Annotated in this window: 98 protein-coding genes, 8 tRNA genes and 3 pseudogenes (2 of these 109 cut by a window edge); 45 read left to right on the top strand and 64 right to left on the bottom strand. The window is 44.0% G+C overall.

Annotated elements, in window-relative coordinates; genetic code table 11:
* The 9 genes from AXE82_RS09395 to AXE82_RS09355 form a co-directional block, all read left to right on the top strand.
* Positions 1-991 carry the 3' portion of an exonuclease SbcCD subunit D C-terminal domain-containing protein gene (locus AXE82_RS09395; RefSeq protein WP_062334023.1) on the top strand. It extends 533 nt beyond the left edge of the window, so 991 of the gene's 1524 nt are visible here — the last part of the coding sequence; the start codon falls outside the window, past its left edge; its stop codon occupies positions 989-991.
* Entirely contained in the window at positions 988-4773 is a 3786-nt protein-coding gene (locus AXE82_RS09390) for an AAA family ATPase (RefSeq protein ID WP_062334020.1), read from the top strand. Before AXE82_RS09395 ends, AXE82_RS09390 begins: the two co-directional genes overlap by 4 nt.
* A 206-nt stretch (positions 4774-4979) precedes the next feature.
* Positions 4980-5894 carry a bifunctional enoyl-CoA hydratase/phosphate acetyltransferase gene (locus AXE82_RS09385; protein WP_062334017.1) on the top strand — a complete coding sequence of 305 codons (915 nt, stop codon included), beginning with the start codon at positions 4980-4982 and terminating at the stop codon, positions 5892-5894.
* Between the two features lie 40 nt (positions 5895-5934).
* Positions 5935-7164 (top strand): acetate/propionate family kinase, encoded by a 1230-nt coding sequence (locus tag AXE82_RS09380; protein WP_167541440.1) that lies wholly within the window; start codon positions 5935-5937, stop codon positions 7162-7164.
* A 310-nt stretch (positions 7165-7474) separates the two neighbouring features.
* A complete protein-coding gene (locus AXE82_RS09375; protein ID WP_062334010.1) occupies positions 7475-8065 on the top strand; it encodes a phasin family protein in 591 nt (196 codons plus the stop codon).
* 199 nt (positions 8066-8264) lie between these two features.
* On the top strand, positions 8265-10337 hold the full coding sequence (gene phaC, locus AXE82_RS09370) for a class I poly(R)-hydroxyalkanoic acid synthase (protein ID WP_062334007.1): 2073 nt from the start codon (positions 8265-8267) through the stop codon (positions 10335-10337).
* Positions 10338-10510: 173 nt separating this feature from the next.
* Entirely contained in the window at positions 10511-11173 is a 663-nt protein-coding gene (coq7, locus tag AXE82_RS09365; RefSeq protein WP_062334004.1) for a 2-polyprenyl-3-methyl-6-methoxy-1,4-benzoquinone monooxygenase, read from the top strand.
* A gap of 231 nt (positions 11174-11404) precedes the next feature.
* A complete protein-coding gene (locus AXE82_RS09360) occupies positions 11405-12445 on the top strand; it encodes a tetratricopeptide repeat protein (RefSeq protein ID WP_062334001.1) in 1041 nt (346 codons plus the stop codon).
* Positions 12446-12641: 196 nt separating this feature from the next.
* Positions 12642-14957 carry an esterase/lipase family protein gene (locus tag AXE82_RS09355; RefSeq protein ID WP_062333998.1) on the top strand — a complete coding sequence of 772 codons (2316 nt, stop codon included), beginning with the start codon at positions 12642-12644 and terminating at the stop codon, positions 14955-14957.
* A 32-nt stretch (positions 14958-14989) separates the two neighbouring features.
* Here AXE82_RS09355 and AXE82_RS09350 read toward each other — a convergent pair whose 3' ends face one another.
* From AXE82_RS09350 to ndk, 6 genes are all read right to left on the bottom strand, one after another.
* Positions 14990-16096 (bottom strand): RNA-guided endonuclease InsQ/TnpB family protein, encoded by a 1107-nt coding sequence (locus AXE82_RS09350; RefSeq protein ID WP_062333995.1) that lies wholly within the window; start codon positions 16094-16096, stop codon positions 14990-14992.
* A 130-nt stretch (positions 16097-16226) separates the two neighbouring features.
* The gene (locus AXE82_RS09345) at positions 16227-17126 is read right to left on the bottom strand and encodes a LysR family transcriptional regulator (protein ID WP_062333992.1); all 900 of its coding nucleotides are present in this window, start codon (positions 17124-17126) and stop codon (positions 16227-16229) included.
* Between the two features lie 227 nt (positions 17127-17353).
* Positions 17354-19447 carry a DNA polymerase III subunit gamma/tau gene (gene dnaX, locus AXE82_RS09340; RefSeq protein ID WP_062333989.1) on the bottom strand — a complete coding sequence of 698 codons (2094 nt, stop codon included), beginning with the start codon at positions 19445-19447 and terminating at the stop codon, positions 17354-17356.
* A 63-nt stretch (positions 19448-19510) separates the two neighbouring features.
* A complete protein-coding gene (gene grxD / locus AXE82_RS09335) occupies positions 19511-19849 on the bottom strand; it encodes a Grx4 family monothiol glutaredoxin (protein WP_007116440.1) in 339 nt (112 codons plus the stop codon).
* A gap of 173 nt (positions 19850-20022) precedes the next feature.
* Positions 20023-20523 (bottom strand): 2-C-methyl-D-erythritol 2,4-cyclodiphosphate synthase, encoded by a 501-nt coding sequence (ispF, locus tag AXE82_RS09330; protein ID WP_062333986.1) that lies wholly within the window; start codon positions 20521-20523, stop codon positions 20023-20025.
* Positions 20524-21330: 807 nt separating this feature from the next.
* On the bottom strand, positions 21331-21762 hold the full coding sequence (gene ndk, locus AXE82_RS09325; protein WP_050323952.1) for a nucleoside-diphosphate kinase: 432 nt from the start codon (positions 21760-21762) through the stop codon (positions 21331-21333).
* A gap of 38 nt (positions 21763-21800) precedes the next feature.
* On the opposite strand from ndk, the gene AXE82_RS12365 reads away from it, so the two are divergent.
* From AXE82_RS12365 to AXE82_RS09310, 4 genes are all read left to right on the top strand, one after another.
* On the top strand, positions 21801-21929 hold the full coding sequence (locus AXE82_RS12365) for a hypothetical protein (protein WP_257721696.1): 129 nt from the start codon (positions 21801-21803) through the stop codon (positions 21927-21929).
* Positions 21930-22060: 131 nt separating this feature from the next.
* Positions 22061-22876 carry a phosphodiester glycosidase family protein gene (locus tag AXE82_RS09320; RefSeq protein ID WP_062333983.1) on the top strand — a complete coding sequence of 272 codons (816 nt, stop codon included), beginning with the start codon at positions 22061-22063 and terminating at the stop codon, positions 22874-22876.
* Positions 22877-23026: 150 nt separating this feature from the next.
* Positions 23027-23103 (top strand) — tRNA-Ile (locus AXE82_RS09315).
* A gap of 326 nt (positions 23104-23429) precedes the next feature.
* The gene (locus AXE82_RS09310; protein WP_062333980.1) at positions 23430-24038 is read left to right on the top strand and encodes a TetR/AcrR family transcriptional regulator; all 609 of its coding nucleotides are present in this window, start codon (positions 23430-23432) and stop codon (positions 24036-24038) included.
* A gap of 236 nt (positions 24039-24274) precedes the next feature.
* Here AXE82_RS09310 and AXE82_RS09305 read toward each other — a convergent pair whose 3' ends face one another.
* Positions 24275-24574, bottom strand: a complete 300-nt coding sequence (locus tag AXE82_RS09305) for a DUF1330 domain-containing protein (protein WP_007116445.1) — start codon at positions 24572-24574, stop codon at positions 24275-24277.
* 205 nt (positions 24575-24779) lie between these two features.
* Positions 24780-25082, bottom strand: coding sequence for a putative quinol monooxygenase (locus AXE82_RS09300; RefSeq protein ID WP_062333978.1), 303 nt, complete (start codon positions 25080-25082; stop codon positions 24780-24782).
* Positions 25083-25647: 565 nt separating this feature from the next.
* Between AXE82_RS09300 and AXE82_RS09295 the strand changes: the two genes are divergently transcribed.
* A complete protein-coding gene (locus AXE82_RS09295; protein ID WP_062333975.1) occupies positions 25648-26646 on the top strand; it encodes a zinc-binding alcohol dehydrogenase family protein in 999 nt (332 codons plus the stop codon).
* A 268-nt stretch (positions 26647-26914) separates the two neighbouring features.
* On the opposite strand, the gene bfr (AXE82_RS09290) is transcribed toward AXE82_RS09295, so the two are convergent.
* The 8 genes from bfr (AXE82_RS09290) to AXE82_RS09255 form a co-directional block, all read right to left on the bottom strand.
* Positions 26915-27385, bottom strand: coding sequence for a bacterioferritin (bfr, locus tag AXE82_RS09290; RefSeq protein WP_062333972.1), 471 nt, complete (start codon positions 27383-27385; stop codon positions 26915-26917).
* 35 nt (positions 27386-27420) lie between these two features.
* Entirely contained in the window at positions 27421-27900 is a 480-nt protein-coding gene (gene bfr, locus AXE82_RS09285; protein WP_062333970.1) for a bacterioferritin, read from the bottom strand.
* Between the two features lie 198 nt (positions 27901-28098).
* The gene (locus tag AXE82_RS09280; RefSeq protein WP_062333967.1) at positions 28099-28302 is read right to left on the bottom strand and encodes a (2Fe-2S)-binding protein; all 204 of its coding nucleotides are present in this window, start codon (positions 28300-28302) and stop codon (positions 28099-28101) included.
* Positions 28303-28378: 76 nt separating this feature from the next.
* Positions 28379-28780, bottom strand: coding sequence for an ExbD/TolR family protein (locus AXE82_RS09275; protein WP_036599719.1), 402 nt, complete (start codon positions 28778-28780; stop codon positions 28379-28381).
* A 47-nt stretch (positions 28781-28827) separates the two neighbouring features.
* Complete coding sequence (locus AXE82_RS09270; protein WP_062333964.1) at positions 28828-29493, bottom strand: MotA/TolQ/ExbB proton channel family protein; 666 nt, start codon at positions 29491-29493, stop codon at positions 28828-28830.
* A 268-nt stretch (positions 29494-29761) separates the two neighbouring features.
* On the bottom strand, positions 29762-29908 hold the full coding sequence (locus tag AXE82_RS12195) for a hypothetical protein (RefSeq protein WP_156627480.1): 147 nt from the start codon (positions 29906-29908) through the stop codon (positions 29762-29764).
* A gap of 84 nt (positions 29909-29992) precedes the next feature.
* Positions 29993-31036: a TonB-dependent receptor domain-containing protein gene (locus AXE82_RS09260; RefSeq protein ID WP_062333957.1), complete on the bottom strand. Its 1044-nt coding sequence runs from the start codon at positions 31034-31036 to the stop codon at positions 29993-29995.
* Between the two features lie 65 nt (positions 31037-31101).
* Positions 31102-32208 carry an RNA-guided endonuclease InsQ/TnpB family protein gene (locus AXE82_RS09255; RefSeq protein WP_062333954.1) on the bottom strand — a complete coding sequence of 369 codons (1107 nt, stop codon included), beginning with the start codon at positions 32206-32208 and terminating at the stop codon, positions 31102-31104.
* A 92-nt stretch (positions 32209-32300) separates the two neighbouring features.
* Between AXE82_RS09255 and AXE82_RS09250 the strand changes: the two are divergent.
* Positions 32301-33290, top strand: a pseudogene (locus AXE82_RS09250) (MFS transporter); the annotation flags it as partial.
* Here AXE82_RS09250 and AXE82_RS09245 read toward each other — a convergent pair.
* Complete coding sequence (locus AXE82_RS09245; protein WP_062333952.1) at positions 33281-34771, bottom strand: amidase; 1491 nt, start codon at positions 34769-34771, stop codon at positions 33281-33283. The pseudogene AXE82_RS09250 and the gene AXE82_RS09245 overlap by 10 nt on opposite strands.
* Positions 34772-34976: 205 nt before the next feature.
* Between AXE82_RS09245 and AXE82_RS09240 the strand changes: the two genes are divergently transcribed.
* Positions 34977-35453 (top strand): hypothetical protein, encoded by a 477-nt coding sequence (locus AXE82_RS09240; RefSeq protein WP_004682385.1) that lies wholly within the window; start codon positions 34977-34979, stop codon positions 35451-35453.
* A gap of 51 nt (positions 35454-35504) precedes the next feature.
* Here AXE82_RS09240 and AXE82_RS09235 read toward each other — a convergent pair.
* The 3 genes and pseudogenes from AXE82_RS09235 to AXE82_RS09225 all read right to left on the bottom strand — a co-directional run.
* Positions 35505-35765: pseudogene (locus AXE82_RS09235) on the bottom strand (acetyl-CoA carboxylase biotin carboxylase subunit); the annotation flags it as partial.
* Between the two features lie 159 nt (positions 35766-35924).
* A complete protein-coding gene (locus AXE82_RS09230) occupies positions 35925-38696 on the bottom strand; it encodes a nitrate reductase (protein WP_062333946.1) in 2772 nt (923 codons plus the stop codon).
* Positions 38697-38735: 39 nt separating this feature from the next.
* Positions 38736-40061 carry an NAD(P)/FAD-dependent oxidoreductase gene (locus AXE82_RS09225; protein ID WP_082741455.1) on the bottom strand — a complete coding sequence of 442 codons (1326 nt, stop codon included), beginning with the start codon at positions 40059-40061 and terminating at the stop codon, positions 38736-38738.
* A gap of 472 nt (positions 40062-40533) precedes the next feature.
* On the opposite strand from AXE82_RS09225, the gene AXE82_RS09220 reads away from it, so the two are divergent.
* From AXE82_RS09220 to nirD, 4 genes are all read left to right on the top strand, one after another.
* Positions 40534-42006 (top strand): MFS transporter, encoded by a 1473-nt coding sequence (locus AXE82_RS09220; protein WP_062333940.1) that lies wholly within the window; start codon positions 40534-40536, stop codon positions 42004-42006.
* A gap of 131 nt (positions 42007-42137) precedes the next feature.
* Positions 42138-44081, top strand: coding sequence for a bifunctional protein-serine/threonine kinase/phosphatase (locus AXE82_RS09215; protein WP_062333937.1), 1944 nt, complete (start codon positions 42138-42140; stop codon positions 44079-44081).
* A gap of 189 nt (positions 44082-44270) precedes the next feature.
* On the top strand, positions 44271-46838 hold the full coding sequence (gene nirB / locus AXE82_RS09210; RefSeq protein WP_062333934.1) for a nitrite reductase large subunit NirB: 2568 nt from the start codon (positions 44271-44273) through the stop codon (positions 46836-46838).
* 70 nt (positions 46839-46908) lie between these two features.
* On the top strand, positions 46909-47229 hold the full coding sequence (gene nirD, locus AXE82_RS09205; RefSeq protein WP_062333932.1) for a nitrite reductase small subunit NirD: 321 nt from the start codon (positions 46909-46911) through the stop codon (positions 47227-47229).
* A gap of 159 nt (positions 47230-47388) precedes the next feature.
* Here nirD and cobA read toward each other — a convergent pair whose 3' ends face one another.
* The 7 genes from cobA to AXE82_RS09170 form a co-directional block, all read right to left on the bottom strand.
* Positions 47389-48255 carry a uroporphyrinogen-III C-methyltransferase gene (gene cobA, locus AXE82_RS09200; RefSeq protein WP_062333929.1) on the bottom strand — a complete coding sequence of 289 codons (867 nt, stop codon included), beginning with the start codon at positions 48253-48255 and terminating at the stop codon, positions 47389-47391.
* 134 nt (positions 48256-48389) lie between these two features.
* Positions 48390-49001: a molybdenum cofactor guanylyltransferase gene (gene mobA / locus AXE82_RS09195; protein ID WP_062333925.1), complete on the bottom strand. Its 612-nt coding sequence runs from the start codon at positions 48999-49001 to the stop codon at positions 48390-48392.
* The gene (gene moaB, locus AXE82_RS09190) at positions 48991-49524 is read right to left on the bottom strand and encodes a molybdenum cofactor biosynthesis protein B (RefSeq protein WP_062333921.1); all 534 of its coding nucleotides are present in this window, start codon (positions 49522-49524) and stop codon (positions 48991-48993) included. The genes mobA and moaB overlap by 11 nt, the downstream gene beginning before the upstream one ends.
* Positions 49525-49730: 206 nt before the next feature.
* The gene (locus AXE82_RS09185; protein ID WP_062333918.1) at positions 49731-51359 is read right to left on the bottom strand and encodes a BCCT family transporter; all 1629 of its coding nucleotides are present in this window, start codon (positions 51357-51359) and stop codon (positions 49731-49733) included.
* A 799-nt stretch (positions 51360-52158) separates the two neighbouring features.
* A tRNA-Asp gene (locus tag AXE82_RS09180) sits at positions 52159-52235 on the bottom strand.
* A gap of 36 nt (positions 52236-52271) precedes the next feature.
* Positions 52272-52347, bottom strand: a tRNA-Val gene (locus AXE82_RS09175).
* 261 nt (positions 52348-52608) lie between these two features.
* Positions 52609-53100: a glutathione peroxidase gene (locus tag AXE82_RS09170; protein ID WP_062333916.1), complete on the bottom strand. Its 492-nt coding sequence runs from the start codon at positions 53098-53100 to the stop codon at positions 52609-52611.
* Positions 53101-53298: 198 nt separating this feature from the next.
* Between AXE82_RS09170 and AXE82_RS12465 the strand changes: the two are divergent.
* A pseudogene (locus AXE82_RS12465) lies at positions 53299-53454 on the top strand (helix-turn-helix domain-containing protein); the annotation flags it as partial.
* Between the two features lie 297 nt (positions 53455-53751).
* Positions 53752-54984, top strand: a complete 1233-nt coding sequence (locus AXE82_RS09165) for a pyridoxal phosphate-dependent aminotransferase (protein ID WP_227713395.1) — start codon at positions 53752-53754, stop codon at positions 54982-54984.
* 45 nt (positions 54985-55029) lie between these two features.
* Here AXE82_RS09165 and AXE82_RS11910 read toward each other — a convergent pair whose 3' ends face one another.
* Both AXE82_RS11910 and AXE82_RS09160 read right to left on the bottom strand, forming a co-directional pair.
* Complete coding sequence (locus AXE82_RS11910) at positions 55030-55164, bottom strand: methionine/alanine import family NSS transporter small subunit (RefSeq protein WP_065252111.1); 135 nt, start codon at positions 55162-55164, stop codon at positions 55030-55032.
* A gap of 34 nt (positions 55165-55198) precedes the next feature.
* Positions 55199-56671 carry a sodium-dependent transporter gene (locus AXE82_RS09160; protein WP_060996069.1) on the bottom strand — a complete coding sequence of 491 codons (1473 nt, stop codon included), beginning with the start codon at positions 56669-56671 and terminating at the stop codon, positions 55199-55201.
* A gap of 450 nt (positions 56672-57121) precedes the next feature.
* Here AXE82_RS09160 and AXE82_RS09155 point away from each other — a divergent pair, with 450 nt between their 5' ends.
* On the top strand, positions 57122-57607 hold the full coding sequence (locus tag AXE82_RS09155; protein WP_062333910.1) for an arsenate reductase ArsC: 486 nt from the start codon (positions 57122-57124) through the stop codon (positions 57605-57607).
* Between the two features lie 102 nt (positions 57608-57709).
* On the opposite strand, the gene AXE82_RS09150 is transcribed toward AXE82_RS09155, so the two are convergent.
* From AXE82_RS09150 to AXE82_RS09140, 3 genes are all read right to left on the bottom strand, one after another.
* On the bottom strand, positions 57710-59059 hold the full coding sequence (locus tag AXE82_RS09150; RefSeq protein WP_062333907.1) for an aminopeptidase P N-terminal domain-containing protein: 1350 nt from the start codon (positions 59057-59059) through the stop codon (positions 57710-57712).
* Between the two features lie 17 nt (positions 59060-59076).
* The gene (argE, locus tag AXE82_RS09145) at positions 59077-60270 is read right to left on the bottom strand and encodes an acetylornithine deacetylase (RefSeq protein ID WP_062333899.1); all 1194 of its coding nucleotides are present in this window, start codon (positions 60268-60270) and stop codon (positions 59077-59079) included.
* Positions 60271-60348: 78 nt separating this feature from the next.
* Entirely contained in the window at positions 60349-61089 is a 741-nt protein-coding gene (locus AXE82_RS09140; protein WP_062333896.1) for a UPF0149 family protein, read from the bottom strand.
* 248 nt (positions 61090-61337) lie between these two features.
* Between AXE82_RS09140 and AXE82_RS09135 the strand changes: the two genes are divergently transcribed.
* Positions 61338-61742 (top strand): hypothetical protein, encoded by a 405-nt coding sequence (locus tag AXE82_RS09135; RefSeq protein WP_062333893.1) that lies wholly within the window; start codon positions 61338-61340, stop codon positions 61740-61742.
* 60 nt (positions 61743-61802) lie between these two features.
* The gene (locus AXE82_RS09130) at positions 61803-62096 is read left to right on the top strand and encodes a cell division protein ZapA (RefSeq protein ID WP_062333890.1); all 294 of its coding nucleotides are present in this window, start codon (positions 61803-61805) and stop codon (positions 62094-62096) included.
* A 37-nt stretch (positions 62097-62133) separates the two neighbouring features.
* On the opposite strand, the gene AXE82_RS09125 is transcribed toward AXE82_RS09130, so the two are convergent.
* Positions 62134-62388 (bottom strand): hypothetical protein, encoded by a 255-nt coding sequence (locus tag AXE82_RS09125; RefSeq protein ID WP_062333888.1) that lies wholly within the window; start codon positions 62386-62388, stop codon positions 62134-62136.
* Between the two features lie 594 nt (positions 62389-62982).
* Between AXE82_RS09125 and AXE82_RS09120 the strand changes: the two genes are divergently transcribed.
* From AXE82_RS09120 to AXE82_RS09110, 3 genes are read left to right on the top strand one after another with little or no spacing between them, the layout of a single operon-like run.
* On the top strand, positions 62983-64629 hold the full coding sequence (locus AXE82_RS09120) for an NAD+ synthase (protein WP_197931515.1): 1647 nt from the start codon (positions 62983-62985) through the stop codon (positions 64627-64629).
* 56 nt (positions 64630-64685) lie between these two features.
* Positions 64686-64922 carry a hypothetical protein gene (locus AXE82_RS09115; protein WP_062333885.1) on the top strand — a complete coding sequence of 79 codons (237 nt, stop codon included), beginning with the start codon at positions 64686-64688 and terminating at the stop codon, positions 64920-64922.
* A 48-nt stretch (positions 64923-64970) separates the two neighbouring features.
* On the top strand, positions 64971-65156 hold the full coding sequence (locus AXE82_RS09110; RefSeq protein WP_062333882.1) for a hypothetical protein: 186 nt from the start codon (positions 64971-64973) through the stop codon (positions 65154-65156).
* Positions 65157-65171: 15 nt separating this feature from the next.
* On the opposite strand, the gene AXE82_RS09105 is transcribed toward AXE82_RS09110, so the two are convergent.
* A complete protein-coding gene (locus tag AXE82_RS09105) occupies positions 65172-68207 on the bottom strand; it encodes a DNA translocase FtsK (protein ID WP_065252110.1) in 3036 nt (1011 codons plus the stop codon).
* A 440-nt stretch (positions 68208-68647) separates the two neighbouring features.
* Between AXE82_RS09105 and trxB the strand changes: the two genes are divergently transcribed.
* From trxB to AXE82_RS09090, 3 genes are read left to right on the top strand one after another with little or no spacing between them, the layout of a single operon-like run.
* Positions 68648-69646, top strand: a complete 999-nt coding sequence (gene trxB, locus AXE82_RS09100) for a thioredoxin-disulfide reductase (RefSeq protein ID WP_062333878.1) — start codon at positions 68648-68650, stop codon at positions 69644-69646.
* A gap of 15 nt (positions 69647-69661) precedes the next feature.
* Positions 69662-70453 carry a leucyl/phenylalanyl-tRNA--protein transferase gene (aat, locus tag AXE82_RS09095; RefSeq protein WP_062333874.1) on the top strand — a complete coding sequence of 264 codons (792 nt, stop codon included), beginning with the start codon at positions 69662-69664 and terminating at the stop codon, positions 70451-70453.
* 27 nt (positions 70454-70480) lie between these two features.
* Positions 70481-71296 carry an arginyltransferase gene (locus tag AXE82_RS09090; RefSeq protein WP_062333871.1) on the top strand — a complete coding sequence of 272 codons (816 nt, stop codon included), beginning with the start codon at positions 70481-70483 and terminating at the stop codon, positions 71294-71296.
* On the opposite strand, the gene rimI is transcribed toward AXE82_RS09090, so the two are convergent.
* The 10 genes from rimI to gspN all read right to left on the bottom strand — a co-directional run bounded on the left by rimI (position 71289) and on the right by gspN (position 79180).
* Positions 71289-71786 carry a ribosomal protein S18-alanine N-acetyltransferase gene (gene rimI / locus AXE82_RS09085; RefSeq protein ID WP_082741452.1) on the bottom strand — a complete coding sequence of 166 codons (498 nt, stop codon included), beginning with the start codon at positions 71784-71786 and terminating at the stop codon, positions 71289-71291. The two genes, AXE82_RS09090 and rimI, sit on opposite strands and share 8 nt — an antisense overlap.
* A gap of 58 nt (positions 71787-71844) precedes the next feature.
* The gene (gene tuf / locus AXE82_RS09080) at positions 71845-73035 is read right to left on the bottom strand and encodes an elongation factor Tu (protein WP_062331575.1); all 1191 of its coding nucleotides are present in this window, start codon (positions 73033-73035) and stop codon (positions 71845-71847) included.
* A gap of 267 nt (positions 73036-73302) precedes the next feature.
* Positions 73303-73377 (bottom strand) — tRNA-Thr (locus AXE82_RS09075).
* A gap of 20 nt (positions 73378-73397) precedes the next feature.
* Positions 73398-73471, bottom strand: a tRNA-Gly gene (locus AXE82_RS09070).
* 75 nt (positions 73472-73546) lie between these two features.
* Positions 73547-73630, bottom strand: a tRNA-Tyr gene (locus AXE82_RS09065).
* 43 nt (positions 73631-73673) lie between these two features.
* Positions 73674-73749 (bottom strand) — tRNA-Thr (locus AXE82_RS09060).
* Between the two features lie 151 nt (positions 73750-73900).
* On the bottom strand, positions 73901-74746 hold the full coding sequence (locus AXE82_RS09055) for an FHA domain-containing protein (protein ID WP_062333868.1): 846 nt from the start codon (positions 74744-74746) through the stop codon (positions 73901-73903).
* A 63-nt stretch (positions 74747-74809) separates the two neighbouring features.
* Complete coding sequence (gspD, locus tag AXE82_RS09050) at positions 74810-77236, bottom strand: type II secretion system secretin GspD (RefSeq protein ID WP_062333864.1); 2427 nt, start codon at positions 77234-77236, stop codon at positions 74810-74812.
* An 83-nt stretch (positions 77237-77319) separates the two neighbouring features.
* The gene (locus AXE82_RS09045; RefSeq protein ID WP_228140532.1) at positions 77320-78333 is read right to left on the bottom strand and encodes a type II secretion system protein N; all 1014 of its coding nucleotides are present in this window, start codon (positions 78331-78333) and stop codon (positions 77320-77322) included.
* A gap of 22 nt (positions 78334-78355) precedes the next feature.
* Positions 78356-79180, bottom strand: a complete 825-nt coding sequence (gspN, locus tag AXE82_RS09040) for a type II secretion system protein N (protein WP_227713359.1) — start codon at positions 79178-79180, stop codon at positions 78356-78358.
* A gap of 384 nt (positions 79181-79564) precedes the next feature.
* Here gspN and AXE82_RS09035 point away from each other — a divergent pair, with 384 nt between their 5' ends.
* Positions 79565-80605 carry an NADP(H)-dependent aldo-keto reductase gene (locus tag AXE82_RS09035; RefSeq protein ID WP_062333861.1) on the top strand — a complete coding sequence of 347 codons (1041 nt, stop codon included), beginning with the start codon at positions 79565-79567 and terminating at the stop codon, positions 80603-80605.
* 104 nt (positions 80606-80709) lie between these two features.
* Here AXE82_RS09035 and ssb read toward each other — a convergent pair whose 3' ends face one another.
* The 3 genes from ssb to AXE82_RS09020 all read right to left on the bottom strand — a co-directional run bounded on the left by ssb (position 80710) and on the right by AXE82_RS09020 (position 84244).
* Entirely contained in the window at positions 80710-81369 is a 660-nt protein-coding gene (ssb, locus tag AXE82_RS09030; RefSeq protein WP_062333857.1) for a single-stranded DNA-binding protein, read from the bottom strand.
* A 310-nt stretch (positions 81370-81679) separates the two neighbouring features.
* On the bottom strand, positions 81680-83044 hold the full coding sequence (locus tag AXE82_RS09025) for an MFS transporter (RefSeq protein WP_062333853.1): 1365 nt from the start codon (positions 83042-83044) through the stop codon (positions 81680-81682).
* A gap of 195 nt (positions 83045-83239) precedes the next feature.
* Positions 83240-84244, bottom strand: a complete 1005-nt coding sequence (locus tag AXE82_RS09020; RefSeq protein WP_062333849.1) for a hypothetical protein — start codon at positions 84242-84244, stop codon at positions 83240-83242.
* A 203-nt stretch (positions 84245-84447) separates the two neighbouring features.
* On the opposite strand from AXE82_RS09020, the gene AXE82_RS09015 reads away from it, so the two are divergent.
* From AXE82_RS09015 to AXE82_RS09000, 4 genes are all read left to right on the top strand, one after another.
* Positions 84448-84864, top strand: coding sequence for a hypothetical protein (locus AXE82_RS09015; protein WP_062333847.1), 417 nt, complete (start codon positions 84448-84450; stop codon positions 84862-84864).
* A gap of 114 nt (positions 84865-84978) precedes the next feature.
* Entirely contained in the window at positions 84979-87933 is a 2955-nt protein-coding gene (gene uvrA / locus AXE82_RS09010; protein WP_062333844.1) for an excinuclease ABC subunit UvrA, read from the top strand.
* Positions 87934-88151: 218 nt separating this feature from the next.
* Positions 88152-88685, top strand: coding sequence for a chalcone isomerase family protein (locus tag AXE82_RS09005; RefSeq protein ID WP_062333841.1), 534 nt, complete (start codon positions 88152-88154; stop codon positions 88683-88685).
* 403 nt (positions 88686-89088) lie between these two features.
* Positions 89089-90189, top strand: coding sequence for a potassium channel family protein (locus AXE82_RS09000; RefSeq protein ID WP_062333839.1), 1101 nt, complete (start codon positions 89089-89091; stop codon positions 90187-90189).
* A 29-nt stretch (positions 90190-90218) separates the two neighbouring features.
* Here AXE82_RS09000 and AXE82_RS08995 read toward each other — a convergent pair whose 3' ends face one another.
* A complete protein-coding gene (locus AXE82_RS08995; RefSeq protein ID WP_062333836.1) occupies positions 90219-91325 on the bottom strand; it encodes an RNA-guided endonuclease InsQ/TnpB family protein in 1107 nt (368 codons plus the stop codon).
* A gap of 158 nt (positions 91326-91483) precedes the next feature.
* Positions 91484-93073 carry an isocitrate lyase gene (locus AXE82_RS08990; protein WP_062333833.1) on the bottom strand — a complete coding sequence of 530 codons (1590 nt, stop codon included), beginning with the start codon at positions 93071-93073 and terminating at the stop codon, positions 91484-91486.
* Between the two features lie 451 nt (positions 93074-93524).
* On the opposite strand from AXE82_RS08990, the gene AXE82_RS08985 reads away from it, so the two are divergent.
* Entirely contained in the window at positions 93525-94562 is a 1038-nt protein-coding gene (locus AXE82_RS08985) for a LysR family transcriptional regulator (protein ID WP_062333830.1), read from the top strand.
* Between the two features lie 35 nt (positions 94563-94597).
* On the opposite strand, the gene AXE82_RS08980 is transcribed toward AXE82_RS08985, so the two are convergent.
* Together AXE82_RS08980 and nhaA are read right to left on the bottom strand one after the other, a co-directional pair.
* Positions 94598-95002 (bottom strand): tellurite resistance TerB family protein, encoded by a 405-nt coding sequence (locus AXE82_RS08980; protein WP_100269513.1) that lies wholly within the window; start codon positions 95000-95002, stop codon positions 94598-94600.
* Positions 95003-95115: 113 nt separating this feature from the next.
* On the bottom strand, positions 95116-96333 hold the full coding sequence (gene nhaA / locus AXE82_RS08975) for a Na+/H+ antiporter NhaA (protein ID WP_406946766.1): 1218 nt from the start codon (positions 96331-96333) through the stop codon (positions 95116-95118).
* Positions 96334-96680: 347 nt separating this feature from the next.
* On the opposite strand from nhaA, the gene AXE82_RS08970 reads away from it, so the two are divergent.
* On the top strand, positions 96681-98138 hold the full coding sequence (locus tag AXE82_RS08970) for a C13 family peptidase (protein ID WP_197931429.1): 1458 nt from the start codon (positions 96681-96683) through the stop codon (positions 98136-98138).
* A gap of 213 nt (positions 98139-98351) precedes the next feature.
* Here the strand turns inward: AXE82_RS08970 and rpmG are convergent, their stop codons facing one another.
* From rpmG to AXE82_RS12360, 4 genes are all read right to left on the bottom strand, one after another.
* Positions 98352-98507, bottom strand: coding sequence for a 50S ribosomal protein L33 (rpmG, locus tag AXE82_RS08965; protein ID WP_007116087.1), 156 nt, complete (start codon positions 98505-98507; stop codon positions 98352-98354).
* Between the two features lie 35 nt (positions 98508-98542).
* Positions 98543-98779 (bottom strand): 50S ribosomal protein L28, encoded by a 237-nt coding sequence (gene rpmB / locus AXE82_RS08960; RefSeq protein WP_007116088.1) that lies wholly within the window; start codon positions 98777-98779, stop codon positions 98543-98545.
* 301 nt (positions 98780-99080) lie between these two features.
* Positions 99081-99782, bottom strand: coding sequence for a dethiobiotin synthase (bioD, locus tag AXE82_RS08955; RefSeq protein WP_062333822.1), 702 nt, complete (start codon positions 99780-99782; stop codon positions 99081-99083).
* Positions 99782-99904, bottom strand: coding sequence for a hypothetical protein (locus tag AXE82_RS12360; protein WP_257721695.1), 123 nt, complete (start codon positions 99902-99904; stop codon positions 99782-99784). Before AXE82_RS12360 ends, bioD begins: the two co-directional genes overlap by 1 nt.
* 134 nt (positions 99905-100038) lie before the next feature.
* Here AXE82_RS12360 and AXE82_RS08950 point away from each other — a divergent pair, with 134 nt between their 5' ends.
* On the top strand, positions 100039-101010 hold the full coding sequence (locus AXE82_RS08950) for a ketopantoate reductase family protein (RefSeq protein WP_062334917.1): 972 nt from the start codon (positions 100039-100041) through the stop codon (positions 101008-101010).
* A gap of 42 nt (positions 101011-101052) precedes the next feature.
* Here AXE82_RS08950 and AXE82_RS08945 read toward each other — a convergent pair whose 3' ends face one another.
* The 3 genes from AXE82_RS08945 to AXE82_RS08935 all read right to left on the bottom strand — a co-directional run bounded on the left by AXE82_RS08945 (position 101053) and on the right by AXE82_RS08935 (position 104786).
* On the bottom strand, positions 101053-101805 hold the full coding sequence (locus tag AXE82_RS08945) for an IS5 family transposase (RefSeq protein WP_062333819.1): 753 nt from the start codon (positions 101803-101805) through the stop codon (positions 101053-101055).
* A 210-nt stretch (positions 101806-102015) separates the two neighbouring features.
* On the bottom strand, positions 102016-102654 hold the full coding sequence (locus AXE82_RS08940) for a glutathione S-transferase family protein (protein WP_115304599.1): 639 nt from the start codon (positions 102652-102654) through the stop codon (positions 102016-102018).
* Between the two features lie 155 nt (positions 102655-102809).
* On the bottom strand, positions 102810-104786 hold the full coding sequence (locus AXE82_RS08935) for an oleate hydratase (protein WP_062333814.1): 1977 nt from the start codon (positions 104784-104786) through the stop codon (positions 102810-102812).
* Between the two features lie 459 nt (positions 104787-105245).
* Here AXE82_RS08935 and AXE82_RS08930 point away from each other — a divergent pair, with 459 nt between their 5' ends.
* The 3 genes from AXE82_RS08930 (at position 105246) to AXE82_RS08920 (ending at position 107972) form a co-directional block, all read left to right on the top strand.
* A complete protein-coding gene (locus AXE82_RS08930; protein WP_007116094.1) occupies positions 105246-105542 on the top strand; it encodes a Trp family transcriptional regulator in 297 nt (98 codons plus the stop codon).
* A gap of 252 nt (positions 105543-105794) precedes the next feature.
* Entirely contained in the window at positions 105795-107207 is a 1413-nt protein-coding gene (locus tag AXE82_RS08925; RefSeq protein WP_082741450.1) for an anthranilate synthase component I family protein, read from the top strand.
* Between the two features lie 126 nt (positions 107208-107333).
* Complete coding sequence (locus tag AXE82_RS08920; protein ID WP_062333807.1) at positions 107334-107972, top strand: anthranilate synthase component II; 639 nt, start codon at positions 107334-107336, stop codon at positions 107970-107972.
* Between the two features lies 1 nt (position 107973).
* Here AXE82_RS08920 and AXE82_RS08915 read toward each other — a convergent pair whose 3' ends face one another.
* Together AXE82_RS08915 and speC are read right to left on the bottom strand one after the other, a co-directional pair.
* Positions 107974-108486, bottom strand: coding sequence for a hypothetical protein (locus AXE82_RS08915; RefSeq protein ID WP_062333804.1), 513 nt, complete (start codon positions 108484-108486; stop codon positions 107974-107976).
* A 199-nt stretch (positions 108487-108685) separates the two neighbouring features.
* The gene (speC, locus tag AXE82_RS08910) at positions 108686-110839 is read right to left on the bottom strand and encodes an ornithine decarboxylase (RefSeq protein WP_062333801.1); all 2154 of its coding nucleotides are present in this window, start codon (positions 110837-110839) and stop codon (positions 108686-108688) included.
* A 223-nt stretch (positions 110840-111062) separates the two neighbouring features.
* On the opposite strand from speC, the gene AXE82_RS08905 reads away from it, so the two are divergent.
* The 3 genes from AXE82_RS08905 (at position 111063) to AXE82_RS08895 (ending at position 111788) form a co-directional block, all read left to right on the top strand.
* The gene (locus AXE82_RS08905; RefSeq protein WP_007116099.1) at positions 111063-111251 is read left to right on the top strand and encodes a hypothetical protein; all 189 of its coding nucleotides are present in this window, start codon (positions 111063-111065) and stop codon (positions 111249-111251) included.
* Positions 111252-111277: 26 nt separating this feature from the next.
* Positions 111278-111463 carry a hypothetical protein gene (locus AXE82_RS08900; RefSeq protein WP_062333798.1) on the top strand — a complete coding sequence of 62 codons (186 nt, stop codon included), beginning with the start codon at positions 111278-111280 and terminating at the stop codon, positions 111461-111463.
* Positions 111464-111712: 249 nt separating this feature from the next.
* Positions 111713-111788, top strand: a tRNA-Glu gene (locus AXE82_RS08895).
* 184 nt (positions 111789-111972) lie between these two features.
* Here AXE82_RS08895 and AXE82_RS08890 read toward each other — a convergent pair.
* The 4 genes from AXE82_RS08890 to AXE82_RS08875 form a co-directional block, all read right to left on the bottom strand.
* A complete protein-coding gene (locus AXE82_RS08890; RefSeq protein ID WP_062333796.1) occupies positions 111973-112827 on the bottom strand; it encodes an IspD/TarI family cytidylyltransferase in 855 nt (284 codons plus the stop codon).
* Positions 112828-112903: 76 nt separating this feature from the next.
* Complete coding sequence (locus AXE82_RS08885; protein WP_062333792.1) at positions 112904-113254, bottom strand: septum formation initiator family protein; 351 nt, start codon at positions 113252-113254, stop codon at positions 112904-112906.
* Positions 113255-113386: 132 nt separating this feature from the next.
* Positions 113387-114727, bottom strand: coding sequence for a phosphopyruvate hydratase (gene eno / locus AXE82_RS08880; protein WP_062333789.1), 1341 nt, complete (start codon positions 114725-114727; stop codon positions 113387-113389).
* A gap of 179 nt (positions 114728-114906) precedes the next feature.
* Positions 114907-115343, bottom strand: the 3' end of a protein-coding gene (locus tag AXE82_RS08875; protein ID WP_062333787.1) for a heavy metal translocating P-type ATPase. The gene runs 1858 nt beyond the window's last position; the window shows 437 of its 2295 coding nt (coding positions 1859-2295); its start codon lies beyond the right edge, outside the window — the gene reads right to left on this strand; the stop codon is at positions 114907-114909.

The following is a 115343-nucleotide window of genomic DNA, read 5'->3' as shown; positions in this document are numbered from 1 at the left end:
AGCGCAGCTGCAAGCCAAATATAAGCGTACCATTCCGATTGTGGCAACGGGGCATTTATTTACCGTCGGCGGGCAAACGATGGAAGGCGATGGGGTGCGTGATTTGTATGTCGGGTCACTCGGTAGTATCGGTGCTGAGATTTTTCACCCACAGATTGACTATGTGGCGCTTGGGCATTTGCATATCCCGCAAGCGGTTGGCGGACAACCACACATCCGTTACGCTGGTTCACCCATTGCCATGGGTTTTGGTGAAAGTCGCCAGCAAAAACAAGTGCATTTGCTGCGATTTGATGCCAACCCTGACTTACTGTCTCAGCCATTACAAACTTTAACCATTCAAAAAAAACCGCTTGTCTCTGCGCCAACCCCTGTCAACAAACGCAAAAGGATGAGCCATACGTCGATGGATTTATTTGCGGATGAAGCGTTGCCTGAATCATCCATGCTTGGAGTGATAAATGCAGAGGCTGAGATTAACGCAGAGGTTGATGCACAAGCGAGCCATGAAGCACAGTATGATACGCCCAGTGATCATCTAAACGGGCAGCTTAGTGGACAGCCTTACAATATAGCCAAGCTTAGCGATACTACCCTCCTGCAATCGCTGCCTGTTCCTGTGTTCCAACCCATCCAAACGCTCAAAGGTGATTGGCAAACCATCAAAACCCGCTTACACAGCCTAAAAAAATCCCAACAATCGGTTTGGCTTGAAGTGGTGTATGACGGGCAAGAAGTCGTGGGTGATTTATCAGAAAAAATTGCAGAACTGGTTAAAGACGCTAGGCTTGAAGTACTACGCATCAAAAATCAGCAAAAACGCGATCAGGTGATGCAAAGCCAGCGCATGGATGAGTCACTTGAAGAGTTAAACCCGACACAAGTGTTTGAACGCTGCCTAATTGCCCATCAAGTGCTAGAAGAACAAAAACCCATGTTATGGTCAAGATATACTGAAGTGCTTGAAAGCTTGCAAGGGGGGCAGCAATGAGAATCTTAAAGCTACGCTTTCAAAACCTTAATTCATTGCAAGGCGAATGGGAAATTGACTTTCGCCATGCCGCCTATGCCGATGAAGGTATTTTTGCCATCACAGGCTCGACAGGGGCGGGTAAAAGCACCATTTTAGATGCCATTTGTCTTGCCTTATACGGTGCGACGCCACGCTTGGGTGAGATTACCCAAAGCAAAAATGACCTCATGTCACGCCATACCGGCGAATGTCGAAGCGAAGTAATTTTTGCCACCAAAAGTGGCAGTTATCGCTGTACTTGGCTACAAAAGCGCGCTAGAAAAAACCCCGAAGGCAATTTGCAATCACCAATGCACGAAATCGCCCCTTTTACCGATGACGCTGCAAATTTACCACCGCTTGAAACCCAAACCAGAAAAACTAGAAAACTGGTCGCTGAATTCACCGGCATGGATTTTGACCGTTTTACCCGTGCCATGTTACTGGCGCAAGGCAGTTTTGCCGCTTTTTTGCAAGCCAATAGCGATGAGCGCTCCAATCTGCTCGAGGAAATCACCGGCACCGAAATCTATGGCGATATCTCAAAAAAAGTACACGAGTTTAAAACCCAATCAGACGCTGAACTTAAGACCCTCACGGATCGCTTATCAGGCATGACGGTGTTATCTGATGAAGAAGTACAAAGCCTAACCTCACAAAAAAACGCCTTGGTGGACATCGTCAATCAAACCAAAACCGCCATGACTAAAATCGAGTCTGATAAGCTATGGCGACAAAACCTTGACGCATACACGCACCAAATCCATAAGCTTGAGCATGAAGCACGCGACATTGCCGAGCAAGAAACCCAATTTGCCCCACAAAAAACCCGACTACAGCGCGCACTAAAAGCCCTTGAAGTGTCGGGTGATATTAAAAAACTTGATTATCAGCGTGATTTGTTGAGCGCACAACTCAGTGATCTTGCCAGTTATGAGCACCAGCTACCCACTGCCGAACACAATTACCAACTTGCTCAAAAAAACCAAGATGAGCGTCAAGCACAAGCCCAGCAAACCGAAACCGACTGGCAACAAGCCCAACCGTTATTAAACCAAGTGCGCAAGCTTGACACTACCCTTGGGCAAAAAAATCAGTACGCCCAAGAAATTGCGCAGCAGTTGTCACAGCTTAGTGAGCAATTGGCGCATAATGCCCAAAGCATTGATAGTCAGCAGCAGCAGCTTGTTAGCCAGCAAGTAGAGCGTGAACAGCTTATTCAAGCGCAGCAGCAAATCCCCCATGCAACAACCTTGCCTCAAACATTGGCCTCTCTCACCCAGCTACAAGAAACTAGCCAAACACTCAGTGAACAATTGCAGGCATTCGCCAGCCAGCAGCAGCAGTTACAAGGTGAGTTTAAGCGCAATGAGCAGCAAGCCTGCGGTCTAAAATCTCAGCTTACGCAGTTGCAATCACAAATTTCTCAGCATCGACAAAACTTAGACAGCCAAACCAGTCAATTATATCATCTGACACAAGGGCTGTCGGCGGCGGCATTGCACCAGCAGGTTGAAACTTATTGGCAAACCGACCAGCAGCTTGCCGCCATGCAAAGCGATGTACAGACTTGGCAAACCAACCTACAACACTATCAGCAATTTGTGCATCAGTTAGCCGATGGTCAAACTCAACTGGCTCAGATTGCTAGCCAACGACTAACTAGCGAGCAGCAGCAACAAGCCGCCGAGCAAACCGTCGATTTGTTAAATCGCAACTTAATTTTATTGGCAAAAATTCAAGATTTGACCGAGGAGCGCGATAAATTACGCCACGGCGAACCTTGCCCGCTGTGTGGATCAACCGCCCATCCTTTCGCCACCCATCAGCCCTACACACCTGATGATACAGAGCAACAATTAGCGATTGCCAAACAACGGCTTGATGACATCAATCGCCAATTACAGCAATTATTGCTTAAAGAACATGCACTCACAAATAACCAGCAACAGCGCAATGAGCATTTGCAGCACTTAAAGGCACACAATCAACGTTTATTAAATCAATTACAGCTTGCCAGCCAACACCTTATACATGCTCAGCCCGTACAACAGGCAATTGAAGCATTGCCGTCCGTTACAGCCTCTAACGCTGATGACGATATAGCCCACCAAGTCCTTCAAACATTGACGACGCTAATCCAGACTGAAAAAACCAACAATCAGCAATCTTTGGTAGCACTGCAAGAGTCACTGACGCAAATCGAAGCCGTACAATCAGAGCAGCAGCAAACCCAGCAGCGATTAGCCACATTAACCGAGCAATACCATGAGGTTTTGCAGCAACAAACCATGCTACAAAATCAGCAGCAACATCGTCAAGACAGAATCCGCGATATTGATGCCCAGCAATTGGTTATCGCCGAGAAACAACATCAATTAATGCAGCGCATTGACAAGTTGCTGATGCCGTTTGCAACGCGCGAGCACACTTTTAGTTTTAATACCACACAGGATGTCAATGCCCAATTAAATCAGCATATCGATACTCTTTCACAACTTTTACAGCGCTATCAAGGATTAGAAACTAAGCTTAGCTATATCAATGACACCATCACAGGGATTGAGCAAGCGCTCACCCGATTGCTGGCAGACCAGCAACATCTAACCCAAAATCAACACCAAGTCCGTCAGCGACAGCAAGCGCTGGCGCAAGAGATTAGCGAGCTACAGGCGCAGCGATACGCCTTGTTTGGCGAACAAGCGGTAGACATCGTCTCTCACGCATTAGTCCAAGCAAAAAATCAGGCTTTGCATGATTATCAAACCAGCCAAACCGCCTTTCATGAGCAACTAAGTCAGCTGCAGATTTTGCAACAACAAATCGCATCTTTGACCACTAGCACCACCCAACTAAAAACTGCCCAGCAAACGCTACAAGCCGATATTCAGCAGCGTTTTGCGACATTGGGTTTTGTGGATGACGCCGATTATCGCGCTGCGGTGTTGGTGGATACCGAGCGGGAACGCTTACAACAGCTTGCCAATCAACTCCATGATAGCCAGCAGCGCAATAATAACCTACTGTCTGAAGCCAAACGCATACAGCAGCAGTTACTCGACCATCCCCAAACTGCGCTATCAGTTGAACAATTGCTCGATGCGCTTGGGCAATTGCAACAGCAATTTAGTGAGCAGCAAAAACAATTGGGCGCCGTTGAACAGCAGCTAGCAGCCAATGAAGCCCTTAAACAAAATCAGCAGCAACTATTAGATGCCATCAACCAACAGCGCAACCATACCGAAGAATGGAAGGTATTGCATCAGTTGATTGGTTCAAGCGATGGCAAAAAATTCCGTAACTTTGCCCAAGGCTTGACCTTTAATATCATGGTTGCCCATGCCAATGAACAGCTCAAAAAAATGAGCGACCGTTATTTGCTGATAGCTGATAGCGAGCAGCCCTTGATGCTCAACGTGATGGACAATTACCAAGGCGGGCAAATCCGCACCAGTAAAAATCTATCAGGCGGCGAGAGTTTTATTATCAGCTTGTCGCTTGCATTGGGACTGTCAAATATGGCCAGTCACCGCATGCAAGTAGATTCACTGTTTTTGGATGAAGGCTTTGGTACGCTCGATGAAGAAGCACTCGATGTAGCGCTTGACACCCTAACCAACCTACAACAATCGGGCAAGCTAATTGGCGTGATTTCCCATATTCAGGCGCTAAAAGATAGAATCAGTAGTCAAATCCAAGTAGTGCCGCAAACAGGGGGCATCAGTAAAATTATCGGTGCCGGTATTACCAAGATTAGTTGACGCAGGCTAGGTTTGGTTAAGCCAAATTAAGTTAAGTTAAGTTAAGTTAAGCTAATAAGTTAAGCGGCGCGGCAAAACCATCATAACAACCGATTCATCTTGCTGTCATGTCATGGGTTCATACTGTTTTATGTCAATCTTTACCGCTCGCTTAATCAAAATCTAAGTACCCAGTGTTATTTATGTCAACTCATAAGGGCAACACGATGTTAACCAAACTTTCGCAGCTTTTAGAGAAAGGGCGCTTTGTTTCCCCTGTCCCTGCCGTGGTGGTGCACCCTACTACCGATATCATTTTGCAATCTTGTATTCAAGCACATAAGCACCACATCATCACCCCGATTTTGGTCGGTCCAAAACACAAAATCGAAAAAGCCGCTACTGACGCCAATTTAGATATTTCAGGCTTTATGTTGGTGGATGCTGAGCATAGCCATGACGCAGTTGAAATCGCCGCAAAAATGGTTCGTGAACAGCAAGCCGACTTTATCATCAAAGGTTCGGTGCATACCGATGAGTTAATGGGTGTCTTGGTCGATAAAACCCAAAATCTACGCACCGAGCGCCGTATGAGCCATGTGTGGTTAATGGAAAGTCCCACGTATCACAAGCTTTTGACCTTGACCGATTGCGCACTTAACGTGGTGCCAGATTTGCTGACCAAAAAAGACATTTTGCAAAATGCGATTGATTTTGCGCACGCGCTCGACATTGAGCAGCCTAAAGTAGCCATCTTGGCAGCGGTTGAAGAAGTCAAACCACAAATGCAATCGACCATTGATGCTGCGGCGTTATGCAAAATGGCAGACCGTGGTCAAATCACCGGCGCCTTGCTTGATGGACCACTAGCGTTTGACAATGCGATTAGCCAACAGTCTGCGGATATCAAACATATCCACTCCCCTGTCACCGGCGATGTCGATATTTTACTGGTACCTGACTTAGAAGCGGGCAATATGCTAGGTAAACAGTTAATTTATTTGGGTGAAGCCAAAGCCGCTGGTATTGTCATGGGTTCAAAAGTGCCGATTGTGTTGACCAGCCGTTCGGATGATGAACTCGACCGCCTGTATTCTATTGCCCTTGGCGCCTACGTTGCGCAAAAGCGTAAACAAGCTTGATGTTAATTCAGGTTACTTGAGATTAATTGAGATTACTAGCATGAACGATTCTGTAATGAGGCATACTGACTCGACTCACCCGATTGTGGTGACCTTTAACGTGGGTTCAGCGACTATCAAAATGGCGGCGTACGACACGGCTAAAGCAGTTGACTCATCCCCCCTTGCGTGGTCACCCTTGTTTGATGTCAATATCAACCTAAAAACCAAAAATAAAGTCTGGCACGCCATGCCACAATCTTTGGCTGACTGGGAACCCCAAGATAGCCTGACAGACACCGCGGTAAGCTTGTTTACTCGTGTCAAACAGACCTTTCCTGCGCGTGAGATTGTCTGTATCCACCGAGTGGTTCATGGGGGCAAACGCTATCATGTTCCTGTGGTGATTAACGAGACAGTGATGGCACATTTGGTGGAGTTATCACCGATATGTCCGCTACATCAGCCCCCTGCCCTATCTGTGGTCAACGCGCTGCAAGCCATTGATACAAAACTGGTGCACATCGCTGCCTTTGATACCGCGTTTCACTACCATCGCCCAGAGATTTGGTCTAGCTATGCGCTGCCAAAATCGCTGCGCGATCAGGGCGTGCGCTGTTATGGCTTTCATGGTTTATCGTATCAGGCGATTATGCGCAAACTTGAAACCTATCTCCCAAAGATTGCCAAAAAACGCTTAATCATCGCGCATTTGGGTAGTGGCTGTAGTATCACCGCGGTCGACAATGGCGAGTCAAAAGACAGTACCTTTGGCTTTAGTGGATTAGATGGCGTGCCAATGGGTACCCGTCCGGGTCATTTGGATTCTGGGGTGATTTTATATATGGTCGAGCAAGGTTGGACGCTCGAGCAAATGAACCAATGCCTATATAAAGAGTCGGGCTTGCTCGGTTTATCTGAAATTAGCAATGACGTGCGTGATTTGCTCGCTAGCGATGACCCACGCGCCAAATTTGCACTGGTGTATTTTGCCACGCATGCCGCCAAAGAAATCGCAAGCCTGATGGTTAGTATGAAAGGCTGTGATGCGCTTATCTTTACCGCAGGGATAGGTGAACAGTCAGCGATTATCCGTCAGATGATTGTCGAACAACTCGATTTTTTAGGTTTTAGTTTGGATGCGGATAAAAATATCGATGGCCGTATTGACGTTCCGATTTTACGAATCAACTCAGACGATGACAAACAAATTTATGTCATCTTGACCGATGAACAGCTCGAATTAGCTTTATCACTTGAGCATGCAATCACGATCGAAACTGATGCGTAAAAGCCACCAACTCTTTACTTATGTCCACAATAGCGCATCAGATATAACCGATTTTTATCTATTCCCTACTTTCATTGTAGGTTTGATTATGTTATTACAAATATTAACATAAATTATGATTGTTTTTTACTTTTAAGCGAGTAATAAGGTTTAATTTAGCATTTTTTCATGATATTGTAATATCAAGCAAACATACTATGCTTAAAGCTTATCACATTCATTTTAGTGATATTTTTGATTAAAAGATGGATTGTAATTTGGTGGTGTTTAAACCTTTCTTGTTTTTTCTGGTAGCCTAATGAGGTCAATTATGAACAACGATTTTATGGATAAAATGAAAGATAGTTCACGTCAACTGTATGCACCATGGTCACGCTTCAACCAAGCGATGTTACGAAATGCGGAAAAAATGACAGACTTTTCTTTAGAAACAATGCGTCATTACTCAGAAATGGGTTTGGAGCAACTTCGCAATGTTTCTTCTGTTGATTCTCCAGAAGCAGCTTCAAGCTTTAACCAAAAACAAACTGAACTGCTCAATCAATTGGGTCAAAAAATGTTGTCAGATGCACAACGTTTGACTGAGCTTGGCAATGAAATCCGTAATGAAGTCATGTCAGCGATGAACGAAATCTATAGCCAAAATGCATCAAGCATGCAAGATGCCATGCAAAGCGCCGCTAGCAACGCATCAAAAACGGCAGAAGACTTTAATCGCAAAGTAAACGAAAACATGCACAAAGCGGCAAACCAAATGTCAGAAGCGGTTAAGCAAACCACCCAAAACATAAATAAAGCTGCTTCTAGCGTGACAGCTGGGGCTACCCGAAATACTAATGATGTAGCACAAGATAGCGAAGCAACAAAACCCGCAGCAAAAACAACCCCTGCGACAAAATAATTAGTTTGGTGCATCGTAGTCGTTCTTAAGACTGTATCATTTATAAATAGCTATTTATGTTTTACCTAATAGATGAATAGCGGCTTATGAATCTATAAAAGTGGTGGATTAGACAGATGCCTAATCCACCATATTTTTAAGTAAGCGTGCATACTCACAGCGAATTCTTATCAAACACAGCATAATAACGGGACTTATCATGGCAGACAATAAAGACACCCAATATCAAGGAACAAACGCTAACTCAGCCAATGACAACAGCCAAAGTTCAGACAACACCAATAACAACCCTTTTGGCTATAACCCATTCGCCAATTTTCCCTTTGGCAATAATGCTTTTGGTAACAATGCTTTTGGCATACCTCAAAATCCGCTCGATTTTTTGAGTAAAAACAATCCATTTGCTCACATGGCCTCTAGTATTCCGCCTTACAATGCTGCGGTCGGTGAATTCTATAGCGAATTTTTTGGCAATATGACCAAACTGAGCCAACAAATTGCACAGCAATCGATGCGTGCCAACCAAGCGCCGCAGTACACCAATACCTCCGTCATGATGGATTTAATGGATGGCTGGCGTAAAATGGGTCAGATGGTGACCAATCACCCAGGCACGATGGTCGAAGATCAATTGCAGTTGTTTAGAGACCAAATGCACTTGTGGCAAAACACGCTACAACAATTTGCCGGTAAGAAAATCGAACCAGTGGCAAGCCCGGAAAAAGGCGACAAACGGTTTAGTGATGAAGAATGGGAAGACAATCCTATTTTTAACTTCTTAAAACAGTATTATTTATTAACTACCCAAGCGATGATGGATGCGATTGATGGCGTTGAAGGCATTGATGAAAAAACCCGTCAACGCTTGGCTTTTTTTACCCGCCAATGGATCAATGCGGTGGCCCCAACCAACTTCTTATTGACCAACCCTGAAGTACTACGTTTGACCATCGAAAGTCGGGGTCAAAATCTGGTTCAAGGTATGAAGCAGTTGGCTGAGGACATGGGTAATAGCGCTGATACACTCAATATCCGTATGACTGACCAGAGTGCGTTCCGGGTGGGTGAAAACATCGCCACCTCAAAAGGTAAAGTGGTATTTGAAAACCACATGATGCAGCTCATCCAGTATGACCCTTTAACCGAAAAAGTAAAACAACGTCCGTTGCTGATGGTGCCGCCTTGGATCAACAAATTCTACATCATGGACTTACGTGAGAACAACTCGTTTGTGCATTGGGCTGTCAAGGAAGGTCATACGGTTTATGTCATCTCTTGGGCGAACCCGACGCCTGAGTACAAAAATGTTGGCATGAGCACTTATATGAAAGACGGTGTGCTTGCGGCGATGGATCAAATTGAAGCCATCACGGGTGAAAAAACCATCAATATTACAGGTTACTGTATTGGGGGTATGTTGACCGCATTGACGTTAGGCTATCTTGCCGCGACCAAGCAAGAAAGCCGCATTGCCAGTGCGACACTTTGGGCGACTATTATTGACTTCTCAGATCCAGGTGATATCGGCGTCTTTATCGATGACAAAATCGTTGCGGCGATTGACAAGCAGAACGCCGAGAAAGGCGTGTTTGATGGACGAATGATGGGCGCGTCATTTAGCCTACTTCGTGAGAATAGCCTATACTGGAACTACTACGTACAAAACTACCTAAAAGGCGAACGCCCTGTACCTTTTGACTTGTTATACTGGAATTCAGACTGTACCAACGTGACCGCTGCGCTGCACCATTTTCTACTGCGTGAGTTCTATATCAACAACTTACTGCGTAAACCGGGCGGGGTTGAAATTGACGGCGTGAAAATTGACTTATCAAAAGTTAAAACTCCCGTGTTTATGGTCGCAACCTTGCAAGACCATATCGCAAAATGGAAAAGCTGTTACGCAGGCACGCAAGTATTTGGCGGTGAAAAAGTATTTGTGTTGGGGGAATCGGGTCATATTGCGGGTATCATGAACCCCCCAGGTAGTAAATATGGTTACTACACCAACGATAACTACCCTGCAGACCCCGACCAATGGTACAAAGACGCCACCTATGTTAAAGACACCTGGTGGACAAGATGGCATGACTGGATCAAACCATTTGAGGGCAACGAAATCAATGCCCGTGTCGTCGGTCAAAATAGCCAAGGTAAAGAAATCCCGACCTATGGCGATGCCCCAGGTAGCTATGTCACGGTCAAAGCGACTGAAGCCTTAACGGGTCATAACTTTGCAGAAGCTTACCGTTCACAATTACCACCGGTATAATATATCGTTATTACAACATCCCGTGATTGCCTAGCCTCTCACGGGCTTTTTATAAAATAGCCAAATCTCCCATCAGCTACATAGATTTGCTAGTCAAAAGTTGTGATATTGAGTAGAATGAACGCCATATTCTGCGCATAATAGCGATTAGAAACACTTTGAATAGAGCGCCTATGTCGATTGAACCAGCACAAAACAACCTATCACTTAGTAAAGTAGACCGCAATATTGTCTTCTTTGATCGGGCGATTCGCTCGTTTATTCCAAACAGCAATCTTAGCACCCGCCCATTGCCTGTCTCTAGCCCCGATGTGCCAAAACTGTCCGTGGAAGAAGCGCGTCATGTCGCAGGTCTCATGCGTATCAATCACACGGGCGAAGTGTGCGCGCAAGGACTGTATCATGGTCAAGCATTTACTGCCAAACAAGCAACGGTCAAAAAAGCCATGCATCAATCTGCGCTAGAGGAGATTGACCATTTGGTATGGTGTGAGACACGGTTAAATGAATTGGGTAGCCATCCCAGTATTTTTAGTCCGCTTTGGTATGGGCTATCGTTTGGCATGGGTGCGGTAGCGGGATTGATTTCTGATGAGTTTAGTTTGGGGTTTGTTGCAGAGACGGAAACCCAAGTCAGCGAGCATTTGCACAGCCATCTTGGCAAGCTGCCTGTACAGGATAAACGCAGTGCTGAGATTTTAAGCCAAATGGATAAAGAAGAATTACATCACCGTGATAAAGCAGTCGAATCAGGTGCCAGCCCATTGCCACTACCCATCAAAACCACGATGCGTTTTTTGGCTAACTGCATGAAAACGGTGGCGTATCATATTTAACCAAGCATGTTTAACCAAACGTGTTTAACTGGGCATGACTGACAGGCTCAATCGTTGGCTGGCGTGTTTATTGCTATAACCTTGCTTAATCGCGCTGTTTTGGCGTAAAAATATAACAATAACTTTATTTTTTTTTGATAGTATTTTTACATTATTGCTTTACATTGTTACTATGGGATAAGCTGATTGATTTATGCAATTAATCCCACCCAATTTTTTAAGGAAATTTCAATGACTCACATGGTAAAACCCCTAGCCTATACTTTAGCTATTTTGATGGCAACCAATGCCACTGTAGCGATGGCGGCAACTGCCACCGCAAAAACAACGACCAAGACCACCACCACCAAAACCACCACGGCAAAACCCGCTACTCAGACAACAGCCACTAAAAAAACCACGGTCACCAAAGCCAAGACTACCAACAAATCAACCGAAAAATCAGCTGATACGGTCAATAGCGTGAAGGATACTACCCCGCAAACGACACCGCCGTCAGCCACCTCAAATACAGGTTCAATGATAGTGCCTGTTTTGACCGCCCCCACGGTTGCCAACGTGATGTATCCATCTACCAACAGCGTACAATTGGTAGGCACGGATATTTCAGCGCAAAATCTTGCCAATATCCCACTGCCGACTTTAACGCTTAGTAATATCTCAACAGTAAAAACCGTTTTGATTCCACGAACCACGGATAACAGTACACAGTTAGATGTCAGCGTGTTAGACGATTTTATTACCTATGCTACCCCAATGGCACGCCACTATCCCCCTGTTTTTTCGAGCCGTACTGAGCGCTACAATACCACTGAGCGACTCAAATCCTTGACCGCATGGATTGAGACCTACGCACAAAATCCAAATGCCTCTTATGAGGTGCTACTGCGTGCAGCAAAACTCAATGCGATGGGTCGCAATCTGGATTTAGGTTCTGATTATGCCGTGCGTGCAGGCAATTATATCGCCCGTGCCGTGAGGCTCAATGACACGGCAGAAGCCAACTTCTTATATGGCGCAATGCTCGCTGAAGGTGGCGGTTTTAAAGAAGGTGCCAAATACTTAGAAAAAGCCGAAAAAATGGGCTATCTAGAAGCTACGCAAAGTTTGGCGCAAGCAGATTTATTGGATGACAAAAAAGACCGCGCCATTCAACGGTTAACGGAATTTAAGGCCAAAAACCCAGACAATCCGTATATCGATGAGCAGTTACGCATCGTCAATAGCGGTAAATACTATATTTGGGATATCCCTGCAAAAGTCGTTCAATAATTTTTTGCGTTCATACCCTAGCGGTGGTTTAATATCACTGCTAAGTCACCATGCTAATTCACCATCATCGTTGAATTTTAGCATGGTGATTTTTTTCACCCTATCATTCAGTGATAGGCAGATTTTTGCGCTAACCTTTTTTGCGCTAACCTTTTTTGCTGTCTCCCTTTTTGCTCTTTTAGCCGAGTAAATCACCATGCCGCTAACAAACCAATCTACTAGATTTTGTCAAACGTCTCTCATCACGGCGACGACATTGGTTACTATCATCACCCTTACTGGCTGCGCCACCACCAAAATCGGTAGCCGCGATACTGCAAGAGCCATCATGGATCAGCGCGTCAGCGTGTTATCAGGCAGCCGCTTGAGTTCTGACACCAAAAGCCGTTTAGTGCAGGCAGGTTTAGATGAAGAAAAATGCTTGGCAAATATGCCTGCCTGTGTAGTGACGCTCAAGCAAGCGGATCTTAATTCCGATAAAGGGATTTATGGCGCAATTAGTGAGCTGTTTTACGCCTCTGCCCAGCAGCGCCAGCAAGCCAAAACTTGTACCAATCCGCCAAAAGATTTGGCCACAGACTATGCCAAAAATTTGGTTGGCAAGACCGACATTGTAGCGCCCAAACCCGATGAAATTTCTTGTACTATCGCCTTTCAAGACGATATGCTGCAATCGATTCGGTTTTCTTACATTTATTTGATGTATGATATCCTCAATCCAACCGTCGTCAATCAACAACCGTCACAATTGTATTATCTGCCAAAACAACGCGATACCCAAATTCAGGACTTGTATTACGCTGCCATCGATGCGTTAGGTGATCGCTTGTATCATCAAAAAATGGCAGAAAATTATCAAATCACTCGCAACAACCTGCGTGTCAGTATCAATGGACAGCCGTTTACTGACAAATCGGCATCGATGAAACTGATTTCAAGCTACCAGATTAATTTATCAAAATTTAATACCATCAGTCGCCGCGATGGCTTTGGTATCAATTATGTGGCGCTACTCAATAGTCGCATCAATACGGCGGTGATTATTGACTTGTTGCAACACTATGCCAATGATACACCGTTAGAAGAACGTATCCACCAATCAGGGCATTTGCCTATGACCGCGGTGTTGGTGCCCAAAGGCAATAGCATTGATGAGTTGCAAAAAACCACCGATTTTTCGCTTAATATTTATAATCCCTATCAGTTTAAAAGTGTCTCTATTCTCAACAAAGATTTTGCGCTATCGGCGAATTTTTCGGCAGCCTACGGCTTGTGGTCACAGGACAATCGCCTAGGCAATATCAGTTATTTTAGTATGTTTTCCTCGCCGTATCAGCAAACCCAGCCGCATTTATTTATGCTTGAGCCTTACAATCCTAATAAACGCGTGATTATCATGATGCATGGGTTGGCATCGAGTCCTGAAACTTGGATTGGACTGACCAATGACATTTTTAATGACCCAAAACTTCGCGAAAACTTCCAAGTTTGGCAGATTTTTTATCCAACCAATATCCCGATGCTAGAAAACCGCCACCAAATTTATGACTTGATTGAACGCACTTTTAAAATTGTCGATCCTAAGCAGCAGGACGTTGCCAGTCAACATGCGGTGCTGATTGGTCATAGTATGGGTGGGGTGATTGGGCGTTTGTTGGTATCAAATGATGACTTAACGCCCAAAGTCGAATCGCTGGTTGCCAATTACTCACAGATGAATAATTTTTCAGCAGGCTACGCGGCATTTGTCCGTCATGCGCAAAATAAAACGCTCAGTGACCGCTTCAAACTTCAAGCCCTGCCGCAAGTCGATCGCGCGATTTTTATCTCTTCGCCATTTCGCGGTACCGATTATGCCGATCGCTGGTTTACTCGCAGTTTGCGCCGTATCATCTCATTACCGGCAGGATTTATCCACACCGTGTATGACAATTTAAATTCGCTATTTACTGAAGGCGTGGTTTCAAGCAATCCGCTGGCACAGCTATTTTTGGAAAATGGTGCCAGCCAGTTGAGCAGCCGCTCTTACTTTAACCAATTAACGGCAGATGTCACCATCGCGCCCAATGTTGCCGTCAATAACATCATCGCCACTGATGATAAGGATTTGTCCAATGCGCTCAATCAGCTTACCGCTAAGGCAGCCAATAGTACTACTGATGATGTATCGGCATCCATAACATCTTTGAAAAATGACAATACAACCGCGACCGTGAAACCCGCCACAGAGACCAAGCTGTATAACACCACGAGTCTGGCGCAAGCCAAACAAAGCCTAGATGAGAAAAAGCAACTCTTAGAATCGGTGAAATATGGCGCAACCGACCGTGTCTCTGATGGTATTGTGCCGTACAACAGCTCGCATTTAGAAGGCGTGGAATCTGAAAAAGTGCTTACCGGTCGTCACAATGTTCATACCAGCCCGCAGGCGATTTTGGAGTTACGTCGCATCCTGCATCAACATCTCGCTCGCTATGGCGTCACCCAAGCGCCGCCTGACAGACAGCCTTAGCGGCTATCAACATCATTGACTTCCTCCCCTTGCTAAAGCAAGGGGATTCCTTCTACAAGACGGTCAAGCCCGACCGCAAGAATGTTCTTACTGGCATTAATATCTCTATCATGCCATGTGCCACACGAAGCACATATCCATTCTCTTATTCCAAGCGATTTTCTACCTTTCGGACTATTGGCGGTGATGTCACCGCAACACGAACATCGCTGGGTCGTGTATCTCTCATTCACGATTTCAAAACGGCAACCTGCGTTCTCGCATTTGTAGGTCAGTTGTCGTTTCAGTTCAAACCAGCCTGCATCGTAAACCGATTTGGCGAGTTTGCCTTTTTTACTATTAAATTGATTACTCTGAATATCACCGACCACGATTAGCGCATTATCTTTAACTAATTGGGTGGTGAATTTGTGTATCAGGTCTTGCCTTGTGTTTTTGATTTTGGCATGGATAGCCTTGATACGTTTTTTGTTGTTTGAGCGTTGGGCTATAGCTAATTGTTTTGCATATTTTAGCGTTTGCTTGATGGTGAGTTTGTCACCGCTTGAGGTAGTGGCACTGTCTTTAAGCCCTAAGTCAATGCCTACGCTACCCGTTCCGCATTGTGTCTTGGGGTAGTCTTTGACGGTGATACAGGCATACCAATGACTGCGTGCGTCTTGTACCAATTCGCATGTGTTGATTTGGTATAGGCTAAGGTTGTAGCTGTCCCATAGATCAATGATTAGCTTTTGTCCTTTGGCTAAACTAAGCTGTAAGGTGGATTTTAAGCCTTTTTTACCTGTTTGGTGTGTGGCGATGTGTTTGATGGCAGATTGTTTAAACGGTAGCCAGCCTAATGATTTACGTTTTGAATTTGGGTTGTTGGTTCGCCAGTTTAGTTTGGCTTTTTTGAATTGGCGACGCGATTTGGCGTGGGTTTCATTGATGGCTTGGATAGTCTGACTGTGTAAGCCTAGCAGTTCACCACTACCTTTGGTGTAGTCGTTTAGGTCGTAAGCACTAAAGAATTTACCAGTCTTTTTTAGGTGTTTGTAACTCAAGTCATTGACATAATTCCATACGAAATTAACCAAACCGCTTAGGCGGTTGAGTTTATCATTATGTTTGTCTCGTATGCGTAGCTTGAGTGTTTTCATGCAAATTATTTTAGCAAAATTTATGCAAGCGTTATAGTGTACAAGTTGCCTTATATCCACCGCCTAAAGTCGGTGGTTTTACGGCAACGGATGATTAAACCGTTTATTGCTACTACTGACCGTCCAACCGCTAAACTTTAGCAAAATACTTGGTCAACACTTCAAGACAGCGCGTCACCTTCGCAGGTTGTTGTTCATGCCGGGGTGTTACCGCATACAGCATATAACTTGGTAATTGGTAACCTGGCAATACTTCCACCAAATCGCCATTTGCCAATTCTTTTTGGATATCAAGTGACATAATACGGGCAACGCCATGCCCTTCTTTGGCAAGGGTCGTGGCAAGCATAATGTTGTTGGTTTGAATACGCGTTGGCATACGCACGCGTGATTTTTTACCTGTTTCCACATTGATCATATCAAATTGATTGGGATCTTTGATAAGGCTAATGCCAATCATATTGAGTTTGGCTAAATCTTTTGGCTCGGTCAATTTTTCATTTTGACGTAAAAAATGCGGTGAAGCCACCAGCAGCTGACGTATCTCAGTCAAAGGAAATGCCGATAAATTACTGTCAGTAAGGTTTGGTGACATCCGAAGGGCGATATCGATACGCTCTTCAATCAAGTCAACATACTGATTGTCCGCTTCAAAATGGATGGTTAAATCATCATGCGCCGAAATCCAAGTCGACAGCGCCGGTAAAATATGATTCACACCCAATTCTGGCGTGGTCGCAATGCGTAAGTTCCCTGCTAACTCATCGCGTAATTGATTGACACGGATACGACCTTGTTCGGCTGCCGCAACCACATCTTTGGCACTCTCATAGAAACTAGTGCCTGCTTCTGTTAAGCTTAACTTACGAGTCGAGCGATGCAATAACACCACACCCATATCGTTTTCTAACGAGCGGATTTGTTGACTAACCGCACTTGTTGTTATGCCCAGTTCTTTTGCAGCACCACTAAATGAAGCATGACGTACAACACTTGCAAAAACCGCCATGCCTCTTAAATTATCAAGCATATTTCACCCAATTTTATCACTTAATCAAAGTCACTGTTAAAATCTGATGTATTATACGTTATTAGCAAGATAAATTAAACGACATCGGGATTTATTAACTAAAATTATTAATATTTTTTCAACTATTTAATAGTGTATTTTATTGATTTTTTTAACAAATATTGGTTTTGTTCAATTATTTGTCTGTTAAAAAAGTAAAAACTAGAATTTATATAAATTAAATTGACTTATTGAATTAACTTAACAGAACTAATCGAGGCGTGTTGCTGCAACAGTGCCTGGGTAACTGCTTGTTGTTCAAGCTGATGAGTAGCTTGTTGTAATGCTAGTTTTTCGCGGGCTTCTTGGAGTGCTTCTGGTGTTAATTTCTCTAGCGCTTGAAAATTACTTGCCCCCTCCGCCAAACGAATATCAATACCCTCAAAACGCTGTCGAAGTTTTTGGCAAAAATTATCAAAAGTTGCGGTATGGGTCAAAAAGCTTTGTTCAGTGACAAATTGGCTAACCCCATGAATCTCGCCTGTCATAACCCCGCGTTTGGCAAGCACTAATTCATCATCATCGAGCCAGCCTTGCTCACGGGCATTAAACACCCAATAATCCCATTTGGCAGGTGTCCATTCGCCCTCAAGTGGTACATGAGTGGGTTTGAGCAATGCCAGTGGCGATATATCAGCTATATCACTACCCTCTGCCGCCATAGTGTGGTGGGAATTGTCAACATTAACGTTGACATTGGTAGCTACGGCGACTGACGCTGGCTCATTTTTTTTTATCGATGCGCTATCTTCCGTAACCATAGTCGGTGCGGTCATCTCATAATGACTGGCACTGGGTTGCAAGTCAGATAAGCGATTGGCAATGGCATCGTCTTCTATGGGTGGCGTTTGCTGTGTGGTGGTATTGAACGCGGCTTTATCGATAGATATTAAATGGCTATCATCAAATACCTGTTGTTCAATGCTTTCTTCAATGCCTTGTTCAACGCTATCAACGCTATCAACGTTTGAAGCAGATTTGAGCAGATTGTCATCCGATAAGTTATTATCACTCTGCTCCGAAGTTACTTGTACGCTAACTTCAGCCAGCACTGAAGATTTTGCACCTTGTATGGCTTCGCTAGGCGTTGTATCAACAATTTGAAAATCAGGACTTTGAGAATCAGGACTTTGAGAATCGGGACTTTGAGAATCAGGGTTATTAGCGATTGGCGGACGAAGCGGGATTTGATTGCGATGCAGTGGCTTGAACGCCATCAAGCGGAGTAAACACATCTCGAGCGCTTGCATCGGCGTATTGGCTAATGCCAAGTTTTCACGGCTTTTTACCACAATGTCATAATACAGTTGTAATAGCTCTGCGGGTAACTGCTGAGCCAGTTGTTGCAATTGCTCGCTTTGCTGGCGATTGATTTGCAAATCAAAATTTGGCAACGCCTGCAAAATTGCCAATTGATGTAGCGTCTCAGCCAACCTGTCAAATACGGCTTTGGCATCCACCACCTGCTCACGCAGAAGCTGAATAGCCTGCGTCAGCTGCTGGGTATTTTGCTGGTAAATATTGGCAAGGATAGCGATGACATCGGCTTGGTCAATTAAGCCAAGCATCTGGCGAATCACTTCATCTGTGACATTGCCATTGCCAAACGCAATGGCTTGGTCAGTAAGTGACAACGCATCGCGCACGGAGCCTTTGGCACTGCTCGATAGCTGCCATAAGGCATCAGGCTCGTAGCTAATTTGCTCTTTGTTAAGAATCGTGCCAAGATATTCAGCGAGCGCCACTTGCGGCAAAGGTCTGAGTACAAATTGCAGACAACGCGAGATGATGGTAATGGGCAGTTTTTGTGGGTCTGTGGTCGCAAGCAGAAACTTCACATGCGCTGGCGGCTCTTCGAGGGTTTTTAGTAGCGCATTAAAACTATGCGTCGATAGCATATGCACTTCATCAATTAGATAGACTTTGTAGCGACCCTGGGTTGGTGCATACGGTACGTTGTCGAGTAATTCACGGGTATCTTCAACTTTGGTACGTGATGCCGCATCAATCTCAATCAAATCAATAAAGCGACCGCTATCGATGGATTGGCATACACCACATACACCACAAGGCTCGCTTGTCACCCCTGTCTCACAGTTAAGGCATTTCGCCAAAATACGGGCAATGGTAGTTTTACCGACACCGCGCGTACCCGTAAATAGATACGCATGATGCAAGCGCTGGTTATGGATGGCATTGATTAATGCTTTGGACACATGTTCTTGTCCCAGCAGCTCATGGAAGTTTTTTGGACGATATTTGCGTGCTAGGACTTGATACATGGTTATGGGTACATGACAACAAAAACGTTAAAAAGAAATAACCTTAACCCGCTAGTGGTAAAACTAAACCGCTGGGCTATTGGCTTCAATTAGGGGTTGTAATTCACCGTCTTGGAACATTTGATAGATGATATCGCTGCCGCCAATCAGCTCACCTGCCACCCATAATTGTGGGAAAGTTGGCCAGTTAGCAATCTGTGGCAAAGTTGCACGGATTTCTGGGTTTTCAAGAATGTTGACAAACGCAAATGGGCGACCAATTTGGGTTAGTACATCCACCGCACGCGCAGAAAAACCGCATTGTGGGAACTGTGGCGTGCCTTTCATATAAAGCAATACGCTGTGTTGAGCGATTTGGTCACGGATGGTTTGTTCGATGTCAGTTTGGTTCATATCAGTCATATGAAATTCCTTTATCAGACCCTTGTTAAAGTAGAGCGCTATCTTCACTGCTAAAATTTGACTCACTAATGATGAGTGCAGGGTTGCTATTATACGCTATAATGGTTATCGAAAGTAAGCATTCAAGATGCCCACCCCAAAAAAGTCAGCAGCAAAATCACCCAAAAATTCTATTAATTTGATGAAGTCACTTGTTCAAGCAACACCACGCAGCTTACCATAATGCCTTCTTGACGACCGGTAAACCCAAGCTTCTCAGTCGTGGTGGCTTTGACGCTGATTTGGTCAGCCGCGCAGCCCATGACACCGGCAATACGCGACTGAATCTCGGTACGATAAGGCAATAGTTTTGGACGCTCCGCCATGATGGTGATGTCGGCATTGATAAGCGTAAAGCCTTTTGATTGGATAAATTGGTACACTTGGTTCAGCAAAATGGTCGAATCTATATTGCGAAAACGCTCATCGGTATCTGGGAAAAACTGCCCAATATCGCCCAGTGCCAATGCACCAAGCAACGCATCACACAACGCATGTAACACCACATCGCCATCAGAATGCGCAAGCAAACTGTGGGTATGAGGAATTTGCACCCCGCCTAATGTTATAAATTGGTTTTCTGTGCCATCGTTGACAAAGGCATGGACATCGATACCCTGACCGATTCTTATCATGGTTAATCCTATTGTTTTATCTTACTGTCTTGATTTTGGAAGCTATTGTGTTTGGTTTAGTGGTGTCTATTCTAACAGTTCCAACAGTGACTGTTTTATCGGTCTCTATTTTAACGGTTAAAGCATGATTTACAAGTAGCTAGGCTATCTTAAATAAAAGCTTTGAATAACAACTTAGATTAAAAACTTTTGATAACGACTTTGGATAACGACTTTGGATAGCATTCGAATAACGACTTTGAATACAAACTTGGCATAACCAGCTACTATCACTGCTTGAATTAAAAATTGGGTGTCAAACGAGATTTGCCGTATAACCTCTAAAAAAATTGATAAATCCTAGTAAATTGCTATGGTATTTTATTATATAACGTTATATAATATAAAAATAAACCCATCAAGTGGGGAACTTGATGGGAGTGGGTAATGCACTACTTGTTGTTATTTTTATTGTTGCTTTCTTCTTCTTTGTTTTACTGATGTTAGCCATAATGCCAAATTATGGCTTTTTTATTTTTATCGTTTTTTATTTTATTTTTTGTCTTATTGATTCTATCTTATTACTATCGTAGTCAGCAAAGTTTGTATTTACGTCGTGATGAATTTATTTTAGCGGATTTACGCCTGTGCTCTATGTGCTCTTTGTTATGAATTGTTAAATTAAGTTTCTTTAGTTTCCTTAACAAAACTATTAATATTGATTTTGCATCCTTATTTTTGCATTGCTACTTTTTAATGATAGCTCAGCCGAATGATAGGCAGTAAAAAAACGGCTTAAAATTTAAGCCGTTTTTTGTTATGTTAAGATTAACGCGTACGTGGGCAAACTTCATTGTCATTGAAAAAGTAGCTGATTTCACGGGCTGCAGATGTGGTTGAGTCTGAACCGTGAACCGCGTTTTCATCAATGCTGTTTGCAAAGTCACGACGAATCGTGCCTTCAGCGGCGTCTTTTGGGTTGGTAGCGCCCATGATTTCACGGTGGTGCGCCACTGCGTTTTCCCCTTCAAGTACCGATACTACCACTGGACCTGAAGTCATAAAAGAGACTAAATCATTGTAAAATGGACGCTCTTTGTGCTCAGCGTAGAAACCGCCCGCCTTTTCGTTGTCTAAATGCAACATTTTTGCTGCCACAACTTTTAAGCCTGCTTTTTCAAAACGGCTGTAGATTTCGCCAATGTGGTTGCCTGCGACTGCGTCAGGTTTGATAATTGATAACGTGCGTTCAATGGCCATGTTAAATTCCTTAAAATTGAAGGGGATTATGATTTTAAGTGGGAGAAACTGTAAAAACAGCCCGTACACTGCCCGATGGCTCTGTCAAATCGCGATTTGAAGATTTGAATAAACGCGGGGTGCTGTTCTTAGTTGCCTATTATAATGATATTGATGGCAAAAACTAGTTTAATTCATCACTGTTAAGTCGAAATTGCGAGAATATCAAGTTGAACAAGTTTTCTGTAATAAATGGCGGATATATTCTGTGATACGCAAATGGTATAATAGCCAATAGCTTAAATTTTCTCTCAATGGTATGACGCTCTCAAATATCACAAAAACACAAGCGGTTGTGGTAAGCCTATGCTTGGCGCTATTATTGGTGGCAAGTATCGGTTTGGCACGTCAGTTTACTGCCAAAGCCGTCCCAGATTGTCAGCGCAAAAACCAGCCGTTCGACTATAGTATCTGTGAGCTTGATGCTAAAAATGCGGCGAATTTTTCACTACAGTGGCAAAATCCCTCGTCCACGAACCACCCATTATTACTCACCTTTACTACCCTGCGCGATTATTTGGCAAGCCAGCAACCTGCCAAAACCTTGTTGTTTGCGATGAACGCAGGGATGTACGATGGCAATTTTGCGCCGATTGGGTATACGGTCATCAATGGCAAGCAAATCCGAGCCCTAAATCTCAAGCAAGGCGGCGGCAACTTTCACTTAATGCCCAACGGGGTATTTTGGCAAGACCGTCAAGGTTTTTATATCACTGAAAGTCAAAGCATGGCAAAAAAACTGGCAAGCGGGGCAAAACCGATTTTTGCCACCCAATCTGGACCCATGCTGGTCATCGATGGTAATATCCATCCGGCATTTGATGCCAATAGTACCTCGAGAAAATACCGCAATGGTGTTGGCGTGTGTGATCGCAATCCTAGCCGCGTCAAATTTGTGATAAGCGATACCCCTGTCAGCTTTTATGAGTTTGCCGATTTATTCAAATCGCAATTGGGCTGTGACAATGCGTTGTTTTTGGATGGCGGTAGTGCCTCGGCATTGTATAGTCAGACGCTGTCACGCAATGACAATAAATATATGGGTGTGATGATTGCGGTGACACAAGACAAATAATGCGTATTCGGTGAGACAAGTTTATGCTGATTTAATCAACGTTTTGCATAAAATTATCCATTTCCACATTGCAAAAATAATTTTTTAAGGTATTATAATCAGCCTAGTTTTGACAAATTTGCTTGGCAATATTTGTGATACTACCCTTTCGGGCCTATAGCTCAGTTGGTTAGAGCAGAGGACTCATAATCCTTTGGTCCACAGTTCAAGTCTGTGTGGGCCCACCATATAAAACAACCACTTAGGTGCATTAGACCTCAGTGGTTTTTTATTTTTAGCTTGTAATGATTAAATAGTAAGTAGTTTACATCACAATATGAACCCCTATTTTAAATCCATACTTATGTCATTGGGTTTAGACTGTTACTTGGTCTTGACTGCCTGAATCAATCATCCGATCCCTGCCTAATTTGATATAAATCCTTGTTTTATATTGAATTATTTTTGTTAATAGTTAACGCTTTCAAGGAAAACGTCTTTACATTCATTGCAGATAAGTTATAATAAAAACAATACGACTGGTCTATTTTTTATAATAGCCGGCACAATAACTATGGAGCATGCCCCTATCAAGAAGTCTGAAACGAAACGCTTACACATTCTTAACACCAGTTCTGAGCTGATTTTGCGTAAAGGTTTTAGCGGTGTGGGATTACAAGAAATATTACAAAGCTGCGAGATTCCTAAAGGTTCATTTTATCATTACTTCAAATCTAAAGAGTCTTTCGGCTGTGAATTGGTACAGTATTATGTAGATAATTACCAACGCCGTTTGGATGAACTATGGCGTAGCGACCAATCCGCTTACCAAAAACTAATCGGCTATTTTAACCTATGGATTGAAGATCCTGATGCGCCGTGTAGTTGGGCAGATAGCTGTTTAATTGTAAAACTTGCTGCAGAAGTCGCTGACCTATCTGAAGATATGCGCGCTATTATGTCCGACGGCGTCGATAAGGTAATCAAGCGGATTGCTGAAGTCATCGTTTTGGGCAAGCAAGATGGGTCTATCCAAGCAGAGACTGATGCTTTGACGTTGTCCCAAGTGACTTACCAAATGTGGATGGGCGCAGCGTTATTAAGTAAGCTGCAAAAAGATAAAACACCCTTACATCAAGCGCTAAAAGCGACGGCGTTTTTATTAAAAAGTGGACAGTCTTAAAAGTTAGCTTTGCTAGCTTCACCTCACTAACTTAGCCTTAGTAACTTAACCTTAGTAACTTAGCTTCACTATCTTGGCTTCACGACAATGATAGCTGCAAAAATTGTAATAGCAGCCCAATCATTATGTATGAATGGGCTGCTATTACATCAATTTGATAACAATGCATAATCTACTATGTACTAACTTGTAGGTTAGTACATATGACAGCTATGCTTTTTCTTAAAGTGCTTTTTTTAAATAGCGTCTTCAACACCTTCAATGATAAAGGCACGATAATTTGCTCCTTTTAGGCGATGTTGTAATGCTTCTTGATAGACGGGACTGTTATACCAGTCTCGCGCGGCTGCCATATCAGGAAAGCGTAAAATAACAGCGCCTTCAATTTCATTGCCTTCAAGCACTTCTAATTGACCATAAAAAGCCAAGGGTGTTAGCTCACGACCTTCACGAGCAAGCGGCGCTTTTTGTGCATATTGCGCCAGTTCCTCAGCATCTGTAGTTTGCTCACGGGTAAATACCACATACGCAGACATGGGCTACTCCTTATTTAACAATTCAAGCAGTGCGCTTGCGGTTGCAGCAGAAGAAGCAGGATTTTGTCCAGTTAAGTGACTGGTTTAAGTGAAGTGATATAATAAAAAGCTGCCTTTTATGTGATATTTTAGGCAGCTCTTTAAGAGGCTTAAGCTCAAGAGAATTGGGCTTAAAAGCTTAAACTTAGTAAAATTAGGCTTCAATTTAAGCTGGTAGTTTGCTCGCCAACACCTCTACTTTTTCAATAGAAGGCGGCTCTGAAAATAGTTCATCTGCTTGAGCCATCAAAGCGGCGGCAACCTTGCCCGATAAATGCGCTTCGCGACCTGCCTCATCAGGGAATGCATCAAAGATACCAAAGGTTGAAGGTCCAAGGCGTAGCCCAAACCATGCAACTGTAGCTGGTTCTTCATTGACGATAGGCAGACCCGCTTTTAGGAAATCTTCTACTTGTTGTTCTTTACCTGGTTTAGCTTCAAGACGGACATATAAAGCGGTTTTAACCATCACTAATACTCCAATATTGACTAGCCGACATTGACTAGCATTAAAATTGAGTCTAAACCACTGTCATATTCATGTCAAACGGCTTTACCGCATAGCTGTGTTGTATAAAGGTTACATAAACATTTGCGCTTTAAGTCATAAGGAATGTCTGTATCAGCTTAAATTTGATACTGATATTACTCCCTTTATGCTTGCTTTAATCATAACCTTGCTTTAACCATAACAAGGAAACAAGCATAAGTGACAAGGTATAAATGATGTTGCACTCGCTACACTGGATTGGTTACACTGGTACAACAATAAATAACGGCATTTTACCAAGGGCTATTTTTGGCGCAAACACAGGCGCACAAACACAGCCGCAAAATGTGAGCTTAGCTTGTATCCTTAACGTTGCGCTCTTGACCTTACACCTTTAGCATAGACTCAGAATATCGACTATTTTTCATTAATTCTATCAGATCATGCTGACTGAGCTAAGCCAGCCTGTGTGCAATACACTAAAAACACTGCATTTAATTAAAATAACCCGCTATTAAATCTACTATTACAAAAGGACAAATCTATGAAAGCCGTATCGTATGTTATAAATAACCAGGATGATTTTAAAAATTCATTGGTAGATATTGAAAAAGCGAAGCCTACGCTTAAAGAGCGTGATGTACTGGTAAAAGTTCAGGCAATCTCTGTGAATCCAGTTGATACCAAAGTGAGAAAAAATTCGTCTGAAGCAAATAATCGTATTTTAGGTTGGGATGCCGTTGGGGAAATTATCGAAGTTGGCTCAAAAGTTACCTCGTTTAAAGTAGGAGATTGTGTTTGGTATGCTGGCGATTTAACCCGAGATGGTAGTAATGCTGAGTTTCAAGCAGTCGATGAACGGATTATCAGTCTTAAACCCATTACAGTATCTAATGCAGAGGCCGCAGCATTGCCATTAACTGCAATAACGGCATGGGAAATGCTGTTTGATCGCTTTCAAATTTCAGAAACAGAAGTTGGCAGTATTTTAATTATTGGTGGTGCAGGCGGTGTAGGATCAATCGCTATCCAACTCCTAAAAGCAAAAACCAATCTGACCGTGATAACCACAGCGTCACGAGAAGAAACCAAATCTTGGGTAAAATCATTGGGTGCCGACCATGTCATCGACCATAGCAAAGATTTAAACGAACAAATCGAGACACTAGGCATTGAAAAACCAAAATACGTATTCTCTACCAATCATACAGACACCTATATCAAGCAAATAGTTGCTCTGATTGCACCACAAGGCAAGCTTGGAGTGATCGATGATCCACAAACCTTTGATATTATGCCGTTTAAAACTAAATCTATTTCTATCCATTGGGAGTTCATGTTCACCCGCTCAATGTTTGAAACCGATGATATTGAAAAGCAAGGTGAACTGTTGCAACAGGTTGCCCAATTAGTTGACCAGCAAAAAATTAGAAGTACCCTCAACCAAAATTTAGGCAAAATTAACGCTGCAAACTTGGAGAAGGCACATAAGCTACTTGAATCAGGCAAGTCAAAAGGCAAAATTGTACTAGAAAACTTCTAAAACACACCTTGTAAAACCCATATTTTAAAACATATCTTGGGTAAAAATGCCCTTTAAAGTAACTCACCAAACGGCTGGCAGAACGAACACTGCCAGCTGAAATCACCCATCAGCTTGGCTATGCCAAACTCGACGATTAAAACGATAATTAATAAATTACTGCAACTAAGATGATGATAAGCGATGCCATCAGTATAGAGATGACAGAAATCAACGCAGCTTGAGCATATTGATGGTCCATACAGTTATTCCGACACACTGAGACGCGCTATGAATCTAATAAACTTTGCGTATAATTTTCGATGCTCATCGAGGTCATTAGTTCTATCTGCGTTTCTAGCCAATCAATGTGCGCTTCACTCCCGTCTTTGAGTTTGATCAATAATTTGCGAGAGACAAAATCACGCTGCTGCTCACATAAAGCAATCGCATTTTTGATGATGTCAGTTTTTTGATACTCTAATTGCAAATCACAACGCAAAATTTCACCAACATTTTCACCGATTAAAATTTTGCCAAGCTCTTGCAAGTTTGGCAGACCATCTAGCATTAAGATACGCTCAATGAGGTCATCTGCCCATTTCATCTCATGAATCGACTGATGATACAATTTTTCATTGAGTTCACTCAGTCCCCAGTTTTTGGCGATACGCGCGTGTAAGAAGTATTGGTTGATAGCAATTAATGCCTGACCCAAAACTTGGTTTAGCGCTCTTAGAATTTCTTTATCGACTTGCATAATGTTTACCTTAGTTGCCTTATTGCTTTGTCGCCTTATTCAGAGATGTCACCGAGCTGAGATTGCAGATAATTGGCTAGTCCCATCATATCAATCAGTCTTAACTGCTGCTCTAACCAATGCGCATGGTCTTCTTCGGTATCGACCAATTGGGCGACCAAAATCTCACGGGTGACATAATCTTGCTCTTGCTCACAAAGCGCAATGCCGTCTTTGAGATGTTGACGAACCGCATACTCAAGCTGAAGATCGGCTTTTAGCATACTTGGCACATCATGACCGATGTTGATATCGGCAACTTTCATGTTGGGCGTGCCTTCTAACATCAACACACGATTGATTAAGGCACGCGCATGATCGCTTTCTTCTTCCATTTCATGATGCATACGCGTATGAAGTTTTGGATAATGCCATTCATGATACATTTGCGCATGAATAAAGTACTGGTCACGAGCCCCCAGTTCACCACTAATTAAGAAATTTAGATAATCAATAACAGCTTGGCTGCCTTTCATGGGTATATCCTTGAAAAATGAACAGAAACAACGGTTAGGTATTATCTGAAATACTAAATTAAAGTGACGTTAAAAACAATTCATCGCAGCAAATAATTTACACTATTTATCAGTCGCTCATTCAATTAGCCCAATAAATGCGCTAATTGAATAAGATTAGGGGTTTAGGCTAACAGCGCATTAGGCAACGTTAATACATTAGGCAACTTCAATAAATAGGTGCGTATAATCATTGATGCTCTGGGCGTACTCTTCGAGATAACCTTCAATCATTGGCTGACAGCCGCCACAGCAAGTAGCCACATCAAGCTCAGCTTGTAACGCCTCTAAGCTGTCATGACCTTGTTCAATGGCTGTTTTGATTTGACTTTCTTTGACCGCATTACAGATACACACAAACATACGCACCTCGTTGATAAATTTTCTTATATAATAATGATAACTATTCTTATTATCAATAAAAATTTTCTCAATCAGGCTATTCACTGACAAACGCAATTTTGGTTAGCTTGTTTTCGCTCGCTATTGCTAGGATTTGCGCGACGGTATCATATCGACTGTCTTTATCGACGCGTAGCTGAATGCTTGGGGTCTCGCTTAATTTGCCTTGTTCGGCAAAGCGCGTGTTTAATTGCGCCAAACTGATACTGGCATCATCCCAAAAAATCTTGCCATCTTTATCAATGCTTACTTGTATCACTTTGGGCGGGGCTTCATTGACTTGTGCTGAGGTTTTGGGCAAATTTAGCGGTACACTGGGATTGATTACCGTTGCCGTCACCAAAAAAATAATCATCAATACCAGCATGATATCAATCAGTGGAATCAGATTGATTTCATTCATGCCCGTCGAAGCGTCATCACCGAGTTGAAATGCCATAAGTTATTCCCTGTTTATCTATTTATCTGTTTAGCGTTGGGTCAAGGTTAGGCTTTTTTCAGCATTAAGTCAGCGGCGTTAGTTTGTTGCTGGGGCTGCGAGCTGGTTTGCAAATGGGGCTGGGTGGCTAAACTAGTTTGCGTAACTTGGCTGGAAGAATTCATCAACACGTTGGCAAGCAAGGTATGCGCCGTGTCATTCGCTTGGTGCATGGCTTTGCGATTGATTCGTACTACGACATTGTACATAATCACTGCAGGAATCGCTACCGCAAGCCCAAGCCCAGTCATAATCAAAGCCTCCCCAACCGGTCCTGCGACTTGCCCAAGTCCTGCTTGACCTGATTTAGCGATGCTATCTAAGGCATGAAAAATCCCCCACACGGTACCAAATAGCCCAATAAAAGGGGCAATGGCAGCAGTCGTACCAAGGATATTTAAGCCCTGCTCACTGGCAAAACGGTAGCGATTGAGCTGTTGCAGTAACTGCTGCTCAGTGACCAATTTTTGATTGTCTAGGGATAAGGTAGTAAGTTGAGATTGCTGTTGGTGAATTTTCTGGGTCAAATCTTGCGACACTGTCTTGGCAATTTTTTGGCTATTTAAGATACGTAAAATGCCTGTAATCCAAGACAACATCGATAAAACAATTAACACAAAAAATAACGTCTTGGTCACTACATCTGTATATTGCCAGTAATTTGCAAAATCCATAATCATTCCTCTAACACGATAAATATAAAAACTAACGTTAAATGTTAGTATAAATGATAATCATTATCAACAAAAATATTAAAAATTAGGCTAAATTGAACAAGCGACTGTATTAAACCCCGTTAATTAAGCGAGTTTAAAATATTAAGCAACTTTGATATCAAATGGCTTTAAAATGAAGTAACTTAAAAATTAAGTAACTTTAAAACCTCATACTTTTTTATCTTCGCTTTGTGTTAGCTTTATCTTGGGCAAAATCACCACAAGGTTATTGATAGCCTACGGTATCGACTAGGATGAACACCTTGCGCAAAATGCAGTTTTCGGTTACACCGACCAATACCCTAGGCAATTGTCTTGATACCCCGCCAAACCTTGTGGTAGTAGAACGGGTAAAAAATTGGATTTTGGACATAAGCAAAATTTTTCTGCAATATTTTGTGAAAATATTAAACAGCAATGGGCAATCCATCATGCTGATGGTTATCACCCATTGAGTTTAAAACTGATAACTTAGCGTTACTTTAACATTGCGCCCCATGGCTTTATCACCGGTATTGGATACGTGCTCATAGTAGTAGGCATCTGTAAGGTTATACACGCCAGCATCCACCGTTAATTGCGGTAACGCGCTTGGACGATAGCTACCAAATACATCATAGGTGGTAAAACTTGGCAACTCAGCCACAGCAGTAGCGCTGGTGCGACGCGTTAAACCTTTGACATGGCGGATGGCACTTCCAAGGCTGAATTTGTCATTAATGTCATAATTAAAGCCTAGGTTTAACTGATCGCCTGAGTCTTTATTGAGTTGGTAACCTTGCTCGGTTTCGCTTTTGGCATGGGCATAGCCTGCATTTAAGCGCATATTGTTTAGCCGATATTTTGCGCTCAGCTCGTAGCCTTTGACGGTAGTCTCGCCTGCATTGATGTAGCTAGCACATTCTCCGCCTGTCACTGTGTTGCCTGTGGCACAGTCAATGCCTGTTATGCGGTCGATTTTATTGTCATACTGGGTATCAAAGACTTTGGCTGTCAGCGACATACTGTCTTGACTGTCAAACACCCCTTGAAAACGGCTACTGATACCCAGCTCTGCGTTTGCGCCAGTTTCTGCTTCGAGGTCTTTATTGACGAAGGTTTGCCCAGATTGGTAGACGGTTTCTGGCAAGGGTGGTCCATTAAACAATTGGGTATAACTGGCAAATAAGCTGTGATTTGGCGTTAGTTTAAATTCCCCTGCCAATGCACCCGACACTTGATTATAGTCGTCACTGCTTAAGCGCTCTGATGGCTTATAGTGGTCAAAGCGCACGCCAGGCGTCAGCGCAAATCGTCCCAATTCGATTCGGTCTTGTAAGTACACCCCTACGCTGGTAGCGTCTTCTGTGATATCACTACTCTCTAACGTCGCTGATTTTTTATAGCCTTCTACCCCATAGTTGAGCGTATGTGTCAAAGCATGGTCGCCATGATGCTGCGTCAGTTGCTGTTTGATACTTGCCGTCATGCCATCGGTTTTGCCTGATGTGGCTATACGCATGGGGGTCGTTCCGCGCAGTCCTTGCGACAGCGCTTCATTGGTTAAATGTTGACTTCCTCCCCTTGCTAAAGCAAGGGGATTCCTTCTACAAGACGGTCAAGCCCGACCGCAAGAATGTTCCGACTGGCATTGATATCTCTATCATGCCATGTGCCACACGAAGCACAAGTCCATTCTCTTATTCGCAAGCCTGCTCTACCTTTCGGACTATTGGCGGTGATTTCACCGCAACACGAACATCGCTGGGTCGTGTATCGCTCTGATACGATTTCAAAACGGCAACCTGCGTTCTCGCATTTGTAGGTCAGTTGTCGTTTCAGTTCAAACCAACCTGCATCATATACCGATTTGGCGAGTTTGCTTTTTTTACTATTAAATTGATTACTCTGAATATCACCGACCACGATTAGCGCATTGTCCTTGACTAATTGGGTGGTGAATTTATGGATGAGGTCTTGGCGTGTATTTTTGATTTTGGCATGGATTGCCTTGACACGCTGTTTGTTTTTGGCACGTTGGGCTATAGCTAATTGTTTTGCATATTTTAGCGTTTGCTTAATGGTTAGCTTGTCGCCATTTGAGGCGGTGGCACTGTCTTTAAGTCCTAAGTCAATACCTACACTACCTGTTCCGCATTGTGTTTTAGGGTAGTCTTTGACTGTGATACAGGCATACCAACGGTTACGGCTGTCTTGGACGATTTCTAGTGTGTTGATTTGGTATAGGCTAAGGTTATAGCTGTCCCATAGGTCGATGATTAGTTTTTGCCCTTTGGCTAAACTAAGCTGTAGGGTTGATTTTAAGCCTTTTTTACCAGTTTGGTGGGTAGCAATGTGTTTGATGGCAGATTGTTTAAACGGTAGCCAGCCTAATGATTTACGTTTTGAATTTGGGTTGTTGGTTCGCCAGTTTAGTTTGGCTTTTTTGAATTGGCGACGCGATTTGGCGTGGGTTTCATTGATGGCTTGGATAGTCTGACTGTGTAAGCCTAGCAGTTCACCACTACCTTTGGTATATTCGTTTAAATCATACGCACTAAAGAATTTGCCAGTACGCTTAAGATGCTCGTAGCTTAACGCATTGACATAGTTCCATACGAAATTCACCGAACCGCTTAGGCGATTTAATTGGTTTATGTGTTTGTCTCGTATGCGTAGCTTGAGTGTTTTCATGCAAATTATTTTAGCAAAATTTATGCAAGCGTTATAGTGTACAAGTTGCCTTATATCCACCGCCTGAAGTCGGTGGTTTTACGGTAACAGAGGATAAATCAGGCAAGCGGATGCTACTGGTACGAATCGCAACATGGATGGAAGCCTGTATCTGGTTTGCAATTTTTATCATTCCGAATAGCTTTCAATCGATTGCCTTATTGATGCTGGTTTTCAGCTTTTTTCAGAATGCGATTCTGGCACAGTTTGAGGGAGTGACTTTATTCTGGCTGGGTGAAAAGCGGGCTGAGCTCTATGGTAAGGTTCGGAAATGGGGTTCAGTCGGCTTTATTGTTGGGGTATTTGCCATAGGCGCGTTATTGGAAATCATTCCAATTTCAATGTTACCTATTCTATTGTTATCAGTCTCATTTTTGGCCTTTTTATGGTCATTTAGTATTAAAGAGCCTGAACATGCACCAAGCTCACAAAAGAAGCTGGAACCTTTATTGCCAATTTTAAAAAAGCCAATGGTGGCCGCCTTTTTTGGTATTGAGTTTATTTTACTGTTTTCACAGGCGCCTTTTTATAGCTTCTATAGCAATTTCCTGAAAGAAATCGGTTTTAGTACCATGCAGATTGGAACTTTATGGGCGACAGGTGTGATTGCTGAGATTGTGATGTTTGCAGTGGCGCAGAAAGTCTTTTTTATCCACTTTTCCTGGAGAACATTGGTTGCTGCCTGTTTGATCCTGACCAGTTTACGCTGGTTGTTGGTGGGTATGTTAAATACGCATTTTATTGGGCAGCTTTTAGCACAATGCCTGCATGCATTTAGTTTTGGGCTTTTTCACCTCATTGCAATGAAAGTCATCTTCCAGAATTTCTCTGCTGAACAGCAAGGACGTGGGCAGGCACTTTACAGTACCATGTGGGGGCTTGGTGTGGCATCGGGAAGTTTATTGGCAGGGCATTACTGGCAAATTCTATCAGGTGCCACCATTTTCTTATGTGCCAGTGTGGTCGTTCTTCTAGGCTTGATTTTGGTGGTCTGGCTGCCGAATCAAATTGAAACGACAGCGTCTAAGTTAAATCAAAGCTGAATATTTTTATATTGCGGCATCCACGGTTGTGCCTGCTCAAGCTGTGCAGCAAGTTGAAGTAAACGATCTTCACGCCCAAATGGTGCAATAAACTGACTGCCTAAAGGCAAGCCATTTTTATTCCAGTATAAAGGCACAGACATGGCTGGTAAGCCTGTGACATTCGCCAATTGGGTAAAAGGCACCCAGCTTAAGTTCTCTTGCACCATTTTTTCGACCAGTTTACCTTGTGCAAGATAATGGGCTTTTCCAACTTTTAAGAAGCCTTTTAGGATAGGCTTTTGCCAGCTAGGCATTGCAACTTCACCATTTTGGGGTGCAACTGATGCGGTGGTTGGGGTTAGGTAAAGATCATATTGTTCAAAGAAGATATTCATTTGGGTACTATACATTCCCCAATTCTCCAGGGTGTGAATATAATCTGTTGCTGTGGTTTTCGCGCCAAAGGCTGCCAGGGCATTGGAGTCAAGCTCAAAATCCTCATCGGTCGCACCTGACATGTGTTTAATTTGTGCCTGCATGTAGGAAAACTGGCTAAACCATGTGGTGATAAAGTCTTTAGCCAGTTCGAGCCCATTTATTTGCGGACGGTCTTCAACCACGATATGTCCAAGTGACTCTAGAAGTTTGGCTGTTTGCTGAACCGCTTGAATCGCATCTTTGGAAACTTTGGTGCCAATCGGTGACTGGGTATTAAATGCGATTGTTAATTTTTTCGGCATTTGCTGGATAACGTCCAGATATTTCTGGGTTGGGGATTGAATGATAAAAAGTGAGGCTTGTTCTGGACCTTGAACCGCATCCAGCATGGCGGCACTGTCCCGAACGGTTTTACAGAGTACATGTTGCATGGCCGCACCATGCATGGCTTCACTAAACTGTGGTCCCCACGGTGTACGTCCTCGACTCGGTTTAAGTCCAAACAGCCCACAATAGGAGGCAGGGATACGGATTGAGCCGCCGCCATCACCCGCGCCAGCAACAGGAACCAGACCGCCAGCCACTGCTGAGGCAGACCCGCCCGAAGAGCCACCACTATTATGCTTTAAGTTCCACGGGTTATGACATGCACCCCAGGCATCAGGCTCAGTAATGCCCTTGATGCCAAACTCAGGTGTATTGGTACGGCCAAAAGTCACAATTCCTGCTTTTTCCCAGCGATTGATAATTTCTGCATTAAAGTCAGGTGTGTAATTGATTCTTTTCAGTGCATTGCTGCCATAGGATGTGGGTACACCTTGATATTCCTGAAACAGGTCCTTGACCAAAAAGGGAACACCTGCAAATGTGCCCGTAAGGGGTTGCTGGGCACGCTGTTTAGCCCGTTCATACATCGGGATAATGATAGCATTCAGTTTTGGATTGGCTTTGTGAGTATGTTCCAATGCCACCTGTAACAGTTCAGATGGGTGAACTTCCTTGTCCTTGACCAATTTGGCCAAACCGAGTCCGTCATATTGAATGTATTCAGAAAATTTCATGGCTTTTATTCCTAAAGCTAAACCGTTAATAAAATGGAAAATTTTAACTGTGATTCTGGATAAGAATACCTGAAAAATGCACAACAATCAAATAAATTGCATACTAAAAATATTGTGTTTATATGCTGTTATGATTGCGGGATTTTCTTTAAAAATATGCTAAGTTAAGTCACTGCAACGTTTAGATTACGACTTAATTAAATCTATGAAAAATATTTATATTATTGGATTGTTATGGGCTTGCTCAACATGGACTATGGCAGATACGGTTGTGAATGCGAAAACAGTGACACCCCAGCAAATTGCAAAAGCAAATGCAATTCGTGTCACCAGCCGCCCAGAAATTATGGGTTTATGGGGAATGGAAATTACCAATAACAAGAAATGTATCGAATATTATAACTTCCGTGGCATGAGTGATGTGGTGATAAAAAGTGGTCAGGAATGGTCTTATGGCCTGTATGATTACCAGCCCTCTGAAGATCACAAGGAACGTTTGCCTGCACTGATCTTACAGATTAAGTATGACAATAATCAGATGGACTGTTCTGGTCAGCAACAGGATCAAACAGGTGAGGTTTCACAATATTTTGTGAAATGGACGAATGACAATACCATTGATTTTTGTGCCAATGAAAAAGGCGAAAAGTGCTTTGCAACCTTACGCCGTGTTTTACCATAAAGAATCAAGATCAATAAAAAACCTCTTATAATTTTATAAGAGGTTTTTTATTTAAGCAGTTTCGGCCTGTTGTGCCAACTGTTTTAATAAATGCTTCTCAAGATAATGGATATCCATTGCCTGTTCACAGAAATTGGCATCCTGCAAAATCAGGTCTTTATGCAGTGGAATATTGGTTTTGATTCCTGTCAAAATCATTTCATCCAGCGCCTGACGCATACGGGCCAACGATGTTTCGCGATCTTTGCCATGTGCAATCAGTTTGGCAATCATGGAATCATAGTAAGGCGGAATGCTATAACCTTGATAAATAATAATCATTATCAATTAATTTTTTCAATTCTTTTGCTTTTTTTTAACTCTCTAAAGCTCATTATCAATAAGTCACCCAGTAGAATCAGGCAACTTTAAGCGAAATTATAAAGTGGCTCAAAGTTCGCCCAATAATCCTTTCAATAAGTTATAACAATGTCACCCCGCCAAAATCTTGCTAATCTCTCCTAGACAGGAGCCACAATTGGTGCCTGCTTTGCAATGTTTGCCAACCTCAACGACGGTTTTACAGTGATATTTTTTTATCGTCTCAACAATGGTATGTTCACCCACTGACATACAAGAGCAAACAATCCGCCCTGTATCAATAAAGCCCGTAGCAGGTTTGCCCATTAGTAGCCATTTACGCGTATGGCTATCGAGCGTTGTGCCAAATTGGCTATCTAGCCAGTTATGGGTAGGTAGTTTATGCTCGTGGGTGCTCAAAAATAATAGCGCATGGACTTGCCCGTTTTGCAAAAACGCAAGTCGTAAATCTTGGCTGGTGTTATCGGTATCAATATGTTGATAATGAATAATATCAAAGTTGTAGGCTTGCGCTGGTTGATTGAGCCATACACTTAACTGCTGTTGCCAATATTGCTTATCAAACCAAGTGGTCATGACCGCAGACTGATTATCAATGGCAAAAAAATACTGGCTACTGTTTGACTGGCGATTACGCACCCAATAAGTCATATCTGGCGATTCGAGCCAACTTAGCAGGTTTTCATCACAGTGTTTATCAATCAATAACCATCCAAATGCTTGCATGGTTAGCTTTTGCAGCCTGACAGGTTGGTGCTTGAGCTGCGGTTGCTGTGAAAAGGGGTCATAATGATTGCTGATAAGCTTACCGACACGCGCATTGGCGGCAAAGTGCTGATTCCAGTGCATGGGTATAAACACATCGCCTTGGCGTTGTTTTTCGGTCACATCCGCTCGCACTAAGATAGTACCGTTGGGACTGTTAATTTGCACAAAATCGTTATTTTGTAGACCCAAAGGTTTGGCGTCACTTGGATGAATCGCAACCAGTGGGTGCGGTAAATGCTGATTGAGCTGTGGGGCAATCCCTGTGCGGGTCATGGTATGCCATTGGTCACGCGAGCGACCTGTGTTAAGCACCAGTGGATATTGCTCATCAGGCAATGACTTGGGTACTGCAGGAGTAACGGTGACAAAATGCAGTTTTTGGGTATCGGTATAAGTGGTGCCGATAGTGGTATGTGGGTCTTGTTTTTGTAGTCCAAAATAATGCGGTTGACCCCACTGAAACGGTGCCAAATTATCATACTCGTTTTGGCTAATATTGGCTAAATGGCTGATGTTAAAACTTCGGCTATCTGTATTTTTTTCACCGCCATTCTTTTCGCCACTAAGCCGAGCGTGTTCGGCAAACACTTGGTAGTCGTGGGTGTAATCAAAACCCACAAAACCCATTTTCTGTGCCACTTGGCTGACTATCCACCAGTCAGGCTTGGCATCAGCAAATGGGGTGACTAAGCGGCGCTGGCGAGAGATACGGCGTTCGCTGTTGGTGACCGTGCCTGATTTTTCACTCCAGCCTTGCGCGGGTAAAGCCACATGAGCGAAGTCGAGCGTGTCGCTGTCTTTTGAGCAGTCAGACACGATGACCAGTGGGCATTGCTGTAACGCCATGGCAAATTTGTCTGCTTCTGGCAGACTGACCACAGGGTTGGTCGCCATAATCCAAATCGCTTTAATTTGCCCCTCCAAAATAGCATCGGCACATTGGGTTGCCTTGACACCATCTTTCCCACTAATACTAGTCGGTGCTTGCCAAAAATTAGCTACTGTTTGACGATGGTCGCTGTTTTTGAGCTCAAAATGACTGGCAAGCAGATTGGCTAACGCCCCGACCTCTCGCCCACCCATGGCATTGGGCTGTCCTGTAATTGAGAACGCCCCTGCCCCTTCATAACCCAGTTTGCCTGTATAAAGGTGACAATTGATAATGCTATTGACTTTATCAGTGCCATTACTGGCTTGATTGACACCCATGGAGTAAAAACTCACGGTTTTCGTGGTAGTGGCAAACAATTGATAAAACTCGGTTAAATCACTTTCGTTGACACCGCAGATTTTGGCAACTTTTTTAATCGTCCAACTGTCACTGGCTGCAAGCGCATCAGCAAGATTGTCACAATGCCTGAGATAATCGTGATTGGCATAGCCGTTTTGGTGCAAGTAATTGAGTAGTCCGACAAATAAATGGGTATCTGTGCCGGAGCGAATTGGCAAATGCAAGTCAGCAATCGCGGTGCTGTCAGTGGCTCGTGGGTCAATCACCACGATTTTTTTGTTGGGATTGGCTTGTTTGCTGGATTTTAACCGACCAAATAAAATCGGATGACACCACGCCATATTCGAACCGATAATGATAAATAGGTCGCTGTTTTCGATGTCTTCATAATTACAAGGCACAGTGTCCGAGCCAAATGCTCGCTTGTAGCCAGCCACCGCTGATGACATACACAGTCGAGAATTGGAGTCCAAATTATTGGTACCCAAAAAACCTTTAGTAAATTTGTTTGCCACGTAATAATCTTCGGTGAGCAGTTGTCCCGATACATATAGCATAATGCTGTCAGCGCCATATTCATCAATGGTCTGTTGCAATGATTTGGCAACAAAATCGGTGGCGGTATCCCAATCGACTGGCTCGCCATGAATCATCGGATGTGCCAAACGGCGGTCACGATCGAGCGTATCGCCCAATGCTTTGCCTTTGGAGCATAATTTGCCAAAATTGGCAGGATGGGTTGGATCACCGTCAATGCTGACGTGTTGGGTATTCTCATCAATCGTCGCCAACACGCCACAGCCAACACCACAATAGGCACAGGTGGTTTTGACTTGGGTCAGGGGAGATTTTTGTGGTGCTAAATGTTGTATAGTTGTTGTCACACGTTAACCTTTTACTATTTTTAATTTCTACCAGTCAGATCAGCCCGCTAGCAACTCTTCACAAAACGCTTTGCCAAACAGTAATTTATCTTTGATGGCTGAAATATCTTGTTGATTTTGAATCAGTTCAAAAAACCAACCGCCCTCTTGTACATCACCATATAGCACTACAGATAAAATACGGTTGTCTTTTACGGTGATTTTTTGATAGATGCTATGGCTAGGATCTTGATAAATCAACTGCTCGCAGTCGTGACTCACATCGATATCACCTGCCGAAAATAGCGCCACGCCCGAGACCTTTAGCTTGGTTGCCGTTGGTTGTATGCTAAACACGGGCGAGGTGTTGCCTGGCTGCTCGTTTAAGGTATGTAGCAGAATATTGGCTTGCTCATACACAGGTGCGACTAGCCCAAATAGCTGGTTGTCAAACTGTACACACTCGCCAATCGCATACACGTCTGGGGTATGGGTTCGCATTTGGTTATCAACCAGAATCCCTCGCTCGCAAGTGATACCGACCTGTTGCGCAAGGGCAATATTGGGTCGCACGCCGACGGTCATGATAATGCAATCGGTATCAATGGTTTTGGCAGGGACGGATGTGTCGACATTATCCGTGTAAGTCAGTCCAGTAACCTGGTTATCCTCATCCACACAAATCGCTTGGGAGTTGGCATTGAGCACAAACTCAATACCTTTGTTTTCAAAGTAAGTTTGCAGTAAATCGGCAGCGGTTTTATCCAGTTGGCGATTGAGTAAATAGCCTGCCCCATGTACCACCGTGACTTTCGCTCCCTGTTGTACTAAGGCATTGGCAGCCTCAAGACCGAGTAACCCACCGCCGATAACCAGGCATTTTGGAGATTTTTTGCCATTATGATTGGTTTTTGCGATATCTAGCATAGCGTCCACATCGGCTTTGGTACGAAAACCCATGACGCCTTTTGCGCTATGGTTGGGCAATGGCAAAATAAATGGCGTTGAACCTGTGGCAAATACCAATTTGTCATAGCCGATGGTTTCGCCGCTGTCGGTGATGACCTGATGAGCAGCAAGATTGATATCGCTAACAGTGCAGCCTGTCTTTACAGTGATGTTATGGTTGGCGTACTCCTCTTGAGAAAATAGATAAATCTCAGCGAAGCGTTTTTCCCCTGCCAATACAGGCGATAGCATAATACGGTTATAGCCTGCATACGGCTCGCTGTTGATAAGCGTGATGGCAAACTCATCTCGACTTTGCTCGCCTTGGCTGTCAACCCCCAGTCCGCTGTGGACACTCAGTCTGCTTTTGGCATACTGCATGGCAAAGCGTGTCCCTGCCATCCCCGCCCCTATGATAAGAATGTGTGTGTGTTGCATTGTTTGGCTGACCTTGCTTATCTGACCCGATATTTAATACTTTAGAATCTAGCCCTTTAGTAATTCAAAATTTATGCCAACCGTTTTAAGCCGTTGTTTTTTACTGTTTTCTATGGTGTTTTAAATTTTGGCTATTATTTGTCGGACAGTGTGATGGATGTTGACCAATCTTTGAATTTAATCTCTTTAACTGTGCATGACTGTTTGACGGTTTTTAAAATATTTTTAGACAGTTTTTTGGCTATTAATTTGCATTATTCTTTTACCTTACCGATTACTTACCAAAATAGTGCAGTAAGGCGTCAAATTTTCACCGCTCATGCTAATCTGTAAAAGTTTTATCACAGCAAAATAGCTAATTGATGGGGCATTCAAAAAAAATATTGCAAAAACAAAAGTTTATGATGATGGCATAAATATTGCTTTTACCTTATTACCGTGCACCATACAGGCTTACTTAAAGGAGAAGCAGATGCCCCAACGTTTACCGCTGTTTGCTATGAAATTACCCCGTATCAAGGTGTTACATTACACCTGGTTTGCTTTTTTCGTCACCTTTTTAATTTGGTTTGCTCATGTGGCATTGATGCCAACTATCAAACAATATTTTCATTTGAGCGATGGACAAGTCAAAGCAATCTTGATGCTCAACGTGGCTTTGACCATTCCTGCTCGTTTGCTAATCGGCGCGATGGTCGATAGATACGGCCCCAAGCGTTCATATAGTGCTGTGTTGTTGATTAGCGGTTTTTTGTGTTTTGTGTTTGCTTTTGCCCAAAGTTTCCAAATGCTGGCGATTGGGCGGTTTTTGCTAGGTTTTGTCGGTGCAGGATTCGTGGTTGGGATTCGTTTGATTTCAGAATGGTTTCCTGTCAATGAAGTCGGCTCGGCAGAAGGGGTGTACGGCGGTTGGGGCAATTTTGGGGCGGCAGTAGCGTCAATTTCGATGCCGATTCTTGCCTTAGTGTATGGCGGAGCAGACGGTTGGCGGTATGCGATTGCGACCACAGGCGTGATTGCGATTGTTTACTCGGTCATTTTTTATCGTGGTGTCAGTGATACACCCAAAGGCGCGACCTATTTTAAACCAAAAAAATCAGGCGGCTTGGAAGTATCCAGCAAAGCAGACTTTTACTTTTATGCGGTCATGATTTTACCGGTTTATGCGATTTTGTTTTTGTTGGCGTGGCGTTTGTCACCTAGCGGATTAAAATTATTAACCGCTAATCAAACCATGCTGGCATATGCGGTGGTGGCGGTGCTTGTAGTCTATCAATATATCAAAATCTGGTCAGTCAATAAGCATTTATTTGATACATCTCGCCCTGCGGTAAATCCAGAATATGGTTATCAGTTCAAACAAGTGGCGATTTTAGACATGGCGTATTTGGCATGTTTTGGCTCTGAGTTGGCAGTGGTGTCGATGTTGCCGCAATTTTTTATTACCAACTATGGTGTATCGCATACTTTAGCAGGGTTGACTGCAGGCTGTTTTGCGGTGATGAATTTATTTGCTCGTCCTGGCGGTGGTTTTATGTCCGATGCGGTCGGTCGTCGTAAAGTATTGATGATTGCATTGGCAGGGCAAACGGTGGGTTATCTGCTAATGACGCAAATGACCAAGTTACCATTGGTGGGTGCAGTGGCAATCGTGCTGCTTACTTCTGTATTTGTGCAAGCAGCATGCGGTGCAGTGTACTCAGTTGTTCCGCTCATTCAACGCCGTATGACAGGGCAAATTGCTGGTATGGCGGGTGCCTATGGTAACGTAGGTGGGGTGTTGTTTTTGACTATTTTCTCTATGGTATCGCCAACAGGATTCTTTATTACCCTCGCGATTTTTGCAGGGATTGCCTTTATTGGCGCGACCTTCCTGAGCGAGCCACAAGGACATATGGTCGAGGTGCACGAAGATGGCACGATTGAGCGAATTGCGATAGCCTAATCGCTCTTCAAATCCAACCAAAAAACAGTCGACAGCGGACAAGGAAGTCTAGTTAGTAAGGCAAAAAAGGGTGTATACCCTTTTTTCATTTTTGCACAATGCGTAGCAACCGTGCTAGTAAGGAAAAACCCATGTCAAAAGCCATTCAGCAAAATCCCGCCAGTTCTCAATCCTTACCACAATCCTTGCCGCAACTGCTGACCCGTGCTGCTAGTCATGCAGGGCGCAAAGCGGAAAACCAAGACACCTTGACGGTGCAAACGCTGGTGCCAACAAGGGATAGCAGCGCCGCTCAGCTTGCATGGCAAGTCACTGCTTTAGCTGACGGCGTCAGCAGCTGCGGACAGCCAAAGCTCGCCAGCCAATGGGTGATTGATACGCTGATCGACCAATTAACCATGCACCAAGCTGACATGGTAACAACCACTGTTACTAGCCCTGTGACTAGCGATTCATTAAATAACAACAGTGCCGAAACGCTTGCCCAAATGCTCACCAAAAGCGTGCATATTATCAATGATTTTTTGTATTTTAGTGATCACCCTGACAGCTTTGATTCAGCCTCGCAGCGGTATTTGCCCAAATTACTTTCAACCTTATCGGGGCTGCTGTTTACCGAGCCTTTATTATCCGAGCACTCGGCAGTGTTATTTCACACGGGCGACAGCCGTATCTATCGGCTACGACACAACAAAATGCGCATACTCACCCAAGACCACAGACACAAACGAGGGCGAGACAAAGGCGCCTTAGCCGCTGCACTTGGCGCAGATGCCCATGTGGAATTACAACTTGCCCAAATTGATGTGTTGCCCGAAGATGTGTTTTTGATAATGACCGATGGCGTGTATGAATTTATCAGTGATGATGAATTGTTATTACTCACCCAATCGGCATTGGGCAAATTGTTGGCGCTGGATAATTCCACCACCTTAGACTTAGAAAATTTGCCAGAAACCTTGTGTCAGGTGGCATTGGAAAATGGCAGTAATGACAATGTCAGTTGCGTGATGATAGCGGTGTTGCCAAAAGTTGCGAGAATTCTGGCGAATGCAGATTTTGACAAAGCTGACCTTGCCGAACATACAGACAATCGTGATGCGGTTACCCGTTTACGCATTCCGCCTGTGCTGACTGTCGGCGACAAGCTTGATCATTTTACCATTGACAAAGTGGTGCAAAACACGCCACGCAGTAGCGTGTATTTGGCAACCGATAACACCGCTGACACAGGCGATAATCAGCGTATTATCAAAGTGCCGTCTGCTTACTATGAAGACGATAGCGGATTTTTACGGCTGTTTTTAAAAGAAGAAAAAATAGGGTTAAGCCTCAATCACCCAAGCTTACTAAAATTTTACCCCAAGCCGATGAATAGCCAATATCTGTACCATGTCACCGAATTTTTGCAAGGCATGAGCTTGCGTGAATTTATCGACACCCAGCCGCCGTTATCGGTTGCCCAAACCTTTACTATTGTCAATCAAATCGGCATGGCGCTGCGAGCCATGCACCGGAATTATCTACTCCATCAAGATATCAAGCCAGAAAATATCATGCTGCTGCCATCGGGTCATATCAAGCTCATTGACTTTGGTTCGGTTGGCTCGTTGCTCTTAAGAACTGGGCATACACCACCTGTGGGCGATTTGCATTATAGTGCCCCTGAATATTTTAGCGATGCACCAAAAGGGGTGTATTCCGATATTTTCTCGCTGGGTGTGGTGACTTATGAGATGCTGACAGGGCTACAGCCGTTTGATGTCGATACCTTGACCACGGCGATGACCGCCCAAACCACCCAAAAACTGGCGTTCAAAAACGTGCGACAATTGCGCACGGATTTGCCATTTTGGGTCAATGACGTGCTGATTCGTGCGCTGCAAGCAGATAGCAACCGCCGTTATCAGAGTATTGGCGATTTCCTCACCGACCTTGACCCCAAAAGCCATGCCGACGATAAAGCCAAACAGCCGCTGATTGACAAACATCCTGTGCTATTTTGGCAACTGGTCAGTGGCATATTAACGGCGCTGTTGCTCATCACTTGGCTACTGGTTGCGTTAAATCACTAACAATGTGATTTATTTTTCTTAATAAACAATTAACCTATATTTTTTAACCCATTGAAATTTATAGTTAATTTAAATATTGGCATAAATTTTGCTTACTATAGCAGTATAGAAAAACTTGGGATAATACACGCCAAAAGCCAGTCATTATCCAAGTCAAAAAGCCAATGTTTCGTTAGAAGGGATAAATACATGAAAAATCTTATCGTCGTCGGTAATGGCATGGTCGGGCACCACTTTATCGAAAAAGCGATTGAAAAACGCCTACACCAAACTTACCAAATCCATGTGTTTAGTGCTGAAAGTCGCCCTGCGTATGATCGGGTGTATTTGTCCAGTTACTTTGAACACAAAGACGCCAGTCAATTAAACTTGGTCGATTTAGCGCACTATGAGCAAGCGGGCATCACTTTGCATTTGGGTGAAGGCTTGGCAAGTTTTGATCCGCAAACCAAAACTCTTATCACCAGCAAGGGCAACACCTTAGAATTTGAAAAATTGGTGTTAGCAACAGGCTCGTATCCATTTGTACCCCCAGTACAGGGCAATGACCATGCCCACTGCCATGTGTATCGCACCATTGATGACTTAGATGCTATTTTAGCAACTGCGGACAATCCACGTGTCCAACGTGGTGTGGTGGTTGGCGGTGGTTTATTGGGATTAGAAGCGGCCAAAGCCTTAGTGACACTGGGTTTAACCACCTATGTAGTCGAGTTCGCACCCCAACTTATGGGCGTTCAGCTTGACGCTGCAGGGGGTGAGCTGCTGAAAAAGAAAATCGAAGACTTAGGTGTGACGGTACTAACCGGTAAAAATACTCAGCGAATCATCGACAACCATGACGATGATGCCAGTTTTTTAACCATGCAATTTGCTGACGGCACTTTGCTTGATACCGATTTGATTCTATTTAGTGCTGGGATTCGCCCTGAAGATACTATGGCACGAGATTCTGGGCTAAAACTTGGCGAACGTGGCGGTATCGTCATTGATGACACATGTCAAACAAGCGAGCCAGATATTTATGCGATTGGAGAATGTGCATTATGGGATAACAAAATCTACGGGCTGGTCGCCCCAGGCTACACCATGGCAAGCGTATGTGCCTCACAAATAGCAGGCGAGCATGACAGCCTATTTGACGGGGCGGATATGAGTACCAAACTCAAACTGATGGGCGTGGATGTCGGCAGTATCGGCGATGCGCATGGTAAAATCAAAGATTGCTTGAGCTTTGTCTATCAAAACCCCAAAACAGGCGTGTACAAAAAATTGGTCACTACCCCAGACAGCAAACGCCTGCTCGGTGCGGTACTGGTGGGTGATACGGAAGATTACAGCAACTTGCTCCAGTTATTTTTAAATGGTATTGATTTACCATTACACCCAGAAAGCTTGATTTTACCAAACGTGGAAAAACCCGTTATGGGCGTTGAAAATCTGCCCGATACCGCTACCCTATGCTCATGTTATAACGTCAGCAAAGGTCAAATCTGCGCAGCAGTGGACAATGGCGCCATGACTTATGAAGACATCAAGAGCTGCACCAAGGCCAGTACAGGCTGTGGCGGTTGTGCCCAAATCGTCAAAGATACCTTAGTGTCAGAACTCAAAAAGCGCGGTATCGAAGTCAAAAATCACATCTGCGAGCATTTTGCTTACTCGCGCCAAGAGTTGTATCACTTGGTACGAGTCGGTAATATCCGTACCTTTGAGGAGATGATTGAAAGACACGGACACGGTGATGGCTGTGAAATCTGTAAGCCTACCATTGGCTCTATTTTGGCGTCTTGCTGGAATGACTATATCTTAGATAAACCACTGGTTGCGCTGCAAGACACCAATGACGCTTTCTTGGGCAATATCCAAAAAGATGGTACTTACTCAGTGGTACCGCGTATTGCGGGCGGTGAAATTACTGCCGAAAAACTCATCGTACTGGGCGAAGTGGCTCGGGATTTTGGACTGTATACCAAAATTACTGGTGGGCAACGTGTGGATTTATTTGGTGCACGTATTGACCAATTGCCCGATATTTGGGAACGCTTAATCAACGCAGGTTTTGAGACAGGGCATGCCTATGGCAAGTCTTTGCGTACCGTCAAATCTTGCGTCGGTAGCACATGGTGTCGCTATGGGGTTGATGATAGTGTGGGACTGGCAATTAAACTGGAAAACCGCTACAAAGGCTTACGCTCACCGCATAAAATCAAATTTGGCGTATCAGGCTGTACCCGTGAATGTGCTGAAGCCCAAGGCAAAGATATCGGTATTATCGCCACCGAAAACGGCTGGAACCTTTATGTCTGTGGCAACGGCGGTATGCGTCCTAGACATGCTGAGCTGTTTGCCAGTGATTTGGACACAGCCACGCTGGTTAAATATATCGATCGTTTCTTAATGTTCTACATAAAAACAGGCGACCGCTTACAACGCACGTCAGTCTGGCGTGAAAAAATGGAAGGCGGACTTGAGTACATTCAACAGGTAGTCATCAATGATAGCTTGGGTATTGCCGAAGAACTCGAAGCCCAAATGCAAGCGGACATTGACGCTTACCAGTGCGAATGGAAAACCACCCTCTCTGACCCCGAGCGCCTTAAACGCTTTAAGCACTTTATCAACAGTGACAAAGTCGATGACAACGTAGTGTTTGTCGAAGAGCGGAGCCAAATTCGCCCTGCAACTGCCGATGAGAAGTCAGTGATTGGCCAAGACGCAACCGAATTCTCAGACCAGACTGCATCACCTGCCTAACGTTAATAACATTCACCAAACTGGGATGTCCCATGGGCATCTCATCGGGTAAAAAATACGGAATCAAACCATGAACGAAATCTGTAAACTAGACGATATCATCCCTGAAACTGGCGTTTGTGCGCTAGTGGGCGGCGAACAAGTTGCCATCTTTCGCACCCATCATGACGAAGTATATGCCATGCATAACTTTGACCCATTTAGCAAGGCTAACGTCATTTCTAGGGGACTACTTGGTAGTTGCGACATCGATGGGCAAAAAGTGCGTTATGTCGCGTCACCCATGTACAAACAACGCTTTGACTTGGCAACAGGTAAGTGTCTTGATGATGAGCGAGTTTCGTTAAGATCGTATCCTGTGAGCGTGACCAATGGCGTGGTAATGATTTAGTCTTTGCCAAAGATAGAGACGTATTATATGCGCCCAATAAACCAAGCTATCATTTCTTAAAATAAAAAAAGGCATTAAATTTAATGCCTTTTTAATTTGTAAATTTCGATAAAAAAAGGGCGTAATCGCTACCACCCCCTACAATTCTGAACCTAGAATTCACGCCAACACGTCCTGATAGGTCTGTTTATTACCATTTAACTCGTGATATAAGGGCACTACATCACCCATTATCATTACTGCTGGCGACGGCAACTGAGCCTTTGCTTGCAAATCTTGAATGGTACCGAGTTCTCCAATTAAAACTTGCTCGTTGTCACGGCTGACATTGGAGATAATTGCAAATGGTGTATCGGCTGATTTACCCGCTTGTAACAGACCTTGGGTTAGCTTTGGCAAGGTATTTAATCCCATATAAAACACCACGGTTTGATTATCAGTAAGTAGTTCAGCGAATTGCTCGTTAGGCGTATCAGTCTTTAAAAACCCAGTAACAAACTTCACCGACTGGGCATGGTCACGATGAGTGAGCGGAATATTGACGCTATTGGCGACTGCTAGCGCGGTGGTAATGCCTGCAATCGACTCACAGGCTACACCAGCGCTAATCACGGTTTGCATTTCTTCACCGCCCCGTCCAAAGATAAATGGGTCGCCCGACTTTAAGCGTACAATAGTTTTGCCTTGTTGCGCTAGGGTGACCAATAAGCTATTGATGTCTTGCTGGGGCATGCTGTGCTTGTGGCATTTTTTACCCACATAGATTTTTTCTGCCGTTGTGTTAAGTGCCAAAATCTCATCACTCACCAGATTGTCATAACAAATCACATCCGCTTGCAAGATGGTTTTATAAGCTTTGATGGTCAAGAGTTCAGGGTCGCCTGTACCTGCACCAACAAGATACACTTTGCCCTGATTTTGTACAGCTTTTGCATGTTTGGTGGTTATAGGAAGGTCAAAACGATTTTCTTTCACGGTGTCATGGGGAAAAAATTCAACACTCACAGGGCTACTGATTGAAGGCATAGCAGTTTTCCAACATAATCAAACAAGGTAATTTAAAAATGCAATTACCATGCCTAAATTTTAACTCATACCCTTAACTGATGAAATTATTTTATATCCTGTTAATGTGAATAATTTCCCAAAATTTGACCTATTTATCCTATGTCATTGAGTGAGTTCAACGCCAAATCAAATTCATTTTTGGTATTAAAATTTGCTAAAGTTATCCATTCATTCGGCAATGCAGCGGTTTGTATTTTTTTATCCGCCAAAAATTTCATCACTGCGCGCTGACCCTTATCCAAATAATCGTATAATTTTATTAATAAATCCGTACGATACAAACCCAACAATGGATAATCCTTTTCAGCTTTTAAATAAATCACCGCTTCATTATCGGTTACTGCATAATGCAACTTATCAAAAACTTGATGGGCATGAACCAAACTATCACAACTTATCACCAGTAAATAATGGTAAGGAGACATGACTTGATTCATGGCACTTGCCATGGCTGATAACGCCCCTGCTCCTTTGCCATTTTGTTGATTTGGCAGATAATCATCAATGATTTTGACGGTTGTATCATGGCATAAGCGCTTACCATTATCCGCCACCATCACAGGAACATTTAAGCGTTTGGCATGACGAATATGAAAATCAAGCAAAGTCTCACCATTTGGCAAGCTTAATAACGCCTTGGGCGAACCCATCCGAGATGATTCACCCCCCGCCAAAATCACCACCCCTGCCAATTTAATGGTCATGTTTTGGATTTTCACGCATCAGATGCGGCACAAAGTTACAAGGACGCGTACGGTTGTCGAGCTGTTCTTTGATGATGCCTTCCCAGCCTGTGCGACAGGCACCCGAGGAGCCAGGTAAACAAAAAATCACCGTATTATTCGCCATGCCTGCTAGGGCGCGAGATTGCAAGGTTGACATGCCGATTTCATCACGAGATAACGTGCGGAACATCTCACCAAAACCTTGTACTTCTTTATCAAACAGCGGGCTTAAGGCTTCAGGGATTTGGTCACGAATATAAAAACCTGTCCCGCCGGTGGTAATGATAGCGTGAATCGCAGGGTCGGCAATCCATTGACTCACGATCGCACGGATTTGATAAATATCATCGGTACGTATGGCTCGCTCCGCCAGGGTATGTCCTGATTTGACAAGGCTATCGGCTAGGTATTTACCAGAGGTATCTTCTTCTAAACTGCGGGTGTCTGATACAGTTAAGATTGCGATATTAAGCGCAATAAAAGGTTTTTCAGGCTTGCTCATTGGGGTTTCCTCATTATTTGATGGGCATACAATTTTATGGGAATATCAAATATTGCCATACATTAGGCATTTATTATAGCGTTTTTCTTTGTAACGTATGTCTAAGCTGTCACTCTGTGAATTAAGCCCAGTGGTTGACTACCTAGACGGGCATCAGCTTTGCGATGCTTGCACCCGTCTATTTATGTTAATCAAGAAAAACAATATTACTCATCTTTAGCTACCACCGGCGGACCGAGCAATAAATGCTCATCAATAAATTCATTTGCTGAATTATGTTCAGCAGACTCTGCCGTGATATACCACTGTTGATTACGGTACAAAGTCAATCTATCGCGTGTTAGCCCTCGCCATAGACAATACATCATCACAAACACCACGATGGCAAACGGGAAGCCTGCAATAATCGCGACCGCTTGCAACGCAGATAACCCACCTGCCACCAATAACACCGCAGCAATCACCCCTTGGCTCAATGCCCAAAATAACCGCTGGATTTTCGGCGGATTGGTATCGCCGCCTGCGGTGAGCATATCAATCACAAGGCTTGCCGAATCTGACGAAGTGACAAACCACAACATAATCATCACCACAATCACCAGCGTCAAAGGTTTGGTTAAAGGATAATATTCAATCAGTTTAAAAATCGCACTACCATAATCGGTTTTGACTGCTTCAATAAGCCCATAATTGCCCATCAATTCCATGTGTACCGCGCTGCCGCCAAAGGTGGTAAACCAAAAGAACAATAACAGCATCGGGATAAATAACACCCCAAAAATAAACTCTCTGATAGTCCGACCCCGAGAAATACGCGCCACAAAAATTCCCACAAATGGTGACCAACTCACCCACCATGCCCAATAAAAAATCGTCCAATTTGCCTGCCAATCCGTATTGCTATACGCCTCACTCCAAAATCCTAGTGGAATAAGTTGACTGACATAATTGCCGATATTTTCAATAAAACTATCGATGATAAACTGGGTCGGACCAAAAAATAACATAAAGCCAAGCAGCAACACAGTCAGCACAATATTGATATCGCTTAAGCGTTTAATCCCTTTATCCAGCCCCATCATCACGGATAACGTCGCCATCGCGGTAATAATCGCAATCAAACAAAGCTGTACTGGGACATTGTTGGGAATACCAAACACATTGCTAAAGCCTGCATTGATTTGCATCGCACCCAGCCCTAAGGAAGTCACCACTCCAAACATCGTGCCAAACACCGCAAGGGTATCGACCACATGTCCCCATTTGCCATAGATTTTTTGACCAATCAATGGGTACAGTACCGAGCGAATCGACAACGGCAAGCCACGGCGATAATGAAAATACGCCAATGACAACGCCACGACACAATATAATGCCCACGCATGAATTCCCCAATGCAAAAACGAAATACTCATCGCTTGTTTAGCCGCTTCTACGGTTTCGGCTTGCCCCATCGGAGGCGACATAAAATGATATAACGGCTCTGCCGTCCCCCAATACAACAGACCAATCCCAATCCCCGCACTAAACAGCATCCCAAACCATGACAGTAAGCTATACTCAGGATGCTCTGTCTGATGCCCAAGCCGAATATCGCCATAACGACTCAAGGCAATATATAGGCTAAACACCACCGTAACATTCATCAAAATGATAAAAAGCCAACGAAAACGGTGGGTAATAAAAGACTGCAGTTGGTTAAAAACCTCACCTGCCAACTCACCAAATAACGAACCAAAAATAATAAATCCGACAATCAGCAATGCGGATGCAATAAAAACAGGGCGATTAACCCGAGGAAAAGGGCCGAATTTTTCGACTTTCACAGAACTCATAAAGATATCTTTTCATTAGATTAACTGGAAAGCAACCTTAACAAATTATTTACAATAATTCAAATTACAGCAAGATTTAACAGGGCTTATATATTACAAAAACAAAACTAAGTTTCTGATTATGAAGAATATATATCTTAACATACTGTAACATTTCAGTAGAGCCGAGAAAATAGGATTAATTAATTTTATTTAATAACCCAATATCATTACGCAGGGGTTGATTCAACATACATCATCGGTTTATCTACTTTAATTTGGTTAACTGACGCCTCGTCTGGATTGCTACTCCATTGGATAATCAGGATGATTTCAATGATGGGCTTAGAGGAAAACACATTGGCAAGTTAGTAGTGGGGCGATGGGGATATTGCGGTCTAGCTGATGCAATAAAATTCGAGACTTTGTTGTTCGATTGCATGACTTTTGGTTGCCTGACAGCTTGTAATGAAATCCGCCTTTTAATTTTTACTGTACTTTTTGTATTTTAATCATTGGCTTTAATAATTGGCGGGTGACCCTACAGACCGTCAGCCAAAATTTTTGCTCACACAATGGTCACGTTTTGGTCACAAGCGTTTGGTCACGTTAGTTTTACTTAAATATTAAAAATAAATATCTTTTCAACTTAACAATCAAAATCAATTTTCCTAATCACATCAAGATAAAAATGCATAAAATAATATATTTTTTAAAATCAATAACTTAGTATAAAATTTAAGCCAAAAAAAACCTCAAATCAGGGGAGATTTGAGGCATAAAACTTTAAAAATTTCGTTTTTAGTTCCACTAAAATAAGTGGCGCAGCGGACGGGACTCGAACCCGCGACCCCCGGCGTGACAGGCCGGTATTCTAACCAACTGAACTACCACTGCACGGTAGCTGATGACGATGACCCAAAGTTGTCAAATTGGTGGGTCGTGACGGATTCGAACCGCCGACATTCTGCGTGTAAGGCAGACGCTCTACCAACTGAGCTAACGACCCATCGTCTGTGGTGGGTATTATAGAGAATTTATTTTTGCTGTCAACGATTTTTTTGGCAAATGTTAAAATTTTTTAAAAATTTTACTGAGTATGTCATGTGGTTGTCACATAAAAAACCTATCATACGTACATGGCCAGCAAGGTCATAGCTAACAATAAGAATAATAAGATAACAATAATAACAATGTCTCTATCGCTTGTCACCCAAAGGATTTAATTCCCCCAATTAAATCCTTTTTATTTTTTCTCTCAAGCTTTTTCTCACGGTTGCGCCAGTAGTGCTTTGATATCCGTTTCAAGGTCTTGTGGGGCTTTGGTCGGTGCAAAACGATCTACGACTCTGCCGTGTGGGTCAACTAAAAACTTGGTAAAGTTCCATTTGATGGCGTCGCCCAACATACCCTTGCCTTGTGGCTGTGATTTTAAAAACTGATACACAGGATGGGTGTCTTTACCATTGACGTCAACTTTCGCCATCATCGGAAAGGTGACGCCATAATTGATTTGGCAAAACTCACTAATTTGCGCTTCATTGCCAGGATCTTGCTGACCAAATTGGTTGCAGGGAAAACCCAACACCACCAACCCTTGGTCTTTGTAAGCTTGGTATAGCTTTTCTAAGCCCTCAAACTGTGGGGTAAAGCCGCATTTGCTTGCGGTATTCACAATCAATACAACTTTACCTCTTAAGGTGTCAAAATCAAATAGCTGACCTCGAATATCGGTCGCGGACAATTGGTAAAAATCTTCCATAGTAAATCTCCTTATTGTTAGTTAAAAAGTTGTTAGTTAAAAAGTTGTTAGTTAAAAAATTGTAAGTTTTTCTTGCATTATCACTTTGACAAGCGTAGTTTATCTATTGGCAGTTATCTACAATATTTACACTTTAATTTTGTCAGTATTTCTGACAAAATTAATATGATTCATTGATATTCAACCGGAATCCCCGCTATGCTCACTGACGCTAAACTATCGGCTGGACAACGCTTGACGCAGCTGCGTAAAAGCAAAGGTCTGACCACTGCTGAACTTGCCGATTTAATGACCCAAGCTGGTGCTAAAGTTAGCCGTGCCGCGATTTCTAATTGGGAGCGCGGCTCCAATGGCATCGTGTCCAATAAACTGCCTGTGCTTGCCAGCCTGTTAGGGTGTAGCGAAAGCTATTTGCTATCGGGTACTGGGGTGGAAAGTCAAAGCGTCAGCACCCAAGCATTCGCAGCGCATACGCTCAATGACACTACTGTAGCACAAGCATCAAGCGATGCCAATCAAGCGAACCCGTGGCAGGGTCAAACGGCTCAAGCGAGGACGCCTGCTGCTACCAATTTTCAACCCAACCATTCTAAACCTAATCCCAAACCCAATCCCAAACCCAATCCCAAACCTAGTAGTGATGTATCTACCATGAAAACTTTGAACAAATCCAACAAACTGCAAAACGTGTGCTATGACATTCGCGGTCCTTTGCTACAAACTGCCAACCGCATGGAGACACAAGGTCATAAAATCATCAAACTTAATGTCGGCAACCCTGCGCCATTTGGGTTTGAAGCACCGCAAGAGATTTTATCAGATGTGGCGATGAATTTGCCCAATGCCATTGGCTATTCAGACTCTCAAGGGATTTTTGCCGCGCGTAAAGCGATTTTGCAGTATTACCAAGCCAAAGGATTGTTAGAAGCGGTAGACGTTGCCGATGTGTATTTGGGCAATGGCGTCTCTGAACTGATTGTGATGACCATGCAAGCGTTACTGGATGATGGCGATGAAGTGCTGATTCCTATGCCTGACTACCCGCTCTGGACAGCGGCGACGAATTTGGCAGGGGGTAAAGCGGTTCATTATCTGTGTAATGAAGCAGACAACTGGCAGCCAGATATTGCAGATATCGAAAGCAAAATCAATGAGCGCACCAAAGGCATTGTGGTCATCAACCCAAACAACCCAACAGGCGCGCTTTATTCTACCGAAAATTTAAAAAAAATCGTGGCACTGGCAGAAAAACACGGGCTTGTACTGATGGCAGATGAGATTTATGACCGCGTGCTGTATGATGATGCCGTGCATGTACCGATGTGCACCCTTGCCAAAAACTGCTTGGTTATCTCCTATAATGGCTTGTCAAAGTCGCACCGTATCGCAGGTTTTCGCTCAGGCTGGATGATGTTATCGGGTAAAAAACACCATGCGGCTGATTTTATCGAAGGGTTAACCATGCTATCATCGATGCGGCTGTGTGCCAACGTGCCTTCACAATACGCGATTCAAACGGCGATGGGTGGCTATCAAAGTATGCAAGCCTTGACCGCACCAACCGGTCGCCTGTATCAGCAGCGCAACATCGCTATCGAGCGCCTAAACGCCATTAAAGGTATCTCATGCACCATGCCACAAGGGGCGTTTTATTGTTTCCCAAAAATTGACCGTGAGATTTATCCAATCGAAGATGATATGCAGTTTATGATGGAATTATTACTGCAAGAAAAAGTCTTGATGGTACAAGGTACGGGCTTTAACTGGCACGCGCCTGACCACTTTCGTGTGGTATTTTTGCCCAATGCATCAGATTTGCATGAAGCGATGGATCGGCTAGAGCGCTTTTTTGCCACAAAACGCCAAGAATATGGCACCAATTAATGTTTCAGTGAAAGAAAAAAACCCCGACGATTCGGGGTTTTTTTATTAGTCATGATGCTCTTCAGGGATAGTTTCGAGTGGAAGGTCTGGGTTTTTCAGTAAGTGTAATGAAGACCAAATTAACCCCCCCCAAATAAATGCCATCGCAAACACCATCAAAATCATTGCTGAACCATTCATGATTTGTTCCTTATATCGTCAATCGATTTGTTAGTTACTTATGTTTCATGCTGCTCAATAGCATTGCACCCACAGCAAATATTGCAACTACGCCCCAACCAAAAATGGCTTGGGTCATCATCGGATATTCACCATAACCTTCAGTAAGCAAAGACTTTAAGGTCAAAATCAACGCCGCAATCAACGCAACTGGCGTGATTACAGTCAATGTAAATACCCACCCTTTACCCACTTTAAAACTTGAGATGCGGTTGATATGGTTGGTTAAAACAGGAATTAATGAGCGATTAAGCCAGAAAACCCAAATAATTGACAAGATTGCACCCAATACAATACCGATGTTATTGGCGAAATTATCAATGATATCGACAAAAGTAATTGCATTTTGAGTTGAGAACATCAAAATAGAAATCACAGCAGACACACCTCCGACAATACTCACTGCCTTGTTTCGAGACCAACCAAACTTGTCACGAAACGCCGAAATCGGTACTTCTAGAATACTAACCATTGAGGTTAAGCCTGCCACGGTCAACGATGCATAGAATAAGAAACCAATAATATTTCCCAAATCACCCATACTTGAGATAATTTTAGGATAGGCAATAAACGCCAAGCCGATACCACCACTTACGACTTCAGCAACTGGTTTACCTGATGCTTGTGCCATAAAACCTAACGCCGAGAAAATACCAATACCTGCAAGCAATTCAAATGATGAATTAGCGAAGCCAACTACCAAGCCAGAACCCGTCAAATTGGCATTACGTTTAAGGTAAGAGGCATACGTCACCATGATACCAAAGCCAATCGACATTGAGAAAAAGACATGTCCAAATGCCGCCAACCAAACTTTCGGGTCTGCCATTGCCGACCAATTTGGGGTAAAGAACGCATTAAGACCCTCTGTTGCGCCTGGTAAGCGTAACGACTGCACTACAAGAATAGTGAACATGACAACCAAAAGGGGGATAAAAATACGATTAGATAATTCAATACCTTTTTTTACCCCAGCGAACATAATAAACAATGCAACTAACCATACTAACACCAATGACCATAAGAGATTTGGCACGAAAGTAAAGTTCAATGTGTCTGCATTTTGCAAGAAAGTTTTGAAGAAAAACGCTTCTGTATCAGCACCCCATTGTTGTCCAAATGAGAAGAATACATAGCTGCCCGCCCATCCCAAAACACTAGCGTAATAAATGCCAATGATGGCACACACTAGCACCTGCCACCAACCAATTGGTTCAGCAGACTTGACCATACGTTTATATGCCGTTGGTGGCGCGCCGCGATATTTTTGACCGACCACATAATCCAAAAATAGCAAAGGAAATCCAGCTGCTATTAATGCTATTAGATAAGGCACCATAAAAGCACCACCGCCATTCTCATAAGCCACATAAGGGAAGCGCCATATGTTGCCTAACCCTACAGCCGACCCAATAGCAGCCAGAATAAATCCTGAGCGAGCCGACCAATTTTCACGCTGTTGAGTCATTTTTACCTCGAACGTATAAAGAAAAAAATATTTGTAAAAAATTGAAAAAATTGCAACGAGAATCTTGCAGTATGTAGATTTTTCATGAATCAATAGTTAATGTCAAACTTTCTTTTCACAAAACCCAACCAAAAGTTATACAAGCAAGTCATTATTTTTTTGCAGTTATATAAAATACAATAAAATCAAATATTTATAATGGTTATTTTTAAAATTCATTAAACGCAAATTATTTTTATACTAAATATTACTTTTTGGAATCAATAATTTTTTCACCTACTTGATGGCGAATTGTTGGCAAAACCAAGCGGTTAATGTCAACGGTTTAAACTTGCACAATTGTGGGGATTTTGATAGCAATTTTTTGCTATTGAAGGTAAAATTTCATTTTCAAAAATTGCACGCCCAAACGTGCTGACCGTTCGCAGAATGATGACAAGGGACTTATTGATGATGCAGCCTTATAACGTGTTGTTCTTGTGCAAGCACAATGCTAGCCGTAGCCTAATGGCAGAAGCAATTTTGAATAAAATTGGTGGTGACCGTTTTGTAGCCTATAGCGCAGGCGTTGAGCCATCCGCTAGCGCGCATCCATTCACGCTTGAGGTATTAAAACAAGAAGGTTATGATGTCACAAGCTTAGCGCCCAAATCCGTCAAGCAGTTTTTACAACACAACGCGCCAAAGATTGATTTGGTGATTGGGCTGTGCAATTCTTTACAGCAACATGCCGACATTGATGGCAAATTCCCGCTGACCGCACATTGGCATATCAATGATACGGACAGTGTATCAGCGGATAGTGAAGTGGAAAAAGCTGCCTTTAGCCAAGTATTGCGCCAACTCTCTCAGCGCATCCATTTATTGACAAACTTGCCCGAAGATAAAATCGAACATTTGGCACATCCACCAACTGATGCCTCAAACACCTATTAGCAATTGACCACAAAAAGCCCAACTGTCTTGGGCTTTTTTTGTTTATATCATCTAGGTTTGTATCATACAAAGGTCAGCTATCCATATAGCTATGGAAGATATCTATGAATCAACTTTTTGCTGCATGAGCGCTTCAATCGCCTCCGTTGTTTTTGGTACGTCATGGGTGAGCACCAGCGGCTCACCGTCGGTAATGACCACATCATCCTCAATCCGAATGCCAATACCCCGATATTTCTTGGGTACCAATGCATTGTCATGGGCGAAATACAAGCCTGGCTCAACGGTAATCACCATGCCTTTCTCAAGCTTTCTGGGTTTACCGTCGTCGCCATTGTAGCGCCCTGCATCGTGCACATCTAAGCCAAGCCAATGCCCTGTGCCATGCATATAAAACGGCAAGTAGGCTTTATCGGCAATTAACTTATCGACATCGCCTGTCAAAATCCCCAACTCAATCAAGCCTTGGGTCAGGACTTTGAGCGCAGTTTCATGATGGATTTTGCTATGCTCGCCTGCTTTTAGGCTGTTGATGGCGGCGATATTGGCATTGAGCACAATATCATACACTTGTTTTTGCACGTCGCTGAACTTGCCACTCACAGGAAAAGTACGGCTGATATCACCGGCATAATGTTGGTATTCGGCGCCCGCATCTATCATCACCAAGTCGCCGTCGTGCAGCGGTTGGTCGTTTTCGACATAGTGCAAAATATTGGCATTGTCGCCGCCAGCCACGATGCTATTATAAGAGGGTACGCAGCCGTATTGGGCAAAAGCATAATTGACTTCAGCTTCCAGTCGGCTTTCATTGCCCTGATTTTTCTGCATCAAGGGTGCCACACTTTGCATGGCACGAATATGCCCGTAAGCACTGATTTGGGCAGCGACTTTCATGCGTGCAATTTCAGACTCATCTTTTATCAGCCGCATTTCATTGATAAGGCTGTCAATATTGGTGACGGTATCGACCATACCTTCGCCGCGCTGCAGCTGTTTGGCTTGATTAAGCCAGCCAATCAGCTCATTATTAAAGCGGGCAAACACGTGTTTTTTACCAAAAATCAGGGTCGGCATCACCTCATCAATTTTGCCAATGGCAATCGCTTTATCCGCGCCAAATTCTGCGGTTGCCCCCTCAAGCCCTACCCGTTTACCATCCCAAATCTCACGTAGTTTGTCTTTCTCACGTAAAAATAACGTGTAGTTGACGGCATGGTCAGTTTTTTCCAAAACCATGACTGATTCTGGCTCGGCAAAGCCTGTCAGGTAGAAAAAACTGCTGTCGGCGCGGTATTTGTACTCAGCATCGTTGTTGCGGATATGCGCAGGTGCGGTTTGCAAAATCGCAATGCTATTGTTTGGCAAGGCTTCAGCAAGTTTAGCACGGCGTTTGGCAAATTGGCTTTGGGGGAGCTTGGGTAACAACTGTATGGTTAATTGATTTGACATGATGTTTCCAAAAATTTTTAATGGCTGTCACAGCATTGTTGAAGAATTTGCTGTAAGAAGCTTTCGCATTTTGCTAATTGGTTTAGACTGACAAACTCATTGGCTTTATGGGCGTTGCCAATATCGCCAGGTCCGCAAATCACCGTCGGAATGCCTGCATTGGTAAACTGCCCGCCTTCGGTGGCATACGCCACTTTATGGCGCTGTTGTTCATCCACCAAATTTTCTATGAGCTGTTGCAAGGCTTGGCTATCTTTATCGGTCATCGCAGGGACATTTTCGTTGCGAGTTAGCTCAATGCCCGTGTCGCTGTCAATGGCGTGCATCTTAGGCTCAAGGGTTTTGATAAAGGCGCGAATCGGCTCAATCACTTGGCTTTCATTCATGTGCGGCAAATTACGGTAATCAAAGGTAAATTCGCACAGGTTAGGCACGATATTGGTTGCTGTACCGCCGCTAATAGTGCCCACTGACAAGGTCGAAAACGGTACGTCAAACGCCATGTCTTGGTCGTTACGTTGTTGCAATTGTTCGGCAAGTGTATCAATAAAATTGATAATTTTGCTGGCATAGCTGATGGCATTGACGCCTTGCGGGGTCAGCGATGAATGTACTGATTTGCCATGCACGCGGCAGCGATACACTTGGATGCCTTTATGCGCGGTGACCATTTTCATCATGGTCGGCTCACCGACGATACAGTAGTCGGGCTTAATCCCTTGGGCTTTTAAATCTGCAAGCAGTAATGGCGCACCCAAACAGCCCACTTCTTCATCATACGACAGTGCCAAATGAATCGGTTTGTTGAGCGTGCTATCGCGGCTTGCTTGCACCACAGTGGGCAACAGGGTTAAGGCACAAGCAATAAAGCCTTTCATATCACAAGCCCCACGCCCGTATAGCTTATCTTCCATAATGGTCGCCACAAACGGATCGGTATCCCATGCCTGCCCATCAACGGGCACCACATCGGTATGCCCAGAAAACACAAATCCCCCTGTCAGGACGCTATCACCCTTACCCATCGCAGGTACAGTCACAAAGAGGTTGGCTTTGGTATTATCTGTATTAAAGGTCAAACGTGGCGACAATCCCAACTGCTCACAATAGCCCGCCACATACTCAATCAATTGCAAATTGGAGTAGCGACTGACAGTATTAAAACCAATCAGCTTTGTTAACCAGTCTACGGCGTTGGATGGATAGCCCATAGTCGTTCCATTTTTCTCAAATTTTAAACCATTAAAACAGCCTATCAGGGTAAATCTAGTCGAAATAGGGTATTAGCATCAATTCGGCTTTTTACCGGTCATGGCATCTATGACCATATGGGTAACAAAATCATCATTGGTATCTTTTTCTGCTTCCCAATCGAGTTCATCATCACGTAGCTGCTCAATAAAATCCAAATGCGCCTCATCAACCTCTTGGGCTTTGCCTACAGGGCGATTCATGGCAAATCCTGCGATGAGCGGCAACTTGGCGACTGATTTACGCACTCGCCCTTGTGACACACTCACAGGAATCATGCGCACAAACTCAAGTAGCTCCATATATTCAATTTCGCCTTCAGCATTGTCTGTCCCTTGCAGCGCCTCATCATACACATCAATCCGCAGCGCGCCGATTTTTGCCAAGTCATTAAATAGGGTATTTTCTTCCGGACGTAGCGCACTATCAGTGATGCCAAAGCCTGTCAAAAAGCCATTTGCCCAGTTCTTAAGTGCCATCAAACGCTCATACAGTGGATGGTCATCATCGGGCAAAAGCGGCATAAACTGATAGCTATCAGCATCATCGGTTAACACCGCCACCATATCCTCGCCCTCTTCGGTCACTATCTCTAACGCTTTTGGCTCAAGCTCGGTAAAGCTCAGCTCAGTCAGTAGCAGTTGCCACTCTTGCTCGGTTGGCGCATCACACACACTGAGCACCCCTGAAATTAGCCCATGTAACTCACTAATTGTGACGTCATGCCAATCCTCAAATGCTTTTGTCCAATCCTGCCAACCCGAAATATAATCATCCATCGCTTTACCCTTTTTTCACAAAAAATTATATCAACATTGAGATAATACTAGCCTTAATGCGGTCAACTATGGCATTATTAAAGTGGTAAAATAATATAAGTATCACTCAAATTTTAAGCCTTCACGCTATAGTTATACTAAAAAAACCTTTTGCTATTCATGTCAACGAGCGCCCATCATATCGCTCTTGATGATTCACTTGATTATTCACTTGATTATTCACTCGATTACTGACTAGACATCATATCATGAGCACCCTAATTGACCAACTGACCCAGCTACAAACCGCATTGACTAAGCTTCGCGATAAATATCAATTCGCCAGTAGCGAGCTAACCCGTATTAAAGCACAGCCAACCATTACCGCAGACCAACTGCAAGCGGTACAAGCTGAGCTCAATGCCAGCAAAGAACTGCAGCAAAATTTGCAACAACAACTTGCCAGACAAGCCGAAGAGTATCAAGCACTTGAGCAGCGTTATCAGTCACTTGCCGAATCTCACAACATGCTAAGTACCGAATACGAACAAACCCAAAACCAATTACAGATTTTTACCGCACAAAATCAAAAATTGATTGAAAAAAATCGCGTTGCGGCAGAGCATACCAAGCTTGTGTTAGAGCGCTTGGCAAAAATTGACAGCGAAAACTAACCCGCCCCCATAGCCAGCCTTAGTGATGTTTAAAAAATTTGAATACGTTAGGAAAATCTTATGGCATCTGCCCAAAGCATTAAAAAAGTTGATATCCTGATCAATGGTCGTAGCTATACCATCAACTGCCCAGAATCTGAAGAGCCTGCGTTGCAGCGTGCGGCAAGCTATATTAACCAGTTTATGCAAGAGGTACGCCGCCAAGCGCCTCAGCTACCACAAGAACAATTATTGGTACTGTGCGCGCTGACCTTGTTTGAAAAATCAGAAAACTTACAACGCTATCAAGAAAACGAAAGCCAAGCGCAAGACCTGGTGGGGAAAATGTTAGCAGACGTTGCCCGTTTTGCCTAACGTCTTTAGTGTAAAATAAGTGTAAAATAAAATTCGACTAATTTTGCGCGCGCTGGTAGTGTTTGCCAGCATGAAAATCCGCTTGGTGTTGTTGATTACAAAAGAACTTATCCCCTTCTACAATCCCTCGCCACTCTGCCAAGGTATGATGGCAAAAATCACACGCTCGCAGCTCGGTACTCTCGCCTGGCTGCGGCTGTAAATAGCCTTGCGGTGGTCGCGGATACATCCATTTCATCCCAACCCAGCTAAGCCCCATAATCACCAAAACCACAAAAATTGCGCTAAACATCGCTTCACCTCATTGTCTAATGAAAGTCTAATGAACGAATCATCGTTGCCAATTAAAAATTATGACTGCCTGTTAATTAGCATTCTAAGGTTTGATTATACTGCAAAAAATCGCGCATTGATGGGTTATTCATGCTATGTTTAGGCTAATTTTACCAGTTGCAGCATTTTTCGGTTGTAGCGTCTAAAGATTGCAATTGTAAACACATCATAAAGCGATATAATGTAGAGTAATTTTATCTTGTAATGTCATCGCTGTTGCCACCCATAATTATAATAGCGGCATGATGCTTGCATACCGTTTTAGACGGCTATGACTAAAGGGACGACCCCATAACAAATTTTTACTGAAGGATTTTTCATGTCACACCTTGATTTAACCCCAGATGATAGCGTACCAACGCAGCTGCCGAGTGAGTCAATGACCGCCGAAGCTACTACGCCAAGCCAACCAGCAAACCCACAGCCAGTTTCTCAAAAACCTGCTCAGCCAACTTCTCAATCAGTTTCTGAGTCAAATTCTCAATCAGTTTCTCAGTCAACCTCTCAGTCATCAAGCCAACCGACTAGCCAACCAATTAACCAAGCAGATTCTATGGTGGGGCTAAAAATTGCGGTGGCACAGCAGCAATTTATTGTCGGTGATGTCATCAATAATGCCAAAAAAATGGTAGAGCTGGCTAAAGATGCCCGTGACAAGGGGGCTAATATCATTGTCTTTCCTGAGTTGTCACTGCTGGGTTATCCGCCGGAAGATTTGTTATTACGTCCAAGTCTTGCCTCACGCGTGAAACTTGCTTTTGAAGTGCTCTACACAGTAAAAGATATCGTCATGCTAGTGGGTTATCCGCACATTGACCCAAATGGCACGTTTAATTCAGTGGCTATCATTCACAATGGTCAGCAAAAAGGCTTTTATCACAAACAATGCCTGCCAAACTATGGCGTGTTTGATGAACGCCGCTATTTTAATACCGGTCACAACCAAGTGTTATTTGACTATCAAGGGCTGACCATCGGACTACTTATCTGTGAAGATTTATGGCAAGACGCGCCCATTCGCGCACTGAAAGAAAAAGGTGCGGAAATCATCATCAGCCTCAATGCCTCGCCCTTTGAGCAAAACAAGCAAGAACAACGTAAGGCTTTATTAAAAAGTCGTGCGACTGAATACAATATCCCGATTGTGTATGCCAATAGCGTGGGCGGTCAAGATGACTTGGTGTTTGATGGCGGCTCGATGGTCGTCAACGCTCAAGGTAAAATCGTGCAAGAAGCGCCAAGATTTTTGCAGCATACGCTGTATGTGGTTGCTCGTCACGATGCCCAAAGCGGTCAAGTGATATTATCAGAACAGCGCAAATCACCGCTTGCGCTCAGCCAAATCGCTGAAACTTATCAAGCGCTGGTTGTCGGCTTGCGTGATTATGTCAATCATTCTGGCTTTAAAGGCGTATTGGTTGGGTTGTCAGGCGGGATAGACTCGGCGCTCACGCTATGTATTGCCGTTGATGCCTTAGGTGCAGATAAAGTTTATGCGGTCATGATGCCCTATGAGTACACCTCGCAAATCAGCCTACAAGACGCACAAGCACAGGCACACCGACTCAACGTGTCTTATACTGTGTGCCCGATTCATGCCGCCGTTGAAGGTATGCGTCATACGCTAGCGCCAATGTTTAGCAACACCACCGCCGACACCACGGAAGAAAATATCCAAGCCCGTGCGCGTGGCATGATTTTGATGGCATTGTCCAACAAATTTGGTCATCTAGTCATCACCACTGGCAACAAGTCAGAGATGGCCGTGGGCTATGCGACACTATATGGGGATATGGCAGGCGGATTTGATGTATTAAAAGATGTGTATAAAACCCAAGTATATGCTCTCGCCAACTATCGCAACCGCCTAGAAGAAACGCCCGTGATTCCCGAGCGTGTGATTACGCGTCCGCCTTCTGCCGAGCTTCGCCCTGACCAAAAAGACCAAGACAGTCTGCCTGATTATGATACCCTCGATAAAATGCTGGAGCTGTATATCGATCGCGACTTTGGGTATGATGCGATTGTAGAAGCCGGTTATGATAAAGACGTGGTGAAAAAAGTACTCAGTATGGTAGACCGCAATGAATACAAACGTCGTCAAGCGCCGATTGGCACCAAGATTACCCACCGCGCCTTTGGGCGTGAACGTCGCTACCCACTCGTCAATCATTGGTCGCTAGAGTTTCCAAAACTTTAATTTCTAAATTATTTTAAATAAGGTGCTTTTGTGCACCTTTTTTTAAAGAGAATTATATGCAATCAGTTGAAGAAATTCTAAATCTTATTAATTCAAAATTAGCTGATTTTAATGATGACGAAGCAATTCAAGCTTTCAATCAGCTTAAAGATTTTATCGCTGATAATAACTCTACGGCTGAAGAAATTTCTGATGCCTACCTGCTTCAAGGGCTTTTAGTTGCTTTTAATCCCTTTTTAACGGGTTGTGAAAACGATTACTCTGGCATGGTATATTTTCATAAGGCAATTTAATTTAATCCGGATAATATTAGTGGACTACTTAACATTATTAATTGTTATTTGCCAATTGCTCCTACTACACCTTTTATCAAGCAAAATCCAGAAATATTTATTCAAGCTAACGATAAGTTAAATGATGAATTATTTGAGCAGCTAGATGAATCTAATAAACGTTTATTGAAACAATATGCTGAATACTATAATTACTTAAAATCAAAAGGTGCTAAATTTGCACCTTTTGATTAAAGCTTATGATTAAAATTACATCAACAGCTCACGTTTACCGCTTTTGGTCATGCCGCTTACCAAGCCTGCCTCTTCCATGGCATCAACGATACGTGCTGCGCGGTTATAGCCGATACTAAATTTGCGCTGGATGCTTGATGCAGAGACCTTACGGGTTTCGAGCAAAAATGCCACTACATCATCATACAGTGGGTCTTCTTCGCCATTGCTAGATCCGCTAGCATCGCCACCGCTTGGTGCTGAGCTTAGCTCAAAGTTATCAAACATATTATCAATATAATTAGGTGCGCCACGCTCGCGCCATGCATCACACACACGGTTGACTTCCCCATCGCTGATAAAAGCACCATGTACACGGTTTGGCTCGATTTGACCAGGCCCTAAAAACAGCATATCACCATGCCCAAGCATATCCTCTGCGCCACCGGCATCCAAAATGGTACGCGAGTCGACTTTTGAGTTGACGCGAAGTGCGGCACGGACGGGAATATTGGCTTTAATCAAACCAGTAATCACATCCACTGAGGGGCGCTGGGTCGCCAAAATCAAATGAATCCCTGCGGCGCGCGATTTTTGCGCAAGTCTGGTAATCAACTCCTCGGCTTGTTTACCCACCTGCATAATCATGTCGGCAAACTCATCTGCTACAATCACAATTTGTGGTAACGGTTTTAATTTTGGCGCTCTATCTTGGCTGACGCTGTCATTGGGTCGCCACAGTGGATCCAGTAACGGTTCACCATTTTGTTCGGCTGCTATGACTTTTTTGTTGAATTCATCAAGCTTACGCACTTTGAATAATGACATCAGCTGATAACGACGTTCCATCTCAGCCACACTCCACGCCAAAGCACTGGCTGCTTCGGTCATATCGGTGACTACGGGGGTGAGCAGATGCGGAATATCGCCATAGTTGGCAAGCTCGAGCTGTTTGGGGTCAATCAAAATCAATCGCAGCTGCTCTGGTGTGTATTTGAGCAGCATTGACAATAACAGCGAATTCACCAACACGGATTTACCCGAGCCTGTGGTACCTGCTACTAGCATATGTGGCGCTTTGGCCAAATCCGCAATAACCGGTCTACCGGCAATATCTTTACCCATTGCCATGCTGATCAAGCCATCGGGGTCTTGATAAGCTTCTGTTTTCAGCAGTTCAATGAGTCGTACCATCTGGCGCTGCGGATTGGGCACTTCGATACCGATATAAGGTTTGCCTGGAATGACTTCTACCACACGCACCGATGCCATCGATAGCGACCGAGCCAAGTCTTTGGCAATACCTGTCACCTTGCTTGCTTTAAGCCCTGGTGCTAGAGAGACTTCAAATCGCGTCACCACTGGACCCATTTGCGCATTGACCACTTCTGCTTTGATATTAAATTCTTGTAGCTTGATTTCTAATAGCGCTGACAACTGCTGCAACTGTTCGCGGCTATAGCTTGGCTTGCGGTCGGGGTCGGGCAAATCAAGCAGCGATAGCTCAGGTAACGGGCTTAAATTGGCACGATAAGCTGCGGTTTGCATGGCACGCGATTTATGACTAAACAGGCTATCATCATTGATATCGAGCGGCTGGTTGACCTGAGTCGCTGCGGGCTGTTCGATTTCGTCGAGTAGCTCAGACTCCACCGAACGACTATGGGTCGGTATTGAAGGGGTTATCTGGTTGGTATCAATCTCGGGAGCATCAATATCGTTGCCAGTAATCTGGGTGACGGCTTGCGGTGGGACTTGTCGCATACCCAATAACGATGCGACTGAGGTGGGTGGTGTCTCAATACCTTCTACTTCAATCCCTTCTACTTCAATGCCCTCGAATGGTGGCTCTAGTACAGGATTTTGTGATAAGTCATATTCAGCATCTACGCTACCAAGTAAATCATCCAAATCTGACGACCCAATAGCCGTGTCCTGTGCAGCCATCTCTCGACCAGTGATAGGCTCAGAGATGTGTTTATCCGCTAGCTCCCCTGTGCCTATGGCAGACATAGCAGACATCATAGATGCTTCATCCATAGTTGGCATAGCTTGCGATACATCTACACTATCTACACTATCTACACTATCTACACTAGGCTGCTTTGTCTGGGTTGGCTCAGTGCGTTGCGAGTCTACCTGTATCGAATGGGGTCTGTTCAAGGTAGGCATTTTAAACGGTTTTTTAATGATTTCACTTTGTAGTTTTTCATCGAGTTTTTTGGTCAGCTTGGTATTTGCCACATAGGTTGAGCTGACGGGTTTAAATGGATTGGTGGCATCGTTTTCTTCGAGCCATTCATAATCTTTAATTTCACTAAAGCCCGTTTCATCCAAAAACGCATCGAGTGGACTACCAACAAACGCCCCATTATCCGCTAGATGATTACTGTAATCAGCCGCTTGTTCGTTGTCGTGGGAGGCTAAAGGCAAAGGCAGTTGCGCGGTGTCGCTTGGTTTTGCTTGGCTTGCTTCTTGCGCAGTCGCCTTGAGCTCAGTATTGGCTTCAGTATTGGTTTCAGTATTGGTTTCTTCTTCATCTGCGGCTTTAACTTGTAGGCGACTGCGAATGGCTTGACCTGATAAAATCTCATGCCAATGTAAATCAAAAATAAACGTCACGGTGATGGCAATAAACACCAATAAAAACAGCAAAGTCCCCCAGTAGGTTAATAAACCACTAAGCCCGTTGCCGACGATTTGCCCGATCATGCCTTGCGCCAACCAGCCAAACGATAACACGCCTGTCAGCCCTGCGGTGGCAATGATTAAAAAGATATACCCCAAAAAACGTAACAAGCCATTAGGCTCTACATCATGGCGCCATACATTCCAAGCTTCATAACAGGCAATGACGATGAGCCACCAGCTCGCCGCACCCAAAAACGTATACAAGATATCAGCCAGCCACGCACCACCCGTGCCTCCCAAGTTACTGACTTCATTTGTCGCACTACTGATATGCGACCAACTGGGATCATTGGCAGAATAACTGATGAGGGACATGACTAACAACAATGCCACGATTAGCCAGATAATCGTAAGCACACTTTGACGAATATAATAAGACAACGCAATTTACCTTTGAATTTGAACCTGCTTTGGATAAGCCGTAAGCCAACGCTTTGCTGCGCCATGACTGACTGATAATGATTGTGAAAAAACAATGATTTTGGGAAAAACGTTGATTAAAATCACCCTTTTAATCGACTATCATATCAAATCTCAGTGGTGAGTTGCTGAGCTTTTTTTGCGAAAAATTGCTTTGTTAAATCAGCCAATTCAAGCCCTATGACAAATGCAGTTTGAGCCAACAAAGCCGGATAGTAGGGTATTTTTTGATAACGAGCTAACGCCATTTTTGAGCGTTGCTTGAGCGTTGATTTCGCGATGAATCTGTTATAAAAATAACATTTACTTGCTATTTTCGATGTTAGCCCCTATCTTACTTATGAATCAAAAATTAACATGTTTTATTTAGTTTATTATTCAGCGATTGTTAGGAAAGACGTATGTCAGAAATTATCCATCACCAGCTTATTATTTTGGGTTCAGGTCCAGCGGGTTATTCTGCCGCCGTGTATGCAGCGCGCGCCAATTTAAAACCGGTCATTATCACAGGTATGCAGACTGGCGGGCAGTTGACTACCACCACGGAAGTTGATAACTGGCCTGGCGACCCACAAGGCTTGACGGGACCTGACTTGATGGTACGCATGCAAGCCCATGCCGAGCGTTTTGGCACCCAATTGGTGTATGACCATATCAACCAAGTGAACCTAACTCAGCGACCCTTCACCTTAGTGGGCAATAGCGCCACTTACACGTGTGACGCACTCATTGTAGCGACAGGGGCATCAGCGCAATACTTGGGTCTCGCCTCTGAACAAAAATTTATGGGGCTTGGCGTTTCTGCCTGTGCGACCTGTGATGGGTTCTTCTATCGCGGCAAACCTGTGGTGGTGATTGGCGGTGGCAACACGGCGGTTGAAGAAGCCTTGTATCTATCAAACATCGCAAGCCACGTCACCCTAGTGCATCGACGTGATAAATTAAAATCAGAAAAAATTCTGCAAGACCAATTATTTGAAAAACAAAAAAATGGCAATGTGACCATCGAATGGAACAGCCAAGTCAAAGAAGTGGTGGGTGATGACGCAGGCGTGACGGGTGTGGTGATTGAAAACCTCCAAGACCAATCTACCAAAACCATCAACGCCCCTGGTATGTTCGTGGCGATTGGGCACAAACCCAACACCGATATTTTCCAAGATCAGCTTGAGATGAATAATGGCTATATCGTGGTCAAAAGCGGTCTAGATGGCAATGCGACAGCGACAAGTGTCGAGGGCGTGTTTGCTTGTGGGGATGTGGCAGATCATATCTATCGCCAAGCGATTACCTCGGCAGGCACGGGTTGTATGGCGGCGTTGGATGCAGAAAAATATTTAGATATCGTCAATCTAGCGAATGCCGATACCACGGTATCAGCTAACACCACTGCTGTTTAGCTAATGCCTTGAACAATGCCATTGCCAAATCACCACCCATTACAACGCCCTTTAGGTTGCCGTTATCAATTTCCCGACCCGATGGTGGCAGACCCTGACGGTGAAGGCTTGATTGCGCTGGGGGGTGACTTGGCAGCTGATACCTTAGTGTGTGCTTATCGCCAAGGCATATTCCCTTGGTTTAATGAAGGAGAGCCCATCGCTTGGTGGTCGCCTGACCCGCGCTGTATTATTTATCCTAGCGATTTTTGCGCCAGTAAAACCTTAAAACGGCGTATCAAAAATGCAGGTTGGACGTTTTCCCTTAATCTTGCCTTTGCTGAGGTCATCGCCGCCTGTGCCGATACCCGCACCTATGCACAAGCTTCTGCATCAGCCACTTGGATCAGCCCCGCTATGATTGAAGCGTATACGGCGCTCCATGCCGAGCAAGTCGCTTACAGTGTCGAGATTTGGGATAATGATGAGCTGATTGGCGGTCTCTATGGGCTAAAGCTAGGACAAGCATTTTTTGGTGAAAGTATGTTTCACCGAGTGACAGATGCGTCTAAAGCGGCTTTTTTTGTGTTAATGCAGCTGTGTGCACATTCCCAATTTGCTTGGGTGGACTGTCAGTTGCCCAACCCACATTTGTTGCGTTTAGGTGCCTCCATTCTGCCCAGAGTGGAATTTTTAGATAAGCTCGCGCAACAATTATCGCTACCGAGTATTGATTGGTCATCGATTTGCGGTCAAAAATTGCCACTTAATCAACTGTTAAATGAGGATTTTATGACTTATTATCTACCGCCATCTGCGCAAATCTAGGTAAGTTAAGGGTATTTAAAGGCACCGATGACGTTAAAACCACCCCACCCCTCGACTCTAGCATTGACCAGCCAGTTGACCCCGCTGCATCAGTGTAGTTATTTGCCCGACCGTGCAGCACGTTTAGAACTGATTGAATTAGCAAAGGATGAACGTTTAAGTACGCCTATTTTTTCTCAGTTTTCACGGCTCGGGTATCGGCGTAGTGGACAACATCTATATCGCCCTGTATGCTTTCATTGTCAACGCTGTATCTCTACGCGTGTAGTTGTTAACGAGTTTCAACCCAATCGTACCCAGCGCAAACTGTGGCAAAAATCGCACGAGATGGATGTGGTAATTACGGCTTGTGATGATGCCGATGAATCGCATTTTATGCTATATGCTCGCTATATCTGCGCTCGCCATAGTGATGGCGATATGTATCCACCCAATTTACAAGGGTTTAAACAGTTTTTACAATATAGCTTTACCCAGTCATTTTTTATGGAGTTTTGGCTTCATGATGAATTAGTCATGGTGGCAGTTTGCGACCAATTAGATGACGGCATATCCGCGGTCTATACTTTCTATGATCCTGATGCAACAATCAACAGCTTAGGCACCCTTGCGATACTTACCCAAATTGACTATGTTAAACGTCTTGGATTACCTTATTTGTATTTAGGTTTTTGGGTACCAGGTTCGGATAAGATGGCGTATAAATCGCGTTTTTATCCCACTGAATTATTAATCAATCAACAGTGGTATCGCTTCGATGAGGCTGTCACAGCCGCGCAAGTTGAGCCACTGCTTCAACAGGCGATAAAAGCGCATTACCTAAACATGTGGAATACTACTTAGCGTTGAATTTGCGCTGCATAATTAACGCATGGGTTTTGGTCGTGTCATGATTATCGTAGTAATTTTTGCGAACGGCAATCTGTTCAAACCCATGTTTTTGATAAAATGCAAGGGCAGCATGATTATCTTCTCTTACCTCTAATAGCATCCGCTCGGCGCCCGCTACTTGGCACATTTGCGCCATAGCCGTTAGCAATTGGCTTGCAATACCTTGCTGTTGATAATCAAGGCAAGTTCCAATTTTTAAAATCTCTGCATCTTCAAATATGTGGCTGTAAATGCAATAGCCAATCAATCGCTGATTTAGCTCGTCTGTCGCATAAATTATATGGTTAAATGGCTGCGCGAGCAGTGAATTGATTTGTGCAGCCGACCAAGCATCGTGGACAAACAGCTTCGATTCAATTTGTGCCAGCTGCGCCAGTACTTGCTGCGAAGTATTATCTTGTGTACTCGTTTTATCTAACTTATATATCGATATTACCGTCATAATTTATTTCCATAAAAAAAGAGCCACCGAAGTGACTCTTTTGTATGCTTATTAACGATTAGTCGTTAACTTTAGCAACAACACCCGCACCTACAGTACGGCCACCTTCGCGGATTGCAAAGCGTAAACCTTGGTCCATTGCGATTGGGTGGATTAGCTCTACGTTCATTTCAACGTTATCGCCAGGCATTACCATCTCTGTACCTTCTGGTAATTGGATTGCGCCAGTTACGTCAGTAGTACGGAAGTAGAATTGTGGACGGTAACCATTTAAGAATGGGGTGTGACGACCACCTTCTTCTTTTGATAGTACGTATACTTCTGCGTCAAATTTGGTGTGTGGTTTGATTGAACCTGGTTTAGCCAATACTTGACCACGTTGTACGTCTTCACGTTTGGTACCACGTAGTAGTATACCACAGTTCTCGCCTGCACGACCTTCGTCTAGCAGTTTACGGAACATTTCAACGCCAGTACAGGTGGTTTTGGTGGTTGGTTTGATACCAACGATTTCAATTTCTTCACCAACTTTGATGATGCCTGATTCTATACGGCCGGTTACGACTGTACCACGTCCAGAGATTGAGAATACGTCTTCGATTGGCATCAAGAATGGTTTGTCAATCGCACGTTCTGGTTCTGGGATGTAGCTGTCTAGGGTGTCAAGCAGTTCTAGCACCGCTGGTTCACCGTATTTGCCTTCGCCGCCGTTTAGGGCTTCTAGGGCAGAACCTTTGATGATTGGGGTGTCATCGCCAGGGAAGTCGTAGCTTGATAGTAGTTCACGTACTTCCATTTCGACGAGCTCTAGTAGTTCTTCGTCATCAACCATGTCACATTTGTTCATGAATACGATGATGTATGGTACACCTACTTGGCGTGATAGTAGGATGTGTTCACGGGTTTGTGGCATTGGACCGTCAGTGGCTGATACGACTAGGATAGCGCCGTCCATCTGTGCGGCACCGGTGATCATGTTTTTAACATAGTCAGCATGGCCAGGACAGTCTACGTGTGCGTAGTGACGTGCTTGGGTGTCATATTCAATGTGTGAGGTGTTGATGGTGATACCACGGGCTTTTTCTTCAGGGGCTGAGTCAATTGACGCGTAGTCTTTGGCTTCACCACCGTTGTGTTTTGCTGCTACGGTCGCAATCGCAGCTGTTAGGGTTGTTTTACCATGGTCAACGTGTCCAATGGTGCCTACGTTAACGTGTGGTTTAGTACGTTCAAACTTGGCCTTTGCCATAATTTAATCCTCTGATCATTGTTAAACTGTTAGCAATACCCTAGCTCAAAGCTATAAACCAACTGGTGTAATCTGTATTGCCAGTGCTGGTGTTGCCAATTTGAGTGTTGCTAGGTCACTAAAATAGCAAATTTAACATAAATTTCAAGTTTTTTCCATAGCCTTCATCTTTATGGTCAAACTTTTTTGTTATTGCTAAAACAAAAGGCAACACAACTGTGCTGCCTCAACTATTTTTTGGTTTCTATCAATTATTTTCTATAAAACTGGAGCTCATACCGAGAGTTGAACTCGGGACCTCTCCCTTACCAAGGGAGTGCTCTACCTCTGAGCTATATGAGCAAAACTTTGGTTTAGAATAATGGAGCGGGTGGCGGGAATCGAACCCGCACCATCAGCTTGGAAGGCTGAGGTTCTACCACTAAACTACACCCGCAATGCGACCCGCCCAAGCATACTGGACTTACTGTTAACGTGATTAGGGAATATTCAGATAACAATAGCAGGCAAATGGTGGTGGGGGAAGGATTCGAACCTTCGAAGCTCTCGCAACGGATTTACAGTCCGTCCCCTTTGACCGCTCGGGAACCCCACCATAGTTGTCTTTCAAGGTACGCTTAACACGAGGTGTTAAAGGATGGTGCCGGCTGCCGGAGTCGAACTGGCGACCTACTGATTACAAGTCAGTTGCTCTACCAACTGAGCTAAGCCGGCGTATCGCTTGAAAGTGGTGAGCATTTTAGCAAATATTTTTAATCTTGCAAGCGTTTTTTTAGTTTTTTTTCATTTTTTTTGCTAAAACGTAAATTTAATGATTTAAATCCGCATGTTAGGCGCCTTGCGCCGCTTATTTGCTACCTAAACCCTAATACATCAACAACACGGATGCAATAATCAGCGCAATAAGCACCACGATTATTATCGCGACTGTGGCGTTTTTCTTTGCCGCAGGTTTGATTGCATCAGCTTCTACTGTGCTCACAGGCAATGGTTGCGCTGGCTGAACGGCTGAGACAACGGGCTGTGATGGTACTGGCACTGCCTCGGTGACGACAGGCGGCTGAGACGGTGTATTAATTAGCGGCGATGTTGGGTTATCAACGCTTGCTACATCGACTGTTGTTGTCGTTGCAGAGGGTACGGATTGTTCGACGTGAGTGTTACTCAGCTGCTCGCTAGGTAAAAAATCTTGCGTGGTAATGACATCTATCACAAGCGCGGCGTTGGATGCAGCGTTCGGTGATATGAGCTCAACCGATGCAGTTGATTCAGTGTGGGTATGAATGTCAGTGGTGGGTGTAAAGCTTTCAATGTCTTGTAAACCATCGAGAAAACTAGCACCATCCCGTGCATCGACTGGGGCATTTACCACCAAAAACACCAAGTCAGCAAAGGCAAGTTCATCAGTGGCTTGCAAAGCATGCGCGTCTGTACTGATACGCTCACCATTGATAAAGGTACCATTGCTTGAGCCTAAGTCTTGCACATACAATTGCCCACCAATACGGTTAATCTTGGCGTGTTGGCGAGAGATTTGTGAGGTTGCTAATACCAAATCATTGCTATCACTGCGTCCGATGCTTAAGCTTTTATCAATATCTATGGTTAAATCCGCCAACGCTGGTGACAGCCCAATGAGTTGCCATGAAGTGCCTTGCCAGTTGTCGGTGAGGTTCATCGTATTTACTGCATTAGTTTGATGATTATCCATGCAAGTCTCCTACTCCTAAGGGGTATTTAATAGTATCATTATGCTTGGCATTATGGGACATTTTTAGGGATTTGTCACGGTGATGGTCTGCACCGCAGGCGGGGTCGCAATCACCACAGGCGTTTGAGCCATCTTTGCGCCCTGCCCTGTCTGCGCTTTAGATTGGGTAACGGTAGATTGGGTGACGGTGTTGCTCGCTGGGCGACTCACGGTTGTGGTCGATGAACTACCTGTGCGAGACACGTTTGCTGACACGGGCGTGACGATATCGATACCATTGGCATACACTCTTGGCGTGTTTGATAAACTTTGCGCGGCTGGGGTAACCAAGTCGTCTGTTGGCAATTTGACGCCATTTTGCACCCTGTTGGTATTGGGGAACATGGCATTGATATTAAGTGGGATTTGTTTGAGCGTGCCGTTTTTATCAATTACCAGTTGCATGGTACGAATACCGTCTAAGCTTTTTTCGGTCACACTTGCCACCGCGCTACCATTTCGCAAAATGGTCGGCTGTAAAAATACAATCAGATTGGTTTTGTCCGAGTTTTTGCTTTTTGAGCGAAATAAATTACCAATAATCGGCGCATCACCCAATCCTGGGACTTTTTGCTGACCATAGGTGCTGTTATCACGCATCAAACCACCCAATGCCACGGTTTGTTGGTTATCCGCTAAAATGGTGGTTTTGATTAAATTCTTGTTGGTGACGACACCGCTCACGTTATTGAGGGTACCGTCGACAATGGAGGACACTTCCTGCGAAATCTCAAGTCGCACTGAGCCATTATCGCCAATATGCGGAATGACATTAAGATTGATACCGACATCTTGACGGCTCACGGTTTGAAACGGCGTGGTTGATGAGTTACTTGCCGTGGTATAAGAGCCGGTCACAAATGGGACGTTCTGCCCTACCAAAATATTGGCTTTTTCGTTATCCAACGTCAAAATAGAGGGCATGGATAACAGATTGGCATTGTTGGTTTTATTGATGGCTTGCAAAATCGCGCCATAAAACTCACGATTCCCGTTACTATCGGTTTTACTCGTACCAATCCCCAATAGCGCGCCTGCCACGGAGGCTGCCGCCGTACCTGGGGTTTTTCTTAATATCTCAGATGCCAGACCTACTGCAGAGGCACCGATGTTATTAAAGTTAATCACCCCTACGCCGCTATTGGCATTGCCCATTGCCCATTGCACGCCAAGTTGCTGGGTATCATTGCCTGAGATTTCCATAATCGCTGCTTGAATCAACACTTGGTCACGGCGGGTATCTAGCTCATTAATAGCGTTTTCGATTTCTACCATTAACTCTGGGTTGGCATTGACGATGACGGAGTTTTGGGTTTGGTCAGCGATAATGCTAAAAGGTCGACCTTGATAGCCGCTGTTTTGCGCAGTCGTTGTGTTACTAGTGGAAGACGTATTAAGTGGTGAGCCTGTCGGTGACGCTGCAGTATTGGTGGTCGTCGCTGCGCTGTTATTACTGGTATCGCTACTAGATTGAAACATTGAGCTTGCTTGCAAGGTGGTTTGGTCACCTGAACTATTGATGGATTGATAGGCAAGCAGTCCGCGTAGCATTTCTGCAATATGGGTGGCACTGGCATATTTTAGACGAAACACGCGAAGCCCACTGAGACGTTGCGTCGGCACGGTGTCTAACTGCTCTACCATTCGCTGTACTTTGGCTGTCATCTCGGCACTACCTTTGACGAGCAGCCTATCAGAAATCGGGTCGGCAATGATATTGATCAGGCTGCCACCGGTTGATGCCACAGCAGGTTGCCCTGATTGACCCGCAGCAGCTGGCGCTGTACCACTGCCCGTACCTGTCAGTGAGCTTAACAAATCCATCATGCGCTTGGCATCCACATGACGCAGCGGAATAATGGTCAGCTTGTCATTCATATTGCTATCAAGATCGCTAATCAATTTTGCGTATTGATTAAGGCTGTCGGCGCGGTCAGAGAGGATAATGGCATTGACATTTGGCACCACAGCGGCGTTGGCATACGGCGGCATCATCGGACGGATGACGTTTAAGATATCATTGGCATTGGTGTTGGTGAGATAATAGATGCGGGTCGCCATTTGACTACCTGCAGTATTACCCCGTAAGTCCACATCCACCCCTGCTTGCTTGGCAACGGTATCAGGGACCAGCTCTGTGGTCAGCCCGCGATCAATCGCTACAATGCCATTGACTTTCATCACGGCTAAAAACAAGTCATACACTTCTTGCCGGGATAAGGGTTTGTTTGAAATCACCGTCACATTGCCATTAATGCGTGGGTCTAGCACAAAGTTCTTTTGCGTGATGGTGGCAATTTGGTCGATAAACGCCTTGATATCAGCGTCTTGCAAATGCACTTTATAGCCAGTGGCTGCATGGGCAGCTGACAGACCACTGCTAAGCAAACTGAGACTCATAGCCAGTGTCGTGCTCAAAAATAGTGGCTTTAGCATGGTTGGGTATTTCATAATTTACCTTATCAATTTTTAACGCATGTCACCGACTGGTGTATCAGGTAGCGATGACGTCTGTAACTTTTTACTATGTTTTATCAAAATGACTGGCGTACTGTCACGACTTGGTCGCCGCGCTGAACTTGAATTTGGGCTTGTCCTGCTTGTTGCACTTGACGTAGTAGCTGGGCATCTTGCGTTGGGTTTTGACCCACGTTTTGTCCATTGACGGAGAGGACTTTATCCCCTGTTTGTAGCCCCAATCGGTTTTTTAGTCCTGCGGACATCGCATCGGTCACCAAATAGCCTTGCCCTGTCGCTGCCACACCCATTTGGCTTAGATACCCTGAGGCATTTTGCTGCAGCCCTTGAATCGCCCCACCAATAGCTGACGATGCACCGCTTGGCGAGGTATTGGCAGCATTTGACGTCGCCATAGTGGGCGCAGAATCCTCTCGATCATGCGGATCGCCTGTAGCCACTGGCGCGCCGCCCATCGCTTGTGGCGCAGCCCCGCCTAAGCTCGGTGTGGGGGTCTGTCCCATATTTGAGCCATTACCCACGCCGGCTGCACCGTTGGCTTGCGCTTTGGCTCTGATAGCCTCGCTTTGGTCAAGAAAAAACGGTTGCCCAAATGGCACTTTACTGGTTTGACCACTGGCATCTGCCACCATTACAAAATCGGCTGCGACTTTGACCAATTTATAACCACTGCCATCAATCATGTCGTTGATACGATAGCTTAAGGTTTTACCATTGGCGGTCAAAATTGCATACGATTGACTCTCTGGGGTGGCAATGGTCACGCCCACCACTTTAATATCTGGGGGTGTCGCTGCCGGCGCTTGCGGGGCAGTTGGCTGCGCAAAAAAATCTAACGCATTGCTATTGGCAGATTGTGCGACCAAGTTTGGCTGCAAGGGGACTGGGGTGAGTACAGGGGCTTTGGGCGGTGCAACCACCAGCCAAATTGCTTGGCTTAATTGCCACACCAACCAAAAAATAGCTGCCAATAGCAACCAAGGATACAGTTTTTCTACCACCGCCATCGGCACAAATTTACCAGTCGTTGTTTTACGGCTCAACGAGGGGCGCTGGGTGGCTTTTATCATATCTACTATCATCGCTGCGTCTCTAATTACCCATACTGGTCAAAGGTTGGCGAATGGACACCACCACACTGTCATCAGCCCCTTTGCCTTGGTACGCCGGCATATTTTTGAGCAATCGCTGTGTCAATGACACATCTATCATATTATCTTGGTCAAGATAAAAATCCCCTAATCGCTCACCTTGCGGTGTAGTAAGGGCTAAATGCAAGCTTTTACCTTGCGCCGCCTTGTTGCTATTATTAGTACCATTGGCGTTGGCTACTGGCTGTACACTGGCTTTATCCGCGCTTAAGTTGCCTTGCATGGTGGGGAGTTTGATGAGGTAGGTTTTGCCGCCTGTGGGATACCCCAAATCACCGCCTGCCCAATTCATGCTACCTTCGGCGGTTTGATAGCCTTGCTTATTTTTTTCAATCGACACTTCTTTGATGGTAATCGGTGTGTCGGGTAATTGCCAACTGACCAACTGCGCTAATGTGTCATGGCTGATTTTGCCGTTGAAATCATTGACTTGCCAGCTGGTTTTATTGAATTTGACCACCCCTTGCAAGTCGGTTTTGCCAGAGCGGATATCGACTGCCATACCCAGTTTGCCCATCAATAAATGCCACGGCTGCCAGCGCCAATTGACACTACCTGCTAGCGGCGTATTGGGGCGCGCATTGATTTGCCAATTGGCTTGACCTTGCCAAAGGTTGCCCGATACTTGCTGCAAGTAAGGGTTGTTTGGGGAAAATTTTTGCAGCAACCACGCTGCAGGTAGCTGAATCAACAAGCTTAAGCAAAGCAAAACCAGACCTACCAGCCACCATAGTTTTGTCGGACGTAATGAATTGACACTTGCCAAACTTGAATACCTTTTACAATGATTTTTGACACCGATATTTTTGACATCAATAAAGTGACGCAATCCACAAGCAAATTAATCAACAATCAAATAATTCATGCAGGATAAAAATTGCCATTAGCGCAAAATTTTGTACCCACTCTGCGCCAACACTCGAATATTTTTCTAACTAAAGTGAAACGCTTTATCATAACTGATTTTTATGGCGTTGTAATGTCAATCCATAAAAAATCAAAATTTTGTCAGACTTGTTTTGGGCGGACTGTTTATTGCGGCTGCCTGCCGCACTCACTACAATTTGCAACCGACTTTATCACCATGAGTTTGCTACAATCACCTCACCAAGCCGGTTAAAACTATAATAAAAAACACAAGGAAAATAGCATGCAATTTGATACATTGCCACAACTGGGCGATAGCGTCTCCAAAATTTGCTTAGGCACCATGACCTGGGGACAGCAAAACAGCGAGCAGGATGCCCATGAACAAATGGATTATGCCCTTGCCCAAGGTGTGAACTTTTGGGATACAGCAGAGATGTACCCGTCACCTCCTGATAAAGACAAACAGGGTGATACGGAGCGTTTTATGGGTAGCTGGTTTGCCAAGACAGGCAAACGAAATGAGGTGGTATTAGCGAGTAAAATCTCTCGCAATGATTTTTTGCGCGGTGGCAATACCAAGTTTGATAAAAAAACCATTCGTGCGGCATTAGACAGCAATCTACAGCGTTTGCAAACCGACCATATCGATATTTATCAGCTACACTGGCCAGAGCGTCAGACCAACTTTTTTGGTCAACGAGGCTATACAGAAAGTATGGCGCAGCAAGACACCAAACAATTGACGCCATTTTTGGAAACCATCGAAGCACTCAATGATGAAATCACCAAAGGTCGAATCCGCGCTTATGGGTTATCCAATGATACCCCCTGGGGCGTCATGCGCTACTTAGCAGAAGCCGATAAACATGGGCTTGCTAGACCTATCACCATACAAAATCCGTATAGTTTACTCAATCGCTTGTATGAAGTGGGACTGGCAGAAATCAGTCACCGCGAGCAAATTGGGTTACTTGCCTACTCACCGCTAGCATTTGGCGTGTTATCAGGCAAATATTTGGGAGATAACAAGCCTGCCAATAGTCGCTTGAGCCTTTATAGCCATTTTACCCGTTATTTAAATGAGCAAGCGCAACAAGCCACCCAAGCCTATGCCGAAGTCGCCAAAAAACATCATCTAGATATGGCACAAATGGCACTGGCGTTTGTCAATAGCCGCTCGTTTGTGACCGCCAACATCATTGGGGCAACCACCATTGAGCAGCTAGCCAGCAATATCGCATCCGTAGACTTGGTATTATCCCAAGAAGTGTTGGCTGATATCGAAGCGGTGCAGACCTTATACCCGAACCCTGCACCTTAAACCCTGCATTTTACTAGCAGACTCCTAACAGAAAAAACGGCATAAAAAATCCTTGCAACAGTATGACTGTGCAAGGATTTTTTTAAACCTAATTATTATTTAAATCAGAACGGGATGTCATCATCAACTGCGCCTGGTTTTGGCATTGCCATGGCTGGGTTTTGTTGGGAATTTTGGGCAGGCTGATTATTTGCTGTATTTGCCCCTTGTGGCGCTTGGTTGCCATTCATAAATGGGTTATTGCCAAATCCTGCATTTTGACCCGCTTGTGGCGCAGCTTGGTTATTAGTTTGGGCATTATTTTGGTTTGGATAGCCGCCAAAATGATTGGGTGCTTGGTTGTAGCCAACTTGATTATAACCACCTTGAGGCTGGTTTTGGTAGGTTGTGCCGGCAGTGTTGTTATTAGCAATACCGCCTTGAGCGCCACCTGCTGTGCCAAGCATTTGCATTTGGTCGGCACGAATCTCTGTGGCATAACGCTCTACGCCATTTTGGTCGGTGTATTTACTGGTGCGAAGGCTACCTTCGATATAGACTTGGCTGCCTTTACGCAGGTATTGCGCTGCAATTTCACCGAGTTTATTAAACAATGAAATACGGTGCCATTCGGTTTGCTCACGGCGCTCACCTGTTTGTTTGTCGTTCCACTGCTCACTTGTCGCCACGGCGATACGCGTCACGCTACCGCCATTGGCAAATTGTTTGACTTCAGGATCTGAACCAAGGTTGCCTACAATGATTACTTTATTTACGCCGCGCATAGAATTTCCTTGATGATTTTTTTGATGAATTTTTTGCTAACTTTCTTGATGAATTTGTTAATAGTTTTCTAGGGCGTGTCCCTATTTGGATAATGAGGCTAAAAATAGACTAAATCGCCAGCAAAACAAGGCAAATTGTGCAGATAATATTGGAATATTGTCAAACAATTTAACGCAGTTTTGCCAGATTTAGGCATTTTTAGGCCATTAAAAATACTTTGTTCCGAATTAGGGACACGCCCTAGTATTTTTAGCCAAATCTTTGCAGATTTAGCGCAAGTACAATGCCATTACTTTACTAGACTTTGCATCAAATTGCTAGCGTCTGACCGGTAAGATGTGACAAATGCTGTCGCGTGTCATCGGTCAATTTTTCTTTATCCAGTTTGAGATAAGCAATGTTTTCTTTTGGCATCATCACTATCTCATCCACCCCGTCAATCGCCAAAATTTGCTGTGACCATGCAGTCGTGTCGATACCTGTTGGCAGGGTAATCGTTAGGCTGGTCAAATACGGTGGGGATGCAATCGGCAAGATAAACAATAACGCAATGACGGTCACGATGGCGAGCACCGTCCACGACAGCCACATCGGTTTGGTCAGCAAAATACCGCCCATGGCACCGCCCACAAAAGCACCCAAAAACTGTGCAGATGAGTTAATCCCCATCGCCGTCGCTTTGTTGGCAACGGGCGCGCGTTTGGAAATCCAAGACGGAATGGTCGCCTCAAGGCTGTTAAAGCCAATGTAATAAACTGCAAGCCCAATAATTAAACCCACGATGGTCTGACTCGCCACCGCCAAAAATACCAATCCCACCACCAAGGTCGCTAAAGACGCCAAAAACACGGCGCGCATTTGACGTTTTTTTTCTGCGATGATAATCAATGGAACCGCAATGATAAAGCCCAATAACAGTAGCGGCAAATACACAAAACCTTGCTGCGCCACCGTCAAGCCGAGCACATCATGAAACTGGTGCGGCAATAAGGTAAACATCGCTGTCATTGACAGATGCAGCGCAAAAATCGCCAAGTGCAAACGGTTGATATCGCCAATTTTTAATACGTCAGCAAACTGTGCTTTAACTGAGTGATTATTGAGATTGTGCTTTAGTACCCGATTTGGGGTAGGCACAATCCACAGTAAGCCAATGGCGAAAATAGCGGACGCCACCGTCACCCAAAACAAGCCTGAAATATCGAGTACATGCGTCAAAATCGGACCCAGCCCAAATGCGACCATTACCGACATGGCAATGGTCAGCCCCATAGTTGCCATCGCTTTGGTACGATGCTCTTCACGGGTCACATCGGCGAGTAGTGCCATCACCACCGCTGAAACCGCGCCACTGCCTGCAATCAAACGCCCCAATATCACCATATAGATGTCGGTTGATAAGGCGCAAATCGCTCCCCCGAGCGCAAACACCAACAACCCTGCAATGATAATCGGTTTACGCGGATATTTGTCCGCCAAAAAACTCATGGGAATCTGAAAAATCGCCTGCCCTAAGCCATAGATACCAATCGCCAATCCAATCAAAAACGGTGTGGCGTGTGCATATTGTGTGCCATACACTGCAAACACGGGCACAATCATGAATAGTCCGAGCATGCGCAAGGCAAAGATACCGCCCAACCCCACAATCGCTTTCTTTTCCGATGCATTCATGGCGGCGTTATGACTTATATTTCTCGACGTTGATTTTACTGACGTGGATTTTACTGACGTTGATTTCACTGACATTGTGGCTCACAAAATTTTGCCAAAAACGGCTTATTATATGCCTAATTTTTATCAGGGAGAATTTATTGGCAATAAAAATTATTTAAGCCTTATTATTTTGGCTTTATTGTTTCAGCCCCATTATTTTAGCATTGCGTAAGCGGTTACCATGATGGCTAAAATCACCGCGATAGCAATCATCAGCCACATCACATTTTTTTGGTTGTCAAAAAATCCTTGCGGTGACTGCTTGATAGATGATGATTTGATAGCTGATGATTTTGGGGTAGCCACCAGTACGCCATCTAACGGGCTATGCTTCACTTGGGTAGCGATTTTTTGCTGTTTTTGCGCTTTTTTGGCGTCAAGTTGCTGTTGGCGTTGTTGCTTTTGTGCCAATTTTTGCTGTTTGGCTTGTTGTTGTAGTTGGCGCTGCTGTTCAAGCTTAGCCTGTTTTTGTCGCGCTTGTTCGGCAAGTTCTGCTTGTTTACGCGCTGCTTCTTCGATGGCTAACTGCTCAGCTTGCTGCTGCTCGCGAAGCTGTTTATCGCTATAGCGTGCGTGAAAATCGTCCATCACGGCGTTATCAATTTCGCTTAGGGTAAAAGGCATTTCATTAATTACTTCAAGCGCGTCATGCACATCGACGTCGTACACGCCAGAGGCTTTGGTGGTTTTGCCATCGGCAGTGAGTCTTCTGGGTACTTGGTAGTCGGCAAGGCGCTGCTGCAAGTGATTTTCCATTTGTCCGATGGAGTCGGTGCGACCTGTCATCGCTAATACCCAATCGTTGATTTCGGCATGATTTTCACTATTTAGTTGCTGGATGATATCGCTCGCGTTTTCAACGAGGCTGATTTTGACAAGCAGCTGACTGGGTGAGACGGCGATATAGAGCTCTCCTGGGGTGGCTTGGCGTTTGAGCGATGCGATGGCTTGGGGGTTGCATTGTAGGCAGTTGGCTTGTTTGTTTTTGAGGGTATGACCTTTTGGGCAGGGCGGTACACCGTAGGCAACGAGCGCGCCATTTTCTTTCATTCTGGCTTTGTATTCTTTGCTTGATAATCCGCTTGCGTCAAAGGTTTTGTCGAGTGGAATGTGGTGGCTTTTTAGGAAGTCGGTTTGTTCGTCGGTTAACGTTGCCATGTTATTGTCTCAAATTTTGCAGTCACAAATTTTCTAGTTCCTTGATTTAATCAAGTATAGCAAGGTTTAAGGGTTTTATAAAAAAGAAAAAATCGCGTGATTAATAGTTGCCACAAACCATTAAATTCACAATTTTCCTAATACACTGCAAATAAGATATATTTATTGAACAGTCCATTTATAAAACAATAAGCTTGAATTTTATGTTTGAAGAATTTTCAGAATACCTTACCGTTAATATCAAAAACGAAGATTTTTGGTATGATTATGCCTGTTGCGAAGCCAATAACATGTTGCTAAGTTTTAATAAGCAAGATTGGGATAAATTAACTGAGTTTCTTCCCAGTCAAAATGTAGATTGGCAAAAAATTTGCTTTGAATTAGTCGCCAATGAGGCAGCTTGGTTTGCCAAAAAATTTGTTATCCATTTTTTGTGTTGCGATAACTTTCTTCTGCAATGCTTTGCACTTGACACATTAAATGAACATTTATTTAGCAACTTTTTGAGCAATAATGAAAAATATTTATTTAGAAATATTTTAAGCGACATTAACTTTCCGCAAAATGAATTAGGCGTTCAGTATCTTTTAGCGTCCGTTTTAAACAAACTAAACAAGTAAAAGCTTATAGACAAACTTACCTATTAGTCTTGAAACCCCCACCCAATTCCCCCATTAAAACCCCATCTTTTTACCCAAATTTCCCACTCAAAAACACACAATAAGAAGCTCAATATGGCACAGCACGACGCAATCAAAATTCGTGGCGCACGCACCCACAATCTCAAAAACATCGACATCGACATCCCTCGCGACAAACTCGTCGTCATCACAGGCTTATCAGGCTCGGGCAAGTCTAGCCTAGCCTTTGACACCCTATACGCCGAAGGACAACGCCGCTACGTCGAGAGCCTATCGGCTTACGCTCGCCAGTTTTTATCACAAATGGAAAAGCCCGAAGTCGATAGCATCGAAGGGCTATCACCTGCCATCGCCATCGAGCAAAAATCCACCAACCATAATCCTCGCTCTACAGTGGGTACGATTACTGAGATTTATGACTATTTGCGTCTGCTGTACGCCCGTGTCGGTACGCCCATGTGCCCAGAACACCACCTGCCGATGGTCGCGCAAACTGTCACCGAAATGGTCGATACCGTCATGGCATTGCCCGAAGACACCAAGTTGATGATTCTCGCGCGCGTCGTTGATGACCGCAAAGGCGAGCATATTCAGCTCATGGAACAGCTAAAAGGGCAAGGCTTTGTGCGGCTGCGGGTCGATGGCGAAATTTATGATATTGACGATGTGCCACCACTTGCCAAAACCTTTAAACACACCATTGATGTGGTGGTTGACCGCTTCAAAGTGCGGGATGACTTGGGTAATCGGGTTGCCGAAAGTTTGGAGACCGCCTTACGACTCGGTAGCGATATTGCCATCTTGCATGACATGGATGCCAAGTTTGAGGATAAAATTTTGTCCGCCAAACATAGCTGCCCTGTCTGCGATCGCTCGGTTGCTGAGCTTGAGCCAAAATTGTTTAGTTTTAATAACCCCTATGGCGCGTGTCCCGTGTGTGATGGCTTGGGCAAACGCCAATATTTTGCTGCCGAAAAAATCATCGGTCATCCTGAAAAATCGCTTAACCAAGGGGCGATTCAAGGCTGGGATAAACGCCACGCCTACTATTTTGGCTTGCTGACCACCGTTGCCGAGCATTACGGCATTGATATGGAAGCGCCTTGGCAACAACTGGATAAAAAGCACAAAGATGTCATTTTACATGGCTCTGGTAAAGACAAAATGACTTTTAACTTTGTCGATGAACGCGGGCGCAAATCTACCAAAACCGTGCCATTTGAAGGGGTGTTGCCGTATATGGAGCGCCGTTACCGCACCACGCAAAGCAGCATCGTGCGAGATGAGCTTGCCAAATACCTTGCCGATGCCACCTGCGATGCCTGTCACGGCTCACGCCTAAACGAAATCGCTCGCCATGTCGAAGTCAGCGACCGTACCGTTGCCGAAATGGTCAAGCTATCGATTGGCGAAGCAATGGCGTATTACGAGCAATTAAAACTCGAGGGCGCAAAAGGCGAAATCGCCGCCAAAATCATCAAAGAAATCCGTGAGCGGTTGGAATTTTTGGTGAGTGTGGGCTTGGATTATCTCACCCTTGCCCGCTCTGCCGAAACCCTATCGGGCGGTGAAGCGCAGCGCATACGCCTTGCTAGCCAAATCGGGGCGGGCTTGATGGGCGTGATGTATGTACTCGATGAGCCATCAATCGGCTTGCACCAACGTGACAATGATCGCCTGCTGCAAACGTTGACTCGGCTCAGAGATTTGGGCAATACCGTGATTGTCGTCGAGCATGACGAAGATGCCATTCGCCTAGCCGACCATATCATCGATGTGGGCGTGGGTGCTGGTGTGCATGGTGGCAGTATTATTGCAGAAGGGACGGCAGAAGACATTGCCAAAAATCCTGAGTCATTGACGGGGCAATATTTATCAGGCAAAAAGAAAATCGCCGTGCCAACCGTGCGTCACCGAGCCAAAATCGCCAATGACGATAAATATGAAAAAATGCAAGACTCCGCCATTCCCTTAACCAAAAACCAAGCGAAAAAAGCGGAAAGCGAGAAAAAAGAAAAAGCCAAAAAAGGTAAAGTCGAAGCCAAACCTTTGATGCTGACCTTGACAGGGGCAAAAGGTAATAACCTTAAAAACGTGACCTTAAACTTGCCGATTGGTGTGTTTACCGCCATCACAGGCGTGTCGGGTTCGGGTAAATCGACCTTAATCAATCGCACCTTATTGCCACTAGCGACCACGCAGCTCAATAACGCCACCACGCATGTTGCCGAAGCGTTTGACAGTATCACTGGGCTAGAACATTTAGATAAAGTCGTCGATATCGACCAAAGCCCGATTGGGCGTACCCCACGCTCCAATCCTGCGACTTACACGGGCGTATTTAGTCCGATTCGTGACCTATTCGCCCAAGTGCCTGAGTCCAAGGCTCGTGGCTATCAAGCAGGGCGATTTAGCTTTAACGTGAAAGGCGGTCGCTGTGAAACCTGCCAAGGCGATGGCTTGATTAAGGTTGAGATGCACTTTTTGCCTGATATGTATGTGCCTTGCGATGCGTGTCAAGGCAAACGCTACAACCGTGAAACCCTTGAAATCACCTATAAGGGCAAAAATATCAATGACGTGCTCAATATGACGGTGGAGGATGCGGCAGAATTTTTTGAGGCGATTCCGGCAATTTACCGCCGTTTGCAAGCCCTACAAGAAGTCGGCTTGGGTTATATTCGTTTGGGTCAGTCTGCACCAACCTTATCGGGTGGTGAGGCGCAACGGGTGAAACTTGCCAAAGAGCTGTCCAAACGTGATACCGGTCAGACCTTGTATGTGCTCGATGAGCCGACGACAGGTTTGCATTTCCATGATATCGCCAAGCTCCTAGACATCTTGCATACGCTACGCGACCGCGGCAATACCGTGGTGGTGATTGAGCATAATCTCGATGTGATTAAGACAGCCGACTGGATTGTCGATTTGGGTCCTGAAGGCGGTTCGGGTGGTGGTGAGATTATTGCCGAGGGCACGCCAGAGGAGGTAGCGCAAAACGCGCGCTCGCATACAGGGCGATTCTTAAAACCGATGTTGCAAGCCTAAGTTTGTTACAAGTATAAGTCTGTTACAGGCATAAGGTTAGCGGTGAGGGTTAGTACATTGTCGTCTAACCCTTTTTTTAACCGCTCATCACTCTGTGACTTGCTGTTCATTGATAATACTTTACATGTTGGCCTAATATTTACACAATGAACCGAGATAAGGATATTGCGACATTATCCAGGGACAAAAAAACGTCAAGGAACGATAAGGATGCTAGGATGATTTTATTTAAAGGAAAAACCAACGATCTTGAAACCCTATTTCCCCCTACCCTAAAACTAGATGGTCAAATCTGCGTGCGAAATGGTATGAGCATTCGCAGTAAATTTATGATTGGTATCTATGATATTGCTCTATACTTGGGTGAAATGACTGAAGATGCCGAAACAGCCATTACTTCACGTTATGCCAAACAATTGCGCATGGTATCTCGCCGCAATATCAAAGGCTCGTTACTGGAAAACGCCTTTAAAGAGGGTATCAGAGCGAATAGTAGCGCAGAAGAATATCAAAAAATTGCCTCAGTGATTGATGACGTGTTTGGTGAGTTGTTCAAAACCAACACCATCAAAGAAGGGGCAATGTTTACGATTGAGTTTTCGCCAGAGCATGGCGTTCGCTTAAATTATGATGAGGTTGGCGATCTTCCTTATATCAAAGAAGAAGGCTTTGACCAAGCTATTCTTCGTGCTTGGCTAGGCGATAATCCCATATCACTTGAGATGAAAAAGGATTTGCTGGGTCAGCACTAAGGTTACACTGATTATTTTTAGACTTCCCATATTTTTAGACTTCCCATCAAGCATCGGAAGTTAATCTAGCTGATTGATAGTGCCAGTCACTTTTTTGCTAGGTTTACTAGGGTTGTATTGATTGCAACCCTAATTCAACACTATTGCAACGATGAATAGCAGCGTTATTGATATGTTTGGCATCATTCAACCCCATAAATGGGCATTCATCCCTTATCTGCCTAGCTTTCTTTTATCCGATAACAAGTAAGTTGGCTTTTTTCATTTTTATCCCAACTTTGTATCCCAATAGTGGCATTTTTGCTTTGAGCCTTTTATCCTGTCGTCCATCAGGGGTTACTACAATACTATGTTTCTTTTTGAGTGGGTATGCTAGCCTAAAGCAAAAAAAATCAGGCAGCTTATGAAACCACTTGCGCAAAAGCCCACTAAACCAATCATATCAACCCGTAACACCCCTCAAACCTTTACCCTCAATAAGCTTGCCAAACCTATCGTGCGCGATGATATTTTTTCGTTGCCGCCTGCTGTGTATGGTACTATCTATTTGACGCTGATTCCGCTATTTGGCTTTTTGTATAGCACCTTACCAAATATGCAGTTTAACCATGAAGACGTGGGATTTTTGGAAGCCATGTATTTTAGTACCATCACGGTGACTACCACAGGGTTTGGCGATATTACCCCAACCAATACCTTTACGCGGGCGTTTGTGATGATTGAAGCGACCATTGGGGTGGTGTCCGCAGGTTTGTTTTTAAATGCGATTACTTATCAGCGTGAAGAAAACATGAGCAATCTGATGGACGCCTATGAATCAAGAAAAGAAATCTCTTATGCCTTCGCGCGCCTGCACAGTCATGATAGTTTGATTACGCTTAACATGAATACTTATCTAAACCGCGTTAATCAACTACTGGGCATAGAATCAGAGCAAACCCCAGTGGCGCAATCTGACGGTGAGGGTCGTGCCCATTTAAACGGCTCGCCTGATTTGCCCGATACCCCTGACGCCAAAGTCCCTCAGCAGCTTATTGGTATTCATGAGCCTATTCCCGAAACGCTAGCATTTACTAATTTACAGCACTTATTTAATGCCTCGGCACGCTTGACCGATGACCCGCGCAAGCCGTTGATTTGGTACTATTATCAAGCCTTGGATGAATTGGTCAATAGTATTGAGAATTTGGTGCGTGAAACCGAAACTTATCGCTGGGCAGATTTGGAGTCGATTTGTATTCAATATTTAAGTGATATCAAATCCTATGACTCTAGCAGCTATATTTTGGCAGAGCCGAATTTTGAAAAGCAGCTTGCGGATATCCAAGCCCAGCGCCAGCAAGACATGTTACTTATCAGCGAATATCCAAGTGATAAAGCGGTTGAGCTGTCGAACGAAAATAGTTTAAACCCGTATATTATTTTGTTTATGGGTATTCAGACCACCATTGATTTTATCAAAAAATTCCAACTTCGCTATCAAGAAATTATGCAGACCATTTAATTTTATCGGCTCTTGACTTCCTCCCCTTGCTAAAGCAAGGGGATTCCTTCTACAAGACGGTCAAGCCCGACCGCAAGAATGTTCTTACTGGCATTGATATCTCTATCATGCCATGTGCCACACGAAGCACATATCCATTCTCTTATTCCAAGCGATTTTCTACCTTTCGGACTATTGGCGGTGATTTCACCGCAACACGAACATCGCTGGGTCGTGTATCTCTCATTCACGATTTCAAAACGGCAACCTGCGTTCTCGCATTTGTAGTTCAGTTGTCGCTTGAGTTCAAACCAACCTGCATCGTAAACCGATTTGGCTAGTTTGCCTTTTTTACTGTTAAATTGGGTGGTTTTCACATCACCGACCACGATTAGGGCATTGTCTTTGACTAATTGGGTGGTGAATTTGTGGATTAGGTCTTGCCTTGTGTTTTTGATTTTGGCATGGATAGCCTTGATACGTTTTTTGTTGTTTGAGCGTTGGGCTATAGCTAATTGTTTTGCATATTTTAGCGTTTGCTTAATGGTTAGCTTGTCACCGTTTGAGGCGGTAGCACTGTCTTTAAGTCCTAAGTCAATGCCTACACTACCTGTTCCGCATTGTGTCTTGGGATAGTCTTTGACTGTGATACAGGCATACCAACGGTTACGGCTGTCTTGGACGATTTCTAGTGTGTTAATTTGATATAGGCTAAGGTTGTAGCTGTCCCATAGGTCAATGACTAGTTTTTGTCCTTTGGCTAAACTAAGCTGTAAGGTGGATTTTAAGCCCTTTTTGCCTGTTTGGTGCGTGGCAATATGCTTAATGGCAGATTGTTTAAACGGTAGCCAACCGAGCGATTTACGCTTAGAGCTTGGGTTGTTGGTTCGCCAGTTTAGTTTGGCTTTTTTGAATTGGCGACGCGATTTGGCGTGGGTTTCATTGATGGCTTGGATAGTCTGACTGTGTAAGCCTAGCAGTTCACCACTACCTTTGGTATATTCGTTTAATTCATACGCACTAAAGAATTTGCCAGTACGCTTAAGATGCTCGTAGCTTAACGCATTGACATAGTTCCATACGAAATTCACTAAACCGCTTAGGCGGTTAAGCTTTGCTGTGTGTTTATCTCGTATGCGTAGCTTGAGTGTTTTCATGCAAATTATTTTAGCAAAATTTATGCAAGCGTTATAGTGTACAAGTTGCCTTATATCCACCGCCTAAAGTCGGTGGTTTTACGGCAACGGATGATAAACATAAAAAAACACCCCACATGCCGTGAGGTGTTTTTTTTACTCAATCAATCTATGATAGATTAGTGACCAAATTGGTTGGCAGTGTTTTTGGCGCCGCCCGCTTTAAGTGCCATCTCACCTGAGAAGATTTCTTTGTGATCATCACCAATGTCAGAACCTGCCATGGCTTGGTGCTTAACCGCAGCAATGCCTTCGCGGATTTCTTTACGTTGTACTTCTTCAACGTAAGCTAACATACCTTTATCACCGAAGTAACCTTTTGCCAACTGGTGCGTACTTAATGCCGCCGTGTGGAAAGTAGGTAGGGTAATCAAATGGTGGAATACACAGGCTTCACGTGACGCGTCAGCTTGGAAGGTACGCGCTAGTTCATCAGCCGCGGTATTCAACTCAGTGTTGTCGTAGTCAGCAGACATTAAGTTTGCTTTGTCATAAGCTGAAATGTCTTTGCCTTCTTTTTCCCATTTTGCGATGACTTGTTTACGGAAGTTAAGCGTCCAGTTGAATGATGGGCTGTTGTTGTAAACAAGCTTAGCATCTGGCACTTGCGCAGTGATACGGTCAGTCATTGATTTGATGTGCGCGACGTCTGGCGTTGGTGTTTCAATCCATAGTAGATCGGCACCGTTTTCAAGGGCAGTCACACAGTCAAGTACCACGCGGTCGATATTGGTGCCTTCGCGGAATGAGTACAAGCCGTTTGGCATACGAGTTGGGCGAACCAATTTGCCATCACGTTTTAATAGCACATCGTACTCGTTTGCATTTTCTAAAGTTACTTCTTCAACTTCTAAGAAATCTAAGTATTGTGAAGCAAGGTCGCCTGGCTCACGTGACACAGGAAGTTTTTGCGTTAATGACGCACCTTCAGAGTCAGTACGGGCAACGATGATACCGTTGTCAATGCCAAGCTCTAAGAACGCATAACGAATCGCGTTGAGTTTTGAGATGAAGTCTTCGTGTGGTACGGTAACTTTACCATCTTGGTGACCACATTGTTTAGCATCTGATACTTGGTTTTCAACTTGGATAGCACAAGCACCTGCTTGGATCATTTTTTTGGTGAGTAAGTAAGTCGCTTCTTCGTTACCAAAACCTGCGTCGATGTCAGCGATGATTGGCACGACGTGTGATTCAAAATTGTTGATTTTGTCTAAGATGGCTTTAGTGTCTTGACCTGCTTCTTGCGCCGCTTTTAATTCACGGAAGTAATCGTTTAACACTTTTTCATCCGCTTGACGTAAGAAAGTGTAGATTTCTTCGATTAATTTTGGCACAGCGGTTTTTTCGTGCATAGATTGGTCAGGTAGTGGACCAAATTCTGAGCGAAGCGCAGCAACCATCCAACCTGAAAGGTAGATATATTTACGTTCAGTAGTACCGAAGTATTTTTTTACTGCATACATGGTTTGTTGACCGATAAAGCCATGCCATGCACCAAGAGACTGGGTGTATTTTGATTTGTCAGCATCATAAGCTGCCATATCACGACGCATGATGTCGGCAGTGTATTGAGCGATTTCTAAACCTGTTTTAAAACGGTTTTGGGTAACCAAACGCGCAGCATCATTTTCGCTGATGTTTTTCCAGTTACCATATTTGGCTTTTAGTTCGCGGATATGGTCAATCGCTGAAACGTAAGTTGACATAGCAGTCTCCTGTTGAGGACGGTGGGATAAAAAAACTTAGGATGATTGTTGTGTTGTGATAATAGCAAAAGTCTTAAATAAGCCAATATTTAGTGAGCGTTAAACACCGAAAATAGAAATAATGTTTAAGAAACAAGCGAAATAGCCAAATAGCCTAACAATTTTTTTAACAAAATACGTGATATTTCTTACAGTGATATTAAATAGTCTGTTAAAATTAAGAATTCTATTTTGGCACTAATAAAGCTTTAAGTTGGCTTAAATAATGGAATGAATGCACTATACCCTTTAATTCATAATTTAGCTATTTAATGATTCGTATCTTTAGTATTTATCTAAAATATAGTATAATATAATCAATAACTTAAGTTTTATTGCTAGGTTTTAGCCCTGTTAAAACTTTCTCTTTTAGCCTTTTTTTCTTAACTTTTAACTAGACAAACAATAATTTATGGATTTACAACGTGTGGATTTGAACCTTTTGGTGCATCTTGATGTGTTACTTCGAGAAAAAAACGTCACCAGAGCCTCTGAGCAACTCGGCATTACCCAGCCCGCCATGAGTAATATTTTACGTCGTTTGCGTAAGTTGTTTAATGATCCCTTGTTGATTCGCTCATCTGAAGGCATGACGCCGACGGAGCGGGCGCTTGAATTACAGCCGCGCGTACGCGAATTGTTAGCGGATTTGACCCAGCTATTAGAGCCGCGTACTGAGTTTCGTCCTTATACCTCAAGTCGTGTGTTTCGGATTATGACGTCAGATTATGCCGAAGCGACACTGGTGCCTAGGCTAGTTAAAGCGCTGCGCAGTGAAGCCCCAAACGTGATTTTGGACTTCTTAACGCCTTCAGATGTCTCCTATCGAGATATGGAACAAGGTCGGGTTGATTTGGCGATTAATCGTTTTAACGAGGTACCGCAAAGCTTTCACCAAGTGCTGATTTGGCGTGATACTTTTAGTTGTTTGTTGTCGGCTGATAGTCCGTATGTCAATCGCTTTAACCTAAAAAATTATCTTAAAGCTCAGCACGTTTGGGTCTCTAAAACAGGGATGGGTGTAGGTTTTGGGGTGAATCCCGAAAAATCTGGCGGACTTGGCTCGATTGATGCGGCGCTGCAACGCCTCGGTCAGAAACGTCAAATCAGTGTCTTTACCCGTCATTATCAGATGCCTGCGATGCTCACCGCTAATAAAGATTTAATTGCTACGCTGCCGACTCGGGTGGCGCGCATGCAGGCGAATAATGATGATATCGTGATTAAAGAGCCGCCATTTTTTATTCCAGAGTTTGAATTGACGATGGCATGGTCGCCACTATTACAGCATCACCCTGCGCATCGTTGGTTACGTCAGTTGATTCAACATGTGTCGCGACAAATCATCGCCGAAGATCGCATCAAGTATCCGCTCCAAACCGCGATTCAAGACGGTTCGCTGCATACCCAGCCCATTGATTTGGTTGAAATTGATCCCGATCGTCAATGAAGGATGGTTAGGCAAGCTGCTTATCTAGGACTGGTCTAGGATTGGCAAATTTTATCCACCCACAGCTCATACGGATATTTTCCTAAATGTCCGTAACGTCCTTTTTCAGTCACTCGCCCTTCAATACAGACAGGTAAACTAATCGACACGCCCGTTTGACCTTGCGCTTTGGCATACTCGGCTAACAGGTTGTTTGGGTCAAATACATGGTATTTGGTGGTACCGTCATTAAATTCAGATTGCTCTAAGCTTTGGGTAAATGTGCCTTTTAGGGTCACCGTTTTTTTGGGCACACTCTCAATGCTTTCTTTGATATCGCTTAATTTACCATTTTGCAGCGATTGGTACGCCACGCCGGCGCAACTTGCCAATACACCAATTATTGCCACACCCCCGCCCAACCATGCGGCTTTTTTACCCTTTATCTTGTTAGTTAGCATGGTGTTTTCCTTATCATTGACCACAAAATTATTGGGATAAAAAAATGATAGCAATATTCGTTGCTATCATTTGTACATTTTATTTATCGTTACAATGCCCTTGGGTAAATAGTTTAGCGAATATAGGTATGGTCATCAGGGTTACTCACTTGCTGTGTCAGTGCTTGGGTTGGTAAGACTTTCTTCAGGTAAAAATACCCCAATATACCTGCGAGTAATGAGCCTAAAATAATGCCGAGCCGCTCGTCAAATGGCTTGACTTCAAGCCCTGCAAAGGCAAGCCCACCAATAAACAAACTCATGGTAAAGCCAATGCCACATAAAATCGCCACACCAAATACTTGCCGCCAATCAACATTGCTAGGCAAGCTGGCTAACCCAAACTTGACGCCAAGCCAACTAAATAACATCACCCCAATCGGCTTGCCCAGTAGCAGCCCCAGGGCAATGCCAAGCGGTACTGTGTGAAACAGCGAGGATATCCCCGTACCACCGAGATAAATGCCCGCATTGGCAAACGCAAAAATCGGTAAAATAATAAAACTGACTGTGTCTTGCAAATCATGTTCAATCGATTCAAGCGGTGAATGCTCAGGGTGCTTGTTGTCTGTCATTGGGATAAATAGCGCAAGCAGCACACCGGCAAGCGTCGCATGTATGCCCGACTTGAGCATCGCTGCCCAAAGCAAAACGCCAATCATTATATAAGCGGTGGTGCGCGTGACGTTAAAGCGATTCATGAGCCACAATATCACCAAACATACCCCCACCCAAGCCAGTGCCGCCATGGACAGCCCCGATGAGTAAAATAACGCAATAATGATAATCGCACCAATATCATCAAAAATAGCAATCGATGCCAAAAATACTTTGAGCGCGGCGGGCACGCGATTGCCCAGTAAAGTCAGCACACCTAAGGCAAACGCGATATCTGTCGCCGCCGGAATCGCCCAACCTTTCATCAAATCTGCATGCTGATAATTAAATGCGGCATAAAAAATCGCAGGTACCATCATACCACCGACCGCAGCAATCGCAGGCAAGACGACTTTTTTGACGTCTGATAGTTCGCCCACTAGCATTTCGCGCTTGAGCTCAAGCCCTACTAAAAAGAAAAACACCACCATCAAGCCATCGTTGATCCAATGTAATAAATGATAGTCAATACTAAATGAGCCGATTTTTATCGAAATAGCCAGATGCAAAAAGTGCTCGTATATGTCACTCATCGGAGAGTTTGCTACCACCATCGCCAATACAGCGGCAAACGCCAACACGATACCCGCCGCCATATCGTGTGCCAAAAATTTTTTAAATTGGTTAAATACTATCATCCGTCTAAAACTCTTTTTGATACCATTTTTTATTTATGAAACATACCACATTTAAACCCAGTAAAATAGCCTATAATACCATCATACCATATATTTTATTATATCATATAACCTATTTTTATGATAAATAATTTCATAATTCTACATTAATAGAAAATTTTATTCATTTATTCACTATTTTAGATAAATTAATTTTTTAGGCGTATGTTTTGCTGACGTTGATAGTTAAGATTCTAAACACGAATGATTGATAAAGTTGTTAACACCCCATCGCTATTTTGTATTATCATTTTATGGCTACTCTCCTACCGATTTAGAATCAGCCTTTCAACAGTGTGGATATTTTGCCAACTTCTCTTACCGATCTTGATTTAACCCCGCTCAAACGTTTCTCTCATAACGTCATCGCCAATATCCGTGCCACGGGTCACATGCTAATAGGTTCAAAACGCGCGTTTTATTGGGTCAAGCCCACCGTATGGCAGTTTTTGTTGTTTGGATTGACGGCACTGGCGAGTAATTTGCTGTTTTCGTGGCTCGTTGCTGAAGATGCCACCCATTTTAATCCACAAGGGCTGATTAGTTATTTGGTGTGGCCGATGGTGATGTTGGTGGCGGGATTGATTCTTGCCAAACGGCATTTTAATGCCATGCTGATTTTTGTGCCGGCGATTTTGTGGCTGTGTGCTGACACCTTTATGATGCTAGTGCAAAGCTTGATTCAGTTTATATCAGACTTGGGCTGGCTACCTGAATGGACGTTTGATACGATTGGTATTGTGTTTGTATTGGCGTTTGTCTGGCAGTCATTATCGCTGCTGTGGATTTTTGGCAATCAATTACGCTGGTCATGGATTGAGCGTGTCCTGATTATGCTGGGTGCGTTTGCCGTACTCAGTGTGTGGCAAAAAAACGTGCAATCTGAGCCGATTTTTCAATCTGACCCCGTCGAACCCGTGGTCACTGAAGCGGCATTTTATGCGCAGCCTGAGCTTCTGGCTGATATGCTAAATAACGTGCAGCCGCAACGCCCGGCTATACATGATTGGTACTTTATGGGTGTCGCAGGTCATGGCGAGCAAGATGTTTTCCGGTCAGAAATTGAGCTGACCAAAGATTACTTTGACCATCAATTTGGCACAGCAGGACGCTCGGTAGAACTCATTAACAACGCCAATACCCTGTCTGCGCTACCGATTGCTAGTAAAACCAGTATTGAACGCGCTTTGCAAAGTATCGCCAAAAAAATGGATGTCAATGAAGACGTGCTATTTTTGACCTTGACCTCGCATGGGGGTGATAAGGTGATTGAGATGTCCAACCCACCGCTAGCGCTCGATAATGTCGATGCCAAATGGCTACGCCAATCATTGGATAAATCTGGCATTAAATGGCGCGTCATTGTGATATCAGCCTGTTATTCTGGCTCATTTATCAATGAGTTAAAATCGCCAGAGACACTTGTGATTACTGCCTCAGCGGCGAACAAATCATCGTTTGGCTGTTCTAATGAAGCCGAATATACTTACTTTGGACAAGCATTTTTTGCTGAAAGCTTACCCAAGCTTCGCCGTTTTCAACCTGCGTTTGAAGCCGCCAGTAAACGCATTGCTGAACGGGAAAAAATGATGGGGTTTGAACCGTCTGAGCCACAATTGGTGATGGGTGATGCTATTAAAGCGATATTGCCAGAATTTGAAAACAGTCTTAAACCCTTACCTGCGGTTGTGATAGCGCCATCGACTGCCGCCAGTGCTACTAGCGATGCCCATACCTTAAGTAGCCACCAACTGCACAAATAACGTAGACCGTTTCGGCTGTTTTAGCTGCCAAGATGCCTTGCCACTCGTCTTACCATCCATCGCGGTAGCGATTAGGAACAATTGATATTTTCTGCCAATTTTTTAGCGATTTTATAATTTTTGCACATAAAACTTTTGGACATAAAAAAGTGGGTTAACCTGAGTTACCCACTTTTTTATCAAATAGCGCGTCAAATAGACTGTGTCAGTCAATTATTTGATTTTAGCTTCTTTGAATACAACATGTTGACGTACCACTGGATCAAATTTTTTGATTTCCATTTTGTTTGGCATGGTACGTTTATTTTTGGTCGTGGTGTAAAAATAACCCGTACCTGCAGTTGAAACTAATTTGATTTTATCACGCATCGCAATTGCTCCCTAAGAATATGAAAAGGCAAAAATTAGATTTTTTCGCCACGAGCACGCATATCAGTTAAAACTTGGTCAATACCAACTTTATCAATGATACGCATACCTTTGGTAGTCAAGCGAAGCTTAACAAAGCGGTTTTCGCTCTCTACCCAAAAACGATGGGTGTGTAGATTTGGTAGAAAACGACGGCGGGTTTTGTTGTTTGCGTGAGAAACATTGTTACCTACCGCTGGGCGTTTTCCAGTCACTTGGCATACTCGAGACATGGCTTACTCCTAATCGGTGTGCATGAGGGCTGCTCATGCCTGTCACAACTGATACTCGCACATCTCGCATATCATTGAAGCTAAAAAAAGCTAGGGTTTCAACGATTCTAGTGTTGAGTATCTCAGTTTGAATCAATAATTAATCTTTTGGCGGCGCACTTAAAATTAGCTACTCACGGCTAGTCACTTGACTTGCGTCAATCAAAACCATTTTAAGCAAGCGTCAAAAAATCGCTAGTAAATTTAAAGCCGCTATTTATACCATAACTTATGCCAAAATGCAATGTGATTGGATAAAAATTTAATGGGTTAAAACGCCTTGTTTGACCATCAAGGGTGGCTTGTTTTGATGCCCAGGATACTTGCGTAAAATTTGCTGACTTAACCAGTCAATTTGCGCATCGACAAAAGGCGTGTCGGTCTGTAATTGGTTAAAAACAACCAAAGCGACTTTTAGCCCTGCTTGCCAAATTGCTTGTAGGGTTAGCATGGCGTGATTAAGGCTGCCAAGCTTGATACCGACGACCAGGATGACAGGGCATTTGAGCGCGGCTGCCACATCAGCAAGCGTTTCTTGCTCATTAATAGGGGTAAACCAGCCGCCTGCCCCTTCAACCAAAATCACATCGGCAGGATAGGCTGCGATGGACTTATGGATGGTATCGACTAATTGGGTTTTGGTGAGTGTCACGTTATCAAGCTGCGCGGCGATATGCGGTGAGCAAGGCGTCGCTAGCTGGATAGGCGCAATGACAGACAGCGGTGGTTTGACATTGGCAAATTGATTGATGCGCCTTGCATCATCGCTATATGTTTGACCGTTGTCATCGGTTTCCATGCCTGCCGTAACGGGCTTGATAGCATATACACTTTTGCCTTGCTGAGCTATATTCTTGACCAGTTGCGCGGTGGTGGTGGTTTTACCGATTTCTGTGTCGGTACCTGTGACAAAATATGCGCCTTTTAATGAAAATGACGCGTTATCGATGTTTGGTAATGTCATTATTTTTTACCAATTTTGCTATTAGCTTTTTTGGTGGTTTTTTGATTAGGCTGAACTATTTTTTCTAACTTTTGCTCAAACGCTGGCATTAGCTCTTGCAAAGTTTGTTGCTTATTTTTCATAGGCAGCCCATAAACAACCCATGAACACAGCCATTTTTAATAATTTCATTGTGATTCCTTTTTTAAAATACGTGCAAAAATCTGCTAAACTTTATCACAACTCTAATCAATGTCGCAAAATAACAGGAAAAAAGATGAACGATTCACCGATTATTGCCATTGTTGGATTTGGCTCATTAGGGGCGTTATTTGCCAGTATATTAGCCCCAAACATGCCTTTTGAGAACTTGCGTATCGTCGCCGATACTGACCGTGTCAACCGCTACCAACAGCAAGGTTTATTGGTGAATGGCGAGCCATTAACACTCAACTATGTCACACCAAATGAAAGCCCTCATTCAAACCTAAGTCCTGCCGATTTGGTGATGGTGTGTACCAAATTTTATCAGTTACATGAGGTATTACCGCTCATCAAAAGTCAACTTGGCGCCAATACGCTGATTGTTTCTGCCCTAAACGGTATCGCCAGCGAAAAAGTATTGGCAAACGCCTTTGGTGACGAGCGCATTGTGTATTGTGTGGCGCAGCAAATGGATGCCATGAAAAATGAGCCGCATGAAAAAAATGGGGAAAATGCTAGCCAACTGATTTATCGCGATCATGGACAATTGGTCATTGGCGCGATGACAACTGATAACGCTGAACGCGCACGCGTGCAACAAGTCGATGCCCTCTTTAATCAAGTCAATTTCCCGCATTCAGTGAGCGATGACATGCCGCGCCAGCTGTGGGGCAAATTGATGTTAAATACCGGCGTCAATCAAACCGTGGCATTGTATCAAGGCACCTTTGATACCGTGCAACAAGCGGGTGAAGCGCGTGAAATGTTCAAAGCCGCCATGCGTGAAGTGATGGCAGTGGCACACGCTGAAGGCGTAACCTTAACTGAGGAAGATTTCAAAAAATGGCTGGCGATTATGGATGCGCTGGATCCCAAAGGCATGCCATCGATGCGGCAGGATTTAAAAGCAGGGCGACGCTGTGAGCTTGATCTGTTTGCAGGGACGATTCGTGAATTGGGTGATAAGCATGGCATTGACACCCCGGTCAATGACACCCTATATGAGGGCATCAGTGCATTAATGGCTAACAATCAGTCAGGATGACAACCCTAGCGCTATTGAAAAAAACTAGGTTCTGTTGAACATTCAAAGCTTCAGCCAATGATAAGCAAAGGCTAGAGCGACCAAATTCTCATAATTGCGTTTAAGCTTCTCATACCTTGTCGCAATACCCCGATAATGCTTAATACGGCAAAAAGCATTTTCAACCAAATGACGAGACTTGTATAAATGCCAATCCATATGTTCATTTGATAGTTTAGTGTTACGCTTTCTTGGAATATTAGCTATGGTTTGACTCTCTTCAACTTTCTCACGAAAGCACTGAGAGTCATAGCCTTTATCAGCAGCAAGTACCACAACATCACTTAAATCTAACGTATCAATCAAGTCAGGTGCTGCTTTAACATCGTGGGTTACGCCATCGGTAATGATGAAACGAATGGGATTGCCATGTGCATCAACCGCCAAATGAATTTTACTGGTATTACCTGCGACACTTTTATCAATGCCTTGCTCTTTCATGTCACCACTACTACTGTGCTGATGAGCTTTAATATAAGTTGCATCGATAAACAGCCACTCCATGTCTGGAAAGTTAATCATCTTTTCAAACAATTTGATGAGCTTATTACTTTGTGACCATCGGTTAAAGGCTTTAAATATTGTGTTGGTCTTTCCAAAATATCTGGGTAAGTCCCGCCACGGTATGCCTGTTCGCATTTTATATAAGATCCCTTCTACGGTCTTTCTTAAATTAGCATAGTCATAGATGCCAATTTCTTGTAGAATGGGTTTTAGCTTCTTCCAGTGTTGATTATTTAGCATAAGACGAGGCATAGCGAACAGTCTTCTTTTTGGGTCAGAGCTTAAAGTTTACTGTTTCGCTATTTTTTTATCAAAATTTCCTCATTATGTCCTTTTGTATATTAAATGTTCAACACAACCTAGGCATAAAAGCAGTAAATAGACACGGTGGATAAAAGCAATGAATAACCACTACAGATAAAAAAAGGGCATTTACCTTGCCCTTTTTTATATCAACAACCGTTATTTTTTACCAAAACGCTCACTCATTTGCGCATAAAAACGTGCCACATGGTCACCCACCACACTGGCATCTTTGGGATTAAACTTCATCACTCGCCCAAAATCCAAGCCAACATACAACACGATATCAGCGAAGGTGAGTCGATCACCGAGCAAGTATTTGTGACTCGATAATAGCTCGTCAAAGTACGGCAATGCTTTTTTGACGCGGTTGATGCTCTCTTCTGCCATACCAGGCACTTGGTTGCCCACCGACGCGCGAGATGGATGCCCATGCTGGAAAGCCAGCATCATGTTATACAGCACGTGAAACTCCGCATTGCGTGACATCGCGGTAATTTTGGCGCGCTGTATAGGGTCTGAGCCCATCACTTGCTTACCATTGCCTGCAAGTCGACTATCCAGATACTCACAAATGGCATGTGAATCGTTAAGCACAGTGCCATCATCAAGCACTAATACAGGCAACAGTCCCAGTGGATTGACCGCCAAAAACTCCGGTGAGTTTTGCTCATTTTTGCCAATATCCACGTTGATGACTTGTAAATTATGAATATCATTGATATCAAGTTCTTTGACTTTTAACAATAAGTCGACCTTGCGAGGATTTGGGGGGAAATTCATGGTATATAGTTTCATCACTTATTCCTTATGATGTGTGACTTTACCTTTAATATACTTGAAACCACCGTTTTACGAAATAGGGTTTTTAGGCGCAAAGGAAATTTTGCTGATAAAAAATCCCCCTGACGGCAGGAGGATTTTGCATTTTAATGACAAATGTTTATCAAAGCTTATTTTTTATCCTGCGCTTTTTGCTCATCTTTTTGCCCTTCTTTATGCCAAAAGGCTTTGACTACTTCAAATTGCTCGGCAAGGGTCTGCATCAACGAGCTGTCTTTGGGCGCTTTTTTGGCGACGGGTGGCAAGATGTGCTCATAATAGGTATTGGCGAGCACTCGGCGTAGTATACCTTCGCCGATGAAGCCTTGGTCATCGTTGAGTGTACTGGCAGAGCGGAGCATGTTGCGAATATCGTATTGGGTTGGCACGATATCAGGCACTTGCTTATTACAATCTGTTAGCGTGTACACCGCGACCCGCGCCGAGCGTACCGAAGTTTCAACCGTGAACACCACATCGTTGTTAGTCTCAACAAATTGACCGATGAGACCTAAATTGGTGCAGCCTTCGGGTACGATTTGTGGACGGTCACCTTTGGCACGTGGCATAAACATCGAAGTGATATACGGCATATAGGCGGTGTTGGCGATGGTGTTGGCTAAAATATCATCTTTTTGCTCGAGCAAATCTAGGTGGTATAGTAGCTCCGTCACAATTTCATGCCCGGTACATTCTGGCATGGTTTTTGGCACATAGTTGCCTTTTTTGTCCATCAACAGCCCATACACCCATATCACCACCACGTCTTTGGGTTGGTCAGGAAATTGCGGTTGGCGGTTGATAGTAAAGCTCATAAGCCAGTTGGAATCAGTGATGGTAACAATACCGCCTGTGACTGTTTTGCCTGATAGCGGCGGATTGACAGAATATTTTTCGCTGATTTTGCGTAAAAACGCCGAGTCTTTGCAAGTTAAGGTTGCTGACATCCAGGCAGATTTGGGTACATGACGGTTAAATTTCTCTGGACGACCAAACACAGCGGATTGTTTGGCAAGGTCATTCCATAGTACCCAGCCTTTCGTTTTTCCCATTTCATCATCAGTTAGATGGATATCAGGCGCAGTGTCACTGGTGCCATAGCGCGTATCTTCCGTCATTGACCCTGTGGTAATAATCACAAAATCATTGTCCCGTACAGGGATATGGACTTGTTGACCTTGTTGGGTGGTTGTCAGCCCTTTAACGATTTTTTTGTCGCCTTGCTGCTCAAAATCAACCGCTGTCACTAACGTGTCACTTTGTAGTTTGACGCCTTTATTGATTAAAAATTTTTGCGCAGGTACCACAAAGCTGTCGTATTGGTTGTATTTGGCAAATAACAGGGTCGACATATCTTTGATGCCATCTAAGGCTTCCAAAAACCGGTGCATGTAAAGCTTGCACTCAAGTAAGCTGTGCCAATTTTCAAAAGCAAACATACTACGCCATAGCGTCCAAAAATTACTGTCCAAAAAACTCTGGCTAAAGTAATCTTCAATGGTGAGATTATCGAGTTCATCTTGATTTTTTAGTAATAAACGGACGATGGCAAGTTGGTCGGCTTTGTTGAGATTAAACTTGTGAAAATCTTTGATGTCGCCTTTGTTATGAATCAACCGTGCTTTAGAATAGTTGGGGTCATTGTCATTGATCAGGCGGTATTCATCAAGCACTGAATAAGGATCTGGTAGCTCTAGCGCAGGTATATCTTGGAACATATCCCAAAAATTCTCGTAGGTGGTAATCATCTCACGACCGCCGCGCATGATATAACCGTCTTTGGCATTACCAGCGCCATCAAGTGAGCCGCCTTGCACCGCTAATTCTTCTAAAAAGGTAATGTTCTCGCCTGGGATATGGGCATCTCGGATAAAATAATACGCCGCTGCCAACCCGCCAATACCGCCGCCGACGATATAGACTTTACTGTCTTTAAAACGCCCGGTATCAAAACCGATATTACGCTGATAGTTACCACGGGCATCGCTAAAAGGCATCGAACTGCCAGGTTGATTAGATTGATAATCCGCCCGCTGTGGTTGGTGATCGACCTTTTTAAAAGCCATATTTTTCAAAAATTCACTGTTGTTCTTAGCGTTGTTTGTCATAATGAAGTGCCCTATTTTGCATAAGATTAGTATTGAATAACATTAGCGTTAGCTAACTCTTTAAACCGCGCTGCTACCTTTTGACATTGACCTTAACTGCCCATTCTTAATTGCCCATTAAGGCTGCTACACAATAAACAAAGACAACGGCGCGGTTATAAAAATTATGATTGATAGTCATTGTTCATAATTAATAAACTCAGTTAGATTTTTAACTAAGCAATTTTATTATAACCACATTCTATAACCTCGCTAAAGCGACTTTGTGTCGACTAAGCTTTGATTAAATATACAGTTATTTGCGCTTTTGTAATCAAACGTAACCAGTTATCGCACTTCTTCAGTTTTCTAAAGGGATAAAAATCGATTGAGTTCACTTGCTAAACTTCGTAAAATGTATCACTATACTAGAACACTGAAATGCTTTACTTGTTATCTCTTACTCAAAAAAAACCTACTATGCCGCACACTTCGCCATCATTCCTACCCGCCTATGATTATTTGGTTGAGCTACTGAGCCAAACCGATGATAGTGACTTTATCCGCGAAATTTTGGCAGCGCTACTGACTGAAAAAGAACAAAAAGAAATCGCCAATCGTATTCAAATTTTTGCCTTGTTTCAGCAAGCGCTACCACAACGCGAAATTGCGGAGCGCTTGGGGGTGGGCATCGCAACCGTATCACGGGGCGCCAAAGCATATGGTCAACACGATATCAACCAATTATTGCCAAATCTGAGTCATTTGAACCTATAAATTTGTGATAATGGCTTCAAGCGCAAATAAGCCCATCACAGTAGCATACTTTGGGGTGATTAGAAGGGCGATGAAAATCCGTGAGAAAATAACTGGCATGCCATAAAAGAGTTGCAAGCAGGGGTTAATCTGATTACAATGTATCATCATACTAGAACACTGAAACATTGATTAAAATTTAAGATAGGGTAAATTTAAGCCGCTATAAATTTAAGATAATGTAAATTTAGGACACTATAAATTTAAGACACCATGATGACTACACACGCCAAACCGCCCAAAATCGCCCTTGCCAGCAAACCAAGCCTGATTAAACTTGCACAAGACATTGATTTTTTTGAACTCTTTAAACGCATCGAAGCCAAATACGCTACTTGTTTTTTACTGGAATCGTTGGGCGAAGAAAGCTATATTTCACGTCATCATGCCATCGGCTTTGACCCTGCGATGACAGTGTTGGCAAAAGACCGCCATACTTTGACTATCACCAACAATCGCACGGGGGAAAGCACGGATTATACCTGTGACAATCCTTACCAACTACTGCGCGAAATCACCCCACAGCATGTGATTTCACGTAGCCATACCGGCGGATTGGTCGGTTTTTTGGGATTTGATAGTGTCAATTTTTTTGAGCCGACCCTGAATATTCAAACCAGTGATGATTTCGAGCCGTTCAAATTCGGGGTGTACTTAGATGGGTTAAGCCTTGATAAGATGACCGGTGAAATTTTTTATTATTATTACGATACCGACCACCAAAGCAATCGTATTGACGAAATCAAGTCATTATTGAATGCTATTTCGCCTGACTATACGCAGCCGACTGCTGAGCACTTGGGCGATGGGATGAACCGCGAGCAACATGCGGCAGCGGTGATGAAAGTCAAAGAAGACATTAAAGCTGGGCTGATTTTCCAGTGTGAAGTGGGTTTCAAGTCGCATTATCGCATCCAAGGCGATACTATGCCAATTTATAGTAAACTGCGCGAAGTCAACCCGTCACCGCATATGTACTATGTCAAATTTGGCGCCCAAAAAATCATCGGCGCATCGCCTGAGTTGTTGTTCCGATTGCGCAATGGTGAGATGGAGACCTTCCCACTGGCGGGCACCACCAAGCGCGGCAAGGATGAGACCGAAGATCGCCAATTAGCGCGCGCCTTGCTCAATGACCGCAAAGAAATCGCCGAACATAATATGTTGGTGGACTTACATCGTAATGATATCGGGCGGGTGGCACGCTTTGGGACGGTAAAAGTGCGTAACTTAATGGATATCAAGCGCTTTTCACATGTCCAGCACATCTCCAGTGAAATCGTCGGTATTCTTGACCCTAATCATGATATGTTCACCGCGCTTGCCAGTAATTTTCCCGCAGGTACGCTATCAGGCGCACCCAAAATTGAAGCAATGAAAATTATAAATACACTAGAGCCCGATGGCCGCGGCGCTTACGGTGGCGCACTCGGTCAGTTTTGTTTTAATGGGGATTGTATTTTTGCTATTCCGATTCGCTCGCTGTTTATCAATGGCGAAAAAGCGTATGCGCAAACTTGCGGTGGCAATGTGTATGACTCCAATCCTGAAGATGAGTATGAAGAAATTGTGCGAAAACTGTCTGCGATGAAAGTTGTACTGTCCAATTTTGCGCCAGTGTCGTAAGCTAGTTTTTAATCATAACGATAGCTTAAGACAGACAAGAGTGATGATAGATTGGCATGATAGCAAGATATATAGCAGTATTTTAAACATTTAGAACTACCGCCAAACCTATTTTTAGAGTTGACTATGCAAGTGTTAATTATTGATAACTACGATTCTTTTACCTTTAACTTATACCAATATATTGGTGAGATTTTAGCCGCAGACAATCAACCTTTTAACGTGGTTGTCAAACGCAATAATGAGATTAGCTTAGCGGATATCCAAGCCATGAATCCTGACCGCATTATCATCTCGCCTGGTCCAGGTTCGCCCGATGACCCTGCTTATTTTGGTGTGTGTGGTGACGTCATTACTGAGCTTGGCAAAACCACACCGCTGCTAGGCGTGTGTCTTGGCATGCAAGGCATTGCGCATTTTTTTGGTGGTCAAGTGGTGCGCGCCAATGTGCCCATGCATGGCAAAACGTCACCGATTCGTCATGATGGTCAAGGCGTGTATCAAGGTTTGCCACAGCAGCTTGACATCATGCGTTATCATTCACTGATGGTCGATGCCGCCTCACTCCCCGAGTGTTTGGTAGTGACCAGCCTGGTATCTAGTGAGCAACATAGTGATAAAAACCTCAAAGATGCCAGCCTAGCAGGCGATGAAATCATGGGTATTCGCCACCGTGACTATCCGATTCAAGGGGTGCAATATCACCCAGAATCCTTCGCCACCGAAGGCGCCAAAACGCTGCTGAAAAACTTTTTGTTAGGATAATTTACAACATCAACAAAATCACCGACAACACCACCCCAACGGCAACAAACGCCAAACCACGTTTAAAGATTTTGGAACTTGGGGTGAATAAAAACAAACTCGATAGCACAAAAAATAGTAACGACAACCCAAATAATGTATTCAATCCGCCCATACTGCCCTTTGACGGGGCTTTATGAAAATTCACCATTTTATCTAATACCACAGGCAGCTTTTTGCTGGTATAAGTCACCTCACCGGTTTTAACATTGTACTGTCCGTCTTTAAAAAGCTGTATATCACCCTGCTGCTCCCTAAAATCGATGTTTTTCATTTTTAGGGTTTTGGCTAAATTTTTCTCATCAAGATTGGTTGCCACGACTTGCTTGACAGTTTTTGAAGATTTTAAAAAATCAGTGTCGCGAAATACCAGCAACATGCCACTTAGCGAATAGACCAGCATAATGCCAACCATAAAGAATCCAACATAGCGGTGCCCAAGCCTCATGTAGATACGCAAATCTTTCATTGTCATTGTTTGACTGCCTCTTAAAAAATTGAGCCGTCATTATCCAATAATAGATTGAGAATGTAAATAATAATGATTATCATTTAATTAGATAACATCGCACCCACCTACACAGACCAATTTTTGCGCCATTGGTTACTGCTGCAAACGCGCCAAATATAGACTTCACCGAGAAAGCCTATGAATCAAAAACCGTCAATCAAATTTAGTGAGACTGTTTTAACACATAAGCATAGGCAACCTTTTTACCTTGGTCGTCATACTCCCAGTACACGCCCTGCACTTCTGGCTCAAAGCCTGGCAAGCGATTAACCCCTTCTTGCAGTGCCAAGAAGTAGTCGAGCACCGCCCCATCCCACACTTCGCCAGGTACAATACAGTACACTCCTGGTGGATACGGTAGCGCCCCTTCCATGGCGATTCTGCCTTTGATGTCATGCAGCGATACCAGCTCGACATCATTACGGATAAAGGCGTTATGGGCATCAAACGCGCTTATAGCAACCTTGGGGCGATGTTCGCGCTCAAACATTTGTTTTTGTCGTTTGTTCAGCTGATGCTTGGCATAGAAGTTATGCATCAGTTGGCACAGTTCATTGATGGTCAGTTTGCGGTACTGCGGGTATGCCTTAGCCAGTGTCGGCAACACTTGGGTGACGGGGCTATTTTCGCGGATGTGCTTTTCAAAACGGACGATACGGGCGACCAAGTGCTGGAATTTTGCCAAGGTTTCGGCAGGCGTCAGTAAGAATAAAATCGAGTTTAAATCGGCTTTTTCTGGAATGACTGAGCTTTCACGCAGATAATGCGCCAAAATTGCGGCAGGAATCCCTGTCGCTTCATACTCACCGGTCTGCATATCAATACCGGGCGTGGTCAGTAGCAATTTACAGGGGTCAATAAAGTATTGGTCATCGGCATAATGCTGAAAATCATGCCAACGCGCCCCTGCCTCAAAGCGGAAGAAACGAATATCATGGGCAATGGTTTCGGTATCGTAGTTTTGCCAAGCTTGCCCATCTACTGTCGGCGGAACAAACGGCAAAATCATGGTACAAGTGTCTAGCAGCATTTTACGTGCTTCGATACCGCCGATGACACACTCATGCCACATGCGCTGACCGGCTTTACCTTCATGCATTTTGGCATTGACATCAAGTGAGGCAAACAACGGGTAAAACGGCGAAGTCGATACGTGCATCATAAAAGAGTTGTTAAAGCGTTTATGATTGACATAACGGGCTTGCCCACTGATATGGTTATCTTTTTTATGGATTTGTGAGGCTTGAGAAAAGCCCGCTTGTTGCTTGTGTACCGATTGGGTCACCAAAATTCCTGGATCATTTTCACCCAGCTCAAGTAGCAATGGCGAGCAATCACGCATCATCGGGATAAACTGCTCATAACCCACCCATGCACTGTCAAACAAAATATAGTCACACAGATGCCCGATGCGATCCACCACTTGGCGGGCGTTATAGATAGTGCCATCATACGTGCCCAGCTGAATTACCGCCAAGCGAAATGGGCGGGCATCATCCGCTTTATCGGGCGCAACCTCACGAATACGCTCACGGATTTCGGCTTCCTCAAAACAATGGGCAGGAATGCCGCCAATCAAACCATACGCATTGCGGTCGGTCTCTAAATACACAGGCGTACCACCTGCCATGGTTAAGGCACCTTGGTACACAGATTTGTGATTGTTACGGTCAAACAGCACCAAATCACCATGCGCCACTAACGCACCAATCGCGATTTTATTGGAAGAGGAGGTACCGTTGAGCACAAAGTAGGTTTTATCCGCATTAAACACTTTCGCCGCATGCGCTTGTGCCTCAAACGCTGGGCCTTCATGAATTAGCAAATCGCCAAGACGGACATCGGCATTACAGGAATCGGCACGAAACAGCGTTTCCCCAAAGTATAAATAAAAGCGTCTGCCCGAAGGATGCTTACGAAAAAACTGTCCGCCTTGGTGCCCAGGACAGTCAAACGCCGCATTGCCATAGTCGGTGTAGTCCATCAAGGCTTGGAAAAAAGGCGGATCGAGCGTGGCGATGTAATCCGCCGCCGCCGCATTGACCAATTGTCCGTTATAAAACTTTTGATCATCTGCCAGCTCTAGCACACCATACACATTGGGTAGCCATTCATCAGGCACTACATCACCATATTCAATCGCCACAAATATCGGAATAGCAAACCCCAAATCTTCAATATCTTGATACACACGAGGCAAGTCTGTCATCGTGACCACAATTGCTGCAATATTGGTATAGTCGGTCGATTCAATATCGATGGTACGATAATTAAGATTTAGGGCGTATTCGATGCCGTCACTGATGACTACTTTCATAATTATTTTCCTTGCTGCAACCGTGTCAGTTGCCAAAGCGTTTTTTAGACAATTATCTTAACGTAAAAATATGAAAAAGTGAAAAAAAGTACTTTTGTAGACGCTTATTACAGTGTTTGAAAATAGCCAGTAACATCGCTACCACACATCATTACGTGAATGACGTAAAATAGCTGTTAAAACCTGTTACACTAATGCTAACAATAATAAAAAGGACTCTTTCATGGGCGTAGATAACAGTATTTGGACTACTATTATTATGTATATGATTGCTGCCGTAATCTTAGGCATATTAACATATTTATGGCTAACGTTCCGACTCAAGAAAAAACAGCGCGATGATGCGATTCGTAATCAAACAATGGGAGCTAATCAAAGTATTGATAGCCAGCGCATCGATAATCAGCGTTAACTTAGATTGTCTCACAAGGATCAAGTATGCAAGTAGATAGTCAAATCTGGATGACCATTTTAGGTTTTATCAGTTTATCGATTGTGATTAGCATCGTAACCCATTTTTGGATTCGCTATCACTTAAAAAATAAAGCCGCTAAGCTGCCGCCGCAATCTCATACGACGCGTGCTCATACAACACCTAAGTCGCATCAGAAAAATCACTCATAAGCACGGTGTGAAATTTTTAGACAACACTTTTTAGAAAACACTGTAATTAAGCGCATTAGTTGGCTAATGCGCTTTTCATGCCGCTTTACCAAGTATCATGGGTCAACGTATGATGGGCTAATTGTTAAAAATATAAAAAAATACATAAAAAACAGTTGACGGCAAAAATAAAAATATATATTATACGCTCCACTTCGACATTAACGGTGAAAGCGGTCGAGGTCACGCTATAAGCTTAAGCGTGCTAGTGTCCCCATCGTCTAGAGGCCTAGGACATCGCCCTTTCACGGCGGTAACCGGGGTTCGAATCCCCGTGGGGACGCCAATTTTTTTAGTGTTAACGCTAAAAAATACAGTTAAAAAGCCATGCTAATTTAGTATGGCTTTTTTGTTTTTGTAGCTTTATAAATTCTCTTTGCCTTTTTTTGCTCGTGCGCTTTTTTTGTTATGCACTTCTTTTCTTATGCGCTTTTTAGCTGTAACCTCAATTTGTTACCAAGCCATTTTTGCTAAGGTTTTGCCAAATACACCTGCGCAAACTGCAAATCCTCTGGAAAAGTCAGTTTGATATTGCTATGACTGCCTTCCACCAATAACGGCTGTTTGCCAAAATGCTCAAATAAACTGGCTTCATCGGTAAACGCAATCGTTTGCTTAATGGCTTGGGTCAGATAATCATACAGTGTTGCCAATGGAAAAATCTGCGGGGTTTGTGCTAGCCACAACTGACTGCGATCAAGCGTTTCTTGTGACAACACTTGGTCTTGTGCATGGATGATTTGTTTGACCGTATCGCGCACCGGTACTGCTAATAAGCCACCCGCCGACTCTTGCTGTTGCTGTGACTGTTGAGGCGACTGTTGCAAAAATTGCTGCGTGGTCTGCGTGATCAATTTTTCTATATCGCTTGGATTGACACAAGGACGCGCAGCATCATGAATCAGCACCCAATGATTATCATACGCATGATGACTATCCTTATCACTGAAGGCTTTGTCATTGAAGGCGTGGTCATTGAAGGTCTTATTACTCAACGGATTTTGATATTGTTGCCAAATCGTTTGCACGGCGTTAAACACCGAATTCATTCGCTCTTTGCCACCTATCACCCATTCGATTGGCATGCTAAAGTTAAGGGTTTTGGCAATCGTATCTTCTTCAGAAATTACCAAATAGCAATTGTTTAGCTGCTGGACTTTGCTTAGCGCCGCTATGCTGTGTTGTAGCACCGTCTGACTGCCAATATGGGTGTACTGTTTTGGCATTTGACTACCAAAGCGTTTGCCAACCCCTGCAGCGACGACCACGGTGTCAATCGTAAGGTTGTTAGATAAATTGGTGGCTATCGCGTTAAGCTCTGACATGGCGTCTTTTTAACAGTAAAGTAAACAGTTGATAGTAAAAATTGAGACAAATATAACTTTGGTAGTTTGTATGCTTTTATGGTTGAGGGGTGGCGGTGTTGTGGACCGTTGGTGCGATGACATCGGTACTGTACACACTGCTAGCGGTCGACATTTGCACAAAGGTTTCGCCTTGTTTGATTAAACCTAAATCAGAGCGAGCGTGTTCTTCCACCGCTTCAAGTCCGTTTTTTAAGTCTTTGACATCGGCAAGCAATACTTCATTGGCTTTTTGCTGATCACTATTGATAGATTGCTGTTCGCTGATTTGTTTATTTAACGCTGCCAAATCGCCACGACCATTGGTGCCAAACCAATACTGGTATTGTAGACATACCAACACAATCACCGCAAAAATAATCATAAACAGTTGACGCAAATAAATCATGACAGCACTCAATAATAAAAACTTTTGGCATAAAAAAACCTTACCCCACGCATTGTAGCAAATTCAATGTCATGGGTTAAGGTTTTTATCACTTCAATGCTTTATCAAGCTTTAATATTTAAGCTTTTAAAGTTAGGCTTTTGGGTTGCGTAAACCGATAAACTCGTCAGCACCGTGGTAGCTTGCGGTGACCATCTGCTCGATACGAAGTAGTTGGTTGTATTTGGCAACACGGTCAGAACGGCACAGTGAGCCTGTTTTGATTTGACCTGCAGCCGTCCCCACGGCTAAGTCGGCGATGGTGCTGTCTTCAGTCTCACCTGAGCGGTGTGAGATGACGGTGGCATAGCCATTTTTCTTCGCTAGATAAATGGCGTCTAAGGTTTCTGATAACGTGCCGATTTGGTTAAATTTAATCAAAATCGCATTGGCAATGTGTTTGTCGATACCTTCTTGTAGGATTTTTGGGTTGGTCACAAACAAATCGTCACCCACGAGCTGTACTTTGTCGCCCAATTTTTGGGTTAAGTACGCCCAGCCGTCCCAATCGCTTTCATCTAGACCATCTTCAATCGAGATAATTGGGTATTGGCTCACAAGACCTGCTAAATAATCCGCAAAACCTTCTGAACTAAAGGCTTTATTGCCTTCGCCTTCAAGTACGTATTGACCGTTCCCTTGCTCATTTTTATGGTAGAACTCTGATGCGGCACAATCAAGCGCTAAGTAAATGTCTTTACCTGCGGTATACCCTGCTTGCTCAATGGCTTGCATGATGACAGTAATCGCTTCTTCGTTTGAGCGTAAGTTTGGTGCAAAACCGCCTTCATCACCGACCGCGGTGTTCAAGCCTTGTTTTTTTAGCACAGATTTTAGGCTGTGGAACACTTCTGTACCCGCACGCAACGCTTCACTAAAGCTGGTAAAATTAACAGGCTCAATCATAAACTCTTGGATATCAACGGTGTTGTCCGCGTGGGCACCGCCGTTTAGGATGTTCATCATCGGCACCGGCATCGATAGTGATGTTTGCCCACGTAGGTTGGCAATGTACTGATGAAGTGGCAGTTTTTGTGATTGTGCGGCGGCACGGGCTACTGCTAAAGATACTGCTAAAGTCGCATTGGCGCCCAATTTTTCTTTGTTTTCTGTGCCATCAAGCGCTAATAATTTGTTGTCAATGTCTTGTTGTTTGGATACGTCCATATCAACCAGCGATGAACGAATTTCACTGTTGACGTTGGCAACGGCTTTTTTGACCCCTTTACCGAGATAGCGTGATGCGTCACCATCACGCAGCTCAAGCGCTTCACGTGAACCTGTCGATGCCCCCGATGGTGCTGCTGCACGACCGATAGTACCATCCGCTAAAATCACATCGGCTTCAATGGTTGGGTTGCCGCGTGAGTCCAAAATTTCGCGGGCAATGATATCTTTGATTTGGTTATTGGTGGTGGTTTCTTCAGCGTACATGGTATTTTCCTTGGCTGTCACAATCAACAATGGGATTGTTAAAATACAAATGGGGTGGGTTTATCATAGCATATTTTAACAGGTTTTAGCAGCTTATCACTATCGCCTATAGGTCATGCATAGTCATACTTAGCCAAGTAAAATCAGCCTCAATAGGTTGTCAAAATAACCATAAGCCGTTAGGAAATAACCTTCATGCGGGTGAGTCGCAAGGCATTGAGTAGTACAGAAATCGAGCTCAGCGCCATCGCCGCTGCCGCAATCATCGGATTGAGTAGCCCAAATGCTGCTAACGGTATACCAAGACAGTTATAGATAAACGCAAAAAATAGGTTTTGCTTGATATTACGCAGGGTTGCGCGGGCAATTGTGACCGCATAATCGACATGTTTGAGCGACTCGCCCATCAGCCTTGCCGTGGCGCTATGCTTGGCAATATCGGTTGCGCCTTCTACCGCAAAACTTACGGTCGCTGTTGCCATCGCGGGGGCATCATTCACCCCATCGCCCACCATTGCTACTTTTTTACCTTGTTGTTGTAGGCTATCAATTTTTTGCGCTTTATCACGGGGTGACAGCTCACCAAAGGCTTGGTTTGCTTTGACTTGTTGGGCGA

The sequence above is a fragment of the Moraxella osloensis genome, assembly GCF_001553955.1.
Lineage (GTDB): Bacteria > Pseudomonadota > Gammaproteobacteria > Pseudomonadales > Moraxellaceae > Faucicola > Faucicola osloensis.
Note: the sequence above shows the minus strand (reverse complement) of the source record. Positions and strands in the feature narration are given on the sequence as shown.

Bases quoted from the DNA above. Each gene is read 5' to 3' on its own strand.
- AXE82_RS08930 (WP_007116094.1), top strand. From the start codon at position 105,246: ATGCCGCACACTTCGCCATCATTCCTACCCGCCTATGATTATTTGGTT.
- dnaX (WP_062333989.1), bottom strand. From the start codon at position 19,447: ATGTATCAAGTCCTAGCACGCAAATATCGTCCAAAAAACTTCCATGAG.
- AXE82_RS08940 (WP_115304599.1), bottom strand. From the start codon at position 102,654: ATGAAACTATATACCATGAATTTCCCCCCAAATCCTCGCAAGGTCGAC.
- ssb (WP_062333857.1), bottom strand. From the start codon at position 81,369: ATGCGCGGCGTAAATAAAGTAATCATTGTAGGCAACCTTGGTTCAGAT.
- moaB (WP_062333921.1), bottom strand. From the start codon at position 49,524: ATGAGCAAGCCTGAAAAACCTTTTATTGCGCTTAATATCGCAATCTTA.
- AXE82_RS09240 (WP_004682385.1), top strand. From the start codon at position 34,977: ATGAAAAATATTTATATTATTGGATTGTTATGGGCTTGCTCAACATGG.
- AXE82_RS09300 (WP_062333978.1), bottom strand. From the start codon at position 25,082: ATGGTTAAAACCGCTTTATATGTCCGTCTTGAAGCTAAACCAGGTAAA.
- AXE82_RS08920 (WP_062333807.1), top strand. From the start codon at position 107,334: ATGCAAGTGTTAATTATTGATAACTACGATTCTTTTACCTTTAACTTA.
- AXE82_RS09220 (WP_062333940.1), top strand. From the start codon at position 40,534: ATGCCCCAACGTTTACCGCTGTTTGCTATGAAATTACCCCGTATCAAG.
- AXE82_RS09130 (WP_062333890.1), top strand. From the start codon at position 61,803: ATGGCATCTGCCCAAAGCATTAAAAAAGTTGATATCCTGATCAATGGT.
- AXE82_RS09135 (WP_062333893.1), top strand. From the start codon at position 61,338: ATGAGCACCCTAATTGACCAACTGACCCAGCTACAAACCGCATTGACT.
- AXE82_RS09125 (WP_062333888.1), bottom strand. From the start codon at position 62,388: ATGTTTAGCGCAATTTTTGTGGTTTTGGTGATTATGGGGCTTAGCTGG.
- AXE82_RS09305 (WP_007116445.1), bottom strand. From the start codon at position 24,574: ATGTCTGCGTATGTGGTATTTACCCGTGAGCAAACTACAGATGCTGAG.
- mobA (WP_062333925.1), bottom strand. From the start codon at position 49,001: ATGACCATTAAATTGGCAGGGGTGGTGATTTTGGCGGGGGGTGAATCA.
- AXE82_RS09025 (WP_062333853.1), bottom strand. From the start codon at position 83,044: ATGAATGCATCGGAAAAGAAAGCGATTGTGGGGTTGGGCGGTATCTTT.
- rpmB (WP_007116088.1), bottom strand. From the start codon at position 98,779: ATGTCTCGAGTATGCCAAGTGACTGGAAAACGCCCAGCGGTAGGTAAC.
- AXE82_RS09035 (WP_062333861.1), top strand. From the start codon at position 79,565: ATGCAATTTGATACATTGCCACAACTGGGCGATAGCGTCTCCAAAATT.
- AXE82_RS09360 (WP_062334001.1), top strand. From the start codon at position 11,405: ATGACTCACATGGTAAAACCCCTAGCCTATACTTTAGCTATTTTGATG.
- AXE82_RS09120 (WP_197931515.1), top strand. From the start codon at position 62,983: ATGGTGGGGCTAAAAATTGCGGTGGCACAGCAGCAATTTATTGTCGGT.
- trxB (WP_062333878.1), top strand. From the start codon at position 68,648: ATGTCAGAAATTATCCATCACCAGCTTATTATTTTGGGTTCAGGTCCA.
- AXE82_RS09090 (WP_062333871.1), top strand. From the start codon at position 70,481: ATGACGTTAAAACCACCCCACCCCTCGACTCTAGCATTGACCAGCCAG.
- AXE82_RS09255 (WP_062333954.1), bottom strand. From the start codon at position 32,208: ATGAAAACACTCAAGCTACGCATACGAGACAAACACATAAACCAATTA.
- AXE82_RS09020 (WP_062333849.1), bottom strand. From the start codon at position 84,244: ATGGCAACGTTAACCGACGAACAAACCGACTTCCTAAAAAGCCACCAC.
- AXE82_RS08990 (WP_062333833.1), bottom strand. From the start codon at position 93,073: ATGTCAACTTACGTTTCAGCGATTGACCATATCCGCGAACTAAAAGCC.
- nirD (WP_062333932.1), top strand. From the start codon at position 46,909: ATGAACGAAATCTGTAAACTAGACGATATCATCCCTGAAACTGGCGTT.
- AXE82_RS09380 (WP_167541440.1), top strand. From the start codon at position 5,935: ATGAACGATTCTGTAATGAGGCATACTGACTCGACTCACCCGATTGTG.
- argE (WP_062333899.1), bottom strand. From the start codon at position 60,270: ATGGGCTATCCATCCAACGCCGTAGACTGGTTAACAAAGCTGATTGGT.
- AXE82_RS09350 (WP_062333995.1), bottom strand. From the start codon at position 16,096: ATGAAAACACTCAAGCTACGCATACGAGACAAACATAATGATAAACTC.
- uvrA (WP_062333844.1), top strand. From the start codon at position 84,979: ATGGCACAGCACGACGCAATCAAAATTCGTGGCGCACGCACCCACAAT.
- aat (WP_062333874.1), top strand. From the start codon at position 69,662: ATGCCATTGCCAAATCACCACCCATTACAACGCCCTTTAGGTTGCCGT.
- AXE82_RS09345 (WP_062333992.1), bottom strand. From the start codon at position 17,126: ATGCTTGATAATTTAAGAGGCATGGCGGTTTTTGCAAGTGTTGTACGT.
- AXE82_RS08985 (WP_062333830.1), top strand. From the start codon at position 93,525: ATGGATTTACAACGTGTGGATTTGAACCTTTTGGTGCATCTTGATGTG.
- AXE82_RS09355 (WP_062333998.1), top strand. From the start codon at position 12,642: ATGCCGCTAACAAACCAATCTACTAGATTTTGTCAAACGTCTCTCATC.
- AXE82_RS08945 (WP_062333819.1), bottom strand. From the start codon at position 101,805: ATGCCTCGTCTTATGCTAAATAATCAACACTGGAAGAAGCTAAAACCC.
- AXE82_RS09310 (WP_062333980.1), top strand. From the start codon at position 23,430: ATGGAGCATGCCCCTATCAAGAAGTCTGAAACGAAACGCTTACACATT.
- AXE82_RS09390 (WP_062334020.1), top strand. From the start codon at position 988: ATGAGAATCTTAAAGCTACGCTTTCAAAACCTTAATTCATTGCAAGGC.
- eno (WP_062333789.1), bottom strand. From the start codon at position 114,727: ATGTACGCTGAAGAAACCACCACCAATAACCAAATCAAAGATATCATT.
- AXE82_RS09185 (WP_062333918.1), bottom strand. From the start codon at position 51,359: ATGAGTTCTGTGAAAGTCGAAAAATTCGGCCCTTTTCCTCGGGTTAAT.
- bfr (WP_062333972.1), bottom strand. From the start codon at position 27,385: ATGCAAGTCGATAAAGAAATTCTAAGAGCGCTAAACCAAGTTTTGGGT.
- AXE82_RS09115 (WP_062333885.1), top strand. From the start codon at position 64,686: ATGCAATCAGTTGAAGAAATTCTAAATCTTATTAATTCAAAATTAGCT.
- AXE82_RS08885 (WP_062333792.1), bottom strand. From the start codon at position 113,254: ATGATTTATTTGCGTCAACTGTTTATGATTATTTTTGCGGTGATTGTG.
- AXE82_RS09280 (WP_062333967.1), bottom strand. From the start codon at position 28,302: ATGTTTGTGTGTATCTGTAATGCGGTCAAAGAAAGTCAAATCAAAACA.
- AXE82_RS08980 (WP_100269513.1), bottom strand. From the start codon at position 95,002: ATGCTAACTAACAAGATAAAGGGTAAAAAAGCCGCATGGTTGGGCGGG.
- AXE82_RS09165 (WP_227713395.1), top strand. From the start codon at position 53,752: ATGAAAACTTTGAACAAATCCAACAAACTGCAAAACGTGTGCTATGAC.
- cobA (WP_062333929.1), bottom strand. From the start codon at position 48,255: ATGCCTTCAATCAGTAGCCCTGTGAGTGTTGAATTTTTTCCCCATGAC.
- AXE82_RS09000 (WP_062333839.1), top strand. From the start codon at position 89,089: ATGAAACCACTTGCGCAAAAGCCCACTAAACCAATCATATCAACCCGT.
- AXE82_RS09055 (WP_062333868.1), bottom strand. From the start codon at position 74,746: ATGGATAATCATCAAACTAATGCAGTAAATACGATGAACCTCACCGAC.
- AXE82_RS12360 (WP_257721695.1), bottom strand. From the start codon at position 99,904: ATGAAAAATAAGCAACAAACTTTGCAAGAGCTAATGCCAGCGTTTGAG.
- AXE82_RS08915 (WP_062333804.1), bottom strand. From the start codon at position 108,486: ATGACAATGAAAGATTTGCGTATCTACATGAGGCTTGGGCACCGCTAT.
- gspD (WP_062333864.1), bottom strand. From the start codon at position 77,236: ATGAAATACCCAACCATGCTAAAGCCACTATTTTTGAGCACGACACTG.
- AXE82_RS09150 (WP_062333907.1), bottom strand. From the start codon at position 59,059: ATGTCAAATCAATTAACCATACAGTTGTTACCCAAGCTCCCCCAAAGC.
- AXE82_RS09245 (WP_062333952.1), bottom strand. From the start codon at position 34,771: ATGAAATTTTCTGAATACATTCAATATGACGGACTCGGTTTGGCCAAA.
- speC (WP_062333801.1), bottom strand. From the start codon at position 110,839: ATGAAAGTAGTCATCAGTGACGGCATCGAATACGCCCTAAATCTTAAT.
- bfr (WP_062333970.1), bottom strand. From the start codon at position 27,900: ATGAAAGGCAGCCAAGCTGTTATTGATTATCTAAATTTCTTAATTAGT.
- ispF (WP_062333986.1), bottom strand. From the start codon at position 20,523: ATGATAAGAATCGGTCAGGGTATCGATGTCCATGCCTTTGTCAACGAT.
- AXE82_RS09295 (WP_062333975.1), top strand. From the start codon at position 25,648: ATGAAAGCCGTATCGTATGTTATAAATAACCAGGATGATTTTAAAAAT.
- AXE82_RS09170 (WP_062333916.1), bottom strand. From the start codon at position 53,100: ATGGAAGATTTTTACCAATTGTCCGCGACCGATATTCGAGGTCAGCTA.
- AXE82_RS09270 (WP_062333964.1), bottom strand. From the start codon at position 29,493: ATGGATTTTGCAAATTACTGGCAATATACAGATGTAGTGACCAAGACG.
- AXE82_RS08935 (WP_062333814.1), bottom strand. From the start codon at position 104,786: ATGACAAACAACGCTAAGAACAACAGTGAATTTTTGAAAAATATGGCT.
- tuf (WP_062331575.1), bottom strand. From the start codon at position 73,035: ATGGCAAAGGCCAAGTTTGAACGTACTAAACCACACGTTAACGTAGGC.
- AXE82_RS08950 (WP_062334917.1), top strand. From the start codon at position 100,039: ATGAACGATTCACCGATTATTGCCATTGTTGGATTTGGCTCATTAGGG.
- AXE82_RS11910 (WP_065252111.1), bottom strand. From the start codon at position 55,164: ATGAATGGTTCAGCAATGATTTTGATGGTGTTTGCGATGGCATTTATT.
- AXE82_RS09015 (WP_062333847.1), top strand. From the start codon at position 84,448: ATGTTTGAAGAATTTTCAGAATACCTTACCGTTAATATCAAAAACGAA.
- AXE82_RS09045 (WP_228140532.1), bottom strand. From the start codon at position 78,333: ATGATAAAAGCCACCCAGCGCCCCTCGTTGAGCCGTAAAACAACGACT.
- AXE82_RS12195 (WP_156627480.1), bottom strand. From the start codon at position 29,908: ATGTCCAAAATCCAATTTTTTACCCGTTCTACTACCACAAGGTTTGGC.
- AXE82_RS08900 (WP_062333798.1), top strand. From the start codon at position 111,278: ATGCAAGTAGATAGTCAAATCTGGATGACCATTTTAGGTTTTATCAGT.
- AXE82_RS09005 (WP_062333841.1), top strand. From the start codon at position 88,152: ATGATTTTATTTAAAGGAAAAACCAACGATCTTGAAACCCTATTTCCC.
- AXE82_RS09275 (WP_036599719.1), bottom strand. From the start codon at position 28,780: ATGGCATTTCAACTCGGTGATGACGCTTCGACGGGCATGAATGAAATC.
- AXE82_RS09385 (WP_062334017.1), top strand. From the start codon at position 4,980: ATGTTAACCAAACTTTCGCAGCTTTTAGAGAAAGGGCGCTTTGTTTCC.
- AXE82_RS09160 (WP_060996069.1), bottom strand. From the start codon at position 56,671: ATGACTCAACAGCGTGAAAATTGGTCGGCTCGCTCAGGATTTATTCTG.
- coq7 (WP_062334004.1), top strand. From the start codon at position 10,511: ATGTCGATTGAACCAGCACAAAACAACCTATCACTTAGTAAAGTAGAC.
- AXE82_RS09155 (WP_062333910.1), top strand. From the start codon at position 57,122: ATGATGCAGCCTTATAACGTGTTGTTCTTGTGCAAGCACAATGCTAGC.
- rimI (WP_082741452.1), bottom strand. From the start codon at position 71,786: ATGACGGTAATATCGATATATAAGTTAGATAAAACGAGTACACAAGAT.
- AXE82_RS08925 (WP_082741450.1), top strand. From the start codon at position 105,795: ATGATGACTACACACGCCAAACCGCCCAAAATCGCCCTTGCCAGCAAA.
- rpmG (WP_007116087.1), bottom strand. From the start codon at position 98,507: ATGCGTGATAAAATCAAATTAGTTTCAACTGCAGGTACGGGTTATTTT.
- AXE82_RS08905 (WP_007116099.1), top strand. From the start codon at position 111,063: ATGGGCGTAGATAACAGTATTTGGACTACTATTATTATGTATATGATT.
- nirB (WP_062333934.1), top strand. From the start codon at position 44,271: ATGAAAAATCTTATCGTCGTCGGTAATGGCATGGTCGGGCACCACTTT.
- AXE82_RS09225 (WP_082741455.1), bottom strand. From the start codon at position 40,061: ATGCAACACACACACATTCTTATCATAGGGGCGGGGATGGCAGGGACA.
- bioD (WP_062333822.1), bottom strand. From the start codon at position 99,782: ATGACATTACCAAACATCGATAACGCGTCATTTTCATTAAAAGGCGCA.
- AXE82_RS08995 (WP_062333836.1), bottom strand. From the start codon at position 91,325: ATGAAAACACTCAAGCTACGCATACGAGATAAACACACAGCAAAGCTT.
- grxD (WP_007116440.1), bottom strand. From the start codon at position 19,849: ATGACTGATATGAACCAAACTGACATCGAACAAACCATCCGTGACCAA.
- AXE82_RS09140 (WP_062333896.1), bottom strand. From the start codon at position 61,089: ATGGATGATTATATTTCGGGTTGGCAGGATTGGACAAAAGCATTTGAG.
- AXE82_RS09260 (WP_062333957.1), bottom strand. From the start codon at position 31,036: ATGCGTATAGCCACATCAGGCAAAACCGATGGCATGACGGCAAGTATC.
- phaC (WP_062334007.1), top strand. From the start codon at position 8,265: ATGGCAGACAATAAAGACACCCAATATCAAGGAACAAACGCTAACTCA.
- ndk (WP_050323952.1), bottom strand. From the start codon at position 21,762: ATGGCCATTGAACGCACGTTATCAATTATCAAACCTGACGCAGTCGCA.
- AXE82_RS08890 (WP_062333796.1), bottom strand. From the start codon at position 112,827: ATGTCAGAGCTTAACGCGATAGCCACCAATTTATCTAACAACCTTACG.
- AXE82_RS09215 (WP_062333937.1), top strand. From the start codon at position 42,138: ATGTCAAAAGCCATTCAGCAAAATCCCGCCAGTTCTCAATCCTTACCA.
- AXE82_RS09375 (WP_062334010.1), top strand. From the start codon at position 7,475: ATGAACAACGATTTTATGGATAAAATGAAAGATAGTTCACGTCAACTG.
- AXE82_RS09320 (WP_062333983.1), top strand. From the start codon at position 22,061: ATGACGCTCTCAAATATCACAAAAACACAAGCGGTTGTGGTAAGCCTA.